The organism is Luteolibacter yonseiensis (assembly GCF_016595465.1).
In the GTDB taxonomy this organism is placed as follows: Bacteria; Verrucomicrobiota; Verrucomicrobiia; order Verrucomicrobiales; family Akkermansiaceae; genus Luteolibacter; species Luteolibacter yonseiensis.
In genome coordinates this window covers 692058-807400 of record NZ_JAENIK010000004.1, presented here as the reverse complement: position 1 = coordinate 807400, position 115343 = coordinate 692058, and the positions used below count along the sequence as shown (strand labels likewise).

General features: G+C 60.4%; 96 protein-coding genes and 1 tRNA gene (2 of these 97 cut by a window edge). 44 read left to right on the top strand and 53 right to left on the bottom strand.

Annotated features, from left to right (window positions below; all coding sequences use genetic code 11):
* From JIN84_RS04960 to fusA, 7 genes are all read right to left on the bottom strand, one after another.
* Window positions 1-2244: the 5' portion of a glycoside hydrolase family 2 TIM barrel-domain containing protein gene (locus JIN84_RS04960; RefSeq protein WP_200349901.1), read on the bottom strand. Its footprint begins 759 nt before the window's first position; only the first 2244 of its 3003 coding nucleotides appear in the window; its start codon is at window positions 2242-2244; its stop codon lies beyond the left edge, outside the window.
* Between the two features lie 153 nt (window positions 2245-2397).
* A complete protein-coding gene (locus JIN84_RS04955) occupies window positions 2398-5373 on the bottom strand; it encodes a DUF4982 domain-containing protein (RefSeq protein WP_200349900.1) in 2976 nt (991 codons plus the stop codon).
* Between the two features lie 20 nt (window positions 5374-5393).
* Window positions 5394-7892, bottom strand: coding sequence for a glycosyl hydrolase 115 family protein (locus JIN84_RS04950; protein ID WP_200349899.1), 2499 nt, complete (start codon window positions 7890-7892; stop codon window positions 5394-5396).
* A 35-nt stretch (window positions 7893-7927) separates the two neighbouring features.
* Window positions 7928-9331 (bottom strand): glycoside hydrolase family 28 protein, encoded by a 1404-nt coding sequence (locus JIN84_RS04945; RefSeq protein ID WP_200349898.1) that lies wholly within the window; start codon window positions 9329-9331, stop codon window positions 7928-7930.
* Window positions 9332-9486: 155 nt separating this feature from the next.
* Window positions 9487-10299: a sialate O-acetylesterase gene (locus JIN84_RS04940; RefSeq protein WP_200349897.1), complete on the bottom strand. Its 813-nt coding sequence runs from the start codon at window positions 10297-10299 to the stop codon at window positions 9487-9489.
* A 108-nt stretch (window positions 10300-10407) separates the two neighbouring features.
* Complete coding sequence (locus JIN84_RS04935) at window positions 10408-14460, bottom strand: DUF3857 domain-containing protein (protein WP_200349896.1); 4053 nt, start codon at window positions 14458-14460, stop codon at window positions 10408-10410.
* A 136-nt stretch (window positions 14461-14596) separates the two neighbouring features.
* Window positions 14597-16687 carry an elongation factor G gene (gene fusA, locus JIN84_RS04930; RefSeq protein WP_200349895.1) on the bottom strand — a complete coding sequence of 697 codons (2091 nt, stop codon included), beginning with the start codon at window positions 16685-16687 and terminating at the stop codon, window positions 14597-14599.
* Between the two features lie 171 nt (window positions 16688-16858).
* Between fusA and pabB the strand changes: the two genes are divergently transcribed.
* The gene (gene pabB / locus JIN84_RS04925) at window positions 16859-18112 is read left to right on the top strand and encodes an aminodeoxychorismate synthase component I (RefSeq protein ID WP_200349894.1); all 1254 of its coding nucleotides are present in this window, start codon (window positions 16859-16861) and stop codon (window positions 18110-18112) included.
* A 44-nt stretch (window positions 18113-18156) separates the two neighbouring features.
* The gene (locus tag JIN84_RS04920) at window positions 18157-19323 is read left to right on the top strand and encodes a benzoate/H(+) symporter BenE family transporter (protein ID WP_200349893.1); all 1167 of its coding nucleotides are present in this window, start codon (window positions 18157-18159) and stop codon (window positions 19321-19323) included.
* Here JIN84_RS04920 and JIN84_RS04915 read toward each other — a convergent pair.
* Complete coding sequence (locus JIN84_RS04915; protein WP_200349892.1) at window positions 19320-20054, bottom strand: trypsin-like serine peptidase; 735 nt, start codon at window positions 20052-20054, stop codon at window positions 19320-19322. The two genes, JIN84_RS04920 and JIN84_RS04915, sit on opposite strands and share 4 nt — an antisense overlap.
* Window positions 20055-20143: 89 nt before the next feature.
* Between JIN84_RS04915 and metX the strand changes: the two genes are divergently transcribed.
* Complete coding sequence (gene metX / locus JIN84_RS04910; RefSeq protein ID WP_200349891.1) at window positions 20144-21295, top strand: homoserine O-acetyltransferase MetX; 1152 nt, start codon at window positions 20144-20146, stop codon at window positions 21293-21295.
* Window positions 21296-21299: 4 nt separating this feature from the next.
* Here metX and JIN84_RS04905 read toward each other — a convergent pair whose 3' ends face one another.
* The 3 genes from JIN84_RS04905 to JIN84_RS04895 all read right to left on the bottom strand — a co-directional run bounded on the left by JIN84_RS04905 (window position 21300) and on the right by JIN84_RS04895 (window position 24272).
* Window positions 21300-22427 carry a hypothetical protein gene (locus JIN84_RS04905; RefSeq protein ID WP_200349890.1) on the bottom strand — a complete coding sequence of 376 codons (1128 nt, stop codon included), beginning with the start codon at window positions 22425-22427 and terminating at the stop codon, window positions 21300-21302.
* 73 nt (window positions 22428-22500) lie between these two features.
* A complete protein-coding gene (locus tag JIN84_RS04900; protein WP_200349889.1) occupies window positions 22501-22986 on the bottom strand; it encodes a hypothetical protein in 486 nt (161 codons plus the stop codon).
* Between the two features lie 113 nt (window positions 22987-23099).
* Entirely contained in the window at window positions 23100-24272 is a 1173-nt protein-coding gene (locus tag JIN84_RS04895; protein ID WP_200349888.1) for a glycoside hydrolase family 3 protein, read from the bottom strand.
* On the opposite strand from JIN84_RS04895, the gene JIN84_RS04890 reads away from it, so the two are divergent.
* Complete coding sequence (locus tag JIN84_RS04890) at window positions 24271-25179, top strand: metallophosphoesterase (protein WP_200349887.1); 909 nt, start codon at window positions 24271-24273, stop codon at window positions 25177-25179. The genes JIN84_RS04895 and JIN84_RS04890 overlap by 2 nt on opposite strands.
* A 10-nt stretch (window positions 25180-25189) precedes the next feature.
* On the opposite strand, the gene yihA is transcribed toward JIN84_RS04890, so the two are convergent.
* Both yihA and JIN84_RS04880 read right to left on the bottom strand, forming a co-directional pair.
* Complete coding sequence (gene yihA, locus JIN84_RS04885; protein WP_200349886.1) at window positions 25190-25783, bottom strand: ribosome biogenesis GTP-binding protein YihA/YsxC; 594 nt, start codon at window positions 25781-25783, stop codon at window positions 25190-25192.
* Window positions 25784-25923: 140 nt separating this feature from the next.
* On the bottom strand, window positions 25924-26688 hold the full coding sequence (locus JIN84_RS04880) for a 3-keto-disaccharide hydrolase (protein WP_200349885.1): 765 nt from the start codon (window positions 26686-26688) through the stop codon (window positions 25924-25926).
* 168 nt (window positions 26689-26856) lie between these two features.
* On the opposite strand from JIN84_RS04880, the gene JIN84_RS04875 reads away from it, so the two are divergent.
* Entirely contained in the window at window positions 26857-28167 is a 1311-nt protein-coding gene (locus JIN84_RS04875; RefSeq protein WP_200349884.1) for an ammonium transporter, read from the top strand.
* Between the two features lie 31 nt (window positions 28168-28198).
* Window positions 28199-29536, top strand: a complete 1338-nt coding sequence (locus JIN84_RS04870; RefSeq protein ID WP_200349883.1) for an arylsulfatase — start codon at window positions 28199-28201, stop codon at window positions 29534-29536.
* Between the two features lie 19 nt (window positions 29537-29555).
* Here the strand turns inward: JIN84_RS04870 and JIN84_RS04865 are convergent, their stop codons facing one another.
* The 4 genes from JIN84_RS04865 to JIN84_RS04850 form a co-directional block, all read right to left on the bottom strand.
* Entirely contained in the window at window positions 29556-30998 is a 1443-nt protein-coding gene (locus JIN84_RS04865; RefSeq protein ID WP_200349882.1) for a GAF domain-containing SpoIIE family protein phosphatase, read from the bottom strand.
* A 45-nt stretch (window positions 30999-31043) separates the two neighbouring features.
* Window positions 31044-31589: an STAS domain-containing protein gene (locus JIN84_RS04860; protein WP_325099559.1), complete on the bottom strand. Its 546-nt coding sequence runs from the start codon at window positions 31587-31589 to the stop codon at window positions 31044-31046.
* 90 nt (window positions 31590-31679) lie between these two features.
* Window positions 31680-32177, bottom strand: a complete 498-nt coding sequence (locus JIN84_RS04855) for a hypothetical protein (RefSeq protein ID WP_200349880.1) — start codon at window positions 32175-32177, stop codon at window positions 31680-31682.
* A 19-nt stretch (window positions 32178-32196) separates the two neighbouring features.
* Window positions 32197-33075 carry a LysR family transcriptional regulator gene (locus tag JIN84_RS04850; protein ID WP_200349879.1) on the bottom strand — a complete coding sequence of 293 codons (879 nt, stop codon included), beginning with the start codon at window positions 33073-33075 and terminating at the stop codon, window positions 32197-32199.
* Window positions 33076-33176: 101 nt separating this feature from the next.
* Between JIN84_RS04850 and JIN84_RS04845 the strand changes: the two genes are divergently transcribed.
* From JIN84_RS04845 to JIN84_RS04835, 3 genes are read left to right on the top strand one after another with little or no spacing between them, the layout of a single operon-like run.
* Window positions 33177-33815, top strand: a complete 639-nt coding sequence (locus JIN84_RS04845; protein WP_200349878.1) for a hypothetical protein — start codon at window positions 33177-33179, stop codon at window positions 33813-33815.
* 1 nt (window position 33816) lies between these two features.
* Entirely contained in the window at window positions 33817-35079 is a 1263-nt protein-coding gene (locus tag JIN84_RS04840; RefSeq protein WP_200349877.1) for an MFS transporter, read from the top strand.
* 31 nt (window positions 35080-35110) lie between these two features.
* On the top strand, window positions 35111-36322 hold the full coding sequence (locus tag JIN84_RS04835) for a 1-acyl-sn-glycerol-3-phosphate acyltransferase (RefSeq protein WP_200349876.1): 1212 nt from the start codon (window positions 35111-35113) through the stop codon (window positions 36320-36322).
* A gap of 16 nt (window positions 36323-36338) precedes the next feature.
* Here JIN84_RS04835 and JIN84_RS04830 read toward each other — a convergent pair whose 3' ends face one another.
* Together JIN84_RS04830 and JIN84_RS04825 are read right to left on the bottom strand one after the other, a co-directional pair.
* On the bottom strand, window positions 36339-38891 hold the full coding sequence (locus JIN84_RS04830; protein WP_200349875.1) for a phosphocholine-specific phospholipase C: 2553 nt from the start codon (window positions 38889-38891) through the stop codon (window positions 36339-36341).
* A 135-nt stretch (window positions 38892-39026) separates the two neighbouring features.
* A complete protein-coding gene (locus JIN84_RS04825) occupies window positions 39027-40451 on the bottom strand; it encodes an aminotransferase-like domain-containing protein (protein ID WP_200349874.1) in 1425 nt (474 codons plus the stop codon).
* A gap of 151 nt (window positions 40452-40602) precedes the next feature.
* Between JIN84_RS04825 and JIN84_RS04820 the strand changes: the two genes are divergently transcribed.
* Window positions 40603-40881 (top strand): DUF2917 domain-containing protein, encoded by a 279-nt coding sequence (locus JIN84_RS04820; RefSeq protein ID WP_200349873.1) that lies wholly within the window; start codon window positions 40603-40605, stop codon window positions 40879-40881.
* Between the two features lie 14 nt (window positions 40882-40895).
* On the opposite strand, the gene JIN84_RS04815 is transcribed toward JIN84_RS04820, so the two are convergent.
* A complete protein-coding gene (locus tag JIN84_RS04815) occupies window positions 40896-41033 on the bottom strand; it encodes a hypothetical protein (RefSeq protein WP_234043180.1) in 138 nt (45 codons plus the stop codon).
* A 185-nt stretch (window positions 41034-41218) separates the two neighbouring features.
* Between JIN84_RS04815 and JIN84_RS04810 the strand changes: the two genes are divergently transcribed.
* Window positions 41219-42067 carry a sugar phosphate isomerase/epimerase family protein gene (locus JIN84_RS04810; RefSeq protein ID WP_200349871.1) on the top strand — a complete coding sequence of 283 codons (849 nt, stop codon included), beginning with the start codon at window positions 41219-41221 and terminating at the stop codon, window positions 42065-42067.
* A gap of 150 nt (window positions 42068-42217) precedes the next feature.
* Here the strand turns inward: JIN84_RS04810 and JIN84_RS04805 are convergent, their stop codons facing one another.
* Both JIN84_RS04805 and JIN84_RS23350 read right to left on the bottom strand, forming a co-directional pair.
* The gene (locus tag JIN84_RS04805) at window positions 42218-43906 is read right to left on the bottom strand and encodes a sensor histidine kinase (protein WP_200349870.1); all 1689 of its coding nucleotides are present in this window, start codon (window positions 43904-43906) and stop codon (window positions 42218-42220) included.
* Window positions 43903-44589, bottom strand: coding sequence for a response regulator transcription factor (locus tag JIN84_RS23350; RefSeq protein ID WP_200349869.1), 687 nt, complete (start codon window positions 44587-44589; stop codon window positions 43903-43905). The genes JIN84_RS04805 and JIN84_RS23350 overlap by 4 nt, the downstream gene beginning before the upstream one ends.
* A gap of 321 nt (window positions 44590-44910) precedes the next feature.
* Between JIN84_RS23350 and ispG the strand changes: the two genes are divergently transcribed.
* The 3 genes from ispG to JIN84_RS04785 are packed head-to-tail and all read left to right on the top strand — an operon-like array spanning window position 44911 to window position 47457.
* Window positions 44911-46701, top strand: a complete 1791-nt coding sequence (gene ispG / locus JIN84_RS04795; RefSeq protein WP_200349868.1) for a (E)-4-hydroxy-3-methylbut-2-enyl-diphosphate synthase — start codon at window positions 44911-44913, stop codon at window positions 46699-46701.
* A gap of 4 nt (window positions 46702-46705) precedes the next feature.
* On the top strand, window positions 46706-46987 hold the full coding sequence (clpS, locus tag JIN84_RS04790; protein WP_200349867.1) for an ATP-dependent Clp protease adapter ClpS: 282 nt from the start codon (window positions 46706-46708) through the stop codon (window positions 46985-46987).
* Complete coding sequence (locus JIN84_RS04785; RefSeq protein ID WP_200349866.1) at window positions 46984-47457, top strand: DUF2017 family protein; 474 nt, start codon at window positions 46984-46986, stop codon at window positions 47455-47457. The genes clpS and JIN84_RS04785 overlap by 4 nt, the downstream gene beginning before the upstream one ends.
* 9 nt (window positions 47458-47466) lie before the next feature.
* Here JIN84_RS04785 and JIN84_RS04780 read toward each other — a convergent pair whose 3' ends face one another.
* The gene (locus JIN84_RS04780) at window positions 47467-48117 is read right to left on the bottom strand and encodes a C40 family peptidase (protein WP_200349865.1); all 651 of its coding nucleotides are present in this window, start codon (window positions 48115-48117) and stop codon (window positions 47467-47469) included.
* Window positions 48118-48184: 67 nt separating this feature from the next.
* On the opposite strand from JIN84_RS04780, the gene JIN84_RS04775 reads away from it, so the two are divergent.
* From JIN84_RS04775 to JIN84_RS04755, 5 genes are all read left to right on the top strand, one after another.
* Window positions 48185-49090 carry a mitochondrial fission ELM1 family protein gene (locus JIN84_RS04775; protein WP_200349864.1) on the top strand — a complete coding sequence of 302 codons (906 nt, stop codon included), beginning with the start codon at window positions 48185-48187 and terminating at the stop codon, window positions 49088-49090.
* Window positions 49091-49168: 78 nt separating this feature from the next.
* On the top strand, window positions 49169-49912 hold the full coding sequence (locus JIN84_RS04770; protein WP_200349863.1) for a hypothetical protein: 744 nt from the start codon (window positions 49169-49171) through the stop codon (window positions 49910-49912).
* Between the two features lie 20 nt (window positions 49913-49932).
* On the top strand, window positions 49933-50688 hold the full coding sequence (locus JIN84_RS04765) for a hypothetical protein (protein ID WP_200349862.1): 756 nt from the start codon (window positions 49933-49935) through the stop codon (window positions 50686-50688).
* Window positions 50689-50719: 31 nt separating this feature from the next.
* Window positions 50720-51631 (top strand): FkbM family methyltransferase, encoded by a 912-nt coding sequence (locus JIN84_RS04760; protein WP_200349861.1) that lies wholly within the window; start codon window positions 50720-50722, stop codon window positions 51629-51631.
* Window positions 51628-52458, top strand: coding sequence for a glycosyltransferase family 2 protein (locus tag JIN84_RS04755; RefSeq protein WP_200349860.1), 831 nt, complete (start codon window positions 51628-51630; stop codon window positions 52456-52458). The genes JIN84_RS04760 and JIN84_RS04755 overlap by 4 nt, the downstream gene beginning before the upstream one ends.
* On the opposite strand, the gene JIN84_RS04750 is transcribed toward JIN84_RS04755, so the two are convergent.
* The 8 genes from JIN84_RS04750 to priA form a co-directional block, all read right to left on the bottom strand.
* On the bottom strand, window positions 52450-53481 hold the full coding sequence (locus JIN84_RS04750) for an ELM1/GtrOC1 family putative glycosyltransferase (protein WP_200349859.1): 1032 nt from the start codon (window positions 53479-53481) through the stop codon (window positions 52450-52452). The genes JIN84_RS04755 and JIN84_RS04750 overlap by 9 nt on opposite strands.
* A gap of 5 nt (window positions 53482-53486) precedes the next feature.
* The gene (locus JIN84_RS04745) at window positions 53487-54299 is read right to left on the bottom strand and encodes a glycosyl transferase (protein WP_200349858.1); all 813 of its coding nucleotides are present in this window, start codon (window positions 54297-54299) and stop codon (window positions 53487-53489) included.
* 4 nt (window positions 54300-54303) lie between these two features.
* The gene (locus JIN84_RS04740; protein WP_200349857.1) at window positions 54304-55575 is read right to left on the bottom strand and encodes a nucleotide sugar dehydrogenase; all 1272 of its coding nucleotides are present in this window, start codon (window positions 55573-55575) and stop codon (window positions 54304-54306) included.
* Window positions 55576-55626: 51 nt separating this feature from the next.
* A complete protein-coding gene (locus tag JIN84_RS04735; RefSeq protein WP_200349856.1) occupies window positions 55627-56730 on the bottom strand; it encodes a glycosyltransferase family 4 protein in 1104 nt (367 codons plus the stop codon).
* Complete coding sequence (locus tag JIN84_RS04730) at window positions 56727-58037, bottom strand: lysophospholipid acyltransferase family protein (RefSeq protein WP_200349855.1); 1311 nt, start codon at window positions 58035-58037, stop codon at window positions 56727-56729. Before JIN84_RS04730 ends, JIN84_RS04735 begins: the two co-directional genes overlap by 4 nt.
* 54 nt (window positions 58038-58091) lie before the next feature.
* Window positions 58092-58925: a GH25 family lysozyme gene (locus JIN84_RS04725; RefSeq protein ID WP_200349854.1), complete on the bottom strand. Its 834-nt coding sequence runs from the start codon at window positions 58923-58925 to the stop codon at window positions 58092-58094.
* 65 nt (window positions 58926-58990) lie between these two features.
* A complete protein-coding gene (locus JIN84_RS04720; protein ID WP_200349853.1) occupies window positions 58991-60103 on the bottom strand; it encodes an AAA family ATPase in 1113 nt (370 codons plus the stop codon).
* 6 nt (window positions 60104-60109) lie between these two features.
* On the bottom strand, window positions 60110-62377 hold the full coding sequence (gene priA, locus JIN84_RS04715) for a replication restart helicase PriA (RefSeq protein ID WP_200349852.1): 2268 nt from the start codon (window positions 62375-62377) through the stop codon (window positions 60110-60112).
* Window positions 62378-62495: 118 nt separating this feature from the next.
* On the opposite strand from priA, the gene JIN84_RS04710 reads away from it, so the two are divergent.
* Window positions 62496-62960 (top strand): hypothetical protein, encoded by a 465-nt coding sequence (locus tag JIN84_RS04710; protein ID WP_200349851.1) that lies wholly within the window; start codon window positions 62496-62498, stop codon window positions 62958-62960.
* A gap of 21 nt (window positions 62961-62981) precedes the next feature.
* On the opposite strand, the gene JIN84_RS04705 is transcribed toward JIN84_RS04710, so the two are convergent.
* Window positions 62982-63617: a DUF4230 domain-containing protein gene (locus JIN84_RS04705; RefSeq protein WP_200349850.1), complete on the bottom strand. Its 636-nt coding sequence runs from the start codon at window positions 63615-63617 to the stop codon at window positions 62982-62984.
* A 148-nt stretch (window positions 63618-63765) separates the two neighbouring features.
* Here JIN84_RS04705 and JIN84_RS04700 point away from each other — a divergent pair.
* Window positions 63766-63842 (top strand) — tRNA-Arg (locus JIN84_RS04700).
* A gap of 87 nt (window positions 63843-63929) precedes the next feature.
* Here the strand turns inward: JIN84_RS04700 and JIN84_RS04695 are convergent.
* The 10 genes from JIN84_RS04695 to JIN84_RS04650 form a co-directional block, all read right to left on the bottom strand.
* The gene (locus tag JIN84_RS04695) at window positions 63930-64205 is read right to left on the bottom strand and encodes a suppressor of fused domain protein (protein ID WP_200349849.1); all 276 of its coding nucleotides are present in this window, start codon (window positions 64203-64205) and stop codon (window positions 63930-63932) included.
* Between the two features lie 18 nt (window positions 64206-64223).
* A complete protein-coding gene (locus tag JIN84_RS04690) occupies window positions 64224-64913 on the bottom strand; it encodes a hypothetical protein (RefSeq protein WP_200349848.1) in 690 nt (229 codons plus the stop codon).
* Entirely contained in the window at window positions 64910-66610 is a 1701-nt protein-coding gene (locus tag JIN84_RS04685; protein WP_200349847.1) for an RHS repeat domain-containing protein, read from the bottom strand. Before JIN84_RS04685 ends, JIN84_RS04690 begins: the two co-directional genes overlap by 4 nt.
* 319 nt (window positions 66611-66929) lie before the next feature.
* On the bottom strand, window positions 66930-67274 hold the full coding sequence (locus JIN84_RS04680; RefSeq protein ID WP_200349846.1) for a hypothetical protein: 345 nt from the start codon (window positions 67272-67274) through the stop codon (window positions 66930-66932).
* Between the two features lie 2 nt (window positions 67275-67276).
* Window positions 67277-75475, bottom strand: a complete 8199-nt coding sequence (locus JIN84_RS04675; protein ID WP_200349845.1) for an RHS repeat domain-containing protein — start codon at window positions 75473-75475, stop codon at window positions 67277-67279.
* Window positions 75476-75929: 454 nt separating this feature from the next.
* On the bottom strand, window positions 75930-77597 hold the full coding sequence (locus tag JIN84_RS04670) for a hypothetical protein (protein WP_200349844.1): 1668 nt from the start codon (window positions 77595-77597) through the stop codon (window positions 75930-75932).
* Entirely contained in the window at window positions 77597-78544 is a 948-nt protein-coding gene (locus JIN84_RS04665) for an ABC transporter ATP-binding protein (protein ID WP_200349843.1), read from the bottom strand. The genes JIN84_RS04670 and JIN84_RS04665 overlap by 1 nt, the downstream gene beginning before the upstream one ends.
* A 3-nt stretch (window positions 78545-78547) precedes the next feature.
* Window positions 78548-79501: a hypothetical protein gene (locus JIN84_RS04660; RefSeq protein WP_200349842.1), complete on the bottom strand. Its 954-nt coding sequence runs from the start codon at window positions 79499-79501 to the stop codon at window positions 78548-78550.
* 40 nt (window positions 79502-79541) lie between these two features.
* Window positions 79542-80735: a hypothetical protein gene (locus JIN84_RS04655; RefSeq protein ID WP_200349841.1), complete on the bottom strand. Its 1194-nt coding sequence runs from the start codon at window positions 80733-80735 to the stop codon at window positions 79542-79544.
* Between the two features lie 61 nt (window positions 80736-80796).
* Complete coding sequence (locus JIN84_RS04650) at window positions 80797-81249, bottom strand: nucleoside deaminase (RefSeq protein WP_234043179.1); 453 nt, start codon at window positions 81247-81249, stop codon at window positions 80797-80799.
* Between the two features lie 258 nt (window positions 81250-81507).
* On the opposite strand from JIN84_RS04650, the gene JIN84_RS04645 reads away from it, so the two are divergent.
* From JIN84_RS04645 to azu, 3 genes are all read left to right on the top strand, one after another.
* The gene (locus JIN84_RS04645; RefSeq protein WP_200349839.1) at window positions 81508-81792 is read left to right on the top strand and encodes a hypothetical protein; all 285 of its coding nucleotides are present in this window, start codon (window positions 81508-81510) and stop codon (window positions 81790-81792) included.
* Between the two features lie 33 nt (window positions 81793-81825).
* Window positions 81826-82932 (top strand): DNA alkylation repair protein, encoded by a 1107-nt coding sequence (locus JIN84_RS04640; protein WP_200349838.1) that lies wholly within the window; start codon window positions 81826-81828, stop codon window positions 82930-82932.
* 70 nt (window positions 82933-83002) lie between these two features.
* Window positions 83003-83452, top strand: a complete 450-nt coding sequence (azu, locus tag JIN84_RS04635; protein ID WP_200349837.1) for an azurin — start codon at window positions 83003-83005, stop codon at window positions 83450-83452.
* Between the two features lie 114 nt (window positions 83453-83566).
* Here azu and JIN84_RS04630 read toward each other — a convergent pair whose 3' ends face one another.
* Window positions 83567-84376: a protein-disulfide reductase DsbD domain-containing protein gene (locus JIN84_RS04630; RefSeq protein WP_200349836.1), complete on the bottom strand. Its 810-nt coding sequence runs from the start codon at window positions 84374-84376 to the stop codon at window positions 83567-83569.
* A gap of 80 nt (window positions 84377-84456) precedes the next feature.
* Here JIN84_RS04630 and JIN84_RS04625 point away from each other — a divergent pair, with 80 nt between their 5' ends.
* Complete coding sequence (locus JIN84_RS04625) at window positions 84457-85098, top strand: HAD family hydrolase (RefSeq protein WP_200349835.1); 642 nt, start codon at window positions 84457-84459, stop codon at window positions 85096-85098.
* Here JIN84_RS04625 and JIN84_RS04620 read toward each other — a convergent pair.
* On the bottom strand, window positions 85095-85616 hold the full coding sequence (locus JIN84_RS04620) for an NlpC/P60 family protein (RefSeq protein WP_200349834.1): 522 nt from the start codon (window positions 85614-85616) through the stop codon (window positions 85095-85097). The genes JIN84_RS04625 and JIN84_RS04620 overlap by 4 nt on opposite strands.
* 35 nt (window positions 85617-85651) lie before the next feature.
* Window positions 85652-86242, bottom strand: a complete 591-nt coding sequence (rdgB, locus tag JIN84_RS04615; RefSeq protein ID WP_200349833.1) for an RdgB/HAM1 family non-canonical purine NTP pyrophosphatase — start codon at window positions 86240-86242, stop codon at window positions 85652-85654.
* Window positions 86243-86320: 78 nt separating this feature from the next.
* Between rdgB and JIN84_RS04610 the strand changes: the two genes are divergently transcribed.
* Window positions 86321-86779 carry a thioredoxin family protein gene (locus tag JIN84_RS04610; protein WP_200349832.1) on the top strand — a complete coding sequence of 153 codons (459 nt, stop codon included), beginning with the start codon at window positions 86321-86323 and terminating at the stop codon, window positions 86777-86779.
* A 63-nt stretch (window positions 86780-86842) separates the two neighbouring features.
* Here JIN84_RS04610 and JIN84_RS04605 read toward each other — a convergent pair whose 3' ends face one another.
* From JIN84_RS04605 to JIN84_RS04590, 4 genes are all read right to left on the bottom strand, one after another.
* Window positions 86843-87217 (bottom strand): hypothetical protein, encoded by a 375-nt coding sequence (locus JIN84_RS04605; protein ID WP_200349831.1) that lies wholly within the window; start codon window positions 87215-87217, stop codon window positions 86843-86845.
* A complete protein-coding gene (locus JIN84_RS04600; protein ID WP_267908161.1) occupies window positions 87214-87756 on the bottom strand; it encodes an RNA polymerase sigma factor in 543 nt (180 codons plus the stop codon). Before JIN84_RS04600 ends, JIN84_RS04605 begins: the two co-directional genes overlap by 4 nt.
* Window positions 87756-88448 carry an OmpH/Skp family outer membrane protein gene (locus JIN84_RS04595; RefSeq protein ID WP_200349829.1) on the bottom strand — a complete coding sequence of 231 codons (693 nt, stop codon included), beginning with the start codon at window positions 88446-88448 and terminating at the stop codon, window positions 87756-87758. The genes JIN84_RS04600 and JIN84_RS04595 overlap by 1 nt, the downstream gene beginning before the upstream one ends.
* A gap of 80 nt (window positions 88449-88528) precedes the next feature.
* Window positions 88529-90484, bottom strand: a complete 1956-nt coding sequence (locus JIN84_RS04590) for a DUF455 family protein (protein ID WP_200349828.1) — start codon at window positions 90482-90484, stop codon at window positions 88529-88531.
* Window positions 90485-90594: 110 nt separating this feature from the next.
* On the opposite strand from JIN84_RS04590, the gene JIN84_RS04585 reads away from it, so the two are divergent.
* From JIN84_RS04585 to JIN84_RS04575, 3 genes are all read left to right on the top strand, one after another.
* A complete protein-coding gene (locus tag JIN84_RS04585; RefSeq protein ID WP_200349827.1) occupies window positions 90595-91416 on the top strand; it encodes an alpha/beta hydrolase in 822 nt (273 codons plus the stop codon).
* Between the two features lie 145 nt (window positions 91417-91561).
* Window positions 91562-94099, top strand: coding sequence for a leucine--tRNA ligase (leuS, locus tag JIN84_RS04580; RefSeq protein WP_200349826.1), 2538 nt, complete (start codon window positions 91562-91564; stop codon window positions 94097-94099).
* Window positions 94100-94104: 5 nt separating this feature from the next.
* A complete protein-coding gene (locus JIN84_RS04575; protein ID WP_200349825.1) occupies window positions 94105-97488 on the top strand; it encodes a DEAD/DEAH box helicase in 3384 nt (1127 codons plus the stop codon).
* A gap of 21 nt (window positions 97489-97509) precedes the next feature.
* Here JIN84_RS04575 and JIN84_RS04570 read toward each other — a convergent pair whose 3' ends face one another.
* A complete protein-coding gene (locus tag JIN84_RS04570; protein ID WP_200349824.1) occupies window positions 97510-99219 on the bottom strand; it encodes a DUF885 family protein in 1710 nt (569 codons plus the stop codon).
* Between the two features lie 52 nt (window positions 99220-99271).
* On the bottom strand, window positions 99272-101146 hold the full coding sequence (gene mnmG / locus JIN84_RS04565; RefSeq protein ID WP_200349823.1) for a tRNA uridine-5-carboxymethylaminomethyl(34) synthesis enzyme MnmG: 1875 nt from the start codon (window positions 101144-101146) through the stop codon (window positions 99272-99274).
* 216 nt (window positions 101147-101362) lie between these two features.
* Between mnmG and JIN84_RS04560 the strand changes: the two genes are divergently transcribed.
* The 13 genes from JIN84_RS04560 (at window position 101363) to rseP (ending at window position 113443) form a co-directional block, all read left to right on the top strand.
* Complete coding sequence (locus JIN84_RS04560) at window positions 101363-101926, top strand: DUF6580 family putative transport protein (protein WP_200349822.1); 564 nt, start codon at window positions 101363-101365, stop codon at window positions 101924-101926.
* Between the two features lie 29 nt (window positions 101927-101955).
* Window positions 101956-103032: a pyruvate dehydrogenase (acetyl-transferring) E1 component subunit alpha gene (gene pdhA / locus JIN84_RS04555; protein ID WP_200349821.1), complete on the top strand. Its 1077-nt coding sequence runs from the start codon at window positions 101956-101958 to the stop codon at window positions 103030-103032.
* A 48-nt stretch (window positions 103033-103080) separates the two neighbouring features.
* Window positions 103081-104067, top strand: coding sequence for an alpha-ketoacid dehydrogenase subunit beta (locus JIN84_RS04550; protein ID WP_200349820.1), 987 nt, complete (start codon window positions 103081-103083; stop codon window positions 104065-104067).
* 214 nt (window positions 104068-104281) lie between these two features.
* Window positions 104282-104680, top strand: a complete 399-nt coding sequence (locus JIN84_RS04545; RefSeq protein WP_200349819.1) for a hypothetical protein — start codon at window positions 104282-104284, stop codon at window positions 104678-104680.
* A 140-nt stretch (window positions 104681-104820) separates the two neighbouring features.
* On the top strand, window positions 104821-106137 hold the full coding sequence (locus tag JIN84_RS04540) for a pyruvate dehydrogenase complex dihydrolipoamide acetyltransferase (RefSeq protein WP_200349818.1): 1317 nt from the start codon (window positions 104821-104823) through the stop codon (window positions 106135-106137).
* A gap of 360 nt (window positions 106138-106497) precedes the next feature.
* A complete protein-coding gene (locus tag JIN84_RS04535) occupies window positions 106498-107142 on the top strand; it encodes an SDR family NAD(P)-dependent oxidoreductase (RefSeq protein ID WP_200349817.1) in 645 nt (214 codons plus the stop codon).
* A 149-nt stretch (window positions 107143-107291) separates the two neighbouring features.
* A complete protein-coding gene (locus JIN84_RS04530) occupies window positions 107292-107576 on the top strand; it encodes a hypothetical protein (protein WP_200349816.1) in 285 nt (94 codons plus the stop codon).
* A gap of 62 nt (window positions 107577-107638) precedes the next feature.
* Window positions 107639-108388 (top strand): carboxylesterase family protein, encoded by a 750-nt coding sequence (locus tag JIN84_RS04525; protein WP_200349815.1) that lies wholly within the window; start codon window positions 107639-107641, stop codon window positions 108386-108388.
* A 166-nt stretch (window positions 108389-108554) separates the two neighbouring features.
* The gene (locus JIN84_RS04520) at window positions 108555-109946 is read left to right on the top strand and encodes an NfeD family protein (protein ID WP_200349814.1); all 1392 of its coding nucleotides are present in this window, start codon (window positions 108555-108557) and stop codon (window positions 109944-109946) included.
* The gene (locus tag JIN84_RS04515; RefSeq protein WP_200349813.1) at window positions 109943-110437 is read left to right on the top strand and encodes an NfeD family protein; all 495 of its coding nucleotides are present in this window, start codon (window positions 109943-109945) and stop codon (window positions 110435-110437) included. The genes JIN84_RS04520 and JIN84_RS04515 overlap by 4 nt, the downstream gene beginning before the upstream one ends.
* Window positions 110430-111431: a flotillin-like protein FloA gene (gene floA / locus JIN84_RS04510; protein WP_200349812.1), complete on the top strand. Its 1002-nt coding sequence runs from the start codon at window positions 110430-110432 to the stop codon at window positions 111429-111431. Before JIN84_RS04515 ends, floA begins: the two co-directional genes overlap by 8 nt.
* A gap of 21 nt (window positions 111432-111452) precedes the next feature.
* Window positions 111453-111956: a hypothetical protein gene (locus tag JIN84_RS04505; RefSeq protein WP_200349811.1), complete on the top strand. Its 504-nt coding sequence runs from the start codon at window positions 111453-111455 to the stop codon at window positions 111954-111956.
* Window positions 111957-112030: 74 nt separating this feature from the next.
* A complete protein-coding gene (gene rseP, locus JIN84_RS04500; protein ID WP_200349810.1) occupies window positions 112031-113443 on the top strand; it encodes an RIP metalloprotease RseP in 1413 nt (470 codons plus the stop codon).
* A 63-nt stretch (window positions 113444-113506) separates the two neighbouring features.
* On the opposite strand, the gene JIN84_RS04495 is transcribed toward rseP, so the two are convergent.
* A complete protein-coding gene (locus JIN84_RS04495) occupies window positions 113507-114361 on the bottom strand; it encodes an HNH endonuclease (RefSeq protein ID WP_325099555.1) in 855 nt (284 codons plus the stop codon).
* A 23-nt stretch (window positions 114362-114384) separates the two neighbouring features.
* On the opposite strand from JIN84_RS04495, the gene JIN84_RS04490 reads away from it, so the two are divergent.
* A complete protein-coding gene (locus tag JIN84_RS04490) occupies window positions 114385-114633 on the top strand; it encodes a hypothetical protein (protein ID WP_200349809.1) in 249 nt (82 codons plus the stop codon).
* Complete coding sequence (locus JIN84_RS04485; RefSeq protein WP_200349808.1) at window positions 114623-114979, top strand: hypothetical protein; 357 nt, start codon at window positions 114623-114625, stop codon at window positions 114977-114979. Before JIN84_RS04490 ends, JIN84_RS04485 begins: the two co-directional genes overlap by 11 nt.
* Before the next feature lie 44 nt (window positions 114980-115023).
* Here the strand turns inward: JIN84_RS04485 and JIN84_RS04480 are convergent, their stop codons facing one another.
* On the bottom strand, window positions 115024-115343 hold the 3' portion of the coding sequence (locus JIN84_RS04480; protein WP_200349807.1) for a hypothetical protein. Its footprint extends 79 nt past the window's final position; 320 of the gene's 399 nt are visible here — the last part of the coding sequence; its start codon lies beyond the right edge, outside the window — the gene reads right to left on this strand; its stop codon occupies window positions 115024-115026.

The following is a 115343-nucleotide window of genomic DNA, read 5'->3' as shown; positions in this document are numbered from 1 at the left end:
GTTGTCACGTCCGGCGCTGCGACCTTCGGTCATCGTGAGCTTCCGACCGGGGTGTGGACAAATACCGGCGACGAGTACGCGGCCCGAACGGTCCCGGATGGCAAGCTCACCGCCGGGGCGGGCGATGGTAAGGCTCCAGCGCGCGGATTCGATTTTCACTTCTTCCTTGCTCTCGCTGACTTTTGGCGAATCCGCTTTCGTTGAATCGGTGGTCCATCCGATACGGTTCGTCCCCGCGAAGTCGAGCCGCACCGTGCGTTCGTTGATCTGCATGCCCGCTTCGTCGAGACATCGTAATTCCAGGGTGAGCACGTCTTCCGCAGCGCCGGCGGGGATGGCAACGGGGAGGCGCAGGTTTTCACTCTCGTGCGATGCGGCTCGCAAGGGCACTTCGCCGTGCTGGATTTCTTCGCGATTCCGGCTGAGAAACCATGCGAGCTTCATGCCTTCAAGCGACCGGAAATCGTATCGATTCTCGATGGTCAGGGAAATTTCTCCGGCACCCGGCTTCACGACGGCGGCGCGTTCGACGATCTGGACAGGTGCGTAAACTTTCCGCATCTCCCAGAAATCCGTCTGCGGCGTGCGGTCGGCATAGACAAGACCATCGCAGCCGTCGTTCGCATGGGTGTCGTAGTAGCGGCGATCATCCAGCCACACGGAGTCGGTTGATTCACCACGATCCACCGGTTTGTCACTTGTCCGCAGGATGCCCTGGTCATGGAAATGCCAAAGCGCGCCGCCGGCGAAGACCGGATTCGCCTGCAGGATTTCCCACTGGTCCTGGATGCGATCGGTGGCGAGTCCCAGCGCGTGGGCGTATTCGGTGAGGATGGTGGGGCGTTTGAGTTTCTTCGCGAAGCCGCGGAGCGTACCGTTGCCCGGGTAATGCGGTGCGTAAATGTCCACGTACTCGGGGATTTTTTCATAATTGCTCGCGAAATAGCTGCCGATCTTGGGAATGCATATCGGGCGTGTGGGATCGATTTCCTTGGCGCTCCGGCAGGCTTCCAGCTCGACTTCCGTGACCGGATTCTCATTGCCGATGCTCCAGATGATGACCGACGCGCGGTTCTTGTCGCGTGTGATGGTCGGTCCGACGCGGGCCAGGATATTTTCGCGGTATTCCGGATCGTTGAGATGCTCCTCGCCTTTTCCAATGGAAACCTCGTCCATGACGTAAAAGCCCAACTCGTCGCAAAGTTCGATCAAACGCGGCTGCGGCGGATAATGCGAGGTGCGGATGAAGTTGATGTTGCCCTTTTTCATCAACCCGAGGTCCCGTCGCATTTCCTGCTCCGTCACGCTGCGGCCGCTTTCAGGTCCGATGTCGTGATGGTTCACTCCACGCAGTTTGACCGGACGGCTGTTGAGGAGCAGAACGCCATCGGAGATGGAAATCTCGCGAAGCCCCACACGTTCCTCGATGGTTTGCAGCGGCCGGCCGTTGGCGGAAAGAGTGAGTTGCAAATGGTAGAGCGAGGGCGTTTCCGCTGTCCAGAGCCGGGGGGGTTCAACCCTGATACGGGAGTTGTAGGAATGATGTGAGGTATGATCCATGGAAAACCCGCTCACGAGTTTTCCATCCGGATCGAACAATTTTCCGCTCAGGTCTCCAGGCTGGCTGAGCTTCACGGAAACGGAAAATTCCGCCGCTCCGTCCGCAGCCAGCCTCGTGCCCGTGGTGATGTCCCGCACGTGGTTTTCGGGGACGGAAAAGAGCGTGACATCCCGGAAAATACCGGAGAGCGCCCAATCGTCATTCACGTCGAACGCCCAGCCCGGCGGCTTGGTGGTGACCCGCACGGCGATCATGTTTTCCCCAGCCAAGGCGTCCGTGATGTCGAACGTATGAGGATTGTAAGCGCTCGCCGAAGATGCTCCCACGTTTTTGCCATTGACCCACACTGCGAAACCGTAGGCCACCCCCTCGAAACGCAGGCACACGCGGCGTCCTCCGCGCCAGTGCTCCGGAATCTTGATCAAGCGGCGGTAAAGTCCGAGCCCGTCCTCGAGTTCGAGCGCGTATTTCGGTTCGGAAAATCCTTTTAGCTCCCAGTTCGACGGGACTGGAATTTTCTTCCATCCGGAGGTGTCGAAGCCGGGTTCGTGAAATTTCTCATCTGTCCCGGCATCCAGACCGGGAATGTATTTGAACGACCAGTCGCCATTGAGCAACTCTGTGAAACCATCCGCATAGGCCGGGTAAACGGAGATCGGAGCCGCGCGAATGTTGGAAAACACAACGCACGAGATGACGGCCAAAAACATATGTAAAAGAGTGGCTTTCATAAGAGGAAATATGAAGGAGACAGGGGATTTGCGGCCTGCGGATCCCGCTCATCTGTGGACTGCTGCGGATCGGAGTCCGCGGCTCCTTGATGTCCCTGCATTTTGTCATCGCTCCGACCGGGCGAGAGGTCCGTAGATTTCCGCTTCGATGATTTGCAACGCACCGGATTTCCCGGCGGGCTTGGCGTCTTCAAGTTTTTTGCCGGTGACCTCCACCATGCCGAAGCCGTCTTTTTCATCGATGTCGCCCGCGAGTTCGATCCGCACGGTTTTGCCAGGCGTGGGTTTCAGTTGAAGGGTGACGTATCCGAGGCTCTTGGGAGTGACGCCCTGATAGGCCAACGCGCCATCCACGGTAATCCGCAACGGATAGGCCTTCGCCCTCCAGCCGCCCATTTTCAGCGTGATCTCGCTGACGGTCGAAGCTTTTTGCAAATCATATTGGATCCACCCGGTGTCCGGCCTGCCGTTGTTTTTCCATCCGGTGTTCTCGTTGTCATCGTAGCTGAGCGCGGCTTGCTCGGGCGAACTGCCGGCGGTCGCTCCGGCGATGGGGAGCGGTGTGCGTGTCGGCGTGACGGAATCACCGTCTGGCGTGCCCCCCCGTTTGAACGAAGCGGGCAAGGTGGCTCCGGGAATGACCTCCGACAAACCGTCCACGACCACAAGCGGCTTGGAAACCAGCTCGATGGAGGCCGGCGTGAGGCCGTCCGCCGCGGCCTTGAGAACAATCTTCCCCTCCCGCGGCAGGGACCGGACCAACACGCGGTTCACGCCGCACTCGACGGGAAGTTCCTTGGACAGGATGAAATTGTCCGGCCCCTGGGCGATACCACCACGCCACTCGGCGGGCCCCGAGAGGTCGAAACGAATGGGATTGAAAGCCGTAGGGCAGCGGTTGCCCCGGGCATCGACAACTTCCACATCGATGAGCGCCATGTCAGCCCCATCCGCCAGCAATCCACCGGGTGCCGTGCGCGGTGTGAGTCTGACAGACACCGGAACGCCCGCGGTTTTCTTTTCCGTTTCACAAGTCTTCCGGTCGTTGGAATCATAACCAACCGCCTTGACCGCGCCGGGTTCGAACGGGATCTCCCTCCATGTATAGAGGAAGCGGCTGCTTTGCTCGCCGAAGCCCTTCGACTTCCCATTCACAAACAGCTCGACCTTTTCCGCGGAGGAAATGACGTGAACCGGCTTTTTCACCTGTGCCTCGTAGTTCCAATGGCCCACCAGATAGGCGGCGGGTCTTTCCACGTCCACCCAGCCGTCCCACATCACCTGATGGGCGAAGAAGGCGTCTTTCGGAAGACGCATGGCATCCACCTCGCCGCTCCGCCGGTAGTTCTCCGCTCCGCGTCCGTGGGTGTTCGTGTCTGAAAACACGATGTTCACCCCGCCCGCGCTGGATCGGAGGCCGGTGCCGGGACGCTCGCGCCAGTAGTCATACCAACGCTCCACAGTGGCGGCGGCATAGGTGTCCTGGTTGCGGTTGTAAGGTGCGCCGCTCTCGCCCTTCGGTGCCGGCGGGCCATCTCCGTTCTTGTGAAAGGGCGGTGACCAGTCGTCCCAATATTTCCTCAGGGCTTCGTCGCGGAAGTATTCGGTGGCCCAGAAAGGGAGCCGCGCGCTCTTGTTGATGTAGAGCATCTCGCCACCGTATTCCGCCACCTTGCTGTCCAACATCTCCCGCGAACCCGAGGCACGTCCTCCATGGGGATCATATTGGTCGCGCAGGGCCTTGAGGTCCGCCATGTGTTCCTCGCTGATGCTTTCATTGCCGCCTTCATACATCACCACGCTCGGGTTGTTGCGGTTGTAAATGATGGCATCCCGCATGAGTTCCACGCGCTGGGTCCATTGGCGGTCCTGGGCGTCCCTTTCCTTGTCACCCGCCGGCATGGCTTGCAGCAGGCCCACGCGGTCACATGACTCGATGTCCTGTTTCCCCGGCGTGACGTGCATCCAGCGCACGAGGTTGGCATTGCTCTCCACCATCAGGGCGTTGCTGAAATCACTGAGCCAGGGAGGCACCGACTGGCCGACCGAAGGCCACTCGTTGGTCGAGCGCTGTGCGTATCCTTTCATCTGGATCGTCCGGTCATTGAGCTTCACGAGGCCCTTGCCGAACTCCAGCTTGCGGAAACCGGTCCGTGTCGTGACGGCGTCGACCGACCCGCCATCCACCTTGAGCGTGGTGACCACATCATAGAGGTAGCCATAGCCCCAGCTCCAGAAATGGAGATCGGAAACCCTTCCGCCCGCACTGACAGTGCGTGTCTCACCCGCGGCGAGCGTGTGTTCCCCGCCTTGCAGCGTTTTCACCAGCCTGCCGTCCGCGTCGGTGAGCGTGACTTCATAGCTGAATTTCTTCGGCGAGGCGTGATCGTTCCTCACCTGCGTTTCCGCGGTGATCTCCGCCGACCTTCCCTTGATGTCGAAATCGCGGGCATGGACATACACACCGGTGGTGCCGAGATTCGAGTGAAGCGGCAGCGTCTGGTGCAATTTCCCGGTGACGTGCAGGAAAACGTTTTTCGGGATGCCGCCGTAGTTGGCCGCGAAGTCGTTCACGTTCCATTGGAACGATGTGCCGGTGGCTTTCTCCACATATCGGGTGGAGTTGTCGATGCGCGCGGCCAGCACGTTCTCCCCGGGCCTGAGCTTGTCCGTAATGTCGAAGCCGAACGCCATGACCCCGTTTTCGCTGAGACCGATCGATTCGCCATTGAGATAGAATTCGCCCGCCTGACGGATGCCTTCGAATTCGAGAAACACCTTCCCGCCAGCCGCCTCCGGCGGCAGCTTGAAATGCTTGCGATACCATGCGATTCCGGAGGGCAGTTTCTTGTTGTCCAGCTTGAAGGCGCTGTCCTCGTTCCACGCGTGGGGCAGCGTGACGGGTTTCCAGCTTCCGTCATCGAAAGACACGGCCTCCGCACCGGTCTCATCCGCCGTCTTCAGAAGCCACCCGGGATTGAAGTTATATTTTTTCCGGGGCGGATTCGCATCCCCCGCATGCAGGCATGTCACACTGGCGAACATGGCGGACGCGACGAGTCGGTTGATTGCTATCATCATGATTTTGAATTCGAAAAATGTCAGGGAACCCGGGTTTCGGCAGGACCGTCGTAAGAAGGTTCCAGCCCGCCGAGATCGAGGACGATCTTGTCCACGACGACGCCCGCATCGACCGCCACCAGACGGAGAGTGTGCCAGCCGGGGTTGAGGGGTTTGGGAAGTTCGGCGGCGGCCTCTGTCGCGTTGGAGAGCACGCGTTCGCTCCATTCCTTGCTTTTCGGGCTGAAACCCCGGTTCACGGCGAGAGGAATGGGCCGGTCGTTGTCGATGCTGACGGCGAGGCGCAATCCTTGTTCCAGCACGAGGGGGTGTGTCGGCACGAGACGGACGTGCAGCTTCGCAGGAGCCTTCGTCGTGGTGTGGAAACGGTATTCCAAACCCGGCGCGGAATCCGGTTTGATCGTCGCCGACGACGGCAGCACGGTGACGGCGGAGCCGGTGCGGCCCAGTCCCGGGATCACCCGCCAACCTGCCTTGGGACCGTCGTGTTTCGTTGTGAAATGTCCCGCGTCGATGGAGACGACCCGGCCAGCTTCGACAAAATCACCCGCACGGACGCCGGAAGGACGGGAGACGGATGCGCGAGCGGACGGAGCCGGAGGACAGATGTTTTGGGACGTCGGCGCGGGAGGCTCGGAAGAAGAGGGCTGGAAGCGGGTCCAGCTTTTGGCGGAGACACCATTTTCCGTCACGACGCCGCGCCATTTTCCTTTGGCGATTCCGTTGTTGTATCGGGAGGTCAGTTTCCTGATCCGCTCCCCGGCTTCGATCGCGGCGGCTTTGTTCGCCTCCGGAGCACGGCCACGGACCGAGTCGGCACGGGCGAGTTCCGAGCGGAAATAACGTTCGTTCACGGCCTCCGTGATTGCGACCGGATAGCCGACGAGCTGGAAATACGCGTCACGGGCGGCAGGCGGCAGTTTGGCGGCGAGCGCGGCGCTGTCGCGCAGCAGACCGGCGCATGCTCCCAGGCGTTGTTCGATCTCCGCTTCGTTCAGTTCCGTGGGTTTGTAGGGGGTGCCGGTAGAATGCCACTGCAGATGCTCGGCTTTCCGGGAAAAGTTGATGGCGTGAAGCCGGTTCAGAACGTCCGCGACAGCGGCGGCATGTTCCTTGCCAAAGTCGCGCTCGGCGGTTTTCCGCATGAAACGCTCCGGCGCGCTGGGGTCCGTCCGGTCGGCATGCCAGGCGAGATCGAGGAAAAACTCCATCGACCGTTCGGTGTTCTTGATGTCGCCCGCATTGACGATCCAAACGCCGTTCGCGCCGTGTTCGTAGGCGCGCATCATTTCCGACCACACCAGCGCGGGCGGCAGCGTGTCGACCCACAACCACGAGAGAGGCGCTCCGAGATAGGAGGCATGATAATAAATGCCGAAGCCGCCGGACCGCCTGCGCTCTTCCGGTGTGGCGTGGCGCCGGATGTAACCGAAGTTGTCGTCCGTCCACATGATGGACACATCCTCCGGCACTTTCATCCCGGCGTCGTAGTCCTCCAGCACCTCCTTGTAGGGGACGAAAATCTGGCCCACGCGGGAGGGATCACCCTTGCCGAGATATTTGCCGAGCAGCCCGCGCTGGTCGGCGAAAATCCTTTCAACCGTGGAAATGCGCTCGGCTTTGCTTTTCGGACCGACAATCGCACTGTCATGGATGCCGCGCATGCCGATGGTGAAAAGGCTTTCACCCGCGGAGCGTTCCTTCACGCGTTCTTCCCAATAGGCGAGCACGCCACCCGGATTCCTGATATAGTTGTAATCCTCCTTGGGCGCGGTCCACTCGGTGGTGTTGCTGCGCAGCATCGGCTCCGCATGGCTGGAGCCGAGCACGATCGAATACGCGTCGGCCGCGGCGGCATTGCCCGGGATGAGGTGGAATGCCTTGGTGCATTCATGCATCGCGGGCCAGATGGTGTTCGCACGCAGGCGCAGGAGGAGTTCGAAGATCTTCGTGTAGGTCCCGGGACCGATGTCCTTCACCTCCGGTTCGAAATTCTTCGCAGCCCACGGTTGCAGGCCCCAATCCTCGTCGTTGATGAAAATGCCGCGATACCTGACAGCCGGTTGATCGACCGGTTCATCGCCCGGCGACAAGTGAAGCTCCGGGCGTGGGGTCACCGGAACGTCCGCCCACCACCTCCATGGTGACACGCCGATACGGCTGGAAATTTCATAAATGCCGAAGGCGAGGCCCCGGCGGTCCGAACCGCTGATCGTGAGCACGCCGGGCCTGGCCGTGAGACGGAATGCCTCCCATTTTCCCTTGAGGTCCGGACTGAACATCAGTTCGACACGGGGCTGATCCTTGCCGGCCGGGGCGGCGGCCAACACTTCCGGCGTGATACCGGACACCGCGGCGATGTCGGCGGCAAGGTCGCGCGCGGCGATTTTCACCACCTCCGGCGCATCCTCCGGAAGCACGATCGGCGCGGCCTTGCCCGCACTTACCAGCGGAAATGTGCCGGTTGTCGGATTCACAAGATCCACCGTCGCGAGGGCGTGACCGGAGATGAGCAACAAGACTGGGATGGAAATTCGCGGAAGCATGGGGAGCGTTATTTTTTCTTCTTATCCCCGGCCACCAGCTCGCCGATCCTGACGTTGGTTTCCTTCACATCCTTCGCGTTCACATAGTCGTTTTTCTTTCCCCGGGCCCTGCCGATGGAAATCCCGTCGAGGGTGACGTCTGTCACCGGTTCGCGCTTGTCGCCCTCGATGCGGAACGGAATGCCGGTTTCCGCCACCTTGATGTTGGACACGTGGATGCCGCTGATTTTCGTGATGCGTTCCTCGTAGGTCGGCACGAGATTCTTCCATTGGTAAAGCACGTCCGTCTCGATGCCGAGCACGCTCTGCCGCACCCGCCCGGCCTCGATGTTTTCCATATGGATGTTCTCCACGAAGCCGCCGCGGCGGTGGTTCGTCTTGATGAAGAGCAGGTTCATCGGCTGATACTTTTCATTCACAAACCGGCAGTCGCGCACGTGGACATTGCGGATCCCCGCGGAGAGCTCGCTGCCGATGGCGACCAGCTGGTGGCCCTCGATGACGGTGCAGCCGCGGATGACGATGTTCTCCGTGGGGACACCCAGCCTCCAGCCGTCCTGATTGCTTCCGGACTTGATGGCGATGGCGTCGTCGCCCTGGTCGAACCTGCAATTTTCAACCAGCAGGTTCCGCGTCATTTCCGGGTCGATGCCGTCGTTGTTATGACCATGGGCATGGATATCAAGGCCACGGACGACAACCGAGTCGCAGAGCAGGAGATGGATGGTCCAGAAGGGGCTGTTGCGGATCGTGATGTCCTCGATCAGCACATTCCTGCAACGGTTGAACTGGATGAACTGCGGCCGCAGGTGGTTCTCCCCTACGGCCATCTGGCGTTCGATGACCGGCACATTTGTCGAAGCCATGGTATAGAGTTTTTTCAACGCTTCCATGTGCGCGGGAGGACGGCCCGACCATTCCTTCCATGTCCCCATCTCCGCTTCGATTTTCCCCCCGCCTGTGATGGCGACATTCTCGCAATCGAAAGCATAGATGAGCGGAGAGTAGTTGAAGCATTCGAATCCCTCCCAACTGGATTGGACGGCGGGCAGGTAGTCGGCGGGATCATCACTGAAGAGAAGCGTCGCCCCCTTTTCGAGATGCAGGTTCACGTTGCTGCGGAAATGGACTTTTCCCGTAAGCCATTTCCCCTCGGGAATGACGACCCTCCCCCCACCCGCCTCATGACATGCGGCGATGGCTTGTTCGATGGAGGAGGAGCAATCACCGCTCTCTTTCGCTCCATATTCCGTCACGACGAAATCCTTTTTTGGAAACACCGGCACCTTGATGACAGGCATCGGAAACGCGGCTTTCACGGAAATTTCCTCATGCCTGATCGTGACGGGTTCCGCATGAAGCGGGGACAGGATCAGCACAAGGGAAAGCGCTCGGACGAATGACGGGATCATGGGCATGTCGGCGGATGGAACATCGACTGGAGAATACCCCGGCTCCTTCCGATCTCTCTCTACCGCAATCGAAGTAACAATCCCCCACCGGGATCAACGACATGCGCCGACCGATGTAACTCCCGCCGGAGCGCCGCCCCACCTATCGGACAGGTTCACTTTTTCTCCAGCTCCAACATCGCCTTGGCGAACCGCTCGCCGAGTTGCTTCGAGCCATCTGTGTCGAAATGAAGCTTGTCGCCCTTGTCCTTGAGTCTGGCGGAATCCGCGTAGCCGACATGTTCCAACAGTTGCGGCATCCGCCGGATGGCTTTTCTCACCGTTTCCGCTCCGGGAAATTTCTTCTCGTCCATGAAATCTCCGATCTGGCCGACCACGATGGGCAGTTCCGGCTGCTTCAGGTCTGCCCGCAGGTCGGTGAGCATCTGTTTCAGCCGCGCTTCATATGTTCCGGCGGTTTCCATCTTTTCCGAATCCGACTCGCCCTGATGCCACAGCACGCCGCTGATGATTCCATCCTTCGCGGCAACCCTCGCCTGCGAGAGCGCGTTCTGATAGAGATCGCCACCTTTCACCCACCTCTCCAGCTTCGTGCCACCCACCGCACAAGGGACGAGGCCGATGCCCGCCTTCCCGCCGGCGGCAAGCATCCGGCTGGCAAAGGGAATGCCCGGCCCCGCACCCGGCTCGATGCGCCCCGCCTTCGGAAACATGGGGTCACGGGCGACCACCCATTTCCCATCGGGACCCAGCGCGAGGACCTTCGGGTTGTCCACTTGTCCGGCGAGTTCCCGGGTATCCCGGCCACACATGTTCGACTGCCCCATGAGCAGGTAGACGTGGAATTCCTGTTTCTTCACAGGTGGTGCCACAGGTGTGGGCGGCTCCGCCTGAAGCGGCATGCAACAGGTTGCGAGAACGCCGAGCAGCACGCGTGCCGGAGACAAGAGGCAGGTGATTCGTTTCATCGTGGAGTGAGTATTAGGTGCTGTCGTGTGAATTGCCATACTTCGAAAAAGTTCATCGGGAGTTTGAAGCCATCCAACAACGCCCGGCGGGCGGGACCATGGAAGCCACTACCGGGGGACCCAACCCAACGGTTTGTCCCACGCCCGCCCCGCGGAGCTCCACGCCTCATGAAAGGCACCGTAGCTTGCCGCGGGCCGGTGACCTGGGTGGGCGACGAAATCGAAGGTCACCTTGACTCCATCTCCGGCGGGCTCCGTGTTCAGGCTCCACTCGCAATGGTCCGTACTTTTGTTCCTGGGAGAGGAAACCACGCCCTGCTTTTCCGGCGGCATCGGAATTTTCGCCGTAACCTCACTTGTGAAGTGCAGGGGGTAGAAAGTCTCGAACTCTGTTTTCCGGTCTTTCACAAACTTGGTGGCGAGGTAATCCCTCTCCCAAAGAGCGGGCACCACCGCCGTACAGCGTCCGTTCTCGGTGCTGATGGCCTCTCTCACATCATAATCCATCACAAGCCGGGCCGGCTCTCCGACCCGGTCCAGATTTTCGAACCGGAACCCGTGCAATTGCGCGGCTCCTTCCCCGAGAATCCCCTGCGCTTTCCTTGTCTGTTCCGCAGGACTGAGACCGGTGAACGAGCCCCGCATCCATGAAGCATAATAACCCGTCAATTCGAGAGTCTCCTCCAGGTGCAGGTCTTCGTTCCGAACCATAACCGTGCGGCGGCTGCTGACATCCGCGCTTCCCTTCGGCGCCGGGGCGGGACGGTCGATCAGCCTCGGACCGGCGGGATCCAGCACCAGCGCCCTGCTGTGCCAGAGATTGTCCGCGGGGAATGACGCGAGATCGAGGGTTTTGTCGGTGGGATCCAGAAGCCAGTTTTTCCCGAGAGACGGAACCAGCAGCACGATATGGTTGAACTGGTCGAGGGTCGGCAGATCCGGGTGTGTCTCCCAATCCGTGTTCACCACGGCCAGGTGGCTTTCCACGCCCGCGGCCCGCAGCAACAGGTGGGCGAGCACGGAGGTATCCTTGCAGTCGCCGTAGCGCGAGCGGAGCGTTTCATCCGCCGGGTTGGGACGCCGCCCGCGGATGCCGAACTCGATGGCTTTGTACGAAATCTCCTTCTGGACATAACTGGTGATGGCGGCGATCTTGTCCCGCTCGCCAGTCTTTTCCTTAACGAGCGACCGGGCGAGATCCTCCAGGGTCTTGTCCACCCGCAGGCGGTCATCAAGGTCCTTGAGGTAATCCCTTCCCACTGTCTCCCAGGAGCCTTCGCTCCCACCGATCCACAACATCGGGCAACGTTGCTCGACGGGGATGGAATACGGTTCGAACTCGGCCGCCTGCATCTCCCCGCAAATCCATGCCGCCAGCCGGTCGTCGAGGATCGTTCTGATGCTTCCTCCGTTCGTCAGTTCGGAGCGCACGGCAGACACATCCCCGGTGACGAACACCACCTCTCCGGCGGAGGGAAATCCGCTGGCGAACAAATGCCGGTTGAACCTGAAACGATCCGACGGGCTGCGATCCTCGATCGTGATCTGCCACTCGACGGTGGTTCCCGGCTGGACCGCCGCGACCTGCAGGTGAAGTGTCTTCTCATGGGTGGCCTCGTCCCCTCCCTCCTTTACGTAGGCGTCATCGACGGATGCCTTCGCCAGGACTTCTCCGGCGGCATTCCTGACCTCCAGACGGTTCATGAAGATCCGCTCGTGGATGGGGTCGAACGTCGCCGTTACCGAACTCATGTCAGCCGCGCCTTCCGTCGTCAAAACCTTCACACGGCGATGGATGGTCCGGCGGAGCGGCTTTCCTTTTTCGAAGTGGTAGCCGGTGGCGCGCAGCAGCCAGGCGCAGGGATGTCCCTCGCCGAATTCCGCCGCAGGAGGTTTGGCAGCGAGCGCAGCCACCACTCCGGCGGGGATCTCCACCGCCGGGATCTCGTTCTTCACTTCGGAGTTGTCCCCTTGGCCAAGTGCGGCGGAAGCCCGGCGGATATAGTCCTGGATGGACGTGTCGTCGGGTGCCAGTTTCGCGGCACGCTCGAAAGATGCCTTCGCGTCGCGATACCAGTGCCGTCCCATCTGGCTCCAACCGAGGACGCACAGCGCCCGGGAAGATTCGTCGCCACCGTCCAACAGCTTCTCCGCGATGGCCGCCGCCTTGGCGTTTTCGCCAGCCTCATTGTATTCGGTTCCGAGATCGAGGCCCACGTTCTTGTCATCCGGATTTTCGGCACGAAGCTTTTCAAGCATCTCGATGGCTTTCGCGCCGTCTCCCCCCGAGCTGTGTGTCTGCGCCTGCCAGCGCCGGGCATTGACGCTCGGATTTTTCACGAGCCAGGCATCCACACAGCGCAAGGCCGGGACATGCTGCCCGCGGCCGTTGAGCAACTGAAGCCAGGACAACAGGTCGTTTTCGTCGCGCAGACCCTTTTCCACCAATTTCAGGAATGCCTCTTCAGCCTCCTTCATGTCTCCGTTCAACGCCAGCAGGCGGGCGTAGCGCAATGCGACGTAATGATTGTCAGGAAACTTCCCGACATGAGGCGCGAGGAACGCGCATCCCTTGACCGCCTGTCCCAGGCGTTCGAAAGCATCGCCGGCATTGCCCAGCACGGTGGGGTCTCCCCCCTCCTCAAAAGCCTTGCAAAACCATGCTGCCGCGGCCTCCCGCTCGCTCCGGTTCGCCAGGGAAAGCGCCGCTTCATTCAAGATCAATCCCAGCGCCTTCTTCTGGTCGGGTGCCAGCGGCGGGGCGTCGCCTTCCGGCTCGCCGAGGGTGATCGCATCAAGACTGCGGCTGACCAGATCGAGATCCCCCTTTCCAGCCGCAGCCCATCCGGCCAGCAGATGGGCGCCGCGCCGTCCTCTTGCGACACGCAGGATGTAGCGGTACTGCTCACCATCGACCGTTCGTTCCATCCGGATCTCCCGGCCGGTTCCTCCATGTCCCGGCGACCACGGTTTTACGGAATTTCCGTCACCAGACTTTTCCAACTGGAAGGCGGACAACAATCCACGGGTGAGGGCGTCCAGGTCGGGCGGATCCACATCGAACCGCAGGGGCAGCACCACCAATGCCTCGTTTCCACGCAAGGCCCGGAAGTCCACCAACGCGTTCACCCCGCCGGTCGTCCATGGCGCCCAGCCCAGGCCATCCAGGCCGGTCCGGTAGCCGAGCTCCGGCCGTTTCACATCCGCCACGGTGCCCTTGCCAACCGCGTCGAGGGCAGGGTCGAGAATGCGGAAGGTTTCCATCAAGGAGCGCGCATCCCTCGCAAGACCCGCCTTGTCACCCTTGTTCCATGACACCATCTGCCACGAGAATCCCCGCCGGGTGGTGATCCAGTGTTCGTAATTGAAGACCGCCGACTGGACCCGCGCTTGGGTGCTGAGGTGGGCGAAGGTGAGGCCTTCCGGCGTCACCACCGTATCTTCCGTCTGGGAGATCACCTCCACATTCATCGCGAGATTGGACTTCACGATCTCGCGCAGTTGTTCCAAATCAGGAGCCGAGGGGATCTTCTCGGCGATGACCATGCTGAATACCTCCGGGTTGGACTTGCGCAGGGCGAGGCAGGCAAGCTTGTTGATGGCATCCGGCTTGACCCGCACCCAGCCCTTGGCCGGCGTCAGGGAAAAATTGAAGTCCGTGTTCCGGATCGGAACGTTTCCGGTATCGACCGCTCCCGCTTCGCGAAACCCTTCCCACCCGTCGTCAGCGGATTTGAGGGCGCCGGAAACAACAATCCCCGCGGTCGCCAGAAGCAAGATCGAGGCAAGGGAAATGGCCCAGATCGCCTGGGCACGGCCTTGCCGGAAGCGCGTGCTGTCATACAGCGCCAGACCGACAATGCCCAGCACCAGGGCCGCCAGCCAACAAACACACAGTCCAAAGCCGACAAGCACCCGGCTGAGGTTCGACCCGACCTCGAAAGCCTCCAAACCCACCTGCACGCAGGAAAGTGTCCATCCGCACAACAACACCATCAGCGCCAGAACGCAGGGCTTGCTGACGGTCGGACGCCGCAGCAACGACACGCACTTCAGGATGCCCGCGAGCAGCATCAACACGACGATCCCCGAACCTGTGGCCTGGCCGATCTGCTCGCTCGCCGATTTTCCCGAAACCGCGAGGAAATTCCAAAAATTCATCAGCCACATCTATTCGTTCCTCCACTTCGCAGGCAACGCTCAATTTGCTTTCGCAACAGGATGAGAAAAACCCGCCGCCCCTTTCGGGACGGCGGGTTGGTTTGATTCGCTGACAGGCGTTTCCGCCCGCCTCGGATTACTTGCGGAGCGCTTCCTCACGAGCCTTCGCCTTGGCGATGACGTCGTCGGAGACGTTCTTCGGACATGGCGCGTAGTGGCTGAACTCCATGGAGAACTGGCCGCGGCCGGAGGTCATCGTGCGGAGGTCGCCGATGTAGCCGAACATGGCGGACAGCGGAGCCTCGGCCTTGACGCGGATGCCGCCCGGAGTCGGCTCCTGGCCTTGGATCATGCCGCGGCGGCGGTTGAGGTCGCCGATGACGTCGCCGACTTTTTCTTCGGGAGCGAAGACGTCGAGTTTCATCATTGGCTCGAGGATCTGCGGGGCGGCCTTCGGCATCGTCTGGCGATACGCGGCTTTCGCGGCGATTTCGAAGGCGATGTTGCTGGAGTCAACCGCGTGGAAACCACCTTCGTTGAGCGTGACCTTGAAGTCCAAGCAAGGATAACCCGCAAGAGGTCCCTTGTCGACGCAGGTCTTGAAGCCTTTTTCGACGGCTGGGATGAACTCTTTCGGGATGCTGCCGCCGACGACCTTCGACTCGAAGATGAAGCCGGTGCCTGGCTCGCCGGGCTCGATGGTGTAGTCGATCTTCGCGAACTGGCCGGAACCACCGGACTGCTTCTTGTGGGTGTAGCTGTCGTTGACGGGCTTGGTGATGGTTTCGCGATAGGCGACCTGTGGAGCACCGACGGTGACCTCCACCTTGTGCGTGCGCTTCAGGATGTCGATCTTGATGTCGAGGTGGAGCTCGCCCATGCCCTTGAGGATCATTTCGTTGGTCTCCTCGTCGGTTTCGACGCGGAACGAAGGATCTTCCTGGACCATCTTGCCGATGGCGTTGGCGAGTTTCTCGGCGTTCGCCTTGTCCTTGGCGGCGACGGCGATGGAAATGACGGGGTCCGGGAAAACCATCGGCTCAAGCGTGGCCGGGTTCTTCTCGTCACAAAGCGTGTGACCGGTCTGCACGTTCTTAAGTCCGACAAGCGCGACGATGTCGCCAGCTTGTGCGGAATCGATTTCCTTACGGTCGTCGGCGTGCATTTCCACCATACGGCTGATGCGCTCGGTCTTGCCGGTGAAGGAGTTGAGAACGGTGTCGCCCTTCTTGATCGTGCCCGAATAGATACGGGTGAAGGTGAGCGCGCCGAACTTGTCGTCCATGATCTTGAATGCCAGGCCACGGAACGGGGCGGCAGGGTCGATGATGGCGAAGTTGCCGGTTTCGTTACCTTCGGCGTCCACTTCAGGGAGTGGCTTCACGTCGGTTGGGGAAGGAAGGTAGTCGACGACAGCGTCGAGAACGAGTTGCAGGCCCTTGTTCTTGAACGACGAACCGCAGTAGGTCGGGAAGAACGCGAGGTCGATGGTGCCCTTGCGGATGCACTTCTTGACTTGCTCGATGGTCGGCTCGGTGCCTTCGAGATAAGCTTCCATGATCGCGTCGTCCTGTTCAACGGCGGTCTCGATGAGCTGGGCGCGGTATTCCTTCGCCTTGTCCACGAGGTCGGCGGGGATTTCCTCGATCTTGAAATTCTCAGGCTGGCCGGAGTCATCCCAGATGTGGGCCTTCATCGTGAGAAGGTCGACAACACCAACGAAATCGGACTCCGTGCCGATCGGCAGGACCATGACAAGCGGAGTGGCGCCGAGGATCTTCTTCACCTGGGCGACGACGCGGTAGAAATCCGCACCGATACGGTCCAGCTTGTTCACGTAGATGACGCGGGAAACCTTGGAATCGTTCGCGTAGCGCCAGTTGGTTTCGGATTGTGGCTCGACACCGCCGGAACCGCAGAACACGCCCACACCGCCGTCGAGAACCTTGAGCGAACGATAGACCTCGATGGTGAAGTCAACGTGGCCGGGAGTATCGATGACGTTGAACTGGTGGTCCTTCCAGAAGCAGGTGGTGGCGGCGGACTGGATGGTGATACCGCGCTCAGCCTCTTGTTCCATGAAGTCCATGGTCGATGCGCCGTCGTGAACCTCACCGATCTTGTGAATCTTGCCGGTGAGCTTGAGAATGCGCTCCGTGGTGGTGGTTTTGCCCGCATCAACGTGGGCGAAAATCCCGATGTTGCGGTATTTGCTGAGGTCCTTCATAACGATAAGTGGCTTCTGGTTGGCGGGCGACGGTTTCGACCGGGGGCAGATTCCTAGTCGAGGATCGGGATTTGGCAATCCTAGAGTCCGATTTATCAGCATTTTCTAGGCTTCCGGCTTGCCACCGCGTGGCGGCGGGCGTTGTTTCGTCGCGCGATGGCGGAATCCTTGATGCGAACCGTAACCAGTCCGGTCCGGCTGGATGGCCTTTCACCCGTGGAGGTGGCGGGGCGCCTGCGACATCTGGGTGGATTGGTCTTTTTTGACACGGCGGGGAATTTTCCTTCCGGGAGTTCGCGACCGATTTCGGTCATCGCCGCGGCTCCGACACAGGTTTTCCGAGGGAACATCCATCTTTCGAGCGATCTGGAAATTCTCCGGAAAACCCTTGCGCAAGGGTCGAGGCCTGGCGGCGATCAAGGGTTTCCCGCTGGCGGACTTTGCGGCTGGGTGGGCTACGAAGGGGATTTCGTCTTCGGCGACTATCCTGAAATGTTGGTTTACAACCACAACGATCAAACATGGCGGGAAACCGGCACGCTCTCGACACGCCTGGAGCCGGTTGCGGGCAACCGACCTGCGGAGATCTCGGCCTTCACCCCGCTCAGCAGCCGGGAGAAATTCACCAGCGGAGTCGCCCGCATCAAGGAATGGATCGCCGCAGGGCACATTTATCAGGCGAATCTTTCTCAAGCGTTCACCGCCACGGTCCGGGGTGATTTGTTCCCACTTTACGAAACTCTGCGCGAGGCCTCGCCCGCGCCGATGGCCGCGTATCTTGATCTCGGCGGGAGGGAAATCCTCAGCTCGTCGCCGGAGACATTTCTGAAAATCTCCGGCAGGGGGATCGAAACACGTCCCATCAAGGGTACGCGCCCCCGGTTTCCGGATCCCGACGAAGACCGCCGCTCCGCCTACGAACTGCAAACATCCGCCAAGGAAATCTCCGAACTGGTGATGATCACGGATCTCCTGCGCAACGATCTCGGCCAGGTCTGCGAGTTCGGCAGCGTCGAGGTTGCGGAAATGCTGCGGCTTGAAACGCTGGCGCAGGTCCATCACCTCGTCTCGACGGTGACCGGCACGCTGCGTCCGGAAATCGACACGCTCGCCGCGCTCGCCGCGTGCTTTCCGGGCGGGAGCATCACAGGCGCCCCGAAAAAGCGGGCGATGGAGATCATCCAGGAGATCGAGGCCGCACCCCGCGGAGTTTACTGCGGGGCGATCGGCTGGATCGGCCGCAATGGCGAGAGCTCGCTGAACATCGCCATCCGCACGCTGGTCCGCAGCGGAGAGCAGCTCATCTACCAAGTGGGTGCCGGCATCGTCGCGGACTCGGATCCTGAAAAGGAATACGAGGAGACCCTCCACAAGGCCGCCGGCATCCGCCTCGCCATCGAGCGGTCAAGCCGTCCGGCTCACTGATCCGCCTTGTTTCGATCGTCGGTCTGGCGGACGCTTGCGGGCAGATGTTCAAGGATTTCTCCATCTCCGCCGTGGTGGCGGGGTTCGTGGCGGTGCTGGTGGGATTCACCAGCTCGGTGGCGGTGATTTTCCAAGCGACGCAGAACCTCCACGCCACGCCCGGGCAGACGGCGTCGTGGCTGTGGGCGCTGGGCATCGGGATGGCGGTGCCGAGCATCATCCTGTCGTATATCCACCGGCTGCCCATCCTCATCGCCTGGTCCACTCCCGGTGCCGCGGTCATCGCGGGTGCCGCGGCGGACGGACACCTCACGCTACCCCAGGCGACCGGAGCCTTCCTGGCCTGTGCGCTGATGATCGCGGTGGCGGGATTCAGCAGGGGATTTGAAAAAATCATGAACCGGCTGCCACTTCCGCTGGCATCGGCGCTGCTGGCCGGGGTGCTTTCGAAATTCGCCCTGGATGCGTTCATCGCCACGCCGGCGAATCCCTGGCTGGTTCTACCGATGTTCGCCGCCTGTTTGCTGGGGAGGAACTTCTGGCCGAGGTGGAATGTCCCGGTGATCCTGCTGCTCGGCGTCGGCATCGCCATCCTGCAAAACCGCTTCAATGCCGCGGCGGTTCCACTGGAGATCACACGCCCCGTGTGGGTGACACCGGAGTTCTCCCTCCGCACTCTGGTGGGAGTGGCTCTGCCGCTCTTCCTCGTGACCATGGCCTCGCAAAACCTGCCGGGAATCGCCGTCTTCAAGGCGAACGGCTACGAGCCGCCCGTTTCGAGGATCATCGGTTGGTCCGGCGTGGCGAATCTGCTGGTCGCGCCCTTCGGTGGATTCACGCTGAACCTCGCCGCCATCACCGCGGCCTTCTGCATGAACGCGGAGGCGCACCCGGAACCGGGAAAACGCTATGTCGCGGCGATGTCCGCGGGCTTTTTCTACGGGTTGGTGGGCGTCTTCGGCGCGACCATCGCCGGATTGTTCGCGGCATTTCCGCACGAACTCGTGCTGGCGGTCGCCGGATTGGCGTTGCTTGGCACCATCGCGAACGGCATTGCGGCGGCCACGGCGGAGGAGCGGTACCGCGAGGCTTCGATGATCAGCTTTTTCGTGGTGCTTTCCGGCATTTCCTTCGGTGGCATCGGTTCCGCGTTCTGGGGAATCGTCGCGGGGGTGCTGAGCCTGGGAGTCAGAAAAGCCCGTGGAAATTAGTCGCCCAGCTCGGCCATGGCCGCTCGGACCGCGGCTTGCACGGCGGGATCGCCGTAAAAGGGACCGATCCCCGCACCGCCGCCGGTGTGGGTCTCCAGCAGGCGGAGCTCGTTGTTTTTCCAGATGAACGACGGATGGCCGCTGTCCCCGGGAATGAGCTTCCGCTGGTAGGTCGGGCTCAACCCGTCCAGATAATCAAACTGGATCGCACCGCCGGACACCGCCCGGATGCGGTGGACGCTGAGGGTTTTCGTCTGGTCGGAAACGATGGCCGGCCGGCCGACCGGTGCGTCGCCAGCGTCCGCAAACCGATAGTATTTCACCTCCGGCGGCAGCGGCAGATTCAGTTTCCCAACCGCGATGTCGGTGAAGGCCAGCTTTTTGACGGCCACGAGGTAGCGCTCATGGAAATTGCCGTTCCTGTCATGGAAGATGACCGGGGTGGTGGACTGCCGCATGAAGTGGGCGGCCATGACGACGTGCCCCGGCGAGATCAGCGTGCAGGCGGTCGCCTCGTTCCATGAGACTCCGGTGAGGTCGAGGTTCGCGGCCCAGTTGTTCATCCATTTCGACGGGCCTTTGTCCTGATAATATCTGAAGAGTCGGCCTTTTTCGGCTTTTTCCGGCAGGAACGCGGGTCTGGGCACTCCCTGGGTGACTACACTCGGACCAAGGCCGGGGCCGCACGAGGCGAGCAGGACGCACAGGAAAAGGACAGGGACGGATTTCATGGGACGAGAACTAACGGATGACTCCGCCACTGACAAGGAGACCGTTACCGCCCTTGCTATGCGGGCCGGGGGCTGCATAGGCTCCGCGCATGTCCGCCGAGACCCGCACGCATTTCTTTGAAACCGGAAGCCCTGACGAACCCGTGCGGTTGCGGGATGGCGGAATGCTGCCGGGCATCACCCTCGCTTACGAAACCTGGGGCGAACTGAACGAGGACCGCTCGAACGCGATCTTCCTCTTCCACGCGCTGTCCGGCTCGCATCACGCCGTCGGAGTGAATACCGCTATCGACGGTGTCGGAGAACTCTGGCAGGCGGAAATGCACGAGGGTTGGTGGGAAACGATGATCGGCCCCGGCAAGGCGATCGACACGGACCGGTTCTTCATCGTTTGCGCGAACTATCTCGGCGGTTGTTATGGCAGCACCGGCCCCGGGTCCATCCACCCGGAAACCGGAAAACCATGGGGGGCATCGTTCCCTTCCATCTCCGCGGCGGACCAGGTCGAGGTTTTCACGCATCTGCTGGATCACTTCGGGATCGGGACCCTGCACGCCGTGGTGGGGCCATCGGTGGGAGGACTGATCGCGCTGACCTTCGCGACACGTTTCCCCGCCCGGGTGAAAAACGTCATCGTCATCGCCTCGGGATACAAGACGACGGTGCTGAACCGCCTGCACCTCTTCGAGCAGATCCTCGCGATTGAAAACGACCCGCATTTCAACGGGGGAGACTATTACGACGATGCTCCGCCGCTCTACGGACTGGTGCTTGCCAGAATGATCTCCCACAAGACCTTCGTCCACCTCGACGCCATCGAAAAGCGCGCGCGCCAGGACATCGTCCAGCCGGATGACGTGCTCGCGTGGTATCGCGTCCGCGACCAGTTCCAGAGCTACATGCTGCATCAGGGGAAAAAGTTCGTGAAACGTTTCGATGCGAACACCTACCTCCGCATCATCGACATGTGGTCGCGCTATGACGCGACGCAGGAGGGCGATGCCGAAACCCCGCGCGACCTTTTCGAGCGCGCGCGTCTGGCGGGCCAGAAGTGGCTCGTCTTCTCCATTGATTCCGACTTCTGCTTTTTCCCGGAAGAGCAGGCGGAGCTGGTGAAGCACCTGGAAGAGGCGAAGGTGGATGTCATGCACATCAGCGTGCATTCGGACAAGGGTCACGACTCGTTCCTGCTGGAGCCGGACCTCTACACACCGCACATCTCGTGGGTGCTGGGCAAATGAGCGGTCACTCGTCGCCGGGTCCGATCCCCACCTGTTTGGTCTGTTCCTTGAACGGTCCTTCTGGCAATGCGGCGCGCCATGCTTCGAACGCCGCCGGATCCCTCATGAGAAAATTCCGGGAAATGTCCTGGATCGATTCCGGGGCGAGCTGGCTGATGGTCTGGCCGGCCGCCCAGGCCGCCGCTTCCGCCGGGCTGCTCCGCGACCATCCGGTGGTCAAGGCGTTCGCCGCGGCGTCACGCTCGGGACCGGAATCAAGTTTTCCCAACCAGACGAGTCCGTCCGCAGGCGACTGCTGGGCGTAAATCCCGGCAAGCTCCCGGGTCGCGGCAAGGCGCTCGGCACCGGCGGGGACGTTTTCCGCCAGCCATTTCGAACTGCTCTCCAGGTCCATCGTGGCCCAGTTCGCGAGAGTGTTCGCGAATTGCTCCGGATCGTTGCGGGCGCGGCCCAGCTCAAGACTGGAGGAGACGGCGGCCTGGGGATCTCCCTTCGCCCACCCGGCGAACGAAGCACGGAGGAGGGTGGGAACCAGATCGCCAAGCGACGGATCTCCCTGGATCAGCTTCAAGGCGGCGGCAGGTTCGTTCTGGGACCAGGTGAAAAACAGGTTCTCCACCGCGGCATCGCGCTCCAAGGTGGCGGGTTGGGTCAAAAACCACCGGGCCGCCTCGTCTCCATTCTGCACCGCCCACCTGTCGGCGATGGCGATGAGCATGTTGTTCAGTTCCGCTCCGGTAAGATTCCGCATCGCCCAAGCCGCCGAGGATCTCGCATCGGTTTCGGCATAAAGGTTCAGGGCCATGCGGATCACCTCATCGCGGCGTTCGCTTTTTTGCTGGCTGTTCAGCCAATCCAGCGCGCCAACGGGATCCTTTGCGATCCACGCTTCCAGATGCTCCAGTGCCAGCTTGAAGCGGGCGAGCGGGCTTTTCTCCGCATCCAGCGATGCCCGCAGCTTGACGGGATCAACCGCAATCAAGCCCGGACGGGCGGACGATTTCGCCCGCGCGGCGTCCGTAAGGGCGACGGGCCCTGAGAAGGACGATTTTCCCCTGCCTAAAAAGTAGCCACCGGCTCCTGAAACCAGGGCTACGGCGGCGACACCGAGAATAAGGGTGACGGGCTTCATGAAAAAGTCACGAGGGACAAACCCGCCCGGGCCAGGACTGCATCCAGGCAGGTGGAAATGGGTTCAGTACCGCTCAAAGTCGGGTGCTTCTCGAAAAAGTGAAGGCATCCCTGTTCACCCAGTTCCTGCCGTTGTATTCCCAAAGATTGATCTCCGGGAAGGCCCGCTCGTCAATGTTCACGGCTTGGCCGGTCGAGTCGGCATCCCGGTAGGACTTGCCGGCTTTCAGGGGGTCTCTTCCTCTCGTCATCAAGATTTCACCGGAGGTGGCGCCGAAGTATGGCATCGCCCAGAACTCGAAGCTGAGGTCTCCGGAACGTTTGTTGCCGCGGTTGACGATGTAGTCGAATCCATAGGTCGTCTTCTGATAATAGCCCTCGCCAAGATGCCTGAAGCGCCCGCTTTGGGACGGCACGTTCACGTAATATTTGATCTTGTTGGCGATCTTGTAATAGCCGGCCCCTCTGAGCACGACCGGGGTCGCCTCTGCTTTCGGTGCCGAGATGAATGCCGTGGTCACCGCGATGGCGGCGGCCAGAAGATGGGTGATGGATTTCATGGTGCTTGGTTTCGTTTCGATGGGCGATTTTTTCAAATCTAGCTCTTCCGACGGAATCCGCATCCGTTTATTCACGAAAAATTCCCGGGGAATGCCGGGAATCTCCGACAAGATCAGTAATCCGCCACCGGGCTGTCAGCCTGTGGTGTCCCGATTTCCGGGACGGCGGCGGCGAGTTCCGCCAGGGAATCACACGTCGCCAGCCATTTTTTTTCAGACCACTCAGGCGGGGAATGCAGCCTGCGGCGCAACCTGTGCACGCGTTCGTGTGCCTCATCCACCATCCAGCGCGGCAACCCGGCGATGGCCGCCGCCGCCACTTCGGCTGTGTCGGTCCGGTGACAGATGAGGGCGAGATCATTTCCCGCGGTGATGGCGAGTTTCACATCCTCTCCGCGCCCGTAGCGGTTCGTGATCGCTCCCATGTCGAGGTCGTCCGTCAGGACGACGTGCCGGTCGAAGCCGAGCTGGTCGCGCAGGAAACGCCGGATGATGCGCGGCGAGAGTGACGCGGGGAACTCCGGGTCGATGTTCGGGAATTCCACATGTGCTAGCATGATGGAGTCCAGTTCCGGCATCAGCGCAGTGTAGGGAATCACATCCTCGCGCAGCAATTCGTCCAAGGTCGCCGGTGACGAGGGAAGATCGTGGTGCGGATCCGATTGCGCCCTGCCACAGGCGGGGAAATGTTTCGCACAGCCCGCCACCGAGCGTTTCCGCATCCAGCGGTTCCAATGGCCCGCGAAATCGATGACCCGCTGCGGATCACGCCCCCAGCAGCGTCCTCGCAACGCGTTTTGCATGCCCGGAAAATGATCGAGATCCAGCACGGGGGCGAAATTCAAATTCACCCCGAGCATCCGCAGCAGATCTCCCGTGAACGCGCCGGCATCCGCGATTTTTCCCATGTCCCCCACCGCCGCGAGTGCCGGGGCGGAGGGTGCCACAGGAGCGATGTCCTTCGTCCGCGTGACCCTTCCGCCTTCCTGATCGATGGCGATGATGGGCGTGTCGTAGGAAATGCCGCGCAGGTCGTCCGTGAGCTTCCGCGTCTGCCCGGCGGTGCCGATGTTCCGGGAGAACAGGATGTAGCCGGCCGGTTGCAGCTTGCGGAAAAGCGCCGCCTCCCCGCACGTCAGTTCGGTCCCGGCGATCCCGAGCACCAGTAGTGAGCCATCCATCATCGGGAGAATCCAAGCACCCGAGGGAACCCTTGTCACTCTTTCCATCCCGTCACCCATGCGACATTGCACCTTGCCGGAACGGGTGCTAGGAACCCGTTTCATGAACCGGAGAAATTTCATCGGGCTTTCGACCTTGGCCGTCTCATCCACCGCGGTGCGCGGGGCCGCGGACGAACCGGCCGCTCTCACCTTCGGACTGATCACCGACGTGCAATACGCGGATGCCGGGCCGGAGGGGGAGCGGCATTACCGTGAGTCCATCCCGAAACTGAAAACCGCTGTCGGATGGCTCGCGGAGAGGAAGCTACGTTTCACGCTGCATCTTGGAGATTTCATCGATCGGGAGTTCAAGTCATTCGGCGACGTGCTGCCGTTGTTGGACGGGCTGGGCCACCCGGTGCGGCATTTGTTGGGAAACCACGACTACACCGTGGCGGACGGCGAGAAATGCCGGATCGTCACCACGCTTGGCATGCCGCACGATTATTACGTCTTCCGTGATTCCGGGGTGCGCTTCGTGATGCTGGATACGAATGACCGTTCCGTTTACAAATACCCGGCGGATTCTTCATCGGACAGGGAATCCGAATCCCTCTTGAAAGATCTCGTCGCGAAAAACTCCTCCGCCGCAAAACCATGGAACGGAGGAATTTCCGATGACCAGTTGGAATGGCTGGAGCGCGAACTCGCCGCGGCGGATGCGGTGAAGGAACGTGTGATCCTGTGTGGCCACCACCCGCTGCTGCCGGCGGACGGGCATCAGGTGTGGAACTCGGAAGCGGTGCTCGCGGTGATCGACCGCCATCCCTCTGTCGCGGCGTTTTTCAACGGACACAACCACGCCGGGGCGGAAGTGATCCGGAACGGAATCCCCTACATCACCTTCAAGTCGATCCTGCATGAACCGGAGGTGAACGCCTTCTCCGCCATCCGCCTGTTCGCCGACCGGCTGGAAATCGAAGGCAACGGCCGCGAGACTTCGCGGGTGATTCCGTTGCGGAAGGTTTGAAGGCCGGACGTCACACCTTCAGCGCCGCCTCGATGAGCTTGAGGATCTCGACACGCCCGGTGCGGTTCTTCGACGAACTGATGATCACCGGTGGGTTGACGGCCACGTCCCCACCGATGGCTGCGAGAAACTCCGCGATGGTGGCCTTCGTCTTGCCGGGTGACTGCTTGTCCGCCTTGGTGAAGACGAGCGCGAAGGGGACCTGGCAACCGGAGAGCCAGCTGACGAAGCTGACATCGATGGGCTGCGGCGCGAGGCGGGAGTCGATGAGGACGAAGACAATCCGGAGGTTGTCACGTTGTTCGAGATAGTCTCCGACGGATTCGTTGAAATTGATTTTCTCGCTCTTGGCGACCTTGGCGTAGCCGTAGCCCGGAAGATCCACGAGACTCCATGCCTCGTTCATGATGAAGAAATTCAGGAGCTGGGTTTTCCCCGGAGTGGCGGAGACCTTGGCGAGCGCGTCCTTGTTGGACAGCATGTTGATCATCGACGACTTGCCGACGTTCGAGCGGCCGATGAAGGCGAATTCCGGACGATCCCACTCGGGCGCGGCCTGGATGTCGCGGGCGCTCATGTGGAAGACGGCTGATTTGATTTGCATGCTGGTGGGAAAGGTCGGACTCCCCGGAGGGAAGTCCTCCGGGGTCGGTTTCGTGGTGGCGGTCCGAGACCGTCTACCATGCTCCGGCGGATTGGCAGCAAATATTTACCGGAGACCGGCGCCCCCCTTTCCCGGCCGCTTCACGGCTTGAGCTCCATGATCTCGATTTTCCGGAACTCCACCGGATGGCTCTCCGACTGGAGGCAGATGTATCCTTCCGAGAGCATCTTGTCGCCGGCGACCTTGATGAGCTGCTCGGAGTGGTCCTCGCCGCCGAGCTGGGGCTTGCTGTAGCTGATGACTTCCTCGCCATTGATCAGATGGCGGATGATGCCGTTGCCGTGAACCTCCACCTCGATGGTGACCCACTGGTCGCCGTCGAAGGTCTTGGACTTGGAATTGATGCAGTGGGTGGTGACAAGCTTGTCATCCATCACGATATGGGTGCCGGGGGTACAAAGGTTTCCGGTGGTGCGCGGACCTTTCCCACTGCCGCCGAGAAGCTGGACTTCGAGCGACGCGGGGAAGTCCTGCTCCAGCTCCATGGTCTTGGGCGACTCGCTGTGGATCATGATGCCGCTGTTCCGGAATGCCCAGCCCGGCCCTTCCTTGATCTGCTCACCGCTGAAGCGGTATTCGAGCTTGAGGCGGTAGTTGGAGAATTTTTTCTCGAAAAACAGGTGCCCGAAGCGGTTGTCCCACTTTTCATACTTCGAATAGTCCACCTTGATGACGCCGTCTTGGACCCGGTAGGTGTCCTTGAAATTGTCACCCGCCTCACAGCCACGGATTTTCGGCGTCCAGCCGGTGAGGTCCTTGCCATTGAAGAGAGAAATCCACTTGCCGTCCTCGGCATGGGCGAAACTGGCGGCGGCGAGGAGAGCGGTGAGCAGGATGGATTTCATACGTGTTTCCAGAGTTGAGGTTGAAACTAGCGGCGGCGTGGCGGTCTCCACAATAAGTTTCGCACCCCCAAAACGGGTAAGAACGTCACCAGAAACGTAATTCATGATTAATACATCAATCATGAATTGAATTCATTAATGGAATGATTGCTGCTTCATTTGCGCCGCATGCAGTGCGTTAACACCTTTAAAACAAGTCGTCTGGTGCTCGGGTTCCTCGCCCTGAGCACGGTATTTCTCCAAGCCCAGAACACCTCACCCACGGTGGATTCCGGTAATACCGCATGGGTGCTGACCGCGACGGCTCTGGTTCTTTTCATGACCATGCCGGGCCTTGCGCTGTTTTACGGCGGACTGGTGAGGGGCCGGAACGTGCTGTCCGTGATGGCGCAGTGCGGCGGAATCGCCTGCATGGCCTCGCTGCTGTGGGTGGCGGTGGGTTACAGCCTGGCTTTCAAGGGGGATGGCGGGTGGATCGGAAATCTCAATGCCTTGTTTCTGAAGGGAGTGACGGTGGATTCCGTGGCGGCTGGAACCCAGCTTCCGGAAGTGCTGTTCGTGATGTTCCAGATGACTTTCGCGATCATCACGCCGTGCCTCTACATCGGTGCGGTGGTGGAGCGGATGAAATTCGGCGCGCTCATGTTGTTCTCCGCGCTCTGGCTGTTGGCGGTTTATTTCCCCGTAACCCACTGGGTGTGGGGGGGCGGCTGGTTGCAGGACATGGGGGTGAAAGACCTGGCAGGCGGCATCGTCGTCCATGCGACGGCTGGAATCACCGCCCTGATCCTGGCCATGATGCTGGGCAAACGCCGTGGTTTTCCCGAGCATCCGCACCCGCCCCATCAGCCGGGAATGGTCTACATCGGTGCGGCGATGTTGTGGGTCGGCTGGTTCGGATTCAACGGCGGCAGCCAGCTCGCGGCCAATGGTCCGGCAGGCATGACGGTGCTCGTCACCCATTTGTCCGCCTGTGCCGCAGGCTTGGTCTGGTGTCTGTTGGAGCGACTCCGGAACGGCAAGGCAGGCTTGATCGGCATGGTCACCGGACTCGTCGCCGGATTGGCGACGATCACACCGGCCTCGGGCGATGTCGGCCCCCTCGGAGCGATCGTCATCGGCTCTCTCTCGGCGGTGGTTTGTTACTTCTCCGTCAGCCTGATCCGGGAAAAGCTCCATATCGATGATTCGCTGGATGTCTTCGCAGTCCATGGTGTGGGCGGCATTTTGGGCACGGTTTTGCTCGCGTTTTTCGGCCAACCCTCGCTCGGCGGGCTCGGCCACGTGAAATCCGTGGGAACGCAGCTTGGAATCCAACTCACGGGTCTGGGTGTGACGATTCTCTGGTCCGCCGTGGCGACGGTGGCGTTGGTTTTCATCGTCCGGGCCATACTCGGGCTGCGGGTGAGCGAGGAACAGGAGGCCGAGGGACTCGATCGTTCCGAACACGGTGAAAATGCTTACCCGATGGAATCGTAAACGAGTCCATCCCCACCGTCCCCAGTCCGCCATGAAGTTTCTCCTGCTGGTTTTCGCGTTCTCAAGCATCGTTCATTCACAAGAAGTTCCGAAGCCCAACATCATCTGGATCATGGCGGATGATCTGGGCTATGGGGAGCTCGGTTGCTACGGCCAGAAAGTCATCCGGACCCCGAACATCGACCGCATGGCGGAAGGCGGCCTGCGCTTCACCCATTTCTACTCCGGCGCCACCGTTTGCGCCCCTTCGCGCAGTGTCCTGATGACCGGACAGCACCAGGGCCACACCCGTGTCCGTGGAAATGCCGGCAAGGCGAATCCACTCGCCCAAGCCCTCCGGGCGGAGGACACCACGGTCGCGGATGTGTTGAAAAAATCCGGCTACGCCACCGCCCTCATCGGCAAATGGGGTCTCGGCGACGAAGGTGCGGCGGATGTCGGCCTGCCGCGCAAACATGGATTCGACCAGTTTTTCGGCTACCTGAACCAAGTCCACGCCCACGACCACTATCCGGATTACCTGTGGCGCGATGAGGAAAAGGTTCCCAACAAGGAATACGCCGATGACCGCTTCGCCGACGAAGCCATCCGTTTCATCAACGAGAGGAAGGACAAGCCCTTCTTCCTCTACTGGAGCATGGTGGTACCCCACGCCCACAACGGGCTCAAGGGACCGCTCGGCGGTGCCGAAGTTCCGGATCTCGGGCCTTACGCGGACAAGGACTGGCCCGGTCCCGACAAAGGCCATGCCGCCATGATCACCCGCCTGGACTCCTATGTCGGCCGCCTGCTCGACGAACTCAAGAAGCTGCGTCTCACGGAAAACACCCTCGTCATCTTCACGAGTGACAACGGCCCCCACGACGAAAGCGGCCACGATCTGACCCGTTTCAGCCCCTCCGGCCCGTTCACCGGCATCAAGCGGTCGCTGACGGACGGAGGCATCCGGGTGCCGTTCATCGCCTCATGGCCCGGAAAGATCAAGGCCGGCGAGAGCGGCCACGTCGCCTACTTCGGCGACTTCATGGCCACCGCCGCGGATCTGGCGAAAGCCGGGGCTCCGCAAGGCCTGGATTCCATCAGCCTCGTTCCCACCCTGCTGGCCGGCGGCGGGCAGAAAAGCCACGAATTCCTCTATTGGGAATTCCATGAAGGAACCTTCAGACAGGCGGCCCTCTATCAAGGCCGCTGGAAAGGCATCCGCCGGAATCCGGGAAAGCCCATCGTTCTCTTCGACCAGGAAAACGACGCCGCCGAGCAAACCGACGTCGCCAGCCAACACGCCGACATTGTGGAAAAAATCGAAGTCTATCTGGAAACCGCCCGCAGCGATTCGCCGGATTGGCCGGTCAAAAAATCAAAACCGTAGTTTCCGCAGGCAGCGGCAGTTAGCGTTTCTCCAGCGCGACGAGTGTGATGTCGTCCATCTGTTTTCCCTCGCCGGTGAACATCTTGAGTTCCTCCTGCATCCGGATGAGCACGCTTTCCGCACCCAGCGGCGCGGCCCTGCGGAAGGACTCGGACATGCGATCCATGCCGAATTCCTCCTCGTCGGCATCGACGGCCTCCTTCACTCCATCCGTGTAGAAAAGCACGCAGTCACCGGATTTCAGCTCGATTTCCTGATCCCGCGTGACCCGCTCGAAGACAGTGCCACCATCGACGCCCAGTGCGAGGCCGGGTGAGCGAAGCAGCTCGACCTTCCCGGTCTGCCGGCGGTACAGCAGGGCCGGATCGTGCCCGGCGCGGGAGAGCGTGAGCTTGCCGGTCGCCGCATCCAGAATGCTGTAGGCCATGCTGATGAACATGTCCTCCCGGATGTCCGGGAAAAGCTGGCGGTTCACGGCGGCCATGACCTTCGACGGGGACATTTCCCCCGAAGCGACGGATCTCAGGGAGCTGCGGCACATGGCCATCAGCAGACCCGCCGGGACGCCTTTTCCGGAAACATCGGCGATGGCGATGCCGAGCTTGTCGTTCCCCAGATCCAGGTAGTCGTAATAGTCGCCGCTGATGATGCGGGCCGGCAGGTTCGTCCCGGAAATGCGGAAACCGCTGATGACCGGGTCATGCTGGGGAAGCAGGATGCGCTGGACCTCGCGGGCGTTCCGGAGCTCCCCCTCCATCGCCCGCTTCTCATGGGCCTCGCGGTGGATGCGGGCGTTTCCGATGGCGAACGACGACTGCTCGGCGGCGGTGCGGAAGACGGCGAAGTCATTGTTGGAAAAATTCCCATCCGCGTGACGGCGGGCCACGGCGAGCACGCCGAGGTCCTTGTTCGCATGGCGCAAGGGAGCCACCAGCACGGCGACATCGTCGGTATAGCGGGTGAAGGCGTCCCGGAACGCCGGATGATTCTTCATGTCCGGCACATGCATGGGCTCGCCGACACTCAGGCAGTGGCCGAGGATGCCGTCCTCCATGGCGATGCGGGACAGCCGCACGTGGCTTTCCAGCGCCCGCGGATCGCGCTCGGCTTTCTTGCGGATCTCCACCGGGATGCCGATGAGCGGCGGGCATTCCTCGGAAATATAGGACGGACTGAGAAACCCTCCCTCCGCGTTCAGGAAATAGATCGCACCGCCGCGCGCGGCGACGACCTTGTCGATGCCATCCACGATGATGCGCGACAGCATCGACGGAGATGGTTCATTCTCAATGGCCAGGCCGAGGTCGTGGAGGAAGGTGAACATGCGCTCCTCCTCGCGTTCCAGGTTGTCAAACCTGCGGCGGATGGCCCGCACGCGGCGGCGCTGGTTCTGCAGGGCGAAAATCAGCGCCGTTACAATCAGCGCGGCAACCGGAATGAGTATGAGGGTGGAAACGTGCATTCTCGCGGGAAATCAATTTTCAGACGCATCCCGGAGAGAATCCCATCATTTTTTTGCCGACTGGGCCAGCTTCTGTTTTTCCGCAAGCTCGTCCTCCAACATCGTGACCACATTCGAGAAGACCTTCGCGTTCTTGTCATTCGCCTCGGACAGGATCTGGTGGGCTTCCAGCACATGTTGGGTCCGCTGGACCTGGCCTGGCGCGGGAGGCGTCTGAGGAGCCCTGAGGTTCGCCCGGATCCGGGTGATATCGTGCTTCCAACGGGCCTCGGGAGGATCGATCTCCATCAGGAAATCCAGCCCGAGGTCTTCCAGCGAGCGGCGGTTCCGATCTCCGGCTTCGGCGATCTGGAGCACTCCCCCGTCCTGCGCGGACAGCCGTGAGGCCATGCCGGCGAGCGTTCCCATGAAGGTGGAGTCCATTCCGGTGCAACTGGCGAGGTCCACCGCGAGACATCGTTCGCCTGCCGCGATCCGCTCGTCACCGAAGGCCTTGATGACCGGGCTGTTCATGAACGAACCCTTGCCCTCACAGCGGATCCAGCTGAATCCATCGAAGATACCGACTGATATAGGGGCTTCCGTTGTCACTGAGGGAGAGGTCGTCGTTTGGCGCGCGAGGTTCGTAAATGTAAAATCAGGGAGCGGATTGGTCAACCTTCCATCTGAATAGAATCGCACTTATTGCCAGAGATACGATTGTCGTGTGGCAATGACGCGTCTGCCGCGCTGGAGCGTGGCCTTCCATGCCATCACGCGGCCGTTTTTCCGGTAGTCATGACCCACCACGGAGAATTCCACCTGCCCCCCCTCTTCGCTGGCGGGAAAGGTCCGCACCAGACGCTTGATGCGGCTGCCGGTGGCTCCCTGCTGGTATTGGAGGATGAGCTCGACATCTCCCTGGCCGACGCCTTCCGGGTCGCTCCAGATGAACGTGTAATACTGCCCGAGTTTCTCCGCGCGCTCGGCCATGCTCACGGAACCATGCAGGCGGCGCAGCTTCTCCATCTTCACCATCGGTTCGTCGGACCGGCTCGTGGTTTCGTCGCGTAGCTGGAATTGTTTCACCACCAATGGTTCGCGCGGTCCCGCACAGGCACCGATAAGCAAGGAAACCGCGAGGAGTGGGTAGCAGGGATTCACGCCACAGATCCAACCCGTTGTGGCGTCCGGATTCAAGGAACAAGAAACTGGCAGGTCATTTTCCGCGAAATCCCTCGATGACCTTCTCCGCTTCGGCAATGAACAGCTCCACCATGGCAGGGCGGTTTCCAGACGTGAGCGCGTAAAACCGCACCTCCGGGAAATCCGACAGCGGCAACGTGCGCACTCCCGGCGGACGCACCGCCCCCGGGATGTCCAGCACCAGGCCCGTGCCGTAACCTTCCGTCACGAAACGCGCCACCAGATCCAGGCTCGCCAGCTCCAGCGTGGGATACCACTCGATGTTACGGCGCTGCAGCTCCTGCTGGAAGGCCGCCACCGACGGCTCCCCGCGCGGCAGCGTGATCAGCGGTTGCTCGATCCGGTCCTGTCCCAGGATCTCCGCCGCCGTGCAGGGTCCGTCATCCTCCCGGACCAACAACAGCAGCGGCATCCGCAGCAGCTCGCGGTGGTCGATGCCATTCTCCTTCGGACCCGCGCTCGTCGCCAGCCCGAGATCGATTTTCCCGCCGCGAAGGTTGTTTTCGATCTCCTCGATGCGCCCCGATTCCAAGCTGAAATGGAAGCCCGGCACGCGCGCACGCACGCCGGAGAGAAGCGCGGGCAGGTAATCCCGCTGCACGATCTCCGGGCAGGAGATCCGCAGGCTGTTGTCCGCGCCACCACGCAACCGTTCGGCCATCATCGGCAGCTTCGCGAAAAAGGGTTCCACGAAGGCGAACAACGCCTCGCCCTCCACTGTCAACGCGAACGGCCGCCGGTGGAAAAGCGCTTTCCCCAACGAATTCTCGAGCTGGAGGATCTGCGCGCTGATGGCGGGCTGCTGGATGCCATAGGGCATCTGCCGCGCCGCGGCGCTCACGCCGCGGCAGCGGGCGACATGGTAGAAGAGTTCCAGATGGTGGATGTTCATCGGTCGTGTCCATTGAAGCAGTCGATGTTCGCATTGAAAGTATCAATTAACGCATCCACCCATCCCGCTGATACATAGAGGCTGAACCTGACGACCACTTCATGAAAACAAAGCCCCCGCGAATCCCTCTCTGGTTGAAAGCCGCCTACACCGTGTTCCTCGCCGTGATGATCCCCGTCTACTGGACCAACTACGGTCCCACGAATTTCCTCTACTTCTGCGACGTGGCGCTGCTGCTCACGCTCGTCGGCATCTGGAAGGAGAACGCGCTGCTGGTTTCGCTTCCCGCCGTCGGCATCCTGCTGCCACAGATGCTTTGGTGCGCGGATTTCCTGGTGGAACTCTCCGGCGGCAAGCTGACGGGAATGACCGGCTACATGTTTGATGAAAAACGTTCGCTGTTCCTGCGCGGCCTGTCATTCTTCCACGGATGGCTGCCGTTCCTGCTGATCTATCTGGTTTGGAAGACAGGCTACGACCGCCGCGCGCTGTGGGGCTGGTCGCTCATCTGTGTCGTCCTCTGCCTCGCCGCCTACTTCCTGCTACCTCCCGCCGGTGCGGACCTTGCGAGTTCCAACACTCCGCGGAACGTCAACTACGTCTTCGGCATGGACGACGCGAAGCCCCAGTCCTGGATGCCTCCCCTCGCCTACCTCGGCACATGGATCGCCGCACTGGTGGGAATCGTCTTCATCCCCACGCACCTCTTCCTGAAAAAAGTCTTCACTCCCGCGAACTGACATGAATTCCGACTCCTCCAAATCCTGGCCGCGAGGCTTCTGGAACCTGATGTTCACCCAGTTCCAGGGTGCCTTCTCCGACAACGCTCTGAAATGGCTGGTCGTTTTCCCCGTGCTCATCTCCGTGACCATGACGGAGGCGGACAAGGAAGGCTTCGCCTCCCATGCCTCGCAGCTTTTCGCCATTCCCTTCCTGCTCTTCGCGACCATCGGCGGGTGGATGGCGGACCGCTTCAGCAAACGCTCGGTGATGATCGGCGTGAAACTGGCGGAAATCGCCATCATGCTTTTCGCCGCATACGGCCTGATGCTCGAATCGAGATCGCTCCAGCTCGTGGCGATCTGCCTGATGGGCGTCCACAGCACCATCTTCGCCCCGGCGAAATACGGCATCATCCCGGAAGTCCTGCCGCCCGGCAGACTCTCCGCCGGAAACGGTATTCTCGAACTCCTCACCTTCGTGGGCATCATCCTCGGCACCTTCGCCGGGGGGTGGCTCGCCGAGTCGTTGGAACACCGCGAGATGTGGTCCGGCATCCTGCTGGCGGCGCTCGCCGGGGTGGGAGTGCTGACCAGCCTCGGCATCGCGAAGGTGCCTGCGGCGGATCCCGGTAAAAAGCTGAACCTGAACATTGTGGGAGAGATCTGGAGCAACTTCAAGGTGATGAAGCAGGACCGCGACCTGTGGCGGGCGAACTGGGGAAACACGGCCTTCTTCTTCGTGGCCGCGCTCGTGCAGTTGAATCTCGCGCTCTACGCCCACAAGGTTTTCCACCTGAAACCCACCGAGCAAGCATGGCTGCAGGCCGCGCTCAGCCTCGGCATCGGCGTGGGGAGCATGCTGGCAGGCCGGCTTTCACGCGGCCGGATCGAATACGGATTGGTCCCCACGGGAGCCTTGGTGATGGCGCTCGGCAGTGTGGCGCTCGGTTGGCCGGGGGTGGAGAAATCCATCTTCGTCAGCGCGCTCGCGCTGCTTGGCATCGGTGGCGGGTTGTTCATCGTACCGATCGTTTCCGTGCTCCAGCACAGTCCGGCGCCGGAGATCCGTGGCGCGGTCCAGGGGGCGGCAAGCTGGCTGTCATGGATCGGCATCGCCGTGGCGGCTCAGATGCTGACACTGCTCACGGGTGCGGCGCATTTCAACTACGGCCAGATCTTCTGGGTCTGCGGCGGTGTCGCCGCGCTGGCCGGGATCTTCGTCACCTGGTCACGCCCGCAGGCGGTGCCGGAAATGCTGGCCCGCTGGAGACATTCCCACTGAAGCGACAAACATCCCCATCCTCCGTCAAACGATGCAAAACATTGTCGTCGAGAAGCCATACACCTTCATCCCTCCCCGCCACAGCCGGGGCTGGCACTGGCTCGTGCGTCTCCTGCTTCCCCGCTACATCAAGAAAACCAACGGCGTCGCCGCGGTGGAATGCGTGGGTGCGGAGAAACTCCGCGCCTCGCTCGACGCCGGTCACGGCATCATGATCGTCTCGAACCACTGCCGCCCTTGCGATCCCATGGTGCTGGATTCGCTGGCGGCCGAAGTGGAGCGGCCTTTCCACGTGATCGCGAGCTGGCATGCTTTCATGTTCAATAAAATCCGGCGCTTCATCATGCCGCGCGTGGGAGCCTTCAGTGTCTATCGCGAGGGCATGGACAGGGAATCGCTGAAATGTTCCGTGAAAACCGTGGCCGACGCACGACACCCGCTTGTCATCTTCGCCGAAGGCATCATCACCCGCTCCAATGACCGGCTGGTGAATTTCATGGATGGCCCGTCGTTCATCGCCCGCTCGGCGGCCAAGCAGCGCACGGAAGGCAAGGTGGTCATCCACCCTGTGTTCATCCGCTATTTCTTCGAGGGAGATCTGGAAAAGACGGTCATGCCCGTGATCGGGGATATCGAAAAACGTCTCGCCTGGCAGCCGCAAATCCATCTCCCGCTGCGTGAACGCATCCTCAAGATCGGCGGGGCTCTGCTGGATCTGAAGGAAATCGAGCACCTGCATTCGCCCCAATCCGGGACGATCCGCGAACGCCTGCAACGGCTCGAGGACTTCCTGCTGGCTCCGCTTGAGATCCAGTGGTGCGGCGGACGCCACGACGGCGACACCATGGCCCGCGTCAAACGGCTGCGCTCGGCCATTCTTCCGCAGATGGTGACGGGTGATCTCACGGAAACCGAGCGGGCCTCCCCCTGGCGACAGCTTGCCGACCTCTATCTCGTCCAGCAGCTCCACTGCTACCCCGGAGACTATTTTGAGAATGCCACCCCGGAACGCATTCTGGAAACCGTGGAACGATACGAGGAGGATCTGACGGATGTCGCCCGGCCCCATTTCCCCATCCGCGCGGTCATCACCGTGGGCGACGCCATCGAGGTCGGTGCGGGCCGGGACAAATCCCAGGATACGGATCCCGTCACGGCGGAGATCCGCAGGCGGATGGAGGAGTTGTTGGAATCATCGAAGAACCACCGGAGGATCGCTCCGACGGGGGCCGGAATCCCGTGATCGCGACCGGCGTTTTTCAAATGCTGCCACCGGTGGCTGCGGGCTTCGATTCCGTGTCGTTGGCGATGGCGGCGGTGCGGCGGCCGATCAGGGGATCGCTTGGTCCGTCCCTGCCGTTCTCCACCCGTCCGGCATAGCGGCGGCTGAACAGGTCACTGCCAACCACGCCCACCTCCAGATCATACCAGCGGAAGCTGCGCGCCAGGTCGAACGGAACCAACATGCTGCCCCCGGCCGGCAGGGTGATGGCCACTTCGTCGGCTCCGTAAGCCAGATCCCTCACCGTGACCCGGAGAGGTTTTGCCGTGTCTTGGTTCGAGAATGTCAGAAGCAGCGATTCGGATGCTTCCATGTAGGTGCAGCCGATTTCCAGAAGCGGATCGGCAAGATTGCCCCGGTATTCACGATGGAACCCATTCGGTCCATAGGTCCGCAGGTGGTAGAGTCCGCCTTCGAAGGCTTCCAGAGGCCATGCGTATCCGACCCTGTCCCCGGTTGCGACCGCGTATGACCAGCGCCGGGCGTGTTCGTCTGGGCCTCGTGCGTCGGAGTCGCCGATGGCTTGGTCAGACCGATAGGCTCCGGGCGCGTAGACTTGGAAAGGCGCGCCGGCGTTTTTCCGTCCGAAGGTTCCCGCCGCCGCTTCTAAAGCGATGGCAAAAGTCCCCGCCACGCGGTCCAGGCGTCCCTCGGCGTGGAGTTCATAAGGCAGCGCGCGCGACGGCCGGGTGCCGGGTTCCTGCAAGGGAAGGAGAGGCGAGGTCCGCGCGTTTCCACGGATCCGGCTGATTTCCTCCGCCGTGAGGCTCCGGTGGCTGTCGGGAGAACCGCTGAAACCCGCGCGGTGGATTCCCTCGACGAATGTATCCCGCGCCACCGCCTCGGGATCACCCTCCGTGGCATCCGTCAAGGGTCCGAACGCGGAGGTCAGGTCGCCACAAACCGTCCTCCTCCAATTGCTGATATTCGGCTCCACGACGCGGCCAGACGTCTTTTTCCCGGCGAGGAAGACCTCGAGAAAACGGAGCACCGAGGTGTGGTCGAACACCTCCGAGCAGACATTGCCGCCGCGTGACCATGGCGAGGCGATCACCATCGGAACCCGGTAACCCAGGCCCATGGCGTGACCCTGTCCGTCGAACTCCAGCGCGGTATCGATCCCTTTTGAGGCGGCTCCGCTTGCGGGATGGTCCGTGTGGGGCGGGATGAACGGAGGGACATGATCATAGTAGCCATCGTTCTCGTCATAGGTGAGGATGAAGATGGTCTTCTTCCATACCTCCGGGTCACGGGTCAGGATTTCCAACACTTCCGAGACATACCACGCGCCGTACCAGGGAGCGCTCGGGTGGTCGGAAAAATTCTCGGGAGCCACCAGCCAGGAGACCGTTGGCAACCTGCCGCCGTCCACATCCTTGCGGAACTGGTGGAGCACGTCGCCGGCGGGCACATGCACCTCGCGTTCGGTTTCTCCTTCGCGGTAGCGGAGGGTGGCGAGCTTCCGCTGGAGCGGGTCTCCGGTGTTCGTGGTGAAGGCTTTCTTATGGAGGTTCTGTTCCCGGACCGGAAGCTGCCGGAATGCTTCCGGCGAGCAGGCGGCCAGCTCCTCCTGAAGTCTTGCCAAGGCCGCGAGTTGTTTTTCCCTGCGTTTTTCAGCCTCCCCGGGTTCGACCGCGGGATCGACAGGTCCGGCCAGTTGCCGGGACAACGCGGCGATCTGCTTTTCAACATGCGCCACATGGGCCGGGGAGAACCTCACGTGATACTGGGAAAAATATTCCATCGTGTTGTCCCCGAAGTTGGAGAGCCAAGATGCCTCGTCATCCTCCAATCCGGTCGGCAGGTCGATCTCGTTCTGATAGATCTTCCAGGAGACTCCACAGTCCTCCAGCCGCTCCGGGAAAGTCGTCCAGTCCACATTGGTCCGGTGGTCGGCCTGATCGTTGTCGAGACAGGGTTCCGCTTCCGGGTTCCGTGGATCGCGGTTCGTACCCGTCCACAGGAAAAGCCGGTTCGGGGTCGTGCAGGTCTGCACCGAGCTGAAGTGCTGGTCGCAGACCGTGAACGCGTCCGCGAAGGCATGATAGAACGGAATGTCACTACGATCATAGTACCCCAGCGTGAGAGGGAGCGCCGCATAGGCCTCCCGGCCGGATTGCTTCACCTTCAGCCACTGGTCGTGCTTCCCTCCGTTCCCCGCCGCCACCTGGGAATCCCTGTCATGGGGCAGGTCGCCCATCCAGGTCGCCTTCGATCCGTGGATGTCCAGATTGAAGGGGGCGTAGACATCTCCCCGACCGTCGGTCTGCAACCACACCGGATTTCCACCCGGCTGATCAATCGCACGCGGATCCTCGAAGCCGCGCACGCCACGCAGGGTTCCGAAAGCGTGGTCGAACGAGCGGTTTTCCTGCATCAGGATCACCACATGCTCCGCATCCATGAAGGTGCTGCCTTTCCGCGGCTCGATGCCGAGGGCTTTCAGGATGGAAGGCGGCGTGGCCGCCAGGGCTCCGAGCCCGCCGGAAAGCATGGCGGCCTTTTGCAGGAATTCTCGTCTTGAAAGCATGGTTGTTCAGCAGGAGCCGGATGATATCGAGCCGGATACGCCGTGGTGAAGCGGATGTTTCATGGCGGCAAACCGGTTGTGAGACGGACTATGGGAAGGTGGTCCGCCGCCATCAAGCCCCGGTGTGGAATGTCCCTAGCTGTTGGCGCGGACGATGTTGCCGAGGGTCCCCAGCGCTTTCTCGATCTGCGGACTCCACGAGGCTCCGCAGCTCAGGCGCATGCAGTTCTTGAAGTGCCCGTCCGGTGAGAAAAGCGGCCCCGGAGTGAAGGTGATTCCCGCGGCGCGCGCCTGCTGGAAGATGGGGATGATGTCGGTGTCACCCGGCAGCTCCAGCCACAGCGAGAAACCTCCCATGGGATTGCTGAGCCGGGTACCGCCCGGGAAAGCGGCGGCCACGGTCTCACGCGTACGGCAAACCTGCTGCCGGAAGGTGTGGCGCAGCTTGCGCAGGTGACGCTCGTAGCCTCCGTTCCGCAAAAACTCCGCGACCGTCAGCGCGGGCAGCGGCGAACCTCCGATGTTGAAGGCGTTCTTCAGCTCCATCACCCGCTGGTGATATTTCCCTGCGGCGATGTAGCCGATGCGGAAGCCGGGCGCGAGTGTCTTGGAGTAAGAACCGCAGAGGATCACCCGGTCCTCCTGATCCAGGGCCTTCATGCAATGCGGCCTCGCTCCCTCGTGCGGCAGGTCTCCGTAGATGTCGTCCTCGATGATGGGAATGCGGTATTTTTCCGCCAGATCCAGCAATTCGCGCCGGTTTGCTTCCGGCATGAGGCTGCCCAGCGGATTTGAAAAATTCGGGATCACCAGAATGGCGGCGACGGAGTGCGTGGCGAGAGCGTCCCTCGCCGCGTCGATATCAAGCCCGTGATTGGCACAGGATGGCACGGCGATGACTTTCAGGTTCATCTGCGCCAGCAGATTGAGGGTGCCATAATACGTGGGAGACTCCACCAACACGGTGTCACCCGTCTTCGTGACAGCGTGAAGCGCGAGGTGCAGGGCCTCGCTGGCGCCGTGGGTGATGATGAAATCCGAGGCGTCCAGCCCGCACCCCCAGTCCAGCGAAAGACGGCTGAGCTCCTTCCGCAATGGCAGGCAGCCCGGGGCCGGATCGTATTTGAAACTCGCCGCCGTCATCTTCCGCGTGATGGAGGCGGTGAGCTGGGCGAGCTTGTCCAGCGGAAGCAGGTCGTCGCCGGGAATCGCGGCTCCGAAGGGAATCAGCCGGCTGTCCGTGGTGTCCTGGATCATGGAAATGGCGGAGGCGAATTTCGTCAGGCTGGCCACCGCGGGCTTGCGGTGGCTCACCAGCGGCTCCTGAAGGGAAACCGCCAGACGAGGGCGGACATAAAAGCCGGACTTCGGCCGCGCCTCGATCAAGCGGCGGCTTTCCAACAAGGTGTAGGCCTGCATCACCGTCGGGATGCTCACCTGATGCTGCACACTGGAGTGCCTGACGGATGGGATGCGGTCGCCCGCCCTCAAGGTGCCGGAGTCGATCATCGACTGCACGCGGTCCGCGATTTTCAAATAGAGCGGCTGTTCGACTTCCATGGGTTGAGGGTATTTCGTGGATGGCCGGAGAGAATATACAGATCGAGGAGAAATCGACCTGTACAGGTAGCGGATATTTTAAATCTGTATAGGTCATAAATCTCCGGGCCTGTGGATACCGCATCCGGTCCTCCATAGGTAGGTTCCTTCCATGCAAACGATCTTACCAAACTCGGTGCTGACCCGGTTTTTCACCAAGGATCGGAGCCGGCCACAGATCCGCAGGACGGAGCTTTCCTCCCGCGGACTTCTGACGGAAACCTTTTCAAAAGGAGGTGGAATCACCTGCGTCCGCGGCAGCCTCTGGATCACAAGGAACGGACAACCGGAAGACATCCTGCTGCGCGCGGGCGATCGCCTGACCTGTGGAAGACGATCCGGCTTCGTGATCGAGGCGCTGGAAGATGCCGTGGTGGAAGTGGTGTGCTGATCATCCTTCAAAGATCATTCCGGCAGGGCCGATGTCTTGGAAATGGTTGGAGCCGCGCCGCCGATCGCGGGAATTCCCTTGATGGCATCCATCAGCGGCACCTTCCATACCATGTCAGGTCCGTCTGACAGGTCCCCCCGCGAGCTCGGCACGGAGCTGGTCAAGGGCGAAAGGACCGGTATGGCGGCCTTGGTGCTGGATGAATATCCGCGTCATGCGGGAAATTTACCAAAAGTTAGCAGAAGAAAAAGTATTACAACAAGCCCGGCCTCATGACAGTTCTTTTGCTTGCTTTGGAAATACTGCCGCTGAAGCTCGCGTAACCCTGAAATCCGCCATGCGTAAATCACCCATCCTCCTCGCCCTCGCCCTCATCGCGAACCTGACCGCCGCGCCGATCCCGGAAGCAGCATATGAAAACGGCCTCGCCATCGGTTGCCAGGCCTATTCGTTCAAGGAATTCAGCGCCTTCGAGGCCATCGCCAAGACCAAGGAAGCCGGTGGCAAGACCATCGAGTTCTACCCCGGCCAGAAGCTCAAGCCCGACTCCCCGAAGGATGAGGTGGTCCATCACAACGCCAGCAACAAGGTCGTGGACGCCCTCCTCGCCGAGTGCAAGCGCCAGGGTGTTTTCCCCGTGAACTACGGCGTGGTCGGCGCGAACAATCCCGCCGAGGTGAACAAGATCATGGCCTTCGCCAAAAAGATGGGCCTCTACGCGGTGTGCACCGAGTCCACCGAACAGATCGCCGCATGGGAAGCCGCGGCGAAGGAAACCGACGTGAAGGTCGCCTTCCACGAACACGGCGGATCGATGTCCAGACCGGACTACAAGGTCTGGCACCCGCTCTACATCCTCGGCGTCGTGGAGAGCCGTGACAAGCGCGTGGGTGCCTGCGCGGACCTCGGCCACTGGTGCACCTCGAATCTGAAACCCGTCGAGTGCCTCCGCATCCTCAAGGGCCGCGTCATCAGCGTCCACCTCAAGGACAAGTCCGAAATGGGTGGAAAAGGCGTGGTCGTCCCCGCCGGCCAGGGTGTCGTGGACGTCGCCGCCTGCATCGAAGAACTGAAGAAGCAGAAATTCGACGGCCATTTCTCCATCGAGCACGAGAACGACTGGAAAGACAGCGTGCCGAAGATCAAGGAAAGCGTCGAGTTCACCAAGGCCGAGTGGGCGAAGTAAGCCGTTTCAAGCCATCCATCCCGTGGGGTTGACTCCATGGGAATGATCAAAACCTTTTGGCCGATCCTGTGGGATCGGCCAAATTCGTATCAGGGATGATGGGAAGACTGCCGCGATTGGAAATCCAAAAGCTCCGTTTGTCCGGGATGCTTAACCGACCAGCGGCAGCCTCAGGACGAATCGGGCTCCCTGTTCCGCATCCACGCAATCCAATCCACCGCCCAGCGATTTCGCGAGACGGCGCGACAACGCCAGCCCCAGGCCCACCCCCGGGCGGCTTTCGGCGGCTTCGCGGGCGGACTTGTGGAACGCCCGGAATATCCGGCGCCGTTCGGACACGGGGATGCCGGGTCCGGAATCGGTCACGACGATTTCCAAGTGCCGGACGCTTGTCGCCGTCCGGATTTCCACTACGGGAGGATCGCCGCCAGCCGCGTATTTCGCCGCATTGTCGATCAAATTGAAAATGATATGCTCCACCGCCGCGGCGTCCACCTGGAGGCGGATCTTGCACGGAATCCGCATCTCAAGCCGCATTTCCGCTGTCGCGAGCCGTGCCTCCAAGCGGTCCCGCACCGACTCCAGGAACTCGTCGACAACGATTTCCCGCACCGACGAACGCGCGCTGCCACGCTCGATTTTTGAAAACGACAGCACGTTTTCGACCAGATGGGCCAGCCGGTCCGCCTCGCGGGAAAGCACCCGCAGGTACTCGCCTCGCTTCTCCGGTCTCACGGCACCGCTTTCCAGCATGTCCGAATAGAGCCGGAAGGTGGTGAGCGGTGTGCGCAGCTCATGGGTGACGGCGGAGACGAAAGACGCGCGCCGCTCGCTGAGACGCATCACTCCGTGGATCAGCAGAGAAACGGTGAATAGCGCGAACAACACCGCGATCCAACCGATGACAAGGGCCGGACTCCACGGCGGGGCTTCAGGAGGGATCACCGGATTCCGCTGCAGGCGGTAGGGAAATGATGCGAGTCCCAAAGGGTCATCCACACGAAAAACAAGCTTTTCCAAAGTGGCGGTCGGCAGCAGGTCGGCGGCTTCTTTCAGGAGGAGCCCGTTTACTTTTCCGGCATCCAGCCAAACGCCCTGGATGACGGGCGAGATTTCCTCCGCCATGCGGACCGTGACATGGCGGAGGAGAAGCAGTTCCTCACCGATCCAGACGGGTCTCATGCCGCCTATTTCCAAGATCTCGCCGAAACCTGTCACCGGCGCGGCGTTGGTGATCAGATTGGTATTGGATAACTGGGAAAATGCCACCTGGCTCTCGAGGACTTTGGTGCGCTGCACCTGCTCGATCTTGTTCGAGTCCGATTGATACACGGCGCTCGCACGTTTGGAGGCCGGGTTGGCCTTGTTTGTTTCCGCGAGCTTCGATTGCAGTTCCATCGCATCCTTCGGCAGGGATCTCCAGGCTTGCTCGCTGACCTCCGAGGCACAGTTGAGCAGGGCGTCGATGTCCCCATTCCGGGAAAGAAGCCGCCGGAGGAACTGGAACTTTTCGGTGGTTTCATCCATCTCTGACGAAGCAAGCCGGCCGCTGCGGACTTCAAACCGCAGATGCACCGCGGAATCCTCCACCTCTTTGCCGGACATGTGGAAATCCACGGGGGGGAGCTGGCTCTCCCGCAACAGGACGGCCGAACCAAGGGCATCCATCCGCCAGAGGGCGAGACGCGTGCGCTCTTCCAGGTCCGCCCGCGCCTCCGCCAGGACCCTTTCCTTTTCCGATGCCAGGACACCACGCGTGAGCCAGGTCATCGCTCCCAACATGATCACGCCACACAGCGCGAGGGGAACCCAGATGCAGATGCCGCGCGCGATTTTCATGGCGTCCAGCGATAGCCTTTTCCGCGGACGGTCGCGAGCAGGGATTGGTTTTTGTCTCCCAGCTTCGAACGCAGGTGCATGATGTGCATGTCGATGGTGCGGGTCTCGGTACGGTCCGGGTCCAGTCCCCAGAGATTCCGGAGGATTTCCTCCCGACTGATGATGCGCCCGTTGGAGTCCAGCAGATAACGGAGCAGATCATTCTCCCGCTCCGAAAGGTCCTCCCGGCGGCCGTTTTGAAAGGTAAGCACACGCCCCCTCAAGTCGACATTCCCACCGGGGATCGCCCGGCTGTCGGCGGGAGCGGCCCGTTCGCAGGTGCGGCGCAAGACGGCGTCCACCCGGGCCAGCAGCTCCTTCATGCTGAACGGTTTGACCACGTAATCGTCCGCTCCGCCCACAAGGCCGCGGACACGGTCGTTTTCCTCGCCCCGTGCGGAGAGAATGATCACGGCCTGGCCGGGCCGTTTCTTTTTCAAGGCTTCGAGGATGTCGAATCCGGACGGACCAGGCATGACGAGATCAAGCAGGAGAAGCCGGAAATTCGCCTTCAGGGCGAGATCCATCCCGCTGTGGCCGTCCGGGGCTTCGAGGGTGCGGTAGCCGGCGTATTCCAACACATCGACGACACCCCTGCGGACGGCGGGGTCATCTTCGATAACAAGGATGGTGATTTCCGACACGATGCGAAGATTGATGAATGTGGGCCTGGTGGCAAGTGTGCGACCATTTGTTCACAGGGACGCCCGTTTTTAACCGCCCGCTGTCCCGGTGTCCGTAAAGGCACTGTAAATTTGTCGAAGAGATCCCGGCCTGACAGGCGATGCAGGCTGTTGCGCACCCACCCGGGGCTGCCGGAAGGCCAACCGCATGCCCGGATATTGGGAAACCGACGGTCGGGACGGAGCGGTGGACGGAAGCAAAACCTGATTGGTTTCCGGAAGCGATCCGCCTTCACGCAACCGTTGCCGGAACGGGATTTCTCGTTTAGCTTCGGCCCAGAAATGAGTTCGCCCGACCTGCGCTATTGTCCCGATCTGCTCCACTATTCCCGCCGGGAGACCCGTGAGGTGATGGTGGGAAATGTCGGCGTGGGCGGGAAAAACCCGATCCGCGTGCAGTCGATGATCACTTCCGACACCCGCGACACGCCGGCCTGCGTGGCCGAGGTGCTCGGACTGGCCGAGGCGGGTTGTGAGATCGTGCGGATCACCGCGCAGACGCGGATCTACGCGGCGAATCTGGAAAACATCGCCCGCGAGGTGCGTGCCGCGGGGTGTAACGTCCCTCTGGTGGCGGACATCCATTTCAAACCGGACGCCGCGCTTGAAGCCGCCAAGTGGGTGGAAAAGGTGCGGGTGAATCCCGGAAATTACGCGGATAAGAAGAAATTCGAGATCCGCGAGTACAGCGATTCGCAATATGCGGAGGAACTTGAGCGCATCCGGGAGGAGTTCACTCCCCTGGTCATGCTTTGCAAGGATCTCAACCGTGCGATGCGCATCGGGACGAACCACGGTTCCCTTTCCGACCGTATCATGAACCGCTACGGCGACACGCCGCTCGGGATGTGCGAGAGCGCCTTGGAGTTCGCCCGGCTCGCGCGGGAGAACGATTATCACAATTTTGTTTTCTCAATGAAGGCCTCCAATCCCAAGGTGATGATCGAGGCTTACCGGCTGCTGGTCGCCCGCCTGGATGCGGAAGGTCCGGACTGGAACTATCCCATCCACCTTGGTGTGACGGAAGCAGGAGACGGCGAGGACGGACGGATCAAGAGCGCGATCGGCATCGGATCTCTGCTGGCGGACGGCATCGGAGACACGATCCGCGTTTCGCTGACGGAGGATGCGATTTATGAAATCCCGGTGGCCCAGGCCCTGGCGAAGCCGTTCAACGAAAAAGCCGCCGTACCGGTTGTTAAGGACAATGAGGAGCTTGTCCCTTCCTACGACCCATTCAGCTACGAGCGGCGTGCGAGTTCCACCCTGTCCGTCATGGGTCACGAACTCGGCGGCGAGAAAACGGTGCGCGTGTTCACCACCCAGGAACGCTGGAACGCCATCGCCCACAAGATCGCGGGCATGGGCGATTTCAAACCTGAGATCATTCTTGAGAAGTCAGCGGTGGTGGAGATCGATCCTCGGGATGAAGCCGCTGTATCGAAGATCAACGCCCGAATCGAACCGGTGCTGGTCACCGTAAGAGACGGACTGGACCTGGAAGTAATCCATGCCTTCCGCCAGCTGGCGTTCCGCGTCGACCCACGGCATCCGGTCCTGCTGAAAGACACGCTCATTCCACCAACAGGCGACACCGATTTCATCCAGGCGCTGCTACCCGCCGCGAGGAACATCGGCTCGCTGCTTTGTGACGGCATCGGCGACGCCATTCTGGTGAGGGGCGAGACGGCACCCGGCCAGTCGCTGCGGCTGGCCTACAACATCCTCCAAGCCGCGGGCACGCGCATATTCAAGACCGACTACGTCGCCTGCCCGAGCTGCGGACGCACGTTGTTCAATCTCCAGCACACCACGCAAAAGATCCGCGCCGCCACCGGCCACCTCAAGGGCGTGCGGATCGCCGTCATGGGTTGCATCGTGAATGGTCCCGGTGAAATGGCGGACGCCGACTTCGGTTACGTCGGTGGCGCGCCGAACAAGATCAACCTGTACGTCGGAAAGACCGCCGTGAAATTCAACATCCCGGAAGCGGAGGCCGTCGAGCGCCTCATCGACCTCATCCGCGAGCACGGAAAATGGGTGGACGCACCCGAGCCGGCCACCGCAATCTGATAGAATGGCTGACACCGACACCCTCGTACGAACGGAAGAGTCCGTCTCTCCGGCCCTTCCCTGGAACGTCGTCGTCCATGACGATCCCGTGAATCTCATGCTGTACGTCACCTACGTGCTCATGAAGATTTTCGGATACGAGGAGAAGAAAGCCAAGATCCTCATGATGCAGGTGCACAACCTGGGCCGCTCCGTCGTGTGGACCGGAGAGAGGGAAAAGGCGGAGTTATATGTGCAGCAGCTCCAGATCCATCAATTGAAAACCAGTTTGGAAAAAGCCGGATGAAAGTTCTCCCCACGCTCGAGGGCGGCCTCCGCATCGATACCAATGACGCCAGCGACTGGGATCTGCTGCGATGCGTCATTCATGATGCGAACGGACGTGATGTCGATCTCGCCACCCGACTGGGCGATCTCATTTCTCCGGAAGCGGGAGGCGAGGACTGGGAGGAATATGTGGTTCCGGATCTCAGGGAGGAATTCCAGGACGAGCTGTCCCAGATCCACGCGCTGATCGAGTCCGCCGCCTTCAAGGCCGGCGGCGGCGCGGGTTCGCTCTGGATACACCCCGAGGATGCCTTCACCTGGTATGGCTCTTTCAACCAGGCCCGGCTCGCGATCGAGGATTCCTATCATTTCACCGGGATGGTGGAGCAGGATCTCATGAAGCTGACACCCGAACAGCAGGCCGCCTACATCCGCTCGGATTTTTATGGCCACATACAGATCCTGTTGTTGAAACACGCCCTCCACTGACGCACCGGACTACTTGATTCCCGGCGGCGTTCCATAGCCCATGAAGACGGCCTTGCTTCCCTCGCGCGGGAGTTGGAAATCATAAACCCCATAGCCGTTCGCCTTGGTTCCACGATATGAACGGCCATCCGTGGCATTGATCATCACCGCGCGGTTGTCGGACTTTTCGCGACCCAGATACATCGCCACGTGGGTGATGGCGGCTTTCCGGCCATCCGTGGGAGAATAGGTCCCACCCCAGAACAACAGGTCTCCGGGCAGGAGCTTCTTGAAATCCGGGTGATCGAGGCTTTTGACCGTGGGTTTTATCTCCACCAGCCTTTGATGCTCCTTGATCCATAGAAACTGGTCCGCGGAACTCCGCGGTGGTTCGAGATCCGCCTTACGCATCACATAGTACATCGCGCCCGAGCAATCGAATCCTCCCGCCTTGGGATCGGCGCCACCGAACTGATAAGGCAGCCACGGCGAATCCTTCGCCACATCGATGGCCTGTTGGATCAGGTTTTTCCTATCCTCGGGAAGCGTATCGAACTCGATCAGTTTTTCCGTCCCGATGAGGGCGGGCCTCGCATGGCTTTGCTTTTCTCCCGTTCTTTCGGGAGGTTCTCCCAGGATGGGGATCGCCGTGGCCAGCATGATCGAAAGCAGGGTTTTCATCCTACAAGATACCCCCGAACACATCACGTTGCAATAAATGATCCGCCCGTGCCATAGTCGCGGGGCCTTGAAGGAATCCCTCACCATCTGGATGCTCGGCGATGGCAAACCGGGCCATGAGAACCAATCGCTTGGACTGATCGATGCGATCGGGAGAATCGTGCCCTGCTCGGTGCACCGCATTTCCCTGGCAGGATCGCGCGGCTTGTTCACGCGGGTGGGAACGGCGGTTGCAACCAGCGCCGGATTTCCAAAACCCGATCTCATCGTTTCCGCAGGGCACTCCACCCACCTCTCCCTGTTGTGGCTCGCCCGCAAGCATGACGCATCCAGCATCGTCCTCATGCGGCCCAGCCTGCCAATGGGTTGGTTCGATCTCTGCATCATTCCCGAACATGATCTTCCGGACGGTTCGAGCCGGAGCAATGTCATCCTCACCCGTGGCGCGCTCAATCGTGTGGCCCTCCCCGAGAAGACGGCACGCGGCGGGAAGATGCTTCTCATCGGAGGACCGTCCGCCAGCCACGGGTGGGACGGGGAACAACTGGTCTCGGCGCTCGCGGAGATATCAACGCACGGGACCTGGCAGCTCACGGACTCCCGCCGCACTCCCGAGGGGTTCCTCAAGGAGGTCCGCGAACGACTGCCTGCCATCGAAATTTTCCCCCATACGGAAACATCGCCCGACTGGCTTCCGCAAAAGCTCGCCGCAGCGGACGAAGTGTGGGTGACGGAGGACTCTGTCTCCATGATCTACGAAGCCCTCTCGTCAGGCGGCCGGGTCGGCCTGCTGCCGATGCCGGTGACGAGGCCGGACTCGAGGGTGCTCAAAGGTATTGGAATGCTTGTGGCCGGAAAATTCCTAACCACTTTCGCCGGATGGCGGACCAGCCGACAGCTCGACTCCCCGCCCTCGGTCCTGCGCGAGGCGGATCGCTGTGCGAGGCGGGTGGTGTCATACTTGTCTTCATAAGCCGCTGCTCCGGACTCCGAATTCCAATTTTTAGGCTGTTCGATCCAGAACCCGCATTCCAGAATCCCACCCCGTCCGATGACCCGCTATATCATAACACTCAAATGGGGAGATCGCTATGGATCAGAGTATGTGAACCGGCTCGCGTCCTCGGTCCGCCGTCATACGAAAATGCCGGTGTCCATCGTGTGCTTCACCGATGACGGGGAGGGAATCGACCCGTCGGTGGAGATCCTTCCCATCCCGGAAATCGATCTCCCCCCGGCCGAGATGGTGAATGGCTGGCGGAAACTCTGTTTGTTCCGGCCGGATCTCCCGATCGAAGGGATCGGCTTGTTTGTCGATCTCGACGTGGTGATCACCGGGCCGCTGGATGATTTTTTCACCTTCGGAGACGATGGGGACGTCCCCATCATCCACAACTGGCTGCCCGCCCATAAAACCTGGTTCCGGCCGGACCCGCTGATCGGCAACTCGTCGGTCTTCCGTTTTCATCTCAATCATTGCTCCTTCGTCTGGGAGCAGTTTCACCGGGAAAAGGAATGGGCGCTGGCCACCTTCCGCCCGCCGCAATCCTATCTCACCCATTGCATCCGCCCGCGCATGAAGTTCTGGCCCGCCGAGTGGGCCCGCAGTTTCAAGCGCCACTGCCGGCCGATGTTTCCGTTCAACCTGGTCCTGGAACCCAAACTGCCCGGGGACGCGCGGATCATCGTATTCCACGGCAAACCGGACCCGGATGAAGCGGCTGTCGGCTATAAGGGAAAACGACTGAACCACCGCTCGAAACCCGCCCGCTGGATATCCCAGCACTGGCGCTGAACCGACCCCACACCCATCGCATGTCCCAATCCGATCCTGAACCGCTGCACCTCGTCTGTTTCCGCTGGGGAACCCGCTACGGTGCGGACTACGTCAACCGCCTGCACGCGATGGTGACACGCCACCTCAAGTCACCCTTTGTTTTCCACTGCGTCACCGATGAGGCGTCCGGTCTTTCCCCGGGCATTGTCCCGCACCCGCTGCCGGCCGATCATTTCAATGGCAACTGGAACAAGCTGATGATGTTCCAGGAAAACTTCCTCGACCTCAAAGGCCGGAACGCGGTGCTGCTGGACCTCGATCTGGTGATCCTGGACGACCTGTCCTTTCTCCACTCCGAACCGGACAAGGATTTCATGATCGCCCGGAACTGGGCACCCGGCGTGCGGGGGAATTCGTCCGTCTACCGCCTGCGCATCGGCAGCCATACCCAGGTCTGGCACGACTTCATCGCCGACTCGTCCGGCAACATCGAGTCCTTCCACGGTAAAAACCGCAGCTTCGGAGACCAGCAGTGGATGAACCATGCCATCGCGGATTACGCTTACTTTCCGGCAGGCAAGATCGTATCGTTCAAACGGCACTGCGGTGCCAAGAGTCTGGAAATCAAGCTGCCTTTGTTCGGCACCGTGAGCACGGCCCGCTTCGGCAGCGCCAAGCCTCCGCAGGGAACCGCGATCGTGTTGTTCCATGGCGACCCGCTGCCACCGGATGTCCGCGACAAGCCGTCCGGCCGCTGGAAACACGCGCCTTTCGTGGCCGAGCACTGGCGCTGATCATCTCTCCCACCCCCCTACACTGATGAAAATGCCCCTTCGCCGACCATGGCGCCTGCTACGGTCCAATATCATCGTCTGGTGCCGTTACGGCACCACGAAACCCACCGCCATCCGCCTGCCGGGTTGCGATTACCTGGTGGAAATCAATCCCAACGACCGCCGTGCGCAAAAGATGCTGATCCGCGATGGCGCGCGAGGCAAAGTGTCGAAAGCCACCAAGATCTGGCGGGCGCTGGCCGCCCACCTCCAGCCGACGCTCGTGATCGACGTGGGGCTGAACTACGGCGAATGCATGCTGGGCACCACCTACGGCCCGGACTGCCGCATGATAGGATTCGAGGCCAATCCGGGGATTTTCACCTTGCTCGAGCGCTCGATCCGCCACCATCCGAACCACAGCCAGATCACCCTCCACAACGTGCTGGTGTCCGGGGTGTCCGGCGGCAGCCAGCCATTTTTCGTCGATCCCGACTGGAGCGGCACGGCCACCGCGGTACGGGGGCTTCACAATAGTCCGGGTGTGCTCGTTCACGAATTGGCCGTCAGTTCGCTCGACGACCGCATCCCTGTGGAAGCGAGCGACTCCGCACGTTGTCTGTTCAAGATCGACATCGAAGGCTACGAAAGCAAGGCGATGGCGGGATTCATCCGAACGCTGGACGCCTGCCGGGTGGCGGTCGGCCTCATCGAGTTCGATTCGCATTTCCTTTCGGTGGCTGGAACCGATCCGGCGGTCTTCCTGAGCGAGTTACAAGAGGTATTCGATGTCTACCATGCCACCGACCTCCAAGGCCGCGAGCTTCAGGAGGTGCGGCGTTTGGAAGACGTTCCGAGTCCGACCAAGTCCGACCGCCGCCACACCGACCTGATTCTGGTCAAACGCAACACGTGTGAAACCGGACTGTTTCCACCTCAGTTCACCATTGCCCGAGCATCATGAATCCACCCACCTCCGCGCCGCAATTCGGCATTGTGATTCCAACCTACAATCGGCCGGAGCTGATGCTGAAGGCGACCAGCGCCGTGCTGGCGCAAACCCACACGAACTGGACGCTGGTCATCGTGAACGACGCTTCCGCGACCAGCTATGTTGACGCGGTGACCCGGCTTGAGGACCCGCGCATCGTCTATCTGGAACGTGAGCAAAACGGCGGATGCAACGCGGCCCGCAATACCGGCATCGACGAACTGATGCGCCGCGGGGTGGACTACCTGCTCTCCTCAGGTGATGACGAGGAGCTGGATCCCAGATGTCTGGAGGTGGCCGCCCAAAAGATCCGGGAACATCCGGAATACGATTGGTTCATGTCGAACACCTATGGGGACGAAAAGCCGTCCTCCCGCCGCATCAAGGAGGAGGGGCCGTATGATTGGTTCGACGACTACCTCTACGGCAAGACCCTGCGCGGCGACAAAACCCACGTGATCCGGGCCACGACGCTCGGCACCATCCGCTACGACGGCCGCTACCGCAGCTCGAACATGTGGCCGTTGTTCATCCCGCTCGCGGCGAAGGCACGTCTGTGGGCCTATCCATTTCCTTCGAAGAAGATCAGTTATCTGGCGGACGGCATCACCAAGAACTCATCCCGCTATCCGAAGACGATGTTGGAGGTCTACTCCCGCGTCGCCAAGCACGCCTTCGCGATCACCCACCGGCCCCTCAAGCTGCAGGCCTATAAATACCTGCTTGTGGAGCTGCTGAAGACTCCCAAACGGATCTGGATCCTCCGGCGGATGAAGAGCCGTCCGGCATCCTCAAAATAGCCCCAGCCGTCGGATCAGGATTTTCGCCAGTTCCGTTTGGATCGGTTCCACCCGGGGGATGAAAACGTGGCCGGCCACGTTGAGGGCGGCGAAACGGGAGAGTTCCGCCCTGACCGTGCGTCCTTCCTTTTCCAGCCGTGCGAAGTAACCGGGAAGAAAGCTCGTCCCGGCGAATGTCGTCAGTGAGGGTCGGAGCGAGACCACGGGCTTTCCGGTTGCAACGGCTTCGCTGACCATGGTCACGCTGTCCTGTGTCGTGCAGATGCCTTCCGCCGTGCCGAGGATGGCGGCCAGGTTCTTCTCCGGCTTTTCCGCCCACCAGATGGCCTTGGCGATGGCGGAGGGCTCGATGGCCTCCCGCAACAGTGCCTCCGTTTCACTCCCGGTGCGCGGCGAGGTGGTGATCAGCCAGCGGATGCCGTCGCGGCGGCTCCAGGTGTTGATGCCCTCGGCAAGAGCCAGCCAATCCCCGGCGGTGTAGCGGTGGCTGGATGAGGCGCCCCCGACCAGCATCGCCCACACCGGCCCCGCGGGACGTTCGTCCCACTCCCTGGCAGCAAGGGCGACGGAATCACGGGTGATTTTCGTGGGGATCAGCTCGATGGCGACATCCACCGGCGATGTTTCCTCCTGCGAGGGTGTGAAAACCGTATGAAACCACGATGCCGGATAGGGTTTGCGTTCGCCAAGGAAAACGAAGGGAGCACCGTATCGGGCGGCGAGCGTCCGCGCCACGAACACGCTCTTGCCGCCACTGGAGATGATCAGGTCCGGTGCGGGTTCCGCGGAGGGGATCGGTTCCAGTCCGAGCGCCCCGTGGACCATGGCGGCGGACAAGGGTTTTCCGCTTTTTCCCATGCGGAACAGGCGGATCAGGTGTCGTGTGAAGCCATGGATGCGCGGGCGGCATTCGAACTGCCGGATCTCCACCGGAACCAGTCTGGCAAGCCCTTCCGCCAACCCGACGGACTGGCTCACGTGCCCGGGGCTGCCTTCGCTGATGATCCAGACAACGCGCTTCATGGCATTCACTCCCGCCAGTGCTCGGCCACCCAGGCGGAAGGCAGGACGAACCGTGAGAAGTGCCTGCGCCAGTTTTTTTCGGTTTTGCGCGCGTTCCAAACCCACCGCAGTTGTTCAAGCGGGCGGCGTGGCTGCGAGTTTCCCGACCAACGGCCGGCGATCGCATCGGGCGGCTTGGGCCTGCCGGGGAAGGTGACGATTTTCACACCGGCGGGCAGGACAGGCGGCCGCAGGTAACGCAGCGGCCAGATGCCCATGGAGTGGAGGCCGAAATGTTTGGTCCACTCCGGTGGCCAGAACCTGATGCCACCGTGGATGCCCGCGGTGACGTAGTTTTGCTCGAACTGGTATTTCCGCGAGAGGTTGGCCGGATCCGCCTGGAGGTTCTCCAGCATGTACGGATGCCGTCCCACCTGGAAACGGAACACGGATGTCTGCCCGGCCTTGCTGAAGGGCCGCACCCAGTTGCGGGCGGTGATGACGTCCTCGGGATTTCCATGGCTGAAATAGCCGTCGATGTTCGAGACGATCACCGAGTCCAGGTCGATGAAAAGCGCGAGTCCTTCCAGCCCGTCCAGATCCTTGCTCCACAGGGCGACCTTGGGCCATTTTCCGGGCACGTCCGGCGGGATTTCACAGCCGAGCGGAGGCAGCGGGCGGCACAAGACCTCCTCACGGACACCGGTGGGATCATCGGTGAAACAAACGACCTTGAAAGGGCCGGTGATGTTCCGTGCCACCATGGCATGAAGGATGTTCACATACTCGGGGCCGTAAACGGTTCCCCACTTCATGCACAGGATCAGCTTGGTGGACATCCGGTCAGGCTTTGAAATATTTGGCCGGCTTGCATGTCACCGCGTTGCGGGTGTCCACGAGCGGGATGGGGAATGCGGAAAAATCGAAGGTCTTGTATTCGTCGTGGCCGGTGGCGAGGACGATGAGGTCGTGGTCAGGCGTGATGGCCGCCTCGGATTTCCGGCCCGCGTAGGCCGCGTGCTCCCGGGTCAGCGGGATGACGGGGACATGCGGATCATGATAGGCGACGGTCGCTCCAAGTGCTTCGAATTTTTCGATGAGCTTGTAGGTGGGCGATTCGCGATCGTCATCGACGTTCGCCTTGTAGGCGAGGCCGAGAATGAGGATCCGCGAGTTCTTCACGGACTTGCCCTCGCCATTGAGCGCCTCGAAGGCGACCTTGACGACATGATCGGGCATGGCGGTGTTGATCTCGCCCGCCAGTTCGATGAAGCGGGTGTGCTGGCCGAATTCGCGGGCTTTCCAAGTCAGGTAGAAAGGGTCGATCGGGATGCAGTGCCCGCCGAGGCCCGGGCCGGGATAGAATGGCATGAAGCCGAAGGGCTTGGTTTTCGCAGCCTCGATGACTTCCCAGATGTCGATGTCCATGGCCCCGTAAACGAGCTTGAGTTCATTCACCAAGGCGATGTTCACCGAGCGGAAAATGTTCTCCAACAGCTTCGTCGCCTCCGCCACCCGGCACGAGCTGACGGGCACCAGCTGGTGGATCGCCAGGCCATAAAGCGCGAGAGCCCGGTCCAAACAAGCCGGTGTCAGGCCACCCACGACCTTGGGAATGTGGGCGACCTTGCTATCGGGATTGCCGGGATCCTCGCGCTCGGGAGAAAACGCGAGATGGAAATCCGTGCCGGCGGTGAGCCCGGAGCCGGACTCCAGAACCTCGCGAAGCTCGCCATCCGTCGTGCCGGGGTAGGTGGTGGACTCCAGGACGACCAGCGTGCCTTTTTTCAGGAAGGGAGCGATGGCCCTGCCCGTGTCCAACACATAGCTGAGGTCGGGTTCGCGGAAATGGTTGAGAGGCGTGGGAACACAGAGGATCACGGCATCCACTCCGGCGACCCGGGAAAAATCCGTGGACGCCTCCAGCTTCCCGGCGGCGGTCTGCGCGGCGATCTCGCCGGCGGCAACGTGCTTGATGTAGCTCTGTCCTGCGTTGATCGCGTCGATTTTCCGGGAGTCGATGTCCAGCCCGAGAACCGTGGCACCCGAGCGGGCGAATTGAAGGGTGAGCGGGAGGCCGACGTAGCCCAGACCGACGATGGCGATGTGATTCATGAAGCTTCCCAAGGGATGCCACGGGGAGCCGGGCGATGGATAGGAAAAAAATCAGCGCCCGAGCTCGCAATAGACGTCCAGTGTGGACCGGCACATCGCCTCCAGTGTGAAGGGTTCGCCGACGGCCGCGGGAGCAGGCCGGGCGGCGATGACCCGGCGGGTGACCTCCAACAGCGATGCGGTGTCTCCCAAGGCCACCCGGCCGGGGGGAAACAATTCTCCCAAAAGTTCCCCCACCCCGCCGCAATCATAGCCAACGACCCTCTTGCCGAGCGCCAGCGCCTCCAGCACGGTGCGCCCGAAGGACTCGGGCTGCTGGGAAAGCGCGAAGACGATGTCGCTCACCGTCATCACCTCGCGGATGTCGCCGCGGTGGCCGAGAAACGTCAGTTCGGACCCGATGCCGAGGCGCTCCACGGTGGCCCGCAGTTCATCCATATACGCGTGCTTTTTCGCGTGGGTGTCGCCGGCGACGAGGCCATGGACGGGAACTCCGGCTTCTTTCAATGCGGCGACCAGCCTGAAGAAGTCATCGTGTCCCTTGAGACGCGTGATCCGGCCGGGCAGCAGCAGCACGCATTTCCCGGCCAGACCGGGGTGCGCGGCACGCCATTCCGCCAGCCAGCCGGCGGGGGCGCTGTATTCGGGAAAATATTTTTCCGGTTCGATGCCCCGCGGGATCACCCGGATTTTCCCAGCATCGGTTTTCGGATAGTTTTCCAGGATGTACTCCCGGATGCAGCGGGATACGGCGATCACCCGTTCCCCCTTCGCCATAATGGAGGAATAGGGGTTCACTGAGTAGAATCCATGCACGGTGCTGACCAGACGCGGCCGCGTGGCCGGGTCCATGCTCCGCCAGGCAAGCCAGGTCACCCAGCCGGGCACGCGTGACCGGATGTGGATGACGTCCGGGGCCTCGCGGGTGAGGAGACTCCGCAGGTGTCCCACCTGTAACAAGGTCGCGAGGCTCTTGCGGTGGATCGGCATCGCGACATGCCGCGCGCCGGAACGTTCCAATTCCTCCACGAGGCGGCCGCCATTGGAGACGACGACGGCCTCGTGACCTTCCCGGACGAGATAGGACGCGATTTCCAAGGTCCCTCGCTCCACACCGCCGGAATTCAGCTCGGGTAAGATCTGGATGACTTTCATGATGGATGGGGCAGAGAGACAAGCGGGATTGATTCCCGATCGCTGGCTTTCTTCAGGGTTTCGGACGCGGCGGCGGTCAGGATGTAGTCAACGGGCAGGGCATGGCTTTCATCAATCGCGACGAGGGATTTCCCCAGCTTCCTGCGATCATTCGTGACCGGCGCCGTGTGGATGATTTCCTCTCCGGTGGACCATGACGGCCGGGCCTGCCCCGGAGCCAGCACGATTTCATAAATGACATCCGGGTGGGTCCACTCTTTGGGAAGCCGCCAGTCCGCGGGCGCACCGGAAAGCCAAAGCAGCGCGCGGTGCGGCTTGCCCTCTCCGCACGGATCGGGACCCAGCCACTCACGGATGGTGCGCCTGCGGTTGATATAGACCTTCCACCGCTCCTGCAGCCAGAACACGTCGACCGGACTGGCCTTCATCGCGATTTCCAGCGATCTCATGCAGTCCGCCGTCTTGAGCGGGCGGTCCACCGGGTGATAGATGACGCGCCATCTTCCGGGCGGATCGGTAATGAGGGACATGGTGAGCACCGCGCTCTTGCTGCGGCGGGCCATGAGGCTCGGCAACGGACTGGCCCGTGTGAGTCTGCCGAAAAACCGCACGGGCTCCCCCTGCATGCCGACACGCTGGTCCGCCAGGATCCCGATCAGGCTGCCCTCACGAAGAAATCCGGTGACGTTGTGAAGGCTGTCGTTTTTCGAGAACAACCGCGTCCCGTCGACTTCCCGCTGGGCGACCACCCGCTCGTTCAGCAGCGGATTGTTCAACGGCCGGTAGAACGCGCCCGATGCATGTCCGGGGGGAAACATCCGGTTCATCCGGGTGAGGATCTCCCAATTGCCCATGTGCGACGGCATGAACACGAGGCCCCGGCTGTCGGAAAGCGCCTTTTCCAGAAGCTCCGGATTCTCAACGCTGAGAATTTTCCCGACCTGGTCCACGGGGAGGCTTGCGGTATGAAGCGCGGACAGGAGGTTCGCTGCCGTGCGGCGGAACGAATCACGTGCCAGGCGCCGCAACGCCGGGAGATCCCGCTCACCGTAAAACGCGATGCGCAGGTTCCGCATGACGATCTGTCTCCGCTCCCTCATGAAATACCAGGCGAGACCGCCCAAGACCTCGCCCAAGCGGAACGCCCACCGCCCGGGAAGAATACCCGCCAGCTTTTCAAACCCGGTCTGGCCGAGCCATTCCAGCCGCCATTTCCAGATTTTCGGGTGATTTTTCAGGGATTCGTCGGACACCTCGAGTTTCGTAGAGTTTCCGTCACCGCCACGCAAGGCTGATGCGGCGGACAAGGGACGGGCTAATCCGCGCTTCGCGGAAGGCTTGGAAATCCCGCCCGGCGACTGTCAGCGCACGACCCATGAGTGATCCGCCCAGAATTCCTTCAGGTCACCGATGTCGCCATTGAAGGCATTATGCTCCAACGGGCGGTCCATCGAACCGAAATACTCGGGAGATTTCCACGGCCCGTGGTGATAGTGCTTGGAAACGGAACGTCTGGACCACTCGACACCCGCATATTGCCAGATCGCCCAGTCGTCCCACACGTCATAGGCTTTCATGAGGTGTTCCGGGGTTTCGAATCCACCGTCATGCGAGTAGAGCGCGATCCAGTAAGGACAGTCGCTGATGCGCCGCTTCTGTGCGGGCGTGGCGTTGCGGAGCGACGACCGCAGCCGGTCGCTGTTTTCCAGATAGATGACAGGTGTCACCCCCGTCAGCTTCTCGACCCGGTCAATGAACTTCACCAGATCCGCCGGGCTCGACTTGGTATCGAAGTCCCCCACCAACAGAATTTTCCTTCCCGGCGCGATCTGCCTCAGGCGGCTGATGTATTGGTCCGCCTGCCAGACCGGGTCCACTCCCTTGAGGACGAAATAATAGGATCCAAGCATCATGCCCTCCCGCTCGGCAGAATGAAGGAAATCCGCGCACTTCTCATCCAGCGCCCTGCCTTTTCCGCAGCGCGCGATGAGGCCGTGAGAGCCGTTCCGCTTCAGAGCGGAGACATCGGTCGAAGAGAACGAATCACCGGAACGTTGTTTCTCCTTCGGGTCATAAGAGGAAACGTTGACGATCTTGGGAGCATCCGGCAACCCGACGCTGCCGTAGCCCCCGCCGCCGCAACTGATCACTACAAAGGGAAGCACGAGGGGCAGACACAGGAAGATCTTTCTCATCCGCCGAATGAACCGCAGTCCGGTTTTCTTTGCAAGCGACCACTCATGGAACCAGCCGGGATCCTTCACCCACCGAAGGTCCAGACACGTTTCGCACCGGCTTCATCCGCAGGACGGGTCTCACCCTCGTAGCTGACCAGCTCGACCACCCGAGCCTCCCTGCGTTCCGCGATTTCCCGGGCGAGCGCTTGTGAATGGGTGACGATGAGAAGCTGGGTGGATACCGGTGTGCGGGAAATGAGATCGGCCAGCGGAGCGATGAGATCCGCATGGAGGCTCGTTTCCGGCTCGTTGAGAATGAGGAGTGGCGGAAGTTTTTCCGTTAGAAATGCGGCACAAAGACAGAAAAACCGCAGGGTACCATCCGAGAGTTCGCTCGCTTGGAAACCGCGTTTGAGCTCCGGCTTGATGATCTGGAGCTGGAACCGTCCTTCCGCATCCACCGCCTCCCAACCGATTCCGGGAAAGGCTTGGTCGACGATTTCATCCAGCTCCGCTCCCTTTCCGGACTCTCGGATGGTCTGCAAGGTGGCGGCCAGATTCGCTCCGTCGTGGGTTAGTACGGGCGACCAGAAACCGACACGCGGACGACGCATCGGTGAATCCGCATCGCTGCGGAACTGATGATAGAACCGCCATGCGAGGAAAGTTTCGCGGGCCGCCGCCAGCGCGGGGAAACGGTTCGCGTCACGCACTTCGGAAAGCATGGACTCGGGGAAAAACAACGGTAGCGGCGAGGTTTCCATCTTCCCCTCCGGATTCCGCAATTCGATGACCGGCCCCTTCCGATGTGCCATGACACGGCTCCTGGATGCGGAAAATCGCAGGGTCTCGGACTTCACATCAGGATCGGTCCGGAATCTGGTTGGATCGCCCGGAGTGGTGGGAATCAGGCCGCAGTCGATCTCATATTCGAAATCCGTGTCCGCGAGATTCCACAGGATGCGGAGAGCCTCATCCTTGCGCCGCCTGCCCGCCCACAGCATCCCGGGCATCCCCCCTTCATCCGCGATGGCTTCGGCAAACCGCCCGTCCGCCATGCGCTGGATCATGGCCAAGGCGCGATAGAGGTTCGATTTTCCCACGCCGTTCTGCCCGGTCACGACAGTCACACCGCCGAACCTCAGCCGGAAGTCACGGAGCGACCGGTAACCACGGATATGGATGCTTTCCAACATGGAGTTTCAGGAAAAATTCAGCGCATCCATGTCGAAGACGACGGTGACATCCTCCGGCAGGGTGGTTTTTGCCAGGATCTGCTGGACGTGCCGTGTGAGCGGACGGGCGCGGTGGGAACGCAGGGTGATCTGGAAGCGGAACTGCCCGTGGGAGCGGATGAGGGGCGAGGGCAGGACCTCCCCCAGTGTGATGCCGGGCGGCAGATCTTCCGCCAGGCGGAGATGCAGGGTCTGGAGCGTGAACTCAGCCCGGCGCTCATGGGTGGAGCGGCTGGTAAGGACCGCGCAGTGGGCGTAGGGCGGAAAGGAGAACTGGCGGCGGAATTCCATTTCCTGTTCGGAATAACCATCGAAGTCATGCTTGCGGGCGAACTGGATGGAGGGGGAGTGCGGGGTGAAGGTTTGCACGATCACCTCGCCCTCGAGATCCCCCCGCCCCGCCCGCCCCGCGACCTGGGTGATGAGCTGGAAGGTGCGCTCACCGGCACGGAAATCCGGAACATGCAGGCCGAGATCCGCATTCAATATGCCGACGAGGGTGACATTCGGAAAATGCAGTCCCTTGGCGATCATCTGTGTGCCGATCAGGATGTCGATCTTGTGGGCCTTGAAGGCCGCCAGGGTATCACGCAGGGCGTTCTTCCGGCGCATCGCGTCCGCATCGATGCGCGCGAACTTCGCTTGTGGAAAAACCTTCGCCATGACCTCCTCCACCTTCTGTGTGCCGTAGCCTTGAAGCAGGATCCCGGGGTCCCGGCACTCGGGGCATTTGCGCGGGACGATGGATTGATAGCCGCAGACATGACAGACGAGCCGCTCGTCCGTCCGGTGGTAGGTGAGCGCGACGGCACAATGCGGACACTGGCAGACATGGCCGCAGGCGGTGCACTGGAGCGATCTGGCGAAGCCGCGGCGGTTGAGGAAAAGGATCGATTGCTCGCCTTTTTCCAACCGTTGCTCGAGAGCGGTGCGGAGCTTGTCCGACAGGATGGCCGGACCACCCTTGTGCTTGGTCTGCTCCAGCCGCATGTCCACGACCCGGACGAGCGGCATGGATTGGCCGTCGGCACGCTGGTCGAGCCTGAGCAATTCGTATTTTCCAATGAGTGTGTTGTTCCAGGATTCCAACGACGGCGTGGCGGAACCCAATACGATGGCGCATGGCTCGAACGCCGCTCGCAGCACCGCCACATCGCGCCCATGATAACGCGGCACGTTTTCCTGCTTGTAGGTGTTTTCGTGCTCCTCATCCACCAGGATCAGTCCGAGTTCGGGCAGCGGCGCGAACACGGCGGACCGGGCGCCGATGACAATGCGCGCCCTCCCCTTGCGGATGCGGTGCCACTCGTCGAAACGCTCGCCTTGCGAAAGGTTCGAATGCAGCACCGCCACCTGATCCTGCATGGCCGCGAAACGGGACTTGAACCGGCGGACGGTCTGGGGGGTCAGCGAGATTTCCGGGACCAACACCAGCACGGTCTTTCCGAGGTCGAGGGCACGCCGCGCGGCCTGCAGGTAAACCTCGGTTTTACCCGAACCCGTGACGCCTAACAAGAGGATGGGCCGGGCCTTCTCCGGATCCGCGACGGCTGACAGGACGACATCCAGCGCGGCGGCCTGGCCGGCATTGAGGGAGAGCGGTTTGGATTCCAGGATTTCCTCGACATTGTCGGCATCCGGATCGCGGCGGATTTCCTCTGTTTCGAGCCGCAGCAGGCCCGCTTTCTCCATGGCTTTCAACGCGGCCGCGTTGCCATCCCCCAGATCGGCGACGGCCAACCGGAAACCCGGCGCATGGGCCAGCAACGAAAGGATGGCGAACTGGCGCGGAGCACGCTTTTCCAGCTTCGCCATCACCTCGGGCGGAGCGGCTCCATCCACCACCGCGACACGACGGGTCTTCGCCGAATTTTCCTCGGACCGGACCCCCTCCGGCAGGACCGAGCGGATGACGGACTCGATGCTGGAACCGTAATAACGGGCGATCCAGTCCGCGGTCCGCAGCAGGACGGGCGTGATGAGCGGCTCGGGGTCGATAAGCGACTCCAGCTCCCGCAGGGCGAAATCCGCCTGTTCGGGTTCGACGGTGGAAAGCACGGTGCCGGTCGCGGACTTCCGCCGCAGCGGGATGCGGACGCGGCAGCCCGGGCGCACGTCGAGACCCGCCGGAATGGCGTAGTCGAAGACGAGCTCCGAGGGTCCGTCTATCAGCACACGGGCGTTCACTGGGGTGAACTTGGAGTGGCGCGTGCGACGGGCCAAGATTGATTTCATGGATCAGAAAAAATGCCCTTCCAACTGTTCTTTAGAAAATGTTCTTGCGAACAGTTTTTGCTTGCGGATTTTGTAAAATCATCTCTCTTACATGAGGTATCAAACAGACCGTGCTCCCATGACCGATCCAGCCTCCGACTCGTCCGCCGTCGCCGAACGCACCACGGAATATCCGATTTACAAGCCAAACTCCCGTGGCACGGGCGGTGTCGTCCGCTTCGGGTTGAACGTGGCCAAGGCGTCGGTTTTTGTGGATGCGGCGAACCAGTCCGGCGAGAAGCAGTTCGACTGGGAAAACAAGATCACCATGAAATGGGGGCTGGCGGACATCGGCACCATCATCGCTGTGTTGCAAGGCCGCATGCCGCAGGCGAAGCTGTTCCACCAGTCCGAGCGGGCCAACAGCGCGTTCGAACTGACCCGCCAGGACAATCCCGATCGCGCGCCCTACCTGCTGGGCATTTCCCGCCAACACGCCGCTGACAAGTCCTTGAGGAAAATCACGCTTCCTCTGAGCCATGGCGAAGCCGCACTGCTGGAAACCCTTTTGCAAAGGGCCGTGGTGAGGTTGTCGCACTGGTGAACCTGCGGCGGCACCCCGTTGCTACGGCAGGGATTGCTCGATGGTGACATCCTGCGCGCCCATCAGGTCGCGCAGGCGGGTGCGGAGCGAGCTCTCCACCGTATTGAGCATGCCGCTCCTTTCCGCTTCCTCGCGCATCTGGTTCCGCAATTCCCTGAGAATCTGCGCCCGGTCCGTCGGCTGGATCTTGTTCAACCAGCCGCTGTCCTCACTCAGGACGTCATAATCGATGAGCTCCACGGACAGGATTTCCGGCTTGGGGAAATTCGCGACGGGCCTGCCGTTCACCATCCGCAGTGAAACACCGTCCTTGAGGCGGTAACCGCCCTTCACCTGATAGTGGCCGCGCACGATCAGCTTCTTTGTCCCGAGCGGGATGATGCCGGACAGCTCCGCGGATTTTTCGATCGTCCGGGTGGCGCTCATCCGCATGTCCAGCAGCGCGAGCTCCGAGATCTCGGCGGATTCGACAATCTCCGCACGTCCCTCCACCACACGGGTATCGGTGTTCGTGATCGCCCCCAGCACTTCCTTCAGCCCCCGCTCGATCCGGTGGGTGGTGGTGGAGAGCAACCTTTCCGCAGGCTTCACCACCAGAAGCCAAACCCCGCCAATGATGGCCGAGACGGTGATGATCCTCCGAAAAGTGCGCCACATCTCCACCCGATCTTGCATGGACGGACGCTACATCACGCAAGGATGGGCGTCCATGGGGGAGATTTTGCAAGAATGTCGATTTTTCCTGCCGAAAATCTTGACACCCGCCGAAAAAAACCGCTTCTTTCCGCCCCGCGCTTGGCGCAAGGCACCCGTAGCTCAGCTGGATAGAGCGTCTGACTACGAATCAGAAGGCCAGGGGTTCGAATCCCTTCGGGTGTACCACTCTCAAAACCCTGCAACTCACAAGGTTGCAGGGTTTTTTGTGTCGATCCACATTCATCGCACGGCGTCGAAAGAGAATTGAAGACCTCAGACAACACCCTCTCTTGCAGGCCCGGCGTAGTCAAAACCGGACGCATCGAACCGGGCCTCAAGGGCTTCCACACCCTCGGCATTTTTTAACTCAAGTTCCGATTGGGTGATCGGGATCAGCCAATAAAATTTCGCCGTCCCATCGGTGCATTCAAGGTTCTCAAGGTCTGGTCCGTCAAGATAGGGCAGCGAAATGAAGCGGAACAAGCATGAAGAGGAGCATGATCGCTTCCGCTGCCGACTGTTCTCGAAGAACCGGTCCGGCTTTGGCATGAAAACCGGGTGGTACGCTTACTGCGGGTGGTTGCCACTGATCATATCAATCTTCGGCAATTGGACAACCTTTAGTTTACTAGCGTTAATCTCAGCGGTTTCTCGCAACTTCTCTGGATGTTCCATTAATCTTCTGAGATTATTAGCCCACAACCGATGCCCGCCGCAACGAGCCAAAATGTTATCTGGCCAGACGGCGGCACTCGTTTCATACTTTGCTAATAAAGCATCTGATTGATCAAGCTCACCGAGCCAGGCAGCCGCCAATACTATACTTTCAAAAAGAGATACGGGATACTTGGCATCAAAATTTCCTATCTTCTGATAGCTATCAACAGCCTCGATCAAATTTCTCAGCCCCCACGAGCCTTCGAGTGGCAACAGAGACGCTTTTCTTAGATTTTCTGAGGCTTCCGAAAAATGTGCTTCGTGAAATTGTGCGGAGATTTTCTCCTCGGAACCCGATCTTGAGGAGAGAAGCCGCTGAGCCAGTGTCAAACTGACAACGGGGAAATCACGACAAAGGCAATGAACGTGAGTGGTTGGAACATATGATGCATTTCCAGAATTTCTTTCAAGGCAGATTCCTTGAAAAAAAGGTCCTACAAGCCTTCCGAGCCACATCGGCTGATAGATACCAAAGTTTTCAAACCTTGTCTTCCAGTCCGAGGTGATCAAGCGTTTCAGCGGTGCAGTTAAGGTGGTCATGGTCCAACTGGGATTACGGTGTTTACAGGCGAATTATCGATAATACGTTGAACTCGAGAAGGACTTAATGTGGGGTGCAGCGTGAATTTGTAATCCCACGCGGTGCTGGTAGCTGCCTCAAACACGTCCAAGCGAACACTTCCAGCGGTGCCGTAGTTAACCGCATTTCCGTTAAGGAACGAGACTTCTGTTTGTAGGCCCCGGCTGCCATACATGCTTTGGTATCGATCTAGTAATCGGGCAGCATAGTTGTGCTTTAAGGTGCCTTGAACAGGACCGCCTCCAGCCGCATGTAGTCCCTGCCTTTGGCCCCAAGCTTCAGCCCGGGTTGCGATGTCTTGAACGAGCTCCGCATTTGTACGCCCTGCCGTACTTGCGGCGTTACCCACCAGCCCCCTTACGGATGCGACAGGGGTAAAAAGTGTTGCGATCGCAAACGTCTCCCCACTGAAATCACGAATTCCGGCATCACCGGGCCCGAATCGGTTCGGATACAACGCCCTGCTGAAAGGATTGTCACCCAACAACCGATAATCCGCCGCGAATTTCGCGTTCGGCCCCACGATGGATCCCGCAGTATTGAGAGCGTCATAGACTTCCAGCTTGGCTTCGATGAAAATGGCTTGGGAGCTTTTCAGATCCAGCGATTTCAGAAGCTTATTCCGACTCTGCATCCGGAAACTGGCTTCACCTCGCCCTCTGGCAGGGCCCTTTTGATCGAGCTTGGAAACTGCTTCACCTATATTATCAATATCCTTTTTGAGCCGATCAAGCTCTGCCCGATCATCGTCGGCCTCCTTGCTATCATCTGGAATTCCCCACGCAGTCCGGAGTCCCAGCGGATCGACTTTCGTCCAAGGATTCTGATTCACATAGGTGTAGACGTTCGGCCCATCCACGAAGCCCAGCGGATCTCGCGAGATGAACGAGCCCGTCGTTAGATCGCGATAGCGGAAGCCTTCGTTGAGCAGGCCTGTGGGGTCTTCTTCCTTGGTGTTGGCTTTCTGTCGGTCGGGGTTGGGGGTCGGGGTTTCGGTGGTGCGGGTGCCGAAGCTTTCGTAGGTCGCCTGCCACGAGACGGTGCCCGCGCTGGTGGTTTTCGCCACGACGTCGCCACGGCTGTTGTAGGCGTTGAACGAGTTCGTCCCGCTGCGGATGGTGTAGAGGATGCCGCCGATGCCGCCGCCGTAGTCGCTGCCACGGATGTATTCGACATCGAGAGTGGCGCCGGTTTTTTCGAGGACCGAGGTGCCGCCGCTGAAGGAGATGGTGGTGTTCGCGCCTCCGGCCGCCGATTCGTCGCGGATGACCCGGCGGACGCGGTAGTCGTAACCGTAGCCGTAGGTCTTCGCGGGGCTGGCCTGGGTGAGGGAGGTCAGGCGGTTCCGGCTGTCCCAGCCGTAGCTTTCCTTGAGCGAGCCGCCGACCCATCTGCCCTCGCGGTTGCCGGCGGCGTCGTAGGTGTAGGTGGTGGTTAGGCCGCTTTTGGTGACGGCCTGCGCGGCGCTCAGGGTGTCCGCCTTTTCGGTAAGCAGGCGGTTCTGGCGGTCGTAGGTGTGGAGGTGATCCGAACCGGCGGAGGCTTCACGGGTCACGCGGTCCAGCGAAGGACTGCAAACCTGCCCGCCGGTCGCCACAGACAATCCCAACAGCAGGAAAATCGTCAGTCTCAGGAAAATGGAACGGATTTGTGACAAACAGGCACCTTTTCTCAAATCACCCCTTGCTGGCAAAGTCCGAATTTTCAAATTTCACCTCATCCCCGGACAGGTCGCGCTTCTCATTGTTACGGCATCCTCCGCATGGCCGAAAGACGCCGGGTATGCGGACTCCGGTTGGCAGGACAGCTCATGGAATGGGTGGACCTTGAGTTGAAGCGTCAGGATTGATAGGATGGAAGCCAAGCCGCCTTCGCCGCGGACCGTTTCCGAAGAAGCCCGTCCGGCTTTGGCATGAAACCGGGTGGCATGCTCACTGCGGGTGTTTGCCACATATATTGGCGCTACGAATCGGGAACTACGGCAGGGGCAGTTCGCCCTTTTTCCACTGCTGAATAACCATTTTTGCATTAAAGCCTATTGGTCCCGGTTTTCTAGCCAAGGGCTCTAATGCGCCAAGCGCCTTCCCTTCATCGGATGCTAGCAAGTGCGTTGCAGACCAGCACACGACTGCTTCATCTGCATCCTCTGTCAGCTCGCGCAAAGCCGCTGTGCCAGCCTCTCCAAAGGATCTCATCACAGGAACTAGAGCGACAAGTTCGTCGTGGCTTCGGTTCGCGGCTTTATAATCCCCTGTCATGGTTGCTTTACCATGTGCTGTGGCGTGCATTCGATATGCAATTTTAATTTCGTCAATTGTCATGGTCATGGATTTCCTCCAAATTGCTGCATGATGTTTCGTCCGAACTCAGCCTGAGACTCGAATGATTGAGGGGCAAGCCATTGGCGCACCGTTTGGCCACCAGTAAAAGGCTGCTTGGATGAATAGAATCCGCTGATTTGATTATGAATGGTCCCCGGGCCGTGCGGTAGCCTTACGAGATTTTCGGTGTTGTGAATGGCTTCCGCTCCGAATCGTTCCACATTGCCGGGCGTTTGCTCTACGATGTGGTGCCAAGCCTGCCCTTCGCCCGCGACCCCTTCAGCACGTTTGAAAGCGGAGAATGAACGGTAACCAGTTCCAGCCTCCGCTACTGTATTTGCGGCATCTACGACTCCTTCTGCTACGATATTCCTCGCGGAAGACGCAACCGGACCTTTGCCCGCCAACGCCTTACCCATGGCTCCGCCAGCGAGAATTTCGCCCGCGAACTCGACGGGATTGTTGACGGCATGATCCACCAAACCTGTTGTCATCTGCTTGGCGGTTTTCACGAATCCTTGCTGTTGGATCGAGTCCTTAACATCTCCGGTACTTGCAGGGCCGGAGATCATTGCCGTTCCAGCCGAGCCCACACCCAACGCAAACTGGGCAACCTCCCGAACCCCATGCGGTGCGTCTCTTTTCAATGTCTCTCGGCTCTCGGCAAAACCTTGTTGCAAGCCACGACCGGCTTCACGAAGACTGCTGTCCGACCGGAAAGGATTGAGACTTTCCCCCACCGCCATAGCGATGGCTCCCAGCCGGGGAAGAATGGGCTGGTTCTCATCATGGGCCATGTCTTTCCATTTCTTTTCGTTCGCGGACTCCAATCCCTCTGGATCAAACATCGTCCAAGGATTCTGCCTCACATACGTGTAGACGTTCGGGCCGTCCACGAAGCCGAGGGGGTCGCGCGAGATGAACGAGCCCGTCGTCAGATCGCGGTAGCGGAAGCCTTCGTTGAGCAGGCCGGTGGGGTCCTCTTCCTTGGTGTTGGCTTTCTGGCGGTCGGGGTTGGCGGTCGGGGTTTCGGTGGTGCGGGTGCCGAAGCTTTCGTAGGTCGCCTGCCACGAGACGGTGCCCGCGCTGGTGGTTTTCGCGACGACGTCGCCCCGGCTGTTGTAGGCGTTGAACGAGTTCGTCCCGCTGCGGATGGTGTAGAGGATGCCGCCGTAGTCGCTGCCACGGATGTATTCGACATCGAGGGTGGCGCCGGTTTTTTCGAGGACCGAGGTGCCGCCGCTGAAGGAGATGGTGGTGTTCGCGCCTCCGGCCGCCGATTCGTCGCGGATGACCCGGCGGGCGCGGTAGTCGTAACCGTAGCCGTAGGTCTTGGCGGGGCTGGCCTGGGTGAGGGAGGTCAGGCGGTTCCGGCTGTCCCAGCCGTAGCTTTCCTTGAGCGAGCCGCCGACCCATCTGCCCTCGCGGTTTCCGGCGGCGTCGTAGGTGTAGGTGGTGGTCTGGCCGTTCTTGGTGTGGCTGTGGAGCTGGTTGCTGTTCTTGCCGTTGGCCGCGTCTCCGTAGACGGAGGTCTCGGTGACGTCGGAGATCTGGGTGGCTCCCTGGGTTTCCCTGACGTTCTTGGTAAGCCGGCTGTCCCCCTTGTTGTAGGTGTAGGTGGTGAGGACGGACTTGGTGACGGCCTGCGCGGTATTGAGGGTGTCCGCCTTTTCGGTAAGCAGGCGGTTCTGACGGTCGTAGGTGTTGGTGAGGTTTCGGTTCGGGATGGTGGTCGAGCTGTAGGTCTCGCCGATGGTGAGGAGGTTGCCTACACGGTCGTAGGTGTAGAGGAAGTTGGAGATCGGCGTGGCCCCCTTCATCGTGCTCTGGGAGGTCCGGCGGCCGAGGGGGTCGTAGGTGTTGGATTCCTTCGTGCCGTTCGCCTGGGTTTTGGCGAGGACGTTGCCGGCGAGGTCGTATTCGTAGCCGGTCTGGCGCACGCCCGAAACACCGGTGATCTGCTCGTCGATGGTGGTGACGCGGTTCTGGTTGTCGTAGGCGGTGACGAGTTTCCGGCCGGTGGAATATTGCACGAGGGTGCGGTTTCCGGCGCGGTCGTAACCGTAGTCGTGATTGGAACCGGCGGAGGTTTCGCGGGTCACGCGGTCCAGCGCGTCGTGGATGTAGGTGACGTTGCGCGGGTCGGCCGGACTGGTGCGGTTCACCGTGAGCAGGCGTCCGGCGTGGTCGTAGGTGCGGGTCTCGTTGTCGTCGGGGATCTGGGCGCAGGTGCTGCCGGTGGGCAGCAGGCGGGCGTTGTAGCTGTACTCGGTCCTGTTTGCCCGGGGATCGACGCTGGCGGTTTTGACCAGCGCGTCGTATTCGGAAGAATCGACCTTGCGGCGTGTGGTGTCGTTGGAGTCCCAGACGGTGGCGATGAGGCGGTTTTTTCCGTCGTATTCGAACGAGGTGACCTGGCCGAGGCCGTCGGTCACGGTGGTCTTGTTCCCCACCTTGTCCCAGGCGAAGGTGACGGTCTGGTCGTTGGCGTGGGTGCTGGTAGTGGCGGGGACGACGGGGTTGGTCTTGGTGGTGGTGACGCGGTTGAGCGGATCGTAGGTGTTGACGGTGGCCGATCCGTTGGCGTCGCTGACCTTGATGGGGTTGCCCGCCAGGTCGTAGCCGGTGATGGTGACGGGGGTGATCTCCTGGGAGGTGGCGGCGTCCCAGCAGGCCGGTAAGGCCACCTGGATGGCGCGGTCCGCGGCGTCGTAGGTGGTGACGGTGGAGTGGCCGCGCGGGTTGGTGGTTTTCACCGGATTGCCCGACTTGTCGTAGGCGGTGGTGCTGATGGAGGGCCGGTTGTCCTGCTGGCTGTCCGCATCGTAAACGGCGGGGGCGATGGTCTGGATCAGGCGGTCCCGAGCATCGTGGACGAACCAAGTGCTTATGTTGCGGGCGTCCACCGTTTCGATCACCGCGCCGGACGGGCTGTAGACCGTGGTGGTCTCGGGACGCACGAGGGTGGCGGTCCCGTCGAGCGGGACTGAGGGGGCGATGGTTTTCACCAGCCGTCCCGCGCGGTCGTACTCCAGGTCGGTGACGGCGGTGTCCGTGGCGGTCAACCTGCGGGTGGTCTGCCTCACCAGACCGGTGGCGGTGCGGGCGGTGGCGGTTTGCGAGTCTCCGCCTGTATCGTAAACAGTGACAGTGGTGGGACGGTAGAGGTCGTCGTAAAGGGTGTGGGTGTGGCGTTGGTCGCCCCATGTGCCGGCGACGGACGTGCCGTCCGCCGTGACGGGCCGGCGTTTCTCATAAACGTGGTCGATGCCGCCGCTGACGGAGTCGTAGGTGTTTTCCGTGACAGCATAGCGCTCGGGAGACAGCGAGTATTGGACGCGGCTTTCCTTGAGGCGGTAGAGCTCGTCGTAAACGAAGAGGCTGGCGTAGCCGCGCGGGTCCACGATCTTCGTCGGCTTGAAGCCGGAGACATCGAAGCTCGTCGCGCCAGCATTGGGTCCGTCGTAGAACAGACGGGTGACCTGGTTGGCGGCGCTGTCGTCCGGGGCCACGCCGACCGGCCACGTCGGCCCGGGAGTGATTTTTTTCTTCGGCCGCTGCAGGTGGTCGTACTCGGTGACCGAAACATACCCGCGCGGGTCCTTGACCTGCTCCAGCGAGTCAACCTGATTGTAGACCATCTCCGTGATGATATCCACGCCGGGATTGATGCCGGTGAGTCCGGTGGGAGTCTGCGCCAGGTTGCCGTTCATGTCGCGGATGGTCTTGGTCAACCGCCCGCGCGCGTCGTAAACGTAGCCCGAGGCGATGCCACGTTCGTCGTATTCGAGGACCTTTTTTCCCCTGATGTCGTAGATGATCTTCTTCTCCGTGCCGTCCGGATGGGTCACGCCGGTGAGGCGGTTCCGCACGTCGTAGCGGAACCAGGTGGTGGAGCCGGAGGGATTGGTCTCGGAGAGCTTGTTGCCGTTCCGGTCGTAGGTGAACGAGGTGACGAGGTCGCCGGCATCGATGGTGTTGCTGCCGTTCATGTCCGTCGCCTGGCGGCTGACGCGGCCTTGCGCGTCCGGCTCGTAAAGCTGTGTCAGCGGCTGGACCCAGGAGGGGTCCGAGGAAGAGGCGAACACGCCGGTGTTTTTCACCGTGCGGCGGATGACGAATCCGGGGAACCCCGTGGCGGTGGAGACCGTTTCAGATGTGTTTGTGTGGTAGGCGATCTCCGTTTCGGAAAGGGTGTTTCCGCCGTGGGTGGTCAGTTCACGGGTCGTCCGGCCCATGTCATCCACTCCGTAATCCGTGATGTGGTTGTTGTGGTCGTGCGTCTGCTCGAGCATTCCTTTCTGCCCATAGACAAACTTCTTCCTGCGCAGGAGCGCGTCGGTCTGCGAGGTGGGCTTCGAACTGTAGAGCGTGCCGAGGCCTCCGTCCTTGGGGGAGAAAGCAAGCGGTGGCGCGCCAGGGACAAAGCTCTCGCCGTAGCCGAAACGGGTCTCGTTCCCGCTGAAGTCCTTGACCGACTTCACGGCGCATCCCGCAAGATGGTCGAATGTGAATGTCTCGGAGCCTCCCTCATCATGCAGGATCGCCATCTTCGTGTAAAAGGTGTGGAGCGACGCCGTTCCGGTGGCGTTGACATTATGGGTTGTGCCCGTGCTTTGCGGAGTCTTGTTGATGAGCCGATCAATCCCCCCGACCGGCATCCGCTGCTCGTAACCAAGTTGGAGTTGATTGATTTGCGCGGAAACGCACTCCGACCAATAGTAGGTGCGCCGATGGTTCCCGGCATCCAGCACCGTCGTGTGTTTCGAGGAATCCGGCAGGACCGTGCCACCGGGTGCTGCGGCGATTGAGGAAGAATTGCCGATCCGGACGACGCCACCATTGGGAAGGTCGATCCTGGAAACATCCGGAGGATAGCCGGCGGCGGGATAGATCGACGTGGATTTCCCCTGGTCTGACAGAACGCCCGCCGCTATCCCTGCGAAGCGGCTCGTCGCCTCCACCAGGTGGCTCCGGTCCGGCGTGTAGGTGAACTCCACGGTATTGTCCATGGCGTCCGTGATGGAAAACACGTCCAGATGCTGGGTCCCTTCCTCATATTGAAACGGTCCCGCGGAGCCTGTCGCCCAGCTCAGCAGCGATGCGCCTTCCGCATTGGTGACGTTCTTTTTCGGGTCAGGCTCATACCAGCGTTTGTATCCATATTTGGCGATCCTGTTCCCGCCGGCCTTCACCTCCGAGAGCGCGCCACATGAGGTGAGATAGTCGTACGTGGTCTCGTTTCCGTTAGGATCAAAAACCGACTTCACCTTTCCATTCTCCGCCTTGATGTGGATGGCGAGATCGGGACGGTCCGCCGCGGAGATGCTCGCGGAGATACTCGTGGGGATGATATCCTTTCCTCCTTCGTAATTGTAGTTCAGGCAGGTTCCTGTCCGATCCGTGACGGAGAGCAGCCGCAGGTAGCGATAGTCCTGCAACTGGCCACTGCCCCTGGCACCCCGGGTGCCATTCTTGCTCGGAGTGCCCCCTCCTTCTTCCGGGGTGTCCAGCGCAAGAGAACCACCCGAACCCAGGCCGTTGACGAAGGTCCGCACGCGTTCGGTGTAAAAGCGGATGCAGTCCTGGAAAACCAGGGTGTTGCCATGACGTTTTTTGAAAACCAGCTTCCCTTCCTCCTCCTCCAAGGACATCTCATGGGAATCCTTCTCATTCGCCGAGGTGGGAGCCGGAACATAGTATCTGAACGATGTGCCGGTGGCGCCCCAGTTGTAACCGATCACGAAGCGGTGGGTGGCCCCGTTTTCATCCGTCACGAACGCGTAGTTCGGATCGGGTTGGGAAAGCCCACGCATCTTGCGCTCCGATACCGGTACCTGTGCGACGAGAGGACCCAGCGTGCCGGGATCGGGCTTCACCTCGAGGTCCTCGGGCGGAAGCGCGACCTGCTCGACGATCCTGATGTTGGCGGATAAATTCGAACGCCACGCCGGACCGAAGCCCAGCGTCGGATCCTCCCTCGGAAGCAGGTCCGAGGTGGGATTCCAGATCTCCGATGTCACGTTTCTCCTTACCGTCAGGGCCAGGTCGCTGCCGGGGACAGGGACATACACATCCGTGGTGGAGTGGTGGAGCTCGCGGCTGAGCGCGTCCACATAGGTCTCCTCATCCTCCTCGTCGCTCTCGTTTTCGTTCTGAGGCTTCTCGTCGGATATCGGACGGCCGTTGAGGGCGATTTTGCGGTACTTCGGCCCCGAGCTCTCCTCGATGGCCATGGTGCTTGACAGGGACTGTTCGCCGTATTCGAAGGAAGGGTCTTCGTCTTCCGAGCTGCCGATGACCGCCACGTCGAATTTCTTTTCGACGATGGTTGTGCCGTCCCAAGTGAGAAATTTCAACGTGATCGTGCTCTCCCCATCGTTGCCATTGGCATTCATGATTTTAACTCCAGGACGTAATGAAAAGTCGCATTCATCTGAATTTGAGCTGGGCATTTTATCCCACCTTTGTATATCGTTCTTGGTCGAATCCGGGCCGATCAGACAAACCCATACATTAGGGTTGCTTGAGCTGATTTCCCAGCGCGGTGGACTCTCAAAGACGGAATCGACACTCATACTGTAGAGTACTTCAGCATTAAGCTTCTTGGGAGTCACAGGATCGATCTTGACCAGATTGTTTTCAAGTTCATCCCAGCTGAGACCACTGTCACCGGGGTCAGGGGTGCCAGGTCCGCTGCTGATGAACGGTCCGATGGTTGCACCGATCCATCCAGTTGACCTTCCGGATTTGGCGATATTTATGCCAATGGTCGTCCCCGCGTCCGTCAAATCGATCACTTGCGAAGGATTGACTCCATGATCAAAACCATACACCCCGGCGTAATCTTTCCAGTGATATGCAAGGTTTGTTTTCAGGGTGTAACCTTCCGGCTGCTTTCCGGTCAGTATCATGCTGACACTCCCAGCGCTATCATACACCCCATCGTCATCGTCGATGTGGTATGCAGCCGCACCGAATTCCATCACGACCGTATTCAGTGATTCCTTGAAAATATCCGGACGATTTTCAGTCGATGTGGAAACCACATTGCCATTTTCATCATACTCCGGAGTCTTGATGACCCTATGGATTCCGCCATGCCTCCATTCGACCACAGCGCTAGCTTCTCCTGAGGAAGGCTCACCTTCCGTTGGCGTATATGTCCATCTGGTTTCCACCGTCGCATCGTAATCGATATATTTGAGAATCGATTCCACAGGCCCGGCTCCGCCGGGAGGATCTATCGGAGGTTTCTGAACCACGGGCTCCCTGCCTGTGGCATGGCTGTATGTCGGAGGGGAGTAGTTCCACCCTCCCTCGCCTTCCACGTAGGTATAGGTGGGACCGGCCACGTTCGCCGGAAGCCAGACGGTCTGGGTTCCCTGGCTGGTATGGAGGGAGACCCGGATGACGTCGCCCTCGGGCGAAAGATAGTCGCCGGCGGAAACCTCGCCGGAGGTGTTGGTGGTGCGGTCCGTGTCGGTGATCCCACCGGGGAAACCGCCGTCACCGCTCAGCCGGGTGAACTGGAGGTGGACCCCGGACTGCGGGGTGCCGTCGGGCGCGGTCACCTTCACCAGCAGGTTCCCAGCCACCTGCAGCCGGCGCATGTTGCCGCTGTTGAGGACCTGCACCTGATCGGTCACGGTATCGAAATGAAGGGAAAACACGGCCTTCAACTGTCCGATCGTCGCGATGGCGCGGTTGTCGTCGTCCGACGTGCTGGAGGTCCAGGGAAAATAGTTGGCGCTGTCGGCTGGATCCTTGGTCATGTTCGCCAGCAGCTGGGCGTTCAGCCAGGCGGGGTCATGGGCGTTGAGCCTGCGGTAGAAGGGATCCGCGATCGCCTTGAGCTGGCCGACCTGCAATGGTGAATACTGGTCTTTCGCCTCCTCCGTTCCGGCGGCGGGGACAGTCCAACTGGGGATGATCTTCCCGCTGCCCACGAGGTCGGACTCGATCTGGTCCGCCACCACGGGCGCATGGATCCGCAACGCCTCGATCGCGCGCTTCGCGACGAACTTCGCCTGGCCGATGTTGACCGGTCCGTAATTGTTCGGATCGGTCACCGACGTGTCGATGACCTTTTTGCCAGCGGAATCCGCCGCACTCCACCATGAGGGCGGCAGCGCGGAGACATTCATCGAGGTGATCAGAACCACCGTGACGATGAACTGCAGGAACCAGGATCTCAGCATTGATTTTTCACCAAACATAGTTGAAGAATGTTATTTTTTACCGGCCGATCCGATCAGCTGCGGCAGTCAGATCGTGACGGGAGGGACGACGGTCACAGGATCTGGGGAAGGATTTCACAATCCCGGGATCGGAGGGAGAAAAAACCTGCGCCCGATGCATCGGGCCGGCGGGTGATCCCAACTCCCCCAGTGGCGATCACTCAGTTCGCGTATGCTCCCATGGAAATGCTCCCTTGGCGGAGGGTGCACGGGATACGGGTTCCGGAAGGTTGGCGAAAAAGACATGGCTTGCCCGACTTCTAACATCCGTCACAGAACAGGAAGATTCCGTCCAGCCCAATCGTTCAAGCCGCCTTGTAGCCGCTCTTTTCCAAGTTCACATGTTTACTATCCTCACCGGCCCTTTCACCACAGGATTATCCGGCGGTATGCCGATGGATTCCCGTAGTCCCTCTCAATCCTCCTTCGTCGCGATGGCCTTTCTCGCCGCGCGCAGCTGTGTCGCAAGCCACGCCGCGGTTAGAAAAGCGATGGCCTGCCAGAAGTAGAACGCGCGGGGGACGGACTTCGCGAGGTTCGGCGGCAGCTCGGAGATGGAGAGCTCCACGATGGCGGCATAGATGGGGCCGCTCGAGGGAGAGAGGCCGAAGAGCCAGGACGCCGCGGGAATCAGACGCTCGTGTGTCGCGCTGAGCACCGCGCCAACCATCATGGGCACGACGCCGATGAAGATGACGGCCAGGCCGACGATTTTTCCGCCCTTCGCCTCCAGCAGCGAATGATAACAAACCGCGAATGACAGCAGGACCAGTGTGAAAATGCCCAGGACCCGCAATGGGAGTTCATGCCCGGGGAACCAGCGGGACTCGACAAGGGCCTGCGTGAAAACATACCAACCCAACGCGCCCGCGAGGGCCATGAGAATGACCCAGCCGGAAGCCGTCGCGGCATCCGAGAGGATGGGCAGCGAATTCCCACCTTCCTTGCGGACACGACGCCAGCCGCGGATCTGGATGTCCTCACCCGGTGTGATGATCGAGATGAGCACACAGAGGATGAGCAATGTCACCAGGCCGTAGATGCCGGACATGGCGACGGCTTCCGAGGGTTGTGGCACCCAATCGATGCTGGTGGCGCGGGGAACGATGCGGAAGAGTCCTCCGGCGAGAGCGCGGGAGGGGAAAAGGTTGCCAGGGTCGATCATCGGCAGCGCGTTCCCCAACAGAAGCAGCTGGATCCAGACGAAGAATCCCGTGGCCCAGACCTTGCCGAGCAGCAGGGACTCCTGCTTGCGCCACCTGCGGCAGAGCATGACGATGAAGGTGAGGATCAGCCCGCCCTGGCAGAAGACCGTGAACGCGGTCTCGGGAAAATCGAGATTGAAGAACTTCACCGTGGGAGCGATGCGCTGGCCGGTGGCGACGATGGCGCCGGCGGTGCGTGGCAGGATGCCGGGCAGGCATTCGGCCAGGACCGGGTGGATGGTGAGGTATTTGAAAAACACCAGGCCGAACTTCGCCACCTGGGGCACGATGGTGTAGAGACTGGTCACGATGCCGATGGAGGCGAGGAACGCCCAACGGCGGTTGCGGATGACTGTGCCGGTCAGAAGGCCGGTGAGGTGATAGGTCAGCGCGGAGGTGAAGAAAACGGTGTAGAGCGGAAGCCAGGAGCTCATCTCCACCTGCCCGACCCATAACGCGCGGATGGTGAAGGGCAGCGTGGCGAGGACCATCACATGCTCACGGACGGGAAGGCCGAAGAGATATCCCAGCACTTTTGACAACGGGGACATGGGGATCAGCCTCTGGTAATCGATCACGCCCTCATCCTTCTCCGCGGTCATGCCGCCGGAAACGAGCGCCGTGCCCATGATGAAGAGGATGAGCGCTTGGAAAACCAGCAGCGGGAGGATGGTGACCCGCTCCGCATCCATGGGGGCAAGTCCCTGATGAAGGGCGATGGCCCGGCTCAGGAAATAGATGAAGCCGGAGATGAGCAACGCGATGAGCAATGCGATGCCGAGGCCCTGGGGCCGCAGGCGGGATTGGCAATAACGCAGGAAGATCGGGTTGCGCCGGATGTTCCATGCGGAATGGACGATGGGTTGTTGCGTGTTCATCAGTTGCGGTTGCTTTCTGCCACCTCCACGAGGATGTCCTCGAAGGACGAACGCTTTTCCTCGAACGCGCGCATCCTCACTCCGAGTCGGACCAGCCCGGCCATGAGGTCCGCCTGTGATTCGTCGCTGCCCTTGTAGCCGAAGATGATCTGCTGCCCCGACCGCTGCAGATCATGCACGGCGGGCTGTGCCGAAAGCCATTCGGCGGCCTGTTCGTGGCCGCTGAGCAGGCTGGCCGTCAGGGTGCGTTCGTTGCTGCCCAGTTGCTCGCGGACCTGCTCGACCGTGCCGGAGGCAAGGAGTTTTCCCCGGTTCATCACACAGAGGGAGGTGCACATCTCCGCGAGCTCGCTGAGGATGTGCGAACTGACGAAAACGGTGGCTCCGGTGGCGGCGAGTTTGCGCAGGGCATGCCGGAGATCCCGCCGGGCCAGCGGATCGAGCCCGCTGGCGGGTTCGTCCAGGATGAGGACACGCGGACGGTGGAGAAGGGTTTTCGCAAGGACGACCCGCTGGGTCTGGCCGCGTGAAAGCTTGTTGCACCAGCTGTCGCGCTGGTTCGTGAGGTCCACCTCCTCCAGGCACTCGGCGACCCGGTCGCGGCGTTGCGCCCTGTTTCCGATGCCGTAGGCATTCGCGTGGAAATCGAGGAACTCCCATACTTTCAAATCGGACGGAACAGGTGCGAGATCCGGCATGTAGCCGATGATGCGCCGTGCGGACTCGATGTCTTCCAAGACATCCACGCCACTCAGGATGACCTCGCCGTAGGTGGGCTCCATGAGAGTGGTCAGGACACGGAATGTGCTGGTTTTCCCCGCTCCGTTCGGCCCGACAATGCCGAAGACCTCGCCAGGCGGGACTTGCAGCGTGAGGTCGTTCACGGCAACGAAATTTCCGTAGTCCACACGGAGGGAACGGATGTCGATGGCGGGCGGGGAACTCATCTGTCAGAATTCAAGGAAATCGCGGGAGTCAAAATCCTCCGGCAGGCTGAGGCCGATGGAGCCGAGCTCCTTCTCGGTCTCGGCGCGTTGTTTGGCGCGGGCTTCCTCATAGGAGGCACGCTGGTCGGGACGGAGCACGGACAGGATGGCGTCCTGTTTGGACTTGCCGCTGAGCGTGCTGTCCGTGCCCTGGCCCTCGAACCGCATTTCGGGATCATAATCGCGCGCGCCGCGGGCGAGCATGCCGAAAACCTGCCCGCGCTGGTCGTCATCCAATTTGACGATCTGGTCCAGCCGCTCGACCTTCATGTCCGCCTCCTTTTGCACGCTCTCGACTTTTTCCCGCATGTGTTCGGCCTTGAAGCCCACGTACTTGTCAGGGCTGAGCGTGTTCCGCATGAACGATTCCAAGCCGTCCTCGATACGGATGTCATTGGTGGCGGCGTTGAGATCCTCCATCTTCACGCCTTTCTGGGAGATGAGCGCGGTGAAACGCTTCGCTTCCTCCTCCGCCCGGACATCCAACCATTTTTTCAAGGATTCCTGCTGGTCCGGGGTGAGGGAATACTTGCGGGCGAGTTCTCCGGACAATTCGTCCGAGCGACGCTGCAGTTCCTTGGTCCGCATGCGGTCGAAGATGGGCGCGAGGTCCCGGATGAGGGGTTGCGTCGCGCGGAAGACATCTTCCGGAGTGACGGGGCGGCCTTCGCGGAAGTCGTCGGCGATGCTGCGCAAACCGTCCTTCAGCGTGCGTCCGGGGCGTTTGGAGCCCTGGGGATCCAGGGCTTCCAGCGAAGCGACACGGTTGTTCGATTGTTTGAGCTCGGCTTCGAGTTTTGCGACCCGTTCCTCCGCCGAGCCTTCCGGCGGCGGCATGCTCTGGATGAACAGGATGGCACCCGTGGCTCCGATGGCGAGGCCGGCTGCAAGGGGGATGATGGAACGCAGGGTTGACATGGGCTTTCAGGTGGAGGGCGTCTGATGTTGCGGGATCCCCCTATTTGAGCTCGCGCCGGAGCTCCACGATGCTGTCGCGGATTTCAAATGCGGAACTCCGGAGGTGTTCGAGGGCGGCGCGCTGGTCGGGATCCCGCTCGATTTCCATCAGCTCCTGGCAGGAACCCACGGCTTCGTTGAGCCAGTTCAGGCAGCGTTTCAAAACGGCCAGCACAAATCCCGCTTCCGGCTCGTAGCCGCTCCCACGACCGTGCAGGACCCCGGCCAGCTTGCCACTCACCTGGAGCAGGTTGGTAACAAGCTGGTAGGACGGCGTCCCCGGCCCACCGTCGCTCCGGACGACATCCATGGCGCGCATGGCGAGTTCCTGAGCCTGCCTCTGAAGCGGGTGGTCCTCTTCATTTCCAAACGACCCCTCATCATCGTCGAAGTCATCGTCCACCGTTCCGCCGTCTTCGAAATCCCGGGCGTCATCATCCGGACCGAAGTCAGCGCTTTCGCTGGAAAACTCGTTTTCCCCTGCTTCATCCCGATCCGCGAGGGCGTCCAGCAGACCGTCCCAGCCCATGACGAAGGCCTCCTTCTGCTCGCTGTCCACGTCCTCCATGTATTTCTCAAGCACTTCCTGATAGGCGTCCGTCAGGCGGTCGGATTCCTTGAGACGCTCCTCCCAAGCGAACTCATCCAGCTCTCCGGAAACATCCGGCTCGGGGCCTTCCGGGTCACGGCGGCGGATGACCTGCGCCATGAAATCCCGCATGGAATTCAGGTTCGCGAGCTTCTGTGCGTCCTCCCCATCCTCGTCCATCTGCCATTCATGCGGCGAGATCGTAAGCGTGTACCCGGCGGACTCGATGACCACGCGGCCGTTGATCTCGCTGAACCACTCGAGATAAAGAGTGTTATGCCATTCGTAAGGTATCTCCTGATGGTTCTGATAGAGAGTGTTGAACTCCTCCTCGCTGACCGTCGGAATCTTGTTTTTCCGGGAGGCCGTCATGTCACCGACGATTCCCGTTTGATCGATGTCCAATGCCTCCGCGTCCGGCCCCGTCACCGGTGAAGGGTTTTCAAATTGCAGCCGTGTGCCGGCAAGATCGCGCCAGCAGTCACCATCGAGTGAAAGGATCAGCGGCTCGTCGCGTCCGGCCAGCCAGATGCGCCCTGTGGTACGCCCCTCGACGGTGTTGTCAATTTCACCGTGGGCGACCGCTTCTTCGATCCTCCATGCCATGGAGGAGAGCTTCCACACGACCGGGGGCAGCCGTCAAGCAAGCGTCTGCGGCGATTTTCTCTCAATAGTGCCGCCGGTTGGGAAGCCGGCTGTATTCCCTGGCGAGTTGCAACGCCTCCTCACGGCACGATTCCTCCGACGGAATGAGGCGCTCTTGCTCGGGAAGACGCATCTGGCGGTGGAATTCCGTATCGTCGAATCCGATCTCCGCCGCGTCTCCGATGCTGAAACCATAATAAATCCTGCCGATCCTCGCCCAGTGGATCGCACCCAGACACATCGGACATGGCTGTCCGGTGGTGTGGATTTCACAACCTGCGAGTGAAAATGTCCCGAGTTTCGCACAGGCATCCCGGATGGCGGACACCTCCCCGTGTGCCGTCGGATCATTCGTCGCCAGAACCCGGTTCCAACCTTCTCCAATAATCGCTCCATCCCTCACAACCACCGCGCCGAATGGTCCTCCCTCTCCCTGACGCATGCCCCGGCGTGCGAGGTCGATGGCTTTTTTCATGAAATATGCCGGTTCGTGCATGGTGATTTTTGAATATGCCGGTCGGACCGTCCAGCGGTCCGAACACCCCAGAATCGGCCATGATCCGGGTGGATGGCGAGCGGTTTTTCGAGGGAAAGAATGCCGAATTGGTCACTGGCCAATCATTCCGCACTAACCCATATTCGCAGCCTTTCGATTTCAGCCATGCAAAACGCACCCGTCAGTCCACACCCATCCCATCTGCGCACACAATGCGCCGGGGACATCAACCGGGTAATGACCCGCTTCCCGTTGATCGTGCAGATCCTCAAGGAGCTTCGCGAAACGCAGATCCCCTTGCCCGGCGACAACGACATACGCCATGGCTGCGAGCGCGCCCTCACGAGCATGCTTTCGGAACTCGCCCGAATCGAAACCGCCCCTGCCGGAAATTTTTCGAAAGACGAGGAAACCGCGCAGAGCTGGCTGCATTGCCCGGATGCGAGACAGTTCATCGATGCCGATGTTCTCCAGCGCATGCAGATTTTCATCGATTTCATTCTCGATCCGAAGGCCGCCTGATGCGCATGGTGCGACCCGGCAAGCGCCCGCACCATGGAGCCTTTCAAAAACGCATTTTCCTATCCGAACGCCTGCCGCATCGCGACGCGCATCCTGGACGTTCATCCGGCATTTCCCATGGCCGCCTTCCGCCGCGGGCTGGAAGAGGAGCTCGAGCCTCTGGAGCTGAAACAGCGGATGCGGTCGATCGCGCTGCGTATCGAGGCCGGTCTTCCGGAATCACCGGAGCTGTTTCCCATCCTTGTCAAAACCCTCGCGCGGAATGAGGACGATCCGGATGGCCTGCGTGGTTTCCTCGTCTGGCCTCTCACCGACATCGTGGCACGGCGCGGCTTGGATCATTTCGAAGAGTCGATGGCCGCGCTGCGTGAGATGACACGCGTTTTCACCGCGGAGTTCGCCATCCGTCCGTTCCTGCGGGAACACCGGCAACGCACGCTCCGCCACATGAAGAAATGGGCGAAGGATCCGGACGAGCATGTCCGGCGGCTTGTATCCGAAGGCACCCGCCCGCTGCTGCCATGGGGCGAGCGTCTCCCCGAACTGATGGCGGATCCCGGTCTTGCCATGCCATTGTTGGAAATCCTCCACCGCGACAAGAGCGACTACGTGCGACTGTCCGTTTCCAACCATCTTAACGATTTCAGCAAATCCCATCCGGAACTGGTATTGGAAACCCTGGCAAAATGGCGGGATGCGGGAAAGCCGGACGCCGGTTTTGCGAAACTCGCCCGTCACGCCTGCCGCACGCTCATCAAACAAGGCCACCCGCAGGCGCTTTCCTACCACGGATTCGGCAGCGCGGATTCCTTGGAAATCGAGGAATTCTCGCTCCTCACTCCAGCGGTGGAAATCGGCGGGCATCTCGAGTACCGCCTGCGGGTGAGGAACACCTCCCCCGCCCCGCTGCGGGTGCTCTACGATTACGCGATCCTGCATCGCAAGGCGAACGGCAGCCAGACTCCCAAGGTTTTCAAGGGGCGGGTCAGGGAGCTGGCAGGCGGGGAAATCTGGGAGATCACCGGCCGTCATCCGATGAAACCGGTCACCACCCGGGTCTACCATTCGGGCCGGCACGCCATCGAACCACGGCTGAACGGCCGGGCGTTTCCTGCGTTGGACTTTGATTTCCATGCGTGATGCCGCTTTTCGGTTGCTCCCTAAATGAAAGATGCGACAGTTGCCGCACGTTCTAACACGGACATTGATTATGAAAAATTTGATCCTAGCATTCGCAGCCACCTGTATCGCCCTTCCCGCCCTCGCCGAGGAAAAGAAACTCGAACTCACTGGTAACGACCAAATGCAGTTCAGCACCAAGGCATTGGAAGTCACCGCCGGTGACACCGTGGTTCTCACTTTCAAACACATCGGCAAGCTTCCGAAGGCTGCCATGGGCCACAACTTCGTCCTTCTCAAGGCGGGCACCGCGATTCCTGCCTTCGCAACCAAGGCGATGAAGGCAACCACCACCGACTACGTCCCTGAAGACGAGGAGAGCAAGAAGCAGGTCATCGCCCACACCAAGCTTCTGGGCGGCGGCGAGACGGAGACCCTCACTTTCACCGCTCCTGCCGAAGCCGGTGCCTATCCATTCGTCTGCACCTTCCCAGGCCACTTCGCCCTGATGTCCGGTGTTCTGACCGTGAAGGCCAAGTAAGCCGGCACCATCATTCCCCACACCGCTCCCCCGTTCCGCATCCGTGGTCCGGGGGATTTTTTTGCACCGGTGGAAGCCTGGCCACCGGTTCCAAGGGTCTCCAACCCGCGACTCCTACCGTGCCTCGATGGTGGCGAAACGCGGCCCATCCTTACCGAGCGGGGACTTGGATAGCAGGACTCCCGGCAGGGTTGCCTTCCCCTTGGGACCAAACTCGGACCGCCTGACGGTGATTTCGTACGATCCGTCTTTTTGTTCGACGTGCTGCGGTTGGTCCGAGGAAACCTGACCGTCCGAGGAGAAAAAATAGAGATCACCCGGCAGAGTCGAACCGGGATCAGCAGGCGTCAGGCGGAAGCGGATTTCCTCCGCATCCACAGCGGACAAAAGCTTGGCATCCCAATCCTCCAGCGCGCGGGGGATTTCCTGGCGTGCCTTGGAAAACGTCTCATCCACGCCCGATTCGGACGAAACTGGAAGTTCGAGACTGAGGGAGGTTTTTCCCGGATAACACCCGTCGGCACAGGCCATCCACGTGGCGGTGGCCTGGAGCGTGACTTTCGCAGATGGGATTTCCGCAGGAGGTGTGATATCCACCAGCAACATGACATCCCGCTCGTATCCGTGCACGGGATGGACCGCCATCATGGTTTTTTCCGGATATGGCCACTGGATGGGCCCTGCGGAAAAGCCTTCGGGAAGCTGCCACACGATCTTTGTCGGCACACCCGCCACACCGGGGTTCTCCCAATAGGTATGGAACTTCTCGTGATGACGCAGCTTGAGCGCGACGGTGAATTTTTTTCCCGCGCTGATGCCGCCGGTTTCCGAAACGAGTGTGGCATCCACGCCCTTCGGCGGCTTGGTTTCCGCTCCGGCGGAAAGGGCGAGCAGGGAAAAAATCAGTGCAATGAGGCGGCGCATGTCTGCAGGAAACGTGAATCCGCCGCCCATCCTGTCAATCCACACTTGCCAGAGCCACCACCGCCGGGCCATCCCAATGCATGGCATTTTCCGCAGTGTTGTTTGATTTCGACGGCGTGCTCGTCGATACCGAATGGGCGATCTACCAGGCGTGGTTGCGGACATTCCGGAAACACGGGCACGATCTGCCGCTGGCGACGTATACCCGCTGCATCGGCTCCGACTTCGCCACGTGGTCGCCGAAGACGCACCTGGAGGAGCTCTCGGGCCTGGCGTTCGACTGGCACGATCTCGACGCACGGCGGCAGGAGGAGATCCTGCGCGATCTGGCGGGTGAGGGGCTCATGCCCGGCGTCACCGGTTTGCTGGACAAGCTCGCAACCCAGGCGATCCGGCGGGCCGTCGTCTCAAGTTCGTCGCACCATTGGGTGGACGGCTGGTTGGAAAAACTCGCGTTTGCCGATCGGTTCGAGTCGGTGGTCTGCCGGGGAGACGCTCCACGGATCAAGCCCGCGCCGGATCTATACCTGGAAGGTGCGAGGCGGCTCGGACTTCCTCCTGCGGAATGCCTCGTCATCGAGGATTCGCTCAATGGTGTAAAAGCCGCGAAGGCCGCCGGCATGACGGTATGGGTCGTTCCGAACCGGGTGACGGCGGAACTGGATTTTGCCTCCGCCGATCGGGTTTTCCCGACGCTGGCGGAACTCGCCGCGGCGGTTTAAAGCCCCTTGGGATGCCTCACCACGTGGCCGCGGCCCTGACGCGTCGCGGTTTTCCAACGGGGGCCGGATTCGTTCCCCGGGCCACCGGTATCGAGACGGAGGCCCGCGACGGTCATGAAGACATGTCCGTTCCGGATATAGAGCGTGATCCATTTCCCTTCACCTTTCTTGCCGTAGCCGAAAAAGCTCTTGGAAGTACCGCTGCCTTTCATGAGGCCCGCTTCACGCAGGACATAGGAGACGGAACCCGAGCAATCGTAACCCGAATCCTGCAATTTCCCATGGCCGCCGCCCCATTTGTAAGGTTTCCCCTGGAGCCGGTTACCTGCGGCGATGGCGCGTTTCACTGCAGCGGGGGCGTTTCTTGGAGCGTAGGCCACCCCATCCTTGATCATCGCCGTGCGACCTCTCTCGAACCGGTACGAAACCGGGTGCTTGGCTTTCACCTGACTTGAGCAGGATGCCAATGTGCCGATGACGGGCGTCAGGAGGGCAAGGAGCAGGAAAAACCGTTTCATGATGAAAAGTTTTTCAAATTATCAAGAAATGTAAATTATTTTATGCCGTTGTCGTTGAGATACGCGATGACCTCCGCCAGCGCACGGGAGCGGTGACTGAGCGTGTTTTTGATCCCGTCACCCAATTCCGCGAAGGTCTGGTCATAGCCGTCTGGTATGAACAACGGATCGTAGCCGAAGCCACCCGTGCCGTGCAGGGCTTCAACCAAGCGACCTTCCACGGCGCCGCTGAAGTGCGCGACTTCCCTGCCATCCCTCGCGAGCACCATGGTACAGCGGAAACGGGCGGTGCGGTCGGATTTCCCCGCCATTTCCGTGAGGAGCCGCGCGTTGTTCTTCGCGTGGTTCCCTTCCTCCCCACCATAACTGGATGACCACACGCCGGGTGCGCCGTCGAGGGCGTCCACTTCCAGACCCGAATCGTCCGAAAGCACCCATCCTTCCACGTGAAGGCTGATGCCCTCGGCCTTGAGCCGCGCGTTTTCTAAAAATTTTGTTCCCGTTTCCTCGATTTCCGGCAGGTCGGGAAACGCCGTCACATCGAGGACTTCGTAGCGGTCGCCGACCATCGCACGGATTTCAGCGGTTTTATGGGCGTTGCGGGTGGCGAGGATGAGGCGTTGCATGGCCACTGGCTACCGGCTCGAAAGAAATCTGGCGATTTTTTTTGAATAAACCGCCAGCTCGCTACGCTTATTAGTAACATGAAAGCAATTACCTGGCTCGCTTCCGCAACCCTGGGCGTCGCCGCTCTCACCTCCTCCGCATTCGCCAACACCCCGGAAGGCTGGACCACCGATCTTGAAAAAGCCTTTGTCCAAGCCAAGGCGGAGAAAAAGTCGGTGCTCGTCGAGTTCACCGGCTCGGACTGGTGCCCGCCATGCATCGCCATGCGGAAAAACGTCTTTTCCAAGAAGGAGTTCGTCTCCGAGGCATCGAAAAAATACATCTTGGTCGAACTGGACTACCCGAACGGCGACAAGGCCGTAAAGGAGAAGAACCAGCCTTACGCCGAGAAATACAAGATCGAGGGCTTCCCGACCGTCATCCTTTTCAATCCGGAAGGAAAGGAATTCACCCGCTTCTTCGCCTCCGAATTCCCGAAAACGGAGGATTTCCTCAAGCACATCGACAAGGCGCTTGAGAAGAAGGATCTCGACTGAGGGCCTGCCTGAAAAAAAAGATTTCAACCCACCCGCCCCGGTTCCATGCCGCGGCGGGTTTTTTCAATCTGGCAGGTCGTCGGACACCAGCTGCGTCAGGCCGAACACCAGCTCGACGGATCCGAACTCACCTACCGGGAGTTCCTCCAACCGCATCCTGCCCTCCTCGTCCACCCTCATCACGGCGATGGTCTCCTGGATTTCGGAAACCGGTGGCACGAAAGCCGCCGTACCACGCTCGCCCGGAGGCAAGCCGATAGGCAGGCCCGAAGGCGCACCCGGAGACTGCCTCCATGCCAGCCAGGGACAGCAGACCAAGGCACATGCCGAGATGCCGGCCAGCATGATGCGCCGTCTCCTCCGCCGGTGACGGGCCTTGCGCACCAGCGGCAGTGTCCTCACCCAGACTTGGTTCGCGGTCTCGTCCGTTGGATTCATATCGATGAATGGGTTGCGGCTTTCTCAAAATTCCGGCGGACACGTTTGCGCAGACGCGCCAGTTTCGACTCCACCGCCTTCACGCTGATCTGGTGTTCCTCGGCGAGATTTTCCTGCGACCAGCCGTCCAGATAATGCCGTTGGATCAACGAAAGATCGCTCGCGTCCAAACCAGCCAGCGCGTCTTCCAACTGGCTCCGGGCGGCGTCGTCCCCATCGATTGATCTCGACTCCTGCCACTGCTGGAAACGTTCATTCAGCCAGGACCTCCGTCCCCTCCGGCGGGCGGTATCGATGACCTCGCAGCGGACGAGACAGGCGAGCCAGGCGTCGAAGGAATCCGCGCTCCCGAACACCTTCGCATGCCGCAGGACCCGCAGGTAGACGCCTTGGACGATCCCCGGCGCATCGCAGGCGGCGGCTCCCCGGGAAACGGCCAAGGCATGGAGCATGGGATAGAAATGATCGTGGAATGTCCGCCACGCGGCTTCGTCGCAGCACGACAACCCATGCGTCAGCGTTGGAATTTCAACATCCATCAACGGCCTGCTTCAACTTCGAGCCTGTCTTCACCAGCGGTTTTTGTCACGGGATTTTCCGCCGGAGCACCGCGGTTGAGCCCCTTGAGAAGGGTTCCGGTGATATCGGTGGAGTCCTTGGCATAGAGAAGGATGGGAACATGGAAGCCGCTGAGACCGGACCGGTCGAGCACATGGTCGAAATCCTCCGATTTCGCCCATTCCTCGACCATCCCCCGGATTTCTCCAAGAATGGCCTTCATCCGGAGGCGCATCTCCTCATTGAGCGCCTGTGCCCGGCGCTGGACGAACTCACGGCGTTCCCGATCAAGGGCGATGGCTTCCTGCTGCCCTGCCTGCCATGTCTTGAAGAGCGATTGTTTTTTCGAGTCATTCAGGGAGGGGTCCTCAAGCTGCTTGCGGATTTTTCCCAGCCGTTCTTCGAGTTCCTTCGCCCGGGCCACGCGCGCGCCATCCTCTTTTTGGATCCTTGCCTGATGAACGCCCATCTCCTTTTCCAGTTCCGTACTACGGTAATACTGCTTGTAGAGCTCCCGCATGTCCACGGTGGCGATTTTCAATGGAGCCGCCAACGGGGATTCCCGACCGCCGGGCACCTCTTCCACCGCATGGACGATGGCGGAAATCGCATACAGGAAAAAGCAGACCGTGCTGATGAAGCGCGGTGTGTGGCCGGATGAATGTCTGGTCATTTCATCCTACCAACGCTTCGAAACCGCTCCACCCCTCGGGTCGATCAAATTTTTTTTTCGGAATCCCTGAGGACTGGATCTCAGCGCTCTTCCCAGAAGGCGAGAAAACTCAATGCGGATGCCGGATCGTTCAGAAAAATTCCGGGCCCCTTCCGGAGCTCCTCCAATTCAGCAGCCGTCAGTGATTGCCGGCGCAACAGACGAAGCCTGCCACCCGCGCTGCCCGGCTTGCGTTTCATCCACTCCCACGCGATGCGGCCCATCGTCATACGGACGTTCATCTCCACCACGGGCTTGAGCGCGGGCGAACCGTCCGCGCGACGGTGGACCATCGCATCCACACACAACGGTCCGACATAGCCGGGAAGCAATCCACCCAGCAACGCCGGAATCTGTTTCTGATAGACCTCCATCACCCGGGCTTCGCGGAATAAATACACCGCGATCTCCGGGTCCAAGATCGTTCCCCATTTCGGACTCACCCGGATGCCGAGAAAGCGTCCCGCCGCGTCGTTTTCCATGCGGGTCATGCCGATGAGCGGGACGGCGCCATCGGCTTTCATTTCGTAGAGTGCGGAGAAATCCATCACGCGATCCAGCCATGGCTCGACGACGACAGAGCCGTGGCTGGCGAGGGTGTTGGAAATCCAGTTGCGTGTCTTCAGCGGATCGCTCTCCGCATTCACCCGCAGATGCCCGCGACCCGCGTAGGACATGGGTGCCTTGAGCAGGGCCTGTCCGGAGCCGAGATGCCGCTGGATCGCCGAGAGGACAGGTTCCACCTCATGAAACAACAATCCGGTTTCCGGAACAGGGCCCATGGCATGCTCCAGACGCAGGCCGATTTCCTTTGAAAACCATTCCGCAGGAAGCGCCTCCCGCCAGGGTTGGTCCACGTTCGGCGAGACGTCGTCCGCATAGGGACGAAGCCGTTCGACCGCATCCGGCGACCATGCCCACGGCCTCAGTCCGCCGAGCTTGCGACCGGCGGGGCTGCCAACCGTCATGATTTCCGGCAACTCATAGCCCGCGTTCTTGAGACTCGTGAGATGGTCGATGGATGGCGCGGCGCGCATCAGCACGGCATCATCCCGCCGGCAGCAGCCCAGCATGAGCGCCTCAAGATCATGCTCGAGTGCCAGCGCCGTTTTATCCGGCTGCCAGGGTTTCCCGATCATCGTGGCACGGGCATGCGATTCCGCGTTCGGATTGAACCAATGCACCACCGGCGTTCTTCCGCGTGAATGCTCGCAAACTTCCAGATGGCTGATGAAATCCTCGTCCAGCCCGGCGAGCCGTCTGCTGTCCGCATTGAACGGAGCCAGCCCTTTCGCCCGCGCCGGGGTGAGCGGAAAATGCAGACAACGACGGAAGGCCTGCCAATCCGTTTCCCCGCCCTCCTTCCAGCGGCGGAACCATTTCAAGCCATGGCCCACGTGCCCGATCTCATCCTGATGGATTTTTTCCAACACCGCCGCCGTCGCCGTATCGCCGACCTGGCGGAAGAGTCCGGCATAGTGTTTTGAAAAATCCAGATTCGCCTGCTCGAACGTGAGGTTCAACCGCGTGACGAAGTCCAAGGGGGTCTCCATCGGTGCGATGAGCCGCCAGAAATGATCGTTCACCGGCAGTTCCCCGAATGCGATGCCACACTCCTTCATGCGCCGCACGTACATCAGCGCGTGAGCCTGCTCCTCGCGCATCGCCTCGTAAACCCCGGCGCGGTATTCCTTCGGCGCGTCCGGGAAACGCAGCAGCACCAGCGCCATCAGCTCCGCGGCCAACAGTTCGTGATTCGCCAGGAAATGCAGCATCACCCCCCTCTCCCGATCATCGTCCAGCCGATGAATCCCGGGAAAATCCACCCGCACCCCATTGCCGCGCACCCGCAGCTCCCGGGGGCGTCCCGGAGCATCCGGCAAGGCGATCGCCGGGCCCGGTGAATGATCCACCGCGCCGACCGGCCCCAGCCGCAGCTTTTCCTCAAGCGTCTCCGCGAACAACACGCGCTCCGCGATTTCCCGGATCTCCGTCACGGCAGGAGAATGAATCGTGGAATGGCAGATCCGGAAGCAGGAATGATGGGAAAAGCATGGATGAAATTCCTGAATCGTCAGCCGGGTATCCGTAAGGCAGCATCGCCACCATGAAGTTTCTCAAAACCCTGCTGATCCTCCAAGCCTGTTTCGTCACCGCGTATGCGAAAGAAGCCGCTCCTGCCGCCAGCATCCCTTATTATCCCGCGGAGACAAAACAGGAGGACCCGGAACACCGTTGTGCGCTGGACATGCGGTTGCCTGCGGACAAGGAGGGATTCGCCACGCTGATCTGGTTCCACGGTGGCGGGCTGACGGGAGGCAAACGTGATTTTCCGCAGTTCCCGGGGGATGGAGTGGCGCTTGTTTCCGCAGGCTACCGGCTTTCCCCACAAGTCCCCTGCCCGGTCTTCATCGAGGACGCGGCGGCGGCGGTGGCTTGGACGATCAAGAACATCGGGAAGTACGGTGGCGACCCGAAGAAGGTCTTCGTCGGCGGCCACTCGGCGGGCGGCTACCTCGCCTTGATGGTGGGCATGGATGCGAAGTGGCTGAAACCTTACGGGCTGGCACCAGGTGACATCGCCGGACTGCTGCCGGTGAGCGCGCAGGTCACCACCCATTTCCACGTGAAGGAACTGGAGAAAATCCCCGGGCCTTCGTTGGTTCCCTACATCGATGACTTCGCGCCGCTTCGGTTCTCGTCCAAGGATCTGCCGCCGATCTGCCTGATCACGGGCGACCGCCGGATCGAGTGGCCGTGCCGGGTGGAGGAAAACGAACTGCTCTTCGCCACGCTGAAGAAACTGGAGCACCCCGATGTCGAGTTCCACGAGATCAAGGACCTGGACCACGGGACGGTGCCACGCGGTGCGGCGGGGGTGATGCCGGGGTTCATCGAGCGGGTTTCGAAGGCGTTGGACGCCAGGTGAACCACACCGGAGTGGGCCGCGTCTCCCGATTTCTCTTCTTTTCAACGTCCGATGCCGGGCGTCCGATGTTGGATGTTCGCCGCCCTGTCCGGGTTTTTCTTTTCATCTCAAGGAAAATCCACCACCTTGCCGCCCTTTCAAGACCATGTCAGACGCCCGCAAACCATTCCCCTTCCGCGATTTCGAGCCCAAATGGCAACAACGCTGGGAGGACGAGAAGACCTTCCGCACCCCGGGACCGGGCGATGCGGATTTCGATGCCACGAAGCCGAAATACTACGTGCTCGACATGTTCCCCTACCCCAGCGGCGCGGGCCTGCACGTGGGACATCCGGAAGGTTACACCGCCACCGACATCATCGGCCGCTACAAGCGGATGAACGGCTTCAATGTGCTGCATCCGATGGGCTATGACTCGTTCGGCCTGCCTGCGGAGCAATACGCGATCAAGACCGGCCAGCATCCGGCGATCACCACCGCGTCGAACATCGAGAATTTCCGCCGACAATTGAAATCACTGGGTTTCGGCTACGACTGGGACCGTGAGATCGCAACCACTGACCCGGAATACGTGCGCTGGACGCAGTGGATTTTCCTGCAGCTCTACGGCTCGTACTATTGCGAAGAGACCTGTAAGGCGAAGCCGGTTGCCGAACTGGAAGCGAAGGGCTGGACACGCGAGGAGATCGACGAGGTTCGTCTCGCCTACGTCGCGAACACACCTGTCTGGTGGTCGCCCGACCTCGGGACCGTATTGGCAAACGAGGAAGTCGAGGAATGGAAGTCGAAAGGCCACACCGTCGAGCGCCGCCCGCTGCGCCAGTGGATGCTGCGGATCACGAAATACGCCCAGCGTCTGATCGACGAACTGGACACCCTCGATTGGCCGGATGGCATCAAGATGCTTCAGAAAAACTGGATCGGCCGCAGCGAAGGTGCGGAGGTGGATTTCACCATCGGCGGCAGGGCCGTCACCGTTTTCACGACCCGCCCGGACACCCTCTTCGGTGCCACCTACATGGTGCTCGCACCCGAGCATCCATTCGTCCCGGAAATCACGACCGCCGAACAAAAGGACGCCGTCGAGGCCTATCAGAAAGCGATTTCCTCCAAGTCCGACATGGACCGCGGAGATCTCAACAAGGACAAGTCCGGCGTCTTCACCGGTGCCTACGCGACGAATCCGGTAAGCGGCGAGCAGATCCCGGTGTGGATCGCGGACTATGTGATGATGGGCTACGGCACAGGGGCGATCATGGCCGTGCCGGCACATGACGAACGGGATTTTGAATTCGCCCAAAAATTCAGCCTGCCGGTCACGCAGGTGGTTCAACCGACCGACGACTCGGATTGGCAAGGCTACACCGCGTATGGAACCGCCGTGAATTCCGGCTTCCTCGACGGGCTTCCGACCGCCGAAGCCAAGTCGAAAATGATCGATTGGCTGGAATCCGATGGCAAGGGCAAGCGCCGCGTGCAGTTCAAGCTGCGCGACTGGTTGTTCTCCCGCCAACGCTACTGGGGCGAACCGTTCCCGATCATCTGGAAGGACGGCCATCACCACGCCATTTCCGAGAGCGAACTGCCGTTGCTCGCGCCACCGCTGGACGACTACAAGCCAAGCGGTTCCCCGGAGCCGATCCTCACCAAGGCCACCGCCTGGGTCGAGCTGCCGGACGGCTCCATCCGCGAGACGAACACGATGCCCCAATGGGCCGGCTCGTGCTGGTACTACCTGCGCTACTGCGATCCTGGTAACAAGGAGCGATTCATCTCCAACGCCGCCGAGGACTATTGGACGGGTGAAAAGCCCGGCATGGTGGATCTCTACGTGGGAGGTACGGAACACGCCGTACTTCACCTGCTCTACGCCCGCTTCTGGCACAAGGTGCTCTTCGATCTCGGCCACGTCCGCACGCCCGAGCCATTCCAGAAGCTCGTCAACCAGGGCCTTATTCTGGGTGAGGACGGCCAGAAGATGTCCAAGTCACGCGGCAACGTGGTGAATCCGGACGACGTCGTTTCCGAGTACGGAGCGGACTCGCTGCGCCTTTACGAAATGTTCATGGGCCCGCTGGAACAGGTGAAGCCATGGCAGATGAAGGGCGTGGAGGGTGTCTCACGTTTCCTCGCCCGCGTCTGGCGTGTCGCCTTCGAGGAAACCGAAGACGGTGGGATCAGGACCTCTCCGAAAATCCAGGACGTGCCATGCACGAACAAGGAGCTGCTCCGCGTGGTCCACGAGACGATCAAGAAGGTCGGCGAGGACATCGAGAAACTCAGCTTCAACACCGCGATCTCGCAGATGATGATCTGCACCAACGCCTTCACCCAGGCGGACGTGGTGCCGTTGAAGGAATTCACCCGGTTCCTCACCGTCCTCGATCCCTTCGCCCCTCACCTTGCGGAGGAAATCAACGCCCGCCTCGGCGGCACCACGATGCTCTCGGAGACCACGTGGCCCGCTTACGACGAATCCGCCCTCGTGAGAAGCGAGATCGAACTCGTGGTGCAGGTGAACGGAAAACTCCGCGACCGCCTGATGGTTTCCAAGGACATCGACGAAGAAGGCGCGAAAGCCGCCGCCTTCGCCAGCAGCAGGGTCAGCGAACATCTCGAAGGAAAAACGATCCGCAAGATCGTCTTCATCCCCGGCAAGATCTTCAATATCGTGGCGAACTGAAGCGGATGGACGCTTTCGTCGCCACCGTCCGGGACGAGCCAACCCTCATCGATTGGCTCAAAACGGACGTCTGGCGGCGGGGCTTCGACCGTGGCAGCCTGATACGGTCCGACGATTACACGAACGACCGCAGCATCCACGTCACGCAGGTCCGGCATGACAGGGGCGATCGTGTGGGCTGCGAGGCCTCGGTCACAGGCACCAGGAAACAACCCTACGACACGGAAGTGGTTTTCTTCCGCACCGGACGCGCATGGGCGGTGGAGGCCGTGTGCTCCTGCCCTGTGGGCATGTACTGCAAACATGGGGCGGCCGTCATTCTGCTGATGTTGGAGAAGCTTCTTCCACCGCGGATCGCGCCCCCGGTCGCAGCCGCGCCGGTCCCCGCGCAACTGGACCACTCGGTGACATCCTGGTTGGACAAGATCCAAACCGCGCAGCAAACCGCCGTCTCACCACCGAAAAAGCCCACGGTTGAAAAACGGTTTCTGGCGTTCTGCCTGATGCAGACGACCTATTACGGTCAGCCTCCCGTCTGGCGTTTCGTGCTCCGCGTCGCCACTTTTCAAAAAGACGGCGGCTTCACCATCAGCGACACCGTGGCGCAGGCGGATCCGAGCAAACCGCCGAAGTACATGGTTCCGGAGGATTTCATACCGGCCTCGCTTTATTACCAGCGCCGGCGCAAGGAGGGCATCTGGGATGAGATGGGTCTGACGGGAGACGGATGGGAGGATCTTCTGCAGGCCACCTTCGCCACCGGGCGATTTTACGTCTCGGGATCGGGTGACAGCGAATGGATACCGGCCCGGGCCGGACCGGATCTTCCCGCACTCCCCGCGTGGGAAATGCTGGCGGATGGCTCCGCACGGCCCGTTTTGGAATTCGAAGACGGTGTCCCCCGCATCATCCTGCCAACGCTGCCACCACGCTATCTGGAACGGGATACCGGCACCATCGGCCTGCTCTCCAGCCACACTCCGCCCAACGTGCTTTCCTCCTGGACCGTAGGACCGAGGATTCCCGCGCGCCAGGTGGCGGCAATCACGGAAAAGCTGCAACAGCTCGCCCCTTCCCTGCCACTGCCACAGGATGTCCGGACCGTCCAGTTGCCTCCCGTCACCCCGAAGCCCCATCTGGTCATTCAGAAAAGACTCTTCGGCTACCGCTACTCGGCGCGGGAGATCATTTGCGGACGTTTGTTTTTTCAGTATCCGGGCGGACAACCGCTTCCTCAGATCGATCCGGCGGCAGCACAGGTCCACTATGAGATCCGGGAAGGAATACGTTATGTCCAGCCCCGCGACCCAGCTTTCGAGAGTGATGCGGAATCCCGGCTGCGCCTTTTGAATTTCATCCCTCTCGAGCAGGCCATCCAACCAAACCTGCTCACGCCGGAAGATCGCCGGGTATCGGTTCCAGACACCGCACCGGACGAGATGATGGAGGCGTGGTTTGATTTCCTCGTGAGTCCCGCACTCGCAGCCATGCGCCAGGATGGTTGGACGGTTGAAATCGAACCGTCCACCGGTCTGCTCATCAGGGATGCCGGAGCCTTTTTCCCGGAAATCGAGCCGGAGACGAGCCATGGCATCGAGTGGTTCCGGTTCGACGCGAAGTTTGAGATCGACGGAAAAAAGCTCAATCTCATTCCCTATATCGCTGAAGCCATCCGGCGGAACATCCCGCCCATCGGATCGCCGGGGTTTCCGGAATTTCTTATTTTTCCCTGCGAAAGGCCTGAAGAGGGTTCCATCCGCTTCCCGGCGGGACCACTCATGGAAATGGTGGATCAGGTGCGCCATCTCTTCTCAAGCCATCAAGGCGACGGCCCGGTGCGCATCGACAGGCTGGGTGCCGCAGTCGTGGCTCATTCGCTCGCGTTGAATGACTCGGAGACTCTCAGATCACTTGCGAAACTGGCAAGTAACTTATTGAATATAAGTTCAATAGAAAACATCCCTCTGCCTAGGAAAGTCACGGCCAAGCTGCGCGATTATCAGGCCGAGGGCTTCCGCTGGTTGCAATTTCTTACAGCGAATTCCCTGCATGGGATCCTTGCCGACGACATGGGCCTGGGGAAAACCGTGCAGACACTCGCCCACCTTGCCGCAGAGTCTGCGAAGAAGCCGCGCAAGCCATCTCTCGTCATCGCGCCCACCTCCGTCGCTCCCAATTGGGCTGCCGAAGCGGAAAAGTTCACCCCACACCTCACGGTCGTCCTGCTTCAGGGCAAGGAACGTGGCGATTCTTACAAGCGCATCGCAAAGGCGGATCTGGTCATCACCTCCTACCCGCTGGTCACCCGGGATTTCGAAATCCTGTCGGCGCAGGAGTGGCACGTCTGCGTGCTGGACGAGGCGCAATACATCAAAAACCCGAACTCCATTGTCGCGAAGAATGTCTGCCAGTTCCGCGCCTCCCATCGGCTCTGCCTTTCCGGAACTCCGATGGAAAACCACCTCGGCGAACTTTGGAGCCTCATGCGTTTCCTCATGCCGGGGTTCCTTGGTGACGAGAAAAGCTTCAACACCCACTTGCGCCGCCCCATCGAACGTGACCGCTCAAGCACCGCCCAGATTTCACTGAACCGGCGCGTGGCCCCTCTGATCCTGCGCCGTACGAAAGATCAGGTTGCCACCGAACTTCCTCCTAAAACGGAGCTCATCCACCCCATCACCCTCGCAAGGAAGCAGACCGATCTCTACGAATCCGTCCGCGCCGCAATGGACAAGCGCGTCCGTGAAGCCATCGCCGCTCAGGGACTCGCCAAGTCACACATCATCGTTCTGGACGCGCTCCTGAAGCTCCGGCAGATCTGCTGTCATCCACTGCTTCTGAAGACCCCTGCGGCCCGCAAGATCACCGATTCGGCAAAGCTGCTTTATCTTACGGACGAACTGCTGCCCACGTTGCTTGAGGAAGGCCGCCGCATCCTTCTCTTTTCGAGTTTCACCTCGATGCTTGAGCTCATCGAAGCTCACTTGCAAGAAGCCCGGATCCCGTTTCTCAAGCTCACCGGTCAGACCCAGGATCGGGCCTCGTTGGTGAAAAAATTCCAATCCGGGGATGTGCCGATCTTCCTTATTTCCCTCAAAGCCGGCGGCACCGGTCTGAATCTCACCGCTGCGGACACGGTCATCCACTACGATCCTTGGTGGAATCCCGCCGCCGAAAATCAAGCGACCGACCGTGCCCACCGCATCGGCCAGACCAAGCCGGTCTTCGTCCACAAGCTGGTCTGCACCGGCACCATCGAGGAGCGGATTCTGGAGCTACAGAAGCATAAATCCGCCCTTGTGGAGGCCTTGCTGTCTGAAGAAACCAGCAAACTCAGGATCGACCCGGAAACGCTGTCCCACCTCCTCGCACCGCTCGAACAACCTTGATGCCAACCCGCTGGAACTGGTTCAATCCGCGAAACGCCAGTCTGGTTTCCACGATTTCGGGAGTGATTCATTCTTCAAAGCAGCTCGGATCATTTGGATCGGAATGGGGCCTTGCGTGAGAATCCGATCGTGGAATTGACGGAGAGTGATCGCCTCCTTTGAACCGGGGCCGGTAAGTTCCTTTTGCAACGCATGGAGCTGGAGACCGCCGATCATGTAGGCTGCTTGATAAAGCGGGCCATAGGCCGGACCGACGTAACGGCGTACTTCCGCCGTGGCGGCGCTGCGTTCGTGACCGACTTTCTCCACCAAAAAATCAATCATCTCTGAAGTGTTCATTTGACCAAGATGGAATTTCAAGCTGACAATGACACGTGCGCAACGATGCATACGCCAGAAAAGCGCCCCCACTTTTTCCTCGGGAGTGGCGGTGTATCCTTGATCCCAAAGCAGCATTTCCCAATGAAGCGCCCAGCCCTCGATCAAAAACGGGGTGCGGAAGGGTGAACGGTAGCCGGAATGCCGACGCCCCATGAAAGCCTGCAGATGGTGCCCCGGAATCAGTTCGTGAGGTGTGACGATATGGAGAAACGCATAAGCATTTCCCCGCATGGCTTCCAGTTTGTCCACATGATCCATCGCCTCATGGGCATACGCCACCATGATGCGCGGCTGCCCATACACCGCATAAGGAAGACTTTTTTGTGCCTGTGGGCTGAGCATGGATATGCCCCAGCTTTCTTCCGCAAGTGGAGGGATGGTGACCAAGTCGCGTTCTTTCAGGAAACGGATGGCTTTCGAGGCGATTTCAAGTGTCTGTGCCGCCTGGCCACCCGCCGGGATGTGATGACTTTTCACTTTCTCAAGGGCTTCAGCAGTAGTCTGGCAGCCAAGATCGGTCGCGGCTTTTTTCATTTCCGCTTCGCACCAGGCGAATTCCTTCTCCGCAATGGCGATGAGTTCTTCCGTGCTGTAGGGAATCATCTGGGCGTCCAGCGAGCTGCGGAGGGAGGCCGCACCGATGGGATCACCGACAAGCGGGTCGTCGGGTTCCCCTTTCTGCGCCGCGATGTCTTTCTTCAGGAAAGAGGTCAGGGCATCCAAGTCTGACAGCAGTTTGCGGTAGGGCTGTTCGTTCCACCAACGGAAATCAGGCTGGAAGCCATCGTAGAATTTGTACCAACCGTCGATCTTATCCCGCAACTCATCGATGGCGGCCACCGCGCGCAGGGCCAAGCCGGGGGTGGGCCGGAGCGAATCGGCGGGCGCATCCTTCGCACGACCGGCATCAAGCTGTTTGCGCAGTTCCTTCAAACCAACGGAAGCTTGGGTCAGTGCGGAGGCTGATTCTGCGGAATCGGCAAGCTGGCGATCGCCGAGGCCGCGGGCCAGTTCCAGTAAAGGTTCGCTGAAAGCAAGCAGCGGATGGATCTCCTGGAGTTGCGAGCGTTGGAGGAATAGGTCATTCCGGCGCTCCCGGAGGAGATTGCGAAGAAGATGCCAGTCGATCCGGGCCACATTATCCAGTGGTTCATAGTCGATGGATTCCAAGTGCTTCTCCCAATCGTTCAGGAAGCGATCCTCGCGTTCCAACCGGGCGGCGCTCCAGGAGACGGCAGGAGAGATGGCCACATCACGGCTATCCATCTCAAATTCACCGATTATCTGATCCAAACCTACGGCATTGGAAACTATGGTGAGAAGCAGGCTGAAGATGAGGATCAGGCGCATGGGGTAAAGTTTCCAGCCTACGTTTTCAAGAGCGAGGCAAAACAGCGGAGCCTTACCGGACGGCAGGTTCTCTTTCGAGTTTTTCCAACCATATCACCAGAATTGCCAGATCCGCCGGAGTGATGCCCGGGATGCGGCCCGCCTGACCCAAGGTCGCCGGGAGGATCTCACTGAATCGAATCTGCGCCTCTTTTTTCAAGCCATGGATGGTCGTGTAATCCAGCGTCGCAGGGATGCGCCTGCTTTCCTGCCGAGTCATGCGATCGATCTGAGCCTGCTGGCGGACGAGATGACCTTCATATTTGAAATTCGTCTCAATGAGCGGCCAAAGTTCCACGTGGAACTCTGAAAGCAGGTTTTCAGGGAGCGTGTGCCACTCATTCTCACTTCGCCGCAACCATTGATCCAGTTTCACCCCTTCGTGCACTACCTGGCGGACATAAGAATCCGCCCTTTCCAGACCAACCCGTTTTTCCTCCACCCGCCGGACACGTTCACCGCTGGTGAGGCCTATTTCTGTAGCTTTCGGAGTGAGCCGGAGATCCGCATTGTCCTGGCGCAGGAGCAGGCGGTATTCTGCCCGGCTGGTGAACATGCGATAGGGTTCGGTGCAGCCTCGCGTGACCAGGTCGTCCACCATCACGCCGAGGTAGGCCTCGTCGCGGCCTAGGACAAACTCCGGTTTTCCAAGGGCTTTAAGCGCCGCGTTTGTTCCTGCGATAAGCCCCTGCCCGGCCGCTTCTTCGTAGCCGGAGGTTCCGTTGATCTGGCCGGCAAAGTAAAGACCCTCGATCTTTTTCGTCTCCAGTGTATGGCGGAGCTGGGTGGGTGGACAATAATCATACTCAACCGCATAGCCAGGGCGGAGGATCTCACACTTTTCCAGCCCCACGATAGATCGCAGAAAATCGAGCTGCACCTCGTAAGGCAGAGAAGTTGATACGCCATTGACGTAGTATTCGAGGGTATGACGTCCTTCAGGCTCAAGGAAAACCTGATGACGTTCTTTTTCCGCGAACCGCACCACCTTGTCTTCAATGGAGGGACAATACCGTGGCCCCACTCCCTCAATCACCCCACAATACATGGGCGACTGGTGAAGATTTCCCGCGATGATCTCATGGGTGCGGGGGTTGGTGTAAGTGATCCAGCACGGCATTTGTTCCACGTGGAACATTGGATCCCCCCAAGGATTGAGAGTGAACAGGTCATTTTCGCCCTTTTGAAGCGTGTCTGCCATGAAACTGAACCTAGGAACGGGGGTGTCACCATCCTGGCGCTCACATTTGGAAAAATCAATGGATCGGGCATTCAAGCGGCAGGGCGTTCCGGTTTTAAAGCGTTCCACTTCGAAACCCAGCCGTTTAAGCGATTCGGACACGTGAGAGGTAGCATCCCCCATCCGTCCTCCCTTCTCGTTACGGAGACCGACATGCATGAGGCCTCCCATGAAAGTCCCGGCGCTGAGAATCACGGACTTCCCGGAAATCTCCATCCCCAGTGAAGTAACAACTCCCGTGATGTGGTCGTCCTGCACCAGAAGTTCAGCCACGTTTCCCTGGTGGATTTCGACTCCGGGCATGGCCTCGAGTTCGCGTTTCATGCGAAACTGGTATGCCTTCTTATCGCACTGCGCGCGTGGGGCACGCACGGACGGACCCTTCGAGGCGTTAAGCATGCGCCATTGAATCCCCGTGGCGTCCGTATTCAATCCCATCACACCTCCCAAAGCATCGATTTCACGGACCATATGGCCTTTGGCAAGACCACCGATGGCCGGGTTGCACGACATCTGGCCGATTGTGTCGAGGTTCTGGGTGAGCACGGCCACCTCCGCACCCATGCGTGCGGCCGCCATTGCGGCTTCCACACCAGCATGACCGGCACCAATCACAATCACATCGTAGCACTTGGGGAATCGAAACATCTTTGGAGACCCACAAGGTAACGCCGGGGTCGCCACACTCAAGCCCCGAAAAAATCATCGAATGTTCCACGTGGAACATTGATCATTGCTACTTCCTCCCACCGAGTCTCTGCTCCAGCCTCTTGAAAAATCAGAATGTCAGACATGAAAAAACCTTTTGTGACCCGGGATTTTGGTCTAGCCGTGTCCGTAAAAATCCACAATTCTCTGCGGGTCATGCAACGCTACCTGCCACTCGGTCTGATCGTCGGACTGCTCATCGCATTCCGGTTATTGGGAAGCGCGCTTCCTGAATCCCAGCCTAATTTCCAGCCGTTGGCGGCATTGTTTTTTTGTGGTGCCATGCTGGCATCCGGGTGGCGTGGTTTCGCCATTCCCTTCGGCATTTGGGCCGTGACCTACTTCTTCGCCAAAGGGCCCGTTACCGATCTCCCCATTTTCGCCACCACGCTCCTGGCATACGTTGCTGTATTTTTCATGGGTAAGGCACTGTCAGGTCAGAGTTTCCCAAAGCTTCTTGCGGGGTCTCTTGCATCCGCCGTCATCTTCCACCTCATCACCAACGGTGCCGCCTGGATCGGTGATCCCATGTATGAAAAATCCCTCACGGGTCTCTGGCAGTCGCTCTGGACCGGACCCACCGGTTCCACGATTCCTTCCTGGGTCTTCCTCCGTAATTTCGCGGCGGCGAACGTCCTCTTCACCGCCATCTTCATCGGAGCCCAGCTCCGCCTGCCCAAACCAAAGGTTGCCGCCGCCCAACCGGTGCTCGCCAAGTAAATCATCCCTCCCCTTTTCCCAAGCCAATCATGATCAGCGCCAGTCCAACTCCACTCGATTTCGCCAGCTCGCCCATCAATCAATCGCTGACTCCACAGCGCAAGATCGAGCTCTACACGCAAATGGTCCGTATCCGCCGGTTCGAGCAGGCTGCGCTGAAATTCTACAATGCTGGCAAGATGGCGGGTTTCCTCCACCTCTACATCGGTCAGGAGTCCGTGGCCGTTGGCACGATCTCCCTCGGTGGAGCTGACGATCATTTCATCACCGCATATCGCGATCACGGTCACGCTCTCGCCGTCGGCATGGGAATGAACGAATGCATGGCCGAAATGTTCGGCAAACAAACCGGTTGCTCGAAAGGCAAGGGCGGTTCGATGCACTTCTTCGCGCCCGACAAGAATTTCTGGGGTGGTCATGGTATCGTCGCCGGTCAGACTCCGCTCGGCCTCGGCCTTGCATATGGCCTGAAGTATCTCGGCCGCGAAGGTTGCTGTCTCTGCTATCTGGGTGATGGCGCGGTCAACCAAGGCGCTTTCCACGAATCGCTCAACATCGCGGCGCTTTTCGGAATCCCCGTCGTTTACGTCATTGAAAACAACGGCTACTCCATGGGCACCTCGCAAAAGCGTTCTTCCGCCTACAATGGCTGCCTCGCCCAACGTGCCGAAGCCTACGGCATCGAATGGGATGTGGTGAACGGTTCCGATGTTTACGAAGTCCGCGCCAAGGCACACATCGCCATGGAACGTGCGCGCAAGGAGCACAAGCCCACCGTCCTTGAAATCGACACCTACCGTTACTACGGCCACAGCGTGGCGGATGCGAACCACAAGAAATACCGCACTCCCGAGGAAATCGAAAACTACAAGAACAACCATGATCCCATCATGGTCTTCGAACGCAAGCTGCTTGAGGAAGGCGTGCTTAACGATGACTTGGTCAAGTCCATCAATGATGCCGCGAAAACCGAAGCCGCGGCTTCCGCGAAATTCGCCGAAGAATCACCCGCCCCAACCATCGCGGACATCAGCACCGACGTTTACTGGGAGTCGGACAACAACACTCCCGCTTCGCAAATCGGACAACATTTCTTCAACGACTGATCCGGTTCTTCCATCCACCCTCCGCAATTCCAATTCCGAAAATTTTCCATGTCACGCATTCTCACTTACCGTGAAGCCCTCCGCGAAGGTCTCGACGAAGAACTCGCCCGCGATCCCAATGTCGTCCTGATGGGCGAGGAAGTCGCCCAATACAACGGTGCCTACAAGGTCACCGAAGGTCTTTGGAACAAATGGGGCGACAAACGCATCGTCGACACCCCCATCTCCGAAGCCGGTTTCATCGGCATGGGCATTGGCGCCTCCATGCTCGGTGTCCGTCCCGTCATGGAGCTCATGTTCTGGTCCTTCCACTCCGTCGCTTTCGACCAACTCGTCAGCAACGCCGCTTGCGTCCGCTACATGTCCGGTGGCCTTTGCAACTGTCCGATTGTTGTCCGTGGCCCTGCGAACGGCGGCACCGGCGTGGGAGCCACCCACTCGCACATTCCGGAAGGCATGTTCGCCGCGTTCCCTGGCTTGAAGGTTTGCGTCCCCGCCACCCCCGCCGATGCGAAGGGCCTGATCAAGGCCGCCATCCGCGACAACGATCCGGTCTACTTCATGGAGAACACCCTGCTCTATGGAACCACCGGTGAAGTGCCGGATGTCGCCGATGGGGATCACGTCGTCCCGCTTGGTGTCGCGGACGTCAAACGCGAAGGCAGCGACATCTCCCTCATCGCCCACGGCCGCTCCGTCATCCACTCCCTCGCCGCTGCGGAAATCCTCCAAAGCGAACACGGTATCAATGCCGAAGTCCTCGACCTGCGCTCGATCCGCCCTCTCGACGTGGATGCGATTTTGAAAACAGTGCGGAAAACCAACCGCGTTGTCCTCGTTGACGAGTCCAAACCATTCGGTGGTGTTTCCGCCATGGTGGCGATGCTCATCCAGGAGCAGGCGTTCGATTATCTGGATGCTCCGATCAAGCGCGTCTGTTCAATCGATGCACCAGCGATTTACTCGCCACACATTGAGCATGAGCAACTTCCAAATCCACGCCGTATCGTGGAGAAGGTGCTCGGCATGCGTTGATCCATCTGTTTCTGACAAAGACGGCGGGGCCAAACTTCCCGGGTCCCCGCCGTCTTTTTTGTTGCCAACTCACCATGCCGTCCTAGCATCTGTTTTATGTTCCTACGTATCACAACTCTCATCGCTGCGGCAGCTGCGGCGCTGTGTCTGGCCTCCTGTTGCTGCATGTTTTAAAAATACCACTCATTTCCCTCTCCATAATTAACTTATCATCATGAAAAACCTCCTTCTTTGTGCCTCACTTGTCGCCGTTTCCCTCGGTTTCTCCTCCTGCTGCTCCGATTACGGCTTCACCAAGCAATTCGCCGGCTACCGGACCGAGACCCGCCAGGTGAAAACCTGCCACTACGACACCGTCACGAAGGAAGTCGTCGTCCCAGGCCAGGACGGCAAAGGCGGCATGGTGCAGACCATCGAGGAAAAAGTGCCACGCTACAAGACCGTCACCAAGCGCGTCGGTATCAAGCGCGTTGCTTGCACCCACTATTACTGCCCGGAGAAAAGCGCATGCGGCACCACTGCCGAGTCCACCCTCAAGTTGGCAAGCGCCCAAGGTTCCGTCGGCAGCCCGAACCTCGGCCTGGTCCCAACCATGAAGCCGATCGCTCCTTGAGCTGAACCAGCACGATTTCCAAGCGCGGCGGAGACACTCACTCCCCGCGCTTTTTTTGTCCTCCAATTCTCCCCGTAAAAAGGCTGGAAATGCCCTGACTTTTTCCCATTCTCAATCCGACTCCATTCCCTATCAATACCATGTCTGTGAACATCGAAATGCCTAAACTCTCGGATACCATGACCGAGGGAACCCTCATCAAATGGCACAAACAAGTCGGCGACACTGTCGAAATTGGTGACATTCTCGCTGAAGTCGAAACCGACAAAGCCACCATGGAGATGGAGGCCTTCGATGATGGAGTCATCACCGAGATTCTCGTTCAAGAGGGTGAAAAGGCCGTGATCGGCGGAATTCTCGCCGTGCTTGATGGGGATTCCAGCGGTTCCGCCGCTCCTGCTCCCGCATCACAACCAGCCGCGGCATCCGCACCGGCCGCCGCCGAATCCGCTCCCGCACCTGCGACAGCCGCCTCGCCCGCGACCACCACTCCTGACGCCACTCCTTCCGGAGACCGCATCAAGGCCTCACCGCTCGCCCGCAAGATCGCGGCCGAAACCGGCGTGGATCTCTCAACCGTCAGTGGTTCCGGACCAGCCGGACGTATTGTGAAAAGCGATGTCGAATCCGCCACCGCATCTCCAAAAGCGAAGGCATCCACCGAAGCATCCGCCGCCGCCGCTCTCGCAGCCTCGGCAAAATCCAAAACCGCAGCTCCTGCCGCGCCGGCACCCGCCGCTGCCGCCATTCTGCCCACCGCGAAAGAAGGCGATGAACGCATCGAGCTTTCCTCCATGCGCAAGGTCATCGCCTCGCGTCTGCTTACTTCCAAGACGACGATCCCACATTTCTACCTCCACCTCGAGGTCGACGCGGCACCGCTCATGGCCCTCCGCGCACAGGTCAACGCCCAGGCGGAAAAGACCCACGGCAACAAATATTCCGTCAACGACTTCATCCTCAAGGCCGTCATCAACGCTGCCGAAGCGGTTCCTGCCGTGAACGCTTCCTACGCCGGTGACCACATCGTGAAATTCAAGCACGTCGGCCTTTCCGTTGCCATCGCCGTGGAAGATGGTCTCGTCACCCCGGTCATCAAACAAGCCGAGTCCAAGTCTCTGCTCGCCATCTCCCGTGCGGTCAAGGACTTCGCCGTCCGGGCCAAGGACAAAAAACTCAAACCGGATGAGTTCGACGGTGGCACGATCACCGTCTCGAACCTCGGTGCCTGGGGAATCGAGTCATTCGATGCCATCGTGAACCCGCCTCAGGCCGCCATTCTCTCCGTGGGTGCGGCGATCGAGAAACCCGTCGTGAAAAACGGCCAGATCGTTCCCGGCCTGCGCATGAACCTCGGCCTCTCCTGTGACCACCGCGTGGTCGATGGTGCCGTGGGAGCCGCCTTCCTGTCGGAAATCAAGAAACTCATCGAGCAACCGGCCCTGATGCTTCTCTGAGCGGTTCGAACATCAGATCACATCAAAGGTCCCATCGGTCTCATCTGGCTGATGGGACCTTTCCGTTTCAGCAGTTGTTCACCCCTCCACATGCTCTTCTCTTGATGAATTCTTCATTTTTGAACCTATAAGATCATCTTCTTAATACTGTGAACAACTCTCCAAAACGACCGTTCCCCAGCTCAACCATGCGGGTTCCACGGAAAGAACAAGTTGGGGAACAACCTGTATGACTTCTCAATGAGTCGCCATTTTTCAAACCTGAAAAAATTCCCCACCAATCATTCCTAGGTTATTCACAGCTTTTTCCGGACTTCTTGATACTTGCTCCCTGGAGCCGGATCCGCACACCCTTTTCCAGTGAAACAACTCGTCATCACCGGAGGCAGCGGAGGATTGGGAAACGCGATTCTTTCCGAATTTCCGGAATCCGCGTGGAAAATCTTCGCACCACCCCGTGACGAGCTCGATGTAGGCGATCCAGAAGCCATCAGGCGGATTCTGACAGCGCGGACGGCGGATCTTTTCATCCACTCCGCAGGCATCATCAGGGACGCTCCCCTGCTCCGGCAGGACGAAAATGCGTGGGACGAGGTGATGGCGGTCAATTACCAGGGAGCAGCCGACTGTGCGGCGGCCCTTCTTCCCGCGATGATCCGGCGCGGAGCGGGTCATCTTGTCTTCATTTCCAGTTATTCGGCCCTGCACCCGCCTGTCGGGCAGGTGGCGTACGCGACTGCGAAAGCGGCATTGCTGGGGCTCGTGAACTCGCTGGCGCGGGAGAATGGTCGGCATGGCATCCGCGTGAACGCCATTCTGCCAGGGTTTCTTGAAACCAGGATGACCCGGGCCGTCACAGACCGCCGCAAATCGGCTATTTTGGAAGACCACGTGCTCGGTTGTTTCAACACGCCCGGAGCGGTCGCCAAATTCATCCGACACCTCCATGACGACCTCCCGGCGGTTTCGGGCCAGATTTTCCAGTTGGACAGCCGTGTTTCGTAACGGGATCGGTATTGCACTGTCATGAAACCATGCGTTAACTGGCGGCTCCAACGTTCGAAAACCCAACGATTTTTTTCCAAGAGGAAACGAGATACGGGCGAAACCTGGTAAAAACCAAAAAATCAAAAAACCACACCTGACAACCATCGATGAAAATCTCCAACAACAATTTCGCCAACGAAGAAGTCGTGCTTGATTTCCATGAGTACGAATCCTGCCAGTTCACCAACTGCCGCTTCGTTGTTCTCGGATACGGTCCCTTCGCCCTGAACCAGTGCGAGGTCGTGAACTGCGAATTCACGTTTGCCGGCCCTGCCGCCAGCACGATCCAAACGATGACCACCATCTATCACAACATCGGCGAACAAGGCAAACAGCTCATCGAAGGCACCTTCGACAGCATCCGCAACGCCGGCGCGAACAAGCCAGCCTGAGACACCTCACCCACGGGCTCCGGATCTTCAAAAGTCCGGAGCTTTCTTTTTAAAACCCGGTCATGAAATCCATCCTCGCCGTCTCGTTGTTAGGTTGCTGTTTATCCACCGCCGCGGACCTTCAGGCCCTCGAATGGAAGGCGAAGGATGGAACGGTGGTGAAGTACCGCTGGAGCGCTCCGGAAAAAATCGAAGCCGGAAAGACCTACCCTCTGGTACTTTTCCTCCATGGTGCGGGCGAACGTGGCACGGATAATTCCGCACAGCTCAAACACGGTGTCCGTGCCATTTTGAACGGCGCGGAAAAACTCGGCCAGCCCATCTTCCTCATCGCGCCACAGTGCCCGCCCGGGCGCTGGTGGTCCCCCGCGAGCCTCGAAACCGGAGAACTCACCGAAGCGGACAAACCGAATGCGTTGGTGGACGCGGTGATCGATCTCACGAAAGACACCGAAAAAAAATTTCCAGTCGATCCCAAGCGTTTCTATGTGACCGGAATTTCCATGGGGGGGTTCGCCACATGGGACGTGCTGGGTCGGGAATCGAAACACATCGCCGCCGCCATTCCCATCTGCGGCGGCGGTGATCCCGGACTTGCGAAACGCTATGAAAAAACCCCGATTTGGACTTTTCACGGTGAAGCGGATCCCGTTGTGCCGGTGAAAACCACCCGTACCATGGTCGAGGCCCTCGAAAAAGCGGGAGGAAAACCGAAGGTCACTTATTACCCAGGGGTTGAGCACGACTCGTGGACCCAGACGTACGATAACATCGAGGTCATCCGCTGGCTGTTCGAGCAGCGGTTGAAATAACTCCCGCTCAAAGCCGCCACTGGGCCGCAGCAGGTCTCTTCCGATGTCCCCATCGGACCTATCGATTGGAAAATTACCGGGATCTTCCACCAAGCGTGAGCTTGTAGACACGGTTCATTCCGGACATGTTGTTTTCGTGAGCCGGAGACTTTTCAGCATTTTGGCGATGGCGACAGTACTTCTGTCGGCCATCTCGCTCCGTGCCGCCGATGGGGAGGCCCAACCGGCACCAACGAAAAAAGTCGTGGTCATTCCGATCCGCGAGCAGATCGCGAAGCCGGAACTGTTCATCCTGCGCCGGGGACTGAAGGAGGCCATCGAGCAAAACGTGGACACCATCGTGCTCGACATGGAAACGCCTGGGGGAGAACTGGACGTCACGTTTGAAATGCTCAAGGCATTGGAAAAATTTCCCGGAAAAACCGTCACTTACATCAACCGCGAAGCCATCTCCGCAGGTGCGTTGATTTCCGCAGGTACCGACGAAATCTATTTCGCGCCCGGCGGGGTGATCGGTGCGGCGGCTCCCGTGCTTTCTTCCGGCGGGGAAATCGATGAGACGATGCGCCACAAGATTGTCAGCTATCTGAAAGCCCGCGTGCGTTCCATCTCGGAGGGCAAGGGCTACCGGGCTGATGTCATTTCCTCGATGATCGATGTGGACTCCGAGTTCAAGATCGGCGAGCACCTGATCAAGGCGAAAGGCGAGCTCCTCTCGCTCACCGCCCAGGAGGCGACGAAGTCTTATGGAGATCCCGCGCAGCCGCTCTTGGGCGTGGGCATTGAGGAAAATCTCACCGATCTGCTGGACCGGCTCCACGGAGCCGGGAACTATACAGTCCGCCAGCTGGAAGTCACATGGTCGGAAAAGCTCGCCCAGTACCTCACCAGCATCACACCGCTGTTGCTTGGTCTCGGCATGGTCTGCCTGTTCATCGAGTTCAAGACGCCGGGGTTCGGCTTCTTCGGAGTGGCGGGTCTTTCGCTGTTGGCCGTCATCTTTTTCGGACAGTTCGCGGCGGGTTTGTCCGGACATGAACCGGTGATCTTCTTCTTGTTGGGAGCGCTGTTGCTTGCGGTCGAGGTGTTCTTTTTCCCAGGGATGATGATACCCGCCGTGGTGGGTGCCGCATTGATGCTCGGTTCGCTTGTGTGGTCCATGACAGATCTATGGCCGGGTGAGCCGATTCCGCTTTCCAGCGGCGCCCTTGTCCGCCCTCTGGTCAATGTCGTGACCGGCGTCGCCCTGGCGGTGGTGATTTTCCTCGCGATTTTGAAGTTCCTTCCCCGTGGAGGATTGTGGGGAAACATGGTCCTCGATGCCGCGGTAGCTGGTGAACCGGGCGGGGTGCGCCCCCTTACCGGTGGCGGATCCTCGCCTTCCGCGCTCCTCGGCGAAACAGGCGTGGCCGTCACAGGATTGTTTCCCAGCGGACAGGTGGAAATCAATGGCCGACGCTACGAGGCGCGGGTTGCGATCGGACATGTGGATGCAGGGGTGCCTGTGAGGGTGACCCGGGTCGAACAGTTCAGCCTGAAAGTGGAGGTGGTTTCATGAGCCTCATCATCCTGTTGTTCACCCTTGGCATCCTGTTCCTTGTGGTGGAGGTCATCATTCCCGGAGCGATTCTCGGCAGCATCGGAGGTCTGCTCATGTTCGCCGGGTGCGTGGTCTCTTTTGTCACTTATGGAAACAGCGGCGGGCTGCTCGCCGTCCTGACGGCTTTCACGATCGGCGGGCTGGCGCTGTTCATCGAATTCCGCATCCTGCCCCGGACGAAACTGGGCAGGCGCGCGTTCCTCACCAGTGAAATCACCGGTGTTTCAGCCGCCTTGGGAGAGGAAGCCCGGGAACTCGTGGGAAAATCCGCGGAAGCGCTCACCATGCTGTCACCCAGCGGCTACATCCTCGTGGATGGCTCCCGTTACGAAGCTTTCTGCCAGTCAGGCCAGGCACCCGCGGGTTCCATTCTACAAGTCACCGGAGCGGATAATTTCCGCCTCATTGTCACCATGACCCATCCAACCGACCATCACTCCCATGCTTGAAGTATCCACCATCGTCCTCATTGTCATCGTCATCCTTGGCCTGCTGATCTTCGGCATCGTCATCTCGTTCTTCAACGTCTGGTTGCGGGCGTGGCTTGCGGGAGCCTATGTCGGGTTCACCGATCTCGTCGCGATGCGCCTGCGCCAGGTGCCCTACGGCATGGTCGTGGACTCGCGCATCACCGCGCGCAAGGCCGGCATTGAGATCCCTATCAACGATATCGAGGCACATTTCCTCGCCGGCGGAAACGTCATCCCCACCATCCAGGCGCTCATCGCCGCCCGTAAGGCGGGTATCGAGCTGGATTGGGACCGCGCGTGCGCCATCGACCTCGCAACCAAGGGATCCGGAAAAAGCGTGGTCGAGGCGGTCCGCACATCGGTCGATCCGAAAGTCATCGACTGTCCGAATCCCGCCTCCGGACGCACCACCATCGACGGCGTGGCGAAGGACGGCATCCAGGTGAAAGTTCGCGCCCGCGTCACCGTGCGGACGAACCTCGACCGCTTCGTCGGCGGTGCGAAGGAGGAAACCATCATCGCGCGTGTCGGTGAAGGCATCGTCACGACCATCGGCTCCGCGGCCAGCTACAAGTCGGTGCTGGAGTCGCCGGATTCCATCTCCAAGGTCGTGCTCCACCGGGGGCTTGATGTGGGGACCGCTTTCGAAATTCTGTCCATCGACATCGCGGACGTGGACGTGGGTGAGAACGTCGGCGCGCAACTCCAGGAGGCCCAGGCCGAGGCGAACAAGAACATGGCGCAGGCCCAGGCCGAAATCCGCCGTGCCGCGGCTGTCGCCCTGGAGCAGGAAATGGTCGCCCGTGTCGCGGAAATGAAGGCGAAGGTCGTGGAGGCGGAGGCACAGGTGCCGCTGGCGATTTCCGAAGCCTTCCGCAGTGGAAAACTCGGCGTGATGGATTATTACAAGATGGAGAACGTCAAAGCCGACACCCAGATGCGGACGAACATTTCAAAGACGGAAGGCGCCTGATCTCCCTCACCCTTCTTGGCCATGGACTGGATATTCGATCACTTCCAACTTGTCGTCGTCGCGGTGTTTGTCATCGGGTCGCTGGTGAAATCCGTCATCGAAGGCAAGCTGAAGCGTGGCGACGATCAGGCAGGTCCGTGGCCTGAAGCGGAGGTCCCGTTGGACGAGGACAAAAGCTACCGCAAGCCGGTGGCCGATACCGCTCGCCCATCAAAACGCGCGGCCAATCCTCCCCCGCTGCCCGAACCGGGATACGAGACCGCGGTGGCGGACGAAAGGGCCAGGGCGCTCAAGCACCAGCGGGATCTCGCCGAGCGCCTGCGCCAGATTCGGGAAACCAAGGCCACCACCACCGGTGGCGCGGCGGCCACCCGGGCCCGGGTCGAGGCGAAGTCCGCGAAAAAAAGTGCGAAGAACCAGCCGATGCGGCCGCTCTCCGTCCGCGACCGGCTTCGGGATCCCGCCGAACTCCGGCGCGCCTTCGTGATGCGCGAGATTCTCGACCCGCCCGTAAGCCTGCGCTGATATTTTTTAAGAAATTTAATGAACTTGCCGGAAGGTCCGGCAACGCTAAGTTCCCGCTATTCTAGCCCCGAAACATGTCCGCCATTTTCAGTATTCTTGAGGTGATCCTGCTCATCTTCGCCGTGGTGATGAGCTTCAACATCATCATCTTCGTCCACGAACTCGGCCACTTCCTCGCCGCCAAATGGCGCGGCCTCCAGGTGGACCGCTTCCAGATCTGGTTCGGCAGGCCCATCTGGAAAAAAGACATCGGCGGAGTGCAGTACGGGCTGGGTTGGATTCCCGCCGGTGGCTTCGTCGCGCTGCCGCAGATGGCGTCTATGGAGTCCATCGAAGGCACGAACAACGAGAGAAACCCCCTCCCGCCCATTTCCCCTCTGGATAAGATCATCGTTGCCTTCGCCGGGCCGCTCTTCTCCATGCTGCTGGCGTTGCTGGCCGGCGTCATGGTCTGGGGGATTGGAAAACCGAAGGATTTCATCCCGACACAGGTCGTGGGTTATGTCGTTGAAGGCGGACCCGCGCATCAGGCGGGCATCCGTGAGGGGGACAAGATCCTCGCCATCAACGGCCAGACCGTGAACGGTTTCCAAGGTACGCTGGACAGCATCACCGAGGGCATTGTCCTCAGCAAAGGCAAACAGATTGAATTCACCGTCGCCCGCCCGGGTGTCGCCGAGCCACTCAAGATCACATCCGAGTTCAAGACACAGGAGACCAAATGGTTCCAACGCTCGGGCCTGCGCCAGGTTGGCATCGGTCCGGAAGCCGAGTTCATCGAAATGGGGCATGCGGTCAAAGGAAGCCCTGCTGAGAAGGCCGGCTTCAAGGAAGGCGACAGGCTCGTCACCATGAACGGCCAGTCGTACAAGAATGCGGATGGGGTGGTGAAGGCCATCAAGGCCGGAGGCACACAGCCCATCGTCTTCGAAATCACCCGGGAGGGGAAACCGCTCACGATCACCGTCTCACCGGTGGTTCCGCTGTCGCCGCCGGGCAAGGGTCCCATGCTCGGCCTTTCCTTCTACGGTTCTCCCCACATCGAGCAGCAGATCGTCCATCCAGGTCCTGTATCGCAGGTTTCCGACAGCCTGCGCATGATGTGGACCACCGTGACGAGCGTGCTCTCGCGGGATTCCAGCATCGGCGTAAGCCACCTCAGCGGCCCCGTGGGCATCGCCAAGCTCCAATACCAGCTGCTCCAGACGGACGACGGCTGGCGCCGCATCCTGGCCTTCATGGTGCTTTTCAACGTGAACCTGGCGGTGCTCAACATGATGCCTTTCCCGGTGCTCGACGGCGGGCACATCACCCTCGCCATTCTGGAAAAGATCTTCGGTCGCCCGGTCAAAGCGAAGCCGTTGGAAATTCTTCAGACCGCCTGTGCCCTCGCCCTCATCTCCCTGATGCTCTTCGTCACCAGCAAGGACATCGGCGACAGCTTCGGGAACGACGCGCCGAAGGGTGAGGAAGTCGTGTTTCCGTGAGGAAGTCGTGTTTCCTTGATTCACCTACAGTCCGGCGAGAACCGGGAAGGACACCTTGGGAGTTCACCTGCGGAAAATTTCCGTACGGTGGGTCGCAAGAAATTTCAACTCTGGAAACACCGCATCATCCGGCAGATGCAGTATTTCCCGTTCGTAAGCTCCGAAGTTTTCCGCAACGGCGCGTTTAGGAAGTTCCCCCTTGAGTTCGCTGGATAGCACAAGACGCAAATCGTCGTCGAATGTGATCAGCCCACGATCAAATGCGGTATCATGGAGTCGGGAAAGGGAAAGTCCGTTGCGGACGTTCAGTCGCTCGGAGACGTTCCTTCCCCACGGCAGAATGTGCGAGGCGACCAGAAGTTCGCGGACGGCAAGTTGGGTGATACCGCAACGGCCGCCGAAGTTGTTTAATACGGCATCCCGGAAGTACTCTTGGCCCCTTCTTTGCTTCACCGTGGCGACGACGTCCGTGGGACCACCCGGAGGGCATTTGACCACCCGGAATCCCTCTTTCGGAAGCACCTCCAAATGATCGGAATCGGACACCTCAAGCAGATTTCGCAGAGCTTCCTCGCTCGTAGGAACCACTTCTTCCGGGTTCTCATGAAATTCTTTCCAAACTTCGCGGTCAAGATTGCTGGCTCCCTCCAATCCTCTGATGCCGCGTAGCTTCAACGCGGGGTCCAGCGACGCAAAATTACACAATTTCATGGCAACGCTGTTTGCACCACGCCCGAGTCTTTCCGCCAGTGCGATGACGGCGGGTTGTTTGGAGTGGAGCAGGCCGAAGGTCAGTTTGTGATAGAGATTGAGTGCGACGAAGAGTTCATCGCGTTTCCATCGAACGGAAGGTGACCGGGCCATGCGGTCAGTGTTCCAGGCTTCGGAAAAATTTCCAGCTTGTCGTTTGGTGATCACCTGGCCAGGTAATCTCGCCAGATATGGCAAAAAATTATCAGATTACGTTGGGTGAACTGGATCTCGGGCAGCTGCTTGGCGGTTTGGAGGCGCGCATGGAGTCATGGGAAAGAACCGCGGAATACCTGAGGGACGGGTGCATTCCGGATAACGGGGATTTCCTCATTGAGGAATGTTCGGATGTGGAGGAAGCGGAGAAGGTCGCGGAGCATTTCCGTTCGATCATCGACAACATCTCCAAGCAAATGGAGGCACAGAACGGTGCAAGCTGATCAAATTCCATGGCTCGAACCGGATTCTGCGGCGGTGTTTGCAGCGGCGATGTCTCTTTGGACCGCCTGCCATGCGGAGCAGAAAAGAATCCCGACCTTGAACCTCGGTGCCTGCTGCAACGGAATGGACCAACTGATGAGGGAGGTCATGCGGATAGCGGAGGTGTTTGAAAAATGGGCATGCGGGAATGTTCTGTTTGAGCGGCTGGATGATGTATGGCCCTACATGATGCAGGATCGATTCGGAGCGGCTTGCCTGCACCTTATGGGGGCGAATGATCTGGCAGGTTTTACGCAGGCAGATTGTGCGAGGGTGGCGTTGTGGCTCGGATTGCCGATCCGCTGACGGGCCTGATAACAGGCTTCGACATGGTGGACACAACGGATCCCCTATCGCGAGAGATCCTTCACGCTCCGCTTCCGTTCGATGAGCTGGCCTTGCGGGCCGGAGGTGATTTCCGCACGGCAGAGGACCTCCCCGATCCGGCTCCACGTGATGACGAGCGCTCCGTCGGAGCCAAGGCCGACGGCCGGGTTGTACATGTAGCCACCGCCATTGCCGTCGCCGTAGGGATCGCGGAGGGTGAGGCGGGATCCGCCTACCGTTAGATCGAGACGGGTGGCCTCTCCGTTGTTCTGCTCGTCGTAGCCGGTGACGGTCACGGCATCGAGGGTGTTGTCGTTGCCGAAGTCGAGCGAGTTGACGTAGC

Excerpts from the sequence above, each read along its gene's own strand:
- JIN84_RS04890 (WP_200349887.1), top strand. The coding sequence starts at position 24,271 with ATGAACCGGAGAAATTTCATCGGGCTTTCGACCTTGGCCGTCTCATCC.
- JIN84_RS04785 (WP_200349866.1), top strand. The coding sequence starts at position 46,984 with ATGAAAGTTCTCCCCACGCTCGAGGGCGGCCTCCGCATCGATACCAAT.
- JIN84_RS04710 (WP_200349851.1), top strand. The coding sequence starts at position 62,496 with ATGACCGATCCAGCCTCCGACTCGTCCGCCGTCGCCGAACGCACCACG.
- JIN84_RS04845 (WP_200349878.1), top strand. The coding sequence starts at position 33,177 with ATGAAAACAAAGCCCCCGCGAATCCCTCTCTGGTTGAAAGCCGCCTAC.
- JIN84_RS04750 (WP_200349859.1), bottom strand. The coding sequence starts at position 53,481 with ATGAAGCGCGTTGTCTGGATCATCAGCGAAGGCAGCCCCGGGCACGTG.
- JIN84_RS04610 (WP_200349832.1), top strand. The coding sequence starts at position 86,321 with ATGAAAGCAATTACCTGGCTCGCTTCCGCAACCCTGGGCGTCGCCGCT.
- JIN84_RS04880 (WP_200349885.1), bottom strand. The coding sequence starts at position 26,688 with ATGAAATCCATCCTGCTCACCGCTCTCCTCGCCGCCGCCAGTTTCGCC.
- JIN84_RS04755 (WP_200349860.1), top strand. The coding sequence starts at position 51,628 with ATGAATCCACCCACCTCCGCGCCGCAATTCGGCATTGTGATTCCAACC.
- JIN84_RS04675 (WP_200349845.1), bottom strand. The coding sequence starts at position 75,475 with ATGCTGAGATCCTGGTTCCTGCAGTTCATCGTCACGGTGGTTCTGATC.
- JIN84_RS04850 (WP_200349879.1), bottom strand. The coding sequence starts at position 33,075 with ATGAACATCCACCATCTGGAACTCTTCTACCATGTCGCCCGCTGCCGC.
- JIN84_RS04570 (WP_200349824.1), bottom strand. The coding sequence starts at position 99,219 with ATGCGCCTGATCCTCATCTTCAGCCTGCTTCTCACCATAGTTTCCAAT.
- ispG (WP_200349868.1), top strand. The coding sequence starts at position 44,911 with ATGAGTTCGCCCGACCTGCGCTATTGTCCCGATCTGCTCCACTATTCC.
- JIN84_RS04625 (WP_200349835.1), top strand. The coding sequence starts at position 84,457 with ATGGCATTTTCCGCAGTGTTGTTTGATTTCGACGGCGTGCTCGTCGAT.
- priA (WP_200349852.1), bottom strand. The coding sequence starts at position 62,377 with ATGAAATCAATCTTGGCCCGTCGCACGCGCCACTCCAAGTTCACCCCA.
- JIN84_RS04920 (WP_200349893.1), top strand. The coding sequence starts at position 18,157 with ATGTTCAAGGATTTCTCCATCTCCGCCGTGGTGGCGGGGTTCGTGGCG.
- JIN84_RS04870 (WP_200349883.1), top strand. The coding sequence starts at position 28,199 with ATGAAGTTTCTCCTGCTGGTTTTCGCGTTCTCAAGCATCGTTCATTCA.
- JIN84_RS04585 (WP_200349827.1), top strand. The coding sequence starts at position 90,595 with ATGAAGTTTCTCAAAACCCTGCTGATCCTCCAAGCCTGTTTCGTCACC.
- JIN84_RS04875 (WP_200349884.1), top strand. The coding sequence starts at position 26,857 with ATGCAGTGCGTTAACACCTTTAAAACAAGTCGTCTGGTGCTCGGGTTC.
- floA (WP_200349812.1), top strand. The coding sequence starts at position 110,430 with ATGCTTGAAGTATCCACCATCGTCCTCATTGTCATCGTCATCCTTGGC.
- JIN84_RS04525 (WP_200349815.1), top strand. The coding sequence starts at position 107,639 with ATGAAATCCATCCTCGCCGTCTCGTTGTTAGGTTGCTGTTTATCCACC.
- JIN84_RS04595 (WP_200349829.1), bottom strand. The coding sequence starts at position 88,448 with ATGACCAGACATTCATCCGGCCACACACCGCGCTTCATCAGCACGGTC.
- JIN84_RS04640 (WP_200349838.1), top strand. The coding sequence starts at position 81,826 with ATGGAGCCTTTCAAAAACGCATTTTCCTATCCGAACGCCTGCCGCATC.
- JIN84_RS04575 (WP_200349825.1), top strand. The coding sequence starts at position 94,105 with ATGGACGCTTTCGTCGCCACCGTCCGGGACGAGCCAACCCTCATCGAT.
- JIN84_RS04915 (WP_200349892.1), bottom strand. The coding sequence starts at position 20,054 with ATGAAATCCGTCCCTGTCCTTTTCCTGTGCGTCCTGCTCGCCTCGTGC.
- mnmG (WP_200349823.1), bottom strand. The coding sequence starts at position 101,146 with ATGTTTCGATTCCCCAAGTGCTACGATGTGATTGTGATTGGTGCCGGT.
- JIN84_RS04900 (WP_200349889.1), bottom strand. The coding sequence starts at position 22,986 with ATGAAATCCATCACCCATCTTCTGGCCGCCGCCATCGCGGTGACCACG.
- JIN84_RS04770 (WP_200349863.1), top strand. The coding sequence starts at position 49,169 with ATGACCCGCTATATCATAACACTCAAATGGGGAGATCGCTATGGATCA.
- JIN84_RS04665 (WP_200349843.1), bottom strand. The coding sequence starts at position 78,544 with ATGAGTTCCCCGCCCGCCATCGACATCCGTTCCCTCCGTGTGGACTAC.
- JIN84_RS04600 (WP_267908161.1), bottom strand. The coding sequence starts at position 87,756 with ATGGATGTTGAAATTCCAACGCTGACGCATGGGTTGTCGTGCTGCGAC.
- pdhA (WP_200349821.1), top strand. The coding sequence starts at position 101,956 with ATGATCAGCGCCAGTCCAACTCCACTCGATTTCGCCAGCTCGCCCATC.
- JIN84_RS04760 (WP_200349861.1), top strand. The coding sequence starts at position 50,720 with ATGCCCCTTCGCCGACCATGGCGCCTGCTACGGTCCAATATCATCGTC.
- JIN84_RS04765 (WP_200349862.1), top strand. The coding sequence starts at position 49,933 with ATGTCCCAATCCGATCCTGAACCGCTGCACCTCGTCTGTTTCCGCTGG.
- JIN84_RS04780 (WP_200349865.1), bottom strand. The coding sequence starts at position 48,117 with ATGAAAACCCTGCTTTCGATCATGCTGGCCACGGCGATCCCCATCCTG.
- pabB (WP_200349894.1), top strand. The coding sequence starts at position 16,859 with ATGCGAACCGTAACCAGTCCGGTCCGGCTGGATGGCCTTTCACCCGTG.
- JIN84_RS04735 (WP_200349856.1), bottom strand. The coding sequence starts at position 56,730 with ATGAAAGTCATCCAGATCTTACCCGAGCTGAATTCCGGCGGTGTGGAG.
- JIN84_RS04835 (WP_200349876.1), top strand. The coding sequence starts at position 35,111 with ATGCAAAACATTGTCGTCGAGAAGCCATACACCTTCATCCCTCCCCGC.
- JIN84_RS04705 (WP_200349850.1), bottom strand. The coding sequence starts at position 63,617 with ATGTGGCGCACTTTTCGGAGGATCATCACCGTCTCGGCCATCATTGGC.
- JIN84_RS04515 (WP_200349813.1), top strand. The coding sequence starts at position 109,943 with ATGAGCCTCATCATCCTGTTGTTCACCCTTGGCATCCTGTTCCTTGTG.
- JIN84_RS04820 (WP_200349873.1), top strand. The coding sequence starts at position 40,603 with ATGCAAACGATCTTACCAAACTCGGTGCTGACCCGGTTTTTCACCAAG.
- JIN84_RS04940 (WP_200349897.1), bottom strand. The coding sequence starts at position 10,299 with ATGAAACGAATCACCTGCCTCTTGTCTCCGGCACGCGTGCTGCTCGGC.
- JIN84_RS04540 (WP_200349818.1), top strand. The coding sequence starts at position 104,821 with ATGTCTGTGAACATCGAAATGCCTAAACTCTCGGATACCATGACCGAG.
- JIN84_RS04690 (WP_200349848.1), bottom strand. The coding sequence starts at position 64,913 with ATGACCACCTTAACTGCACCGCTGAAACGCTTGATCACCTCGGACTGG.
- rseP (WP_200349810.1), top strand. The coding sequence starts at position 112,031 with ATGTCCGCCATTTTCAGTATTCTTGAGGTGATCCTGCTCATCTTCGCC.
- JIN84_RS04650 (WP_234043179.1), bottom strand. The coding sequence starts at position 81,249 with ATGAAAAAAGCCATCGACCTCGCACGCCGGGGCATGCGTCAGGGAGAG.
- yihA (WP_200349886.1), bottom strand. The coding sequence starts at position 25,783 with ATGCAAATCAAATCAGCCGTCTTCCACATGAGCGCCCGCGACATCCAG.
- JIN84_RS04935 (WP_200349896.1), bottom strand. The coding sequence starts at position 14,460 with ATGAATTTTTGGAATTTCCTCGCGGTTTCGGGAAAATCGGCGAGCGAG.
- JIN84_RS04520 (WP_200349814.1), top strand. The coding sequence starts at position 108,555 with ATGGCGACAGTACTTCTGTCGGCCATCTCGCTCCGTGCCGCCGATGGG.
- JIN84_RS04825 (WP_200349874.1), bottom strand. The coding sequence starts at position 40,451 with ATGGAAGTCGAACAGCCGCTCTATTTGAAAATCGCGGACCGCGTGCAG.
- JIN84_RS04560 (WP_200349822.1), top strand. The coding sequence starts at position 101,363 with ATGCAACGCTACCTGCCACTCGGTCTGATCGTCGGACTGCTCATCGCA.
- JIN84_RS04905 (WP_200349890.1), bottom strand. The coding sequence starts at position 22,427 with ATGAAGCCCGTCACCCTTATTCTCGGTGTCGCCGCCGTAGCCCTGGTT.
- metX (WP_200349891.1), top strand. The coding sequence starts at position 20,144 with ATGTCCGCCGAGACCCGCACGCATTTCTTTGAAACCGGAAGCCCTGAC.
- JIN84_RS04840 (WP_200349877.1), top strand. The coding sequence starts at position 33,817 with ATGAATTCCGACTCCTCCAAATCCTGGCCGCGAGGCTTCTGGAACCTG.
- JIN84_RS04830 (WP_200349875.1), bottom strand. The coding sequence starts at position 38,891 with ATGCTTTCAAGACGAGAATTCCTGCAAAAGGCCGCCATGCTTTCCGGC.
- clpS (WP_200349867.1), top strand. The coding sequence starts at position 46,706 with ATGGCTGACACCGACACCCTCGTACGAACGGAAGAGTCCGTCTCTCCG.
- JIN84_RS04805 (WP_200349870.1), bottom strand. The coding sequence starts at position 43,906 with ATGAAAATCGCGCGCGGCATCTGCATCTGGGTTCCCCTCGCGCTGTGT.
- JIN84_RS04505 (WP_200349811.1), top strand. The coding sequence starts at position 111,453 with ATGGACTGGATATTCGATCACTTCCAACTTGTCGTCGTCGCGGTGTTT.
- JIN84_RS04895 (WP_200349888.1), bottom strand. The coding sequence starts at position 24,272 with ATGAAACGGGTTCCTAGCACCCGTTCCGGCAAGGTGCAATGTCGCATG.
- JIN84_RS04605 (WP_200349831.1), bottom strand. The coding sequence starts at position 87,217 with ATGAATCCAACGGACGAGACCGCGAACCAAGTCTGGGTGAGGACACTG.
- JIN84_RS04645 (WP_200349839.1), top strand. The coding sequence starts at position 81,508 with ATGACCCGCTTCCCGTTGATCGTGCAGATCCTCAAGGAGCTTCGCGAA.
- leuS (WP_200349826.1), top strand. The coding sequence starts at position 91,562 with ATGTCAGACGCCCGCAAACCATTCCCCTTCCGCGATTTCGAGCCCAAA.
- JIN84_RS04720 (WP_200349853.1), bottom strand. The coding sequence starts at position 60,103 with ATGTTGGAAAGCATCCATATCCGTGGTTACCGGTCGCTCCGTGACTTC.
- JIN84_RS04490 (WP_200349809.1), top strand. The coding sequence starts at position 114,385 with ATGGCAAAAAATTATCAGATTACGTTGGGTGAACTGGATCTCGGGCAG.
- JIN84_RS04945 (WP_200349898.1), bottom strand. The coding sequence starts at position 9,331 with ATGATCCCGTCATTCGTCCGAGCGCTTTCCCTTGTGCTGATCCTGTCC.
- JIN84_RS04550 (WP_200349820.1), top strand. The coding sequence starts at position 103,081 with ATGTCACGCATTCTCACTTACCGTGAAGCCCTCCGCGAAGGTCTCGAC.
- fusA (WP_200349895.1), bottom strand. The coding sequence starts at position 16,687 with ATGAAGGACCTCAGCAAATACCGCAACATCGGGATTTTCGCCCACGTT.
- JIN84_RS04545 (WP_200349819.1), top strand. The coding sequence starts at position 104,282 with ATGAAAAACCTCCTTCTTTGTGCCTCACTTGTCGCCGTTTCCCTCGGT.
- JIN84_RS04620 (WP_200349834.1), bottom strand. The coding sequence starts at position 85,616 with ATGAAACGGTTTTTCCTGCTCCTTGCCCTCCTGACGCCCGTCATCGGC.
- JIN84_RS04630 (WP_200349836.1), bottom strand. The coding sequence starts at position 84,376 with ATGCGCCGCCTCATTGCACTGATTTTTTCCCTGCTCGCCCTTTCCGCC.
- JIN84_RS04695 (WP_200349849.1), bottom strand. The coding sequence starts at position 64,205 with ATGCCAAAGCCGGACCGGTTCTTCGAGAACAGTCGGCAGCGGAAGCGA.
- JIN84_RS04810 (WP_200349871.1), top strand. The coding sequence starts at position 41,219 with ATGCGTAAATCACCCATCCTCCTCGCCCTCGCCCTCATCGCGAACCTG.
- rdgB (WP_200349833.1), bottom strand. The coding sequence starts at position 86,242 with ATGCAACGCCTCATCCTCGCCACCCGCAACGCCCATAAAACCGCTGAA.
- JIN84_RS04955 (WP_200349900.1), bottom strand. The coding sequence starts at position 5,373 with ATGATGATAGCAATCAACCGACTCGTCGCGTCCGCCATGTTCGCCAGT.
- azu (WP_200349837.1), top strand. The coding sequence starts at position 83,003 with ATGAAAAATTTGATCCTAGCATTCGCAGCCACCTGTATCGCCCTTCCC.
- JIN84_RS04655 (WP_200349841.1), bottom strand. The coding sequence starts at position 80,735 with ATGGCATGGAGGATCGAAGAAGCGGTCGCCCACGGTGAAATTGACAAC.
- JIN84_RS04725 (WP_200349854.1), bottom strand. The coding sequence starts at position 58,925 with ATGAGAAAGATCTTCCTGTGTCTGCCCCTCGTGCTTCCCTTTGTAGTG.
- JIN84_RS04680 (WP_200349846.1), bottom strand. The coding sequence starts at position 67,274 with ATGACAATTGACGAAATTAAAATTGCATATCGAATGCACGCCACAGCA.
- JIN84_RS04740 (WP_200349857.1), bottom strand. The coding sequence starts at position 55,575 with ATGAATCACATCGCCATCGTCGGTCTGGGCTACGTCGGCCTCCCGCTC.
- JIN84_RS04670 (WP_200349844.1), bottom strand. The coding sequence starts at position 77,597 with ATGAACACGCAACAACCCATCGTCCATTCCGCATGGAACATCCGGCGC.
- JIN84_RS04660 (WP_200349842.1), bottom strand. The coding sequence starts at position 79,501 with ATGTCAACCCTGCGTTCCATCATCCCCCTTGCAGCCGGCCTCGCCATC.
- JIN84_RS04530 (WP_200349816.1), top strand. The coding sequence starts at position 107,292 with ATGAAAATCTCCAACAACAATTTCGCCAACGAAGAAGTCGTGCTTGAT.
- JIN84_RS04865 (WP_200349882.1), bottom strand. The coding sequence starts at position 30,998 with ATGCACGTTTCCACCCTCATACTCATTCCGGTTGCCGCGCTGATTGTA.
- JIN84_RS04745 (WP_200349858.1), bottom strand. The coding sequence starts at position 54,299 with ATGTCCACCAAGCTGATCCTGTGCATGAAGTGGGGAACCGTTTACGGC.